The following is a 115,343-nucleotide window of genomic DNA, read 5'->3' on the forward strand; positions in this document are numbered from 1 at the left end:
AGAGTTCGGCCATGGAGGCTTCCGACAGGTAGCGGCGGTCGAAGACCTGCCACTCGTCGTGGAGTTCGGCCAGGACCGCGGCGGCGAGCCGGTCCAGGGCGGCGGGGTTGGGGAAGACCTGGACGACATCGGCCCGGCGTTTGATCTCCCGGTTCAGCCGCTCCAGCGGGTTGGTCGACCAGATCTTCTTCCAGTGCGCCGGCGGGAAGTCGGCGAACGCGGTGATGTCGGTCGCGGCACCAGCATCGACTTGACCTGCGGGAACTGCCGTCCGAGCATGTCGGCGACCACGTTCAGCTGGCTGCGCACCTGCCCGCCGGTGGTCTGCGCGAAGATGGTGCGGATGGTGGCGGCGACCATCTCCCCAGAACCCCTCTCGATCACCGAAAAGACGTCCCGGACGAAGTGAACCCGGCACCTTTGCCAGGCCGCGCCGAGGAAGACGGTGCGGATCGCTGCCACCAGACCACTGTGGCTGTCGGAGATGACCAGCTGCACGTTGTCCAGGCCGCGTGCCCGCAGCGAGCGCAGGAACCTCGTCCAGAACGGCTTCGATTCACTGTCGCCGACCATCAGCCCGAGGATCTCGCGGTGCCCGGTGGCGGAGATGCCCGTGGCGATGACCACGGCCTGCGAGGCGATCCGGTGGTTGACCCGGGCCTTGCAGTAGGTGGCGTCAAGGAAGACGTAGGGGAAGACGGAGTGGTCCAGCGGCCGTTCCTTGAACGCGGTCAGTTCTTCGTCCAGCTCACCGCAGATGCGGGAGACCTCGGACTTGGAGATCCCGCTGTCCGCGCCGAGTGCTTTGACCAGGTCATCGACCGAGCGGGTCGAGACCCCGTGCACGTATGCCTCCATCACCACCGCGAACAGCGCCCGGTCGATCCGCCGCCGGCGTTCCAGCAACGACGGGAAGAACGACCCGCTGCGCACCTTCGGGATCTTCAGGTCCAGGTCACCGGCCTGCGTGGTCAGCAGCCTCTCCCGGTGGCCGTTGCGCCAGGTCGTGCGGGTCTCGGCGTGCTCGCGCGGCGCGGCACCGATCACGTCGGTGGCCTCGGCCTCGATCAACTCCTGCAGGATGCGCTCGCACACCACGCTGATTGCTTCAACTCCGTCGGCCCGACGTAGTGACTCAAGCAGCCGCATCAGCTCAGACTGGGATAAGGCCATCGCGTGCTCCTCCGGTTGAACTGCCCGTTCACCAGGGAGACTTGCGCGATGGCCTGCCCTTGTTCAGGGAGCGTGCACCGCCAGCGGATGCACGCCCCGAGCAGACACCCGCGCGTTCCGTGCCCCTGCCCGGCTACACCACTTAACGGGACGCCATCCAACGATGGTCGGTTCGGTCGGGCAGGGCCGGTTCACGTCGTTCCACGTCCTGGGCCAGCATCTGAGGTTGAAAGGGTGGGGGTGACAGCGGGCGTTGGCGGTGCTAGATCCTCGTCATGAGGTATGCGGATGGCGGCGGCCTGACCGCTGCGGGGCGGGCGAAGCGTGAGGCAGTGCGCTTCGAGGCCGCGGAGATGTTCGAGCGAGGCGTGCGGCCGCCGGAGGTGGCCCGCAGGTTACGGGTGTCGCGGAAGTCGGCGTACGCCTGGCACGCCGCCTGGCGCGAGGGCGGTAGCGGGGCTCTGGCCTCCAAGGGGCCCGGCGGCTTCCCGTGTCAGCTCAGCGATGCCCAGGCGGAACGACTGCAGGCCGAGCTGGAGGCGGGGCCTGCGGCGCACGGCTGGACAGAGGACCAGCGGTGGACCCTGGCGAGGGTCGCGGAGCTGATCCATCGCCTGTTCGGCTACCGGTACACCCCGCGTGGGGTGTCGTAGCTGCTGCACCGACTGGGCTGGTCGCCGCAGGTCCCCGCGCACAGGGCCGTCGAGCGCGATGAGCGGGCAGTAGCCAGGTGGCGGACGGAGCAGTGGTCACGGGTAAGAGGATGGCCCAGCTCCTGGGCGCGTGGATCCTCTTCGAGGACGAGGCCGGGCAGGACCTGAAGCCCGGCAAGGGCCGCACGTGGTCAAGGCAGGGCAGGACGCCGCTGGTCAAAGTGGTGGGAAAGGGTTCGGGCCGGGTCCTGATGGCCGGGATGATCTGCGTCAGGCCGGGCCACGAGACCCGCCTGGTCTACCGGACCCAGACGTACCGGGGCCGTACCGGCGAGAAGAAGGGCTTTCGGGCCCGCGAGTTCGCGGACCTGCTGGCCGCTGCCCGTCGGCAGCTCGGCGATGTCCCGCTGATCGTGGTTTGGGACAACGCCAGCACCCACCACGCCAAGCCCTTGCGGGAGTTCTGCGAGCGCAACAGCGACTGGCTGACCATCGTCAAGCTCCCGCCCTACGCGCCAGACCTCAACCCCGTCGAAGGCGTCTGGGCCCACATGAAGAAGTCCCTGGCCAACCTCGCACCCCGCTCATGAAGAACCGCTTACGCGGCATTCAACGCCGACCCGAAGTACTCGACGGCTTCATCGCCGGGACCGGACTGGCACTGGAACCTCCGTAACGCTGTCACCCCGCCCTTTCAACCTCAGCGTCAACTACTGCCGTCAAACCCCAGAGGCCCCGTCGGAAAGTCATTCCGACGGGGCCTCCTTTCCCCACCAAGGGCTATTCCTGCCGCACTTTTGCAAGTTTATGAAAGGCGATCTGGCCGTCGACAACCTCATGGAGTGAATCAACATTCCCAACCTTTGCCGATAGCCCCTCAAGCCATTCATCTCCCGAGGTCCAATTAATCGGAAGTCGCGACTTAGGCCACTTCCTCAGAAGCTCCTGTGCGAGCTGAATGCTCTCCTTGGCAATATCAACTGAGCCACTTGCCGCAGGGATGAGGACGCTGTCCTCAACTTCATTCACCGCAGGCGGGCCACCTTGGGCTTGCCGAGAGACCGCAAAGGCGCGCAACTCGCGGACGACGTCCTCAACCGTCGGCGGCAAATCCAAACTCAACCGCGCCTGCTCGGTCAGTCGCCTAGCAGCGTCAGAGTAGTCTTCCACGTGGCGAGAGAAAGTAACGGCCTCCTGCACCCCTGAGCTCGTGACGAGACGCTGGCCAAGAGTCAGGGAGATGACTGGAAACTCTCGGGTGAGAGCATGGATGTGCACGGTCGGGAAGTACGCATCGCCCGAGGTAGATCGGTCGAGCGTGACCCCTTGAAGCACAGGGCCAATACGCCTAAGCAGTCTCAAAGGCCGCCAGACATCGAAACCCGGGTACAGAGCCGCCCAGTCCTTAGTAACCCGTTTGACGGTCGCTGCATCCACCTTGCTCACGGGTTTACCTCCACTGTCAGATTCACGCCCGGGACGTTTAGGACATTCTTGTCCGCTTGCCACTTTCCGATCCCTTGACCGGGGTTCTTGACAAACTTGTAGTCATACACGATACCAGCGGTCGGATCGAACACATCTGGTCGGGCACTCCCCGCCGTGCCTCTCGGAACGGACACCCCTCCCAAGTAGCTTTGTTCGGTAATAAGACCACGATTTCCATAGATGCCCTGGTAGCGAGTGAGGAGAGTGTCGGCATAAGCATGCTTAGCAGTACCCGAGACTGCCCCACTGCCGCCCAGTCGGGCTTGAGCGCGAGTGGCAATCGCTTGCACGAGGTCCGCATTAGAGGGGTTCGTCGAGCCGTTGCAGGAGCAGGCAGCTCCATTCGGAGCAGTTCCACCATTGCAGTTATGGACCAAGATCGGCGTGCCGCCCGCCAGCACATAGTACGTGTGGAGTTGCTGGACCGTGAGGTTCCAGCGGCTTGCCGTGCCGGGTGTGGGGTGGGTGGCGACGACGTAGGCATGACCGTTGCTAGCGGTGCTGAGGGCGTTTCCGCGGTGGAGTAGGCCGGCGGCGACCCAGGTGTGGGTTGTGTCGTCCCAGAAGGGGTGGTTGGCGGTGGTGTGGAGGGTGGCGGTGTGGCCGTTCTTGGAGCGGATGGTCAGGTCGAGCAGGTCGTGGTCATGGTTGATCCACACGTGCTGGACGGTGCGGGCGCCCTGGTGCTTTCCGGTCTTGGGGTCTGCGGCTTCTACCTTGTCGCCGGCTTTGATGTCGCCGATGGGTTTGGTTTTGCCGTGGGCCAGGAGAACCGGAGTGGCGGGGGCGAAGCTGCAAGCCTCGGGTTTGGGTGCGGTCCTGGCTTCCACAGCTTCGGCTTCGGCCTCTTCGCCGGCACCCCGCGTGGCGAGGAGCGCGGCCGCGTCGAACAGGAGCTTTCCGGTGCCTTCGGCGGTTCTTCCGTGCGTGAAGTCGCCGTAGATCTCAGATCCACGACTCACTATCGCGTTGGAGGCGGCGAAGCTGGGGTCCATCTGGGACAGAATCTGCGTGCAGTTGTCGCCGCTGGTGAAACACTGCTTGTCCGCTTCGTACTGGCGGTAAGGGGATGCCACCATGTCGACGACCGTCTTCTTGGTCTGGTCGACCACGGTGTGGACCACGGTGCTGACCCAGCCCCACCCGCCTCCACCTCCGTCTCCGTCTCCGGATGAGCTTTGGGTTTTATCGGGCGATTTGACAGGTTTGACGTGGTGGTAGTGGCCTTGGTAGTCGACGTAGTCGCCCCGGCATGCGTCGTCAGCGCAGAACTTCAAGCCGGTGGGGTCGGCGCCTGTGATGGGATTGTCGGCTGCGTATGTGTAGCCGCCGAGCTCTTGGGGGCTGGATGCGTCGAAGACAGGGTCGGCGCTGATGAAGCTGCCGAGGGTGGGGTCGTACTTGCGGGCACCTACATCGGTGTAGCCGGTGTTCTTGTCCTGCGGCTTGCCGAGGTAGGAGTGGGTGGGGTCGGGCCACGTCACGGTGTTGGCGCTGCCGCGTGGCTGCCCGTAGGGGGTGTACTGCTGGCGGGAGACCTGCTGGGTGCTGGCGTCCATCGCCAAGGTCGACGTGCCGTGGGGATCGTTGAAGAGGTATTTGAGTCCGCCACCGGGGAGGCTGGAGTTCATGGCAACGGGGGCGCCCGTGCCACCGTGGCTGTACATGCGCACAGCGCCCAGCAGGGTGTTGGGGGTGACACTGGTGTCGACGACGATCTCGGTGTCGCCGGCGAAGAGCGTGGTCTGGCCGGAGTCGCGGCGGATGAGCTGGTTACCGTCGGCGTCGTAGAGGTACTTGGTGCTGGTGGGGCTGGCGCCGGTGGTGTCCACCTCGGCCAGGTGGCCCTCGTCGTCCCAGGTCAGGGTCTGGCCCGGGCCGGTGGTGGGGGTGCGCGTATGGAGGTTGCCGACTTCGTCGTAGCTGAACGTCGTTGGATTGGTACCGCCGGTGGTGGCGGTCAGAGTGTGGGGCTGGATGCCGGTTGAATTGCAGTTGGCGGTGCAGCCATCGGCGTAGGTGGTGGTGACGGTGCTGCCGGTGGTGCCGATGGCGTGGTCGATGCTCTGATGGCGGTTGCCGATGGCGTCGTAGTTGAACGTCTGCCAGTAGGAGCCGGGTGTCGTGGTGAGGGTGCTGCTGGTCGGCGGGTTGACGTTGCAGTTGTTGGCCGTCCAGGCGTCGGTGAGCCGGTCCAGGGCGTCGTAGCCGTAGCACTGCTGGTCGGTGACGGTGTTGCCAGTCTCCGACTGCTGGTCGATGGTGGAGGTGGGGTTGCCGGAGGCGTCATAGGTGTACTTGGTGTCGTCGACCGTCGGACCGGGCGCCTGCGTCCGGTTGACCACACGTTCCGTCAGCCGGAGGGTCTGGTCGTCGTAGTCGTAGGTGATCGTGGCCGGGTTGGTCGAGGCCCCCATGATGACCCGGGACGGCTGACCGTAGTCGGTGTACACGGTCCCGTTGACATAGAGGAATGCGCTGCTCTTGGTGTTGTTCGGATTGCCCAGTGCGTCGCGGTCGTAGCTGATGGTCTCGTTGCTCAGTCCCTGGGTCCGGGGATCGCTCTGCGAGGCGAGCAGCTGGTCGCGGGTCGTGTAGGAATAGGTCGTGGTGTAGGTCGCAGGCAGTGGGGCTTCGGACGTCGGCAGGGTGATCTTGGTACCGGTCGGCTTGCCGAGGCTGGTGTAGCCGGTGGTGGCGACCGTGTAGCCGCCTGTGGTGCCCTGGACGTAGCGGGTGGAGGAGGTCGGCAGGCCGATGCGCAGGGTGTCGTAGGTCCAGGACGCGAACTGGAAGTTGGACTTGGCTTTGTCGGTGGCGGTGAGCTTGCGGCCGAGGAGGTCGTAGGTGTAGTCGAGTTCGACCTGCTTGGCGTCGGTGGTGGAGATCAGGTTGCCGGCGTCGTCGTACCCGTAGTGGCTCCCGCCCGTGTCCGGGTCGTTCTGGAATTTCTTGCGTCCCAGCAGGTCGTAGTCGAACGTCCAGACCGTTTTGTCGGGGCCGGTGACCTGGTGTTGTTGACCGGCGGCCGTGTACTGGTAGGTGGTGGCGGAAGGGCTGCCGCCGGTGGTGGTGAATCCGGCGGCCGCGGACCCGGACACGGTGGGTGGGGCGGTGTACTGGTCCAGTTCGGTGGTCTGGCCGCGCGCGTCGACGACCGTGGTGGAGGGCACGCCCCCCTTGGGCGGCAGGACGGTGGTCTTGTCCCCGGTGTAGGCAGTGGTGGTGTTCCAGGTCTTGACTCCCAAGGCTTCCTCGGTGACCAGGTCGGCCCGGCCTTCTCCGTCGTAGTCGGTAACGGTGGTGTCGGGCGCGGAGGTTTGGGGGACCGGGTACGGCACGCTGCGAGGACTGCCGGACACGGCGAAGGCGTTATTGGTGAGGACCGTCCAGCCGTGGGAGTCGTACTGGGTGTCCGTGACGATGGTGCTGGAGTTCTCCCCGGCCTTCTGGACCTGTAGCGGCCGCAGCATCGCGTCGTACAGCGTCTCGCTGGTCTGGTAACTGCCTTTGTCCAGAAGTGCGTTGGAGGCGACGACCGTCGGGTTCGACTGGGAGATGCTGTAGGTGTAGGTGGTGTTCGCCGGTGCGCCGTTGGCTCTGATCTCGTTGGGCAGCCACACCCCGGTCAGGCGGCCGAGCGCATCGTAGGTGAGCGAGGTGAGCTTGCCGGCCACGTCGGTTTTGGCGGTGGGCAGTTCCCGGGCCGGGTCCAGGGTGGTGCTGGCGACCTGGCAGTCCAAGGAGGATGCGGTGACCGTCGAGCAGTCCACCCCGGGGGTGACCTGGGTGATGGTCGTGCTGCTGGTGGGCAGCGCACCGGTGGCGGGGGTGTAAGAGGTGAAGACGCTCTGGGCGAGGCTCTTGCCGTTCGGCGACGTGGAGTTGGGGGTGCGGATGACCTTCGTCGTACGGCCGTAGGAGTCGTAGGTGGTGGCGGTCTTGTCGACGAAGGCGGTCGCGGTGGCGCCGCTCGCGTCGGACGCTCCCTGGACGAGAGTGGCGTCACCTGTCGTGGGAAGGGCGGGGTTCTTCTGCCCGTCGCCGTCGTAGGTGAAGCCGTTGCCGTCGTAGGAGGTGCGGGTGTCTGAGATCAGGGTGCCGCTGGGGATGGCGCCCGCGGTCGAGCAGTCCTGGGCCGTGGTGAGGGTCTCGGCGGCCAGCACCAGGGTGTCGGCGCTGCCTGTGAGGTAGCGGTTGTAGGTGCATTTGGCGACGTTGTCGCTTGCAGTGGTCTCGCCTCGGTCGTCGACCTGCACGGCCATGCCCGCGGTCGACTTGCCCAGGACCGTGTTGTAGAACGTGTCGGTCTCGGTCTTGCGCCACCCATAGGACACGGCCTGCCGGGTCAGCGTCTTGCTGGGGCGCACCATCTGCGCCGTGAGGTCCGGCAGACCGCCGCGGCTCCGGCTGGCTGTGGGGCCGATGATGGTGGGCACGGTGACCTCGGCCTTGTCCAGGCTGCCTGTGGCGCTGGTGTAGGTGTCGGTCTCGAAGGTCTGCCCCGCCAGGGCGTCGTCGTCGGCGACCGAGGTGGCTCCGTCCTGGCTGGCCAGCGGCGGAACCGAGCGGGTCTTGCCCCCGGGCAGCGTGTCCCCGTTCATGCCCAGGAAGTAGTACGTCTTCGTCAGCGTCTTCTGGTCGTGGACCGCGACTTTGTCGGTGTAGTGGAGGACGGTGGTGTCACCGGTGGTGACGTCCACTTCGGGGTAGCCCCGGAACTGGCCCCAGGTGCGGTTCTTGGCCTTGACGGTCTCGTTGTCGTCGTAGTGCCAACCGGGGTTGCCCTTGTAGGCGTAGTCCGTCTCCAGCTTGGGCTGGGTGCCGTCCTGATACGAGTTGTGCGGATCCACGGTGAGGACCGAGGAGACCTTGTACTTGTAGAACCAGTCCATCCACGGCGCTGGCTGCCCGTCCGGGGTCCAGTACACCGGGAAGCACGACAACGTGTTGGTGGAGGCGAAGGTCTTGGCGGCAGCGTCCGTCGGATCGTTGGGATCGCTCGCCGGTGCCTTGGAGCAGTTGGGGCGGTCATAGGCGACCGTCGTCTGCGCGCCGGCCTCGGTGGTGACCACCTGGATCCGGTCGTGGTACATCAGCGGCATCTGCGGGATCGTCCCGACCCGGTTGGGCAGCTGCAGCGGCGGGTCGAAGCTCACCGCCGGGGTCGAGGAACTGCTCGTGGCGCCGCCCAGGGTGTCCAGACCGGTGCGCTTGATGGAGTCGAGCCACAGGGTGGGGGCGTGGTCGCCGCCGTCGGGGAAGGACTGGGTGAAGGTGTACTGGTCGACCTGCTGGGTCGCACCGCCCGTCTGGATCTGGGTGGTGATCGAGGTCAGGCGCTTACGGGACCAGAAGCTGGGGCCGTGGTTGGTGCAGTTCGTCGAGCCCGAGGTGCAGTTCAGGTCCACCGGTACGTCCGGCCAGTAGGCCGCATTGGCCGTGGTGAACTGGCTGTCCGCGCAGGTGTTCCCGGACGGTGTGCCCGCGATGCAGCGTTCGGCGGAGGCGTCGAAGACGATCTGCTCCGGTGCGGTGGCCGAGTAGATCGTCGAGGCGGTCATGCCGTAGTCGATTCGGGACAGGGTGCCGCCGCGGGTGTAGGCGACGGCGGTGTTCTTCATGTCCGCGCCGTAGTAGCCCGTTTCCGGGGAGTAGTACCAGGCGGTGGCGTTGCTGTGGGTATCGACCACGTAGTCGAGGTTGAAGCGGTAGCCGAGTGTGCAGGAGGTGGCGGCGAAGTCGGTACTGTCCGGGCAGTCGGAGACGCCACTGTGCGCGTGGTAGACCGGTTCGGTCCACACGGACTTCGTCTCGTCCTTGCCGCTGGTCCAGCCCGGCAGGCGGTTGCGGCCGAAGAAGTACTGCACGCCTCCTTCGGTGACCTTGAAGTACTCGCCGTTCTTTGTGCCGTTCGTGGCACCGGTCAGGTCCTCAATCTTGATTGTGGAGCTGTCGTCGACGGGGTGGAAGGTTTTCGTCGAGTCGTCGTAGACGACCTCGGTGGACTTGCCGTTCAGCGAGAGCGTGAGGATCTGCCCCGCCCAGCACTGGTCACCGTCGTTGTCCGGAGCCCCGGACGACGGGTCGTCCTGGCAGGACTTGTACGTGCGCTCGACGTAGTTCTCGGCCGAGCTCCAGCCGTCACCCAGCCACGAGGACTGGTTGTTGGTCCCCTCGGTGCGCGCATCCTGGCTGGAAGAGTTGTAGGAGAGGTCGACGTTCGGGACCGTGCCGCCGATCGCCGGCGGCACCGAGATCGGGTAGCTGTAGGTGAACGCACCGGTGTTGCCGGAGACCGACCAGGAGCCTCCCGGTGACAGGCTGGTAGCCGAGTAGTCACCCGAGGAACCCGACGTGCCCGCGGCGGCCGCCATGACGACCGTCGTACCGGCGGACGCCGTCGCCGAACGGGCCGAACCTACGACACTCGCCACGGCCGCCCTTGGACCAGGAACGGTGATCTGGGCGGACAACGGCGTTCCGGGGGAGGTGTGCACCGCGCTCTGGGTCTGGCACTTCGGCAGTTTCGGTGTGGTCAGGGCGCAGGTGGGGAGCTGGACCAGGTGCAAGCGCGAGGCGAAGTCACCGCCGAAGGCGTAACGGAACGAGGAATCATCGACCTGCAGGGCGACCTTTCCGCCCCCCGGGCTGGTGCGCCGCAGAGTGAAGAGCACACCGTGCACGCCTGCCGCTCGCGCGGACTTCTGGTCCAGCACGGTCACCCGCACCTGTTGCGATCCGGTAAGGGCGGCCGTTTTGGACCCCGCTCCTGCCACCTCACCCAACAGGACAGGCGTGCCCTTGGCCCGCACCTCGGTCGCCTTGGCGGTAAGCCTCGCGGAGCCGGCACCGATCGGCAGATCGACTATGGCACTACCCGCTTCGGGGAGCTTCGTATGGCCGCTGGGATCGAAGTGCTTGAAACGCTTCGCGTGGGAGCCCCACCCGGGTCTGGAGTGAACCAACGGGACCCGCTTGTTCTGCGGCGCCGCAGGAGCCGTCACATGCCGCTGCTCCGAAGATGCGGCCGTAGCAACACCGGCAGGCAGCAGACCCACCAGCAAGGCACCGACCGCCACCGTTGCCGTGTTCCGAATCCTCCGGGCCGTCCACGCCGCCCGCCCGCGGCTCCATGCCGAAATCCGCGCCATGCTGTGCGTCCCCTCCCCGGTCTCAGAGTCACCCAACTCGACTGCAAATTAGGAGACTTGAGTGCACGTCACAGCGGAGGCACACGTCGATCACATCCCCCGCACACGATCACGCTAGGTCCTGAACTCAACCCCGAAAGCAAAGCTTCTCCAGAGGAAAAGCAAAGGAACACCACAAAGCGGAAGGCAAGTTGACCCGTATTCGTCAAAAGTGGACTCCATGCGGGCACTTGTCGATCAGTTCATGATGGACCGCCTTCACACCGGCCCCACAGAATGCACAACGGCGCGGGGCCCACGGGGGGAACCGCACGACACCTGCGAAGGACTCCGACCTCACATGTCCGCCTCTCGCACACCTCTGCGTGCCAGACACTCTGCGTCGAGACCAATCGTCGCCGCTGTTGTCGCCGCCCTGGCAGCCGGATCACTGGCCGCAACCGCCCCCGCTCACGCCGCGCCGTTGGACGCGCCGAGCCGCTCATCCAAGACCGCCTCCAAGAGCGACGACTCACCGTCCTCCACCCGCAGTCTCAACGCCACAGAGTGGGCGTCCGCGCGAGCGAAAGCCACTGGCCAGCCAGTGACCATCGATGCGCTCACGGGCACGGGCACTCAGGTGGCGGCCAACCCGGATGGCACCTTCACCCGGACCGACTCGTCCATGCCCCAGCGCACCCTGCAGCAGGGGAAATGGGTCCCCATCGACACCACCCTGGTACAGCACGCCAACGGGACCTGGGGACCCAAAGCCGCCGTCACGGACGTGACGTTCTCCGATGGCGGCTCCGGCACGCTGGTCGCCCTGCGCAGCGGAGCCGACAGGCTGGCCTTCTCCTGGCCGACCGCCCTGCCCAGGCCAGTAGTCTCCGGTGACACCGCCACGTACCCGGACGTATCGCCTGATGTCGATCTCCAGTTGACCGCGGACGCCTCCGGTTACTCCTCAATCCTGGTGGTCAAGACCCCCAACGCCGCAGCCGATCTGCGTTTGAAAGGTCTCGCGCTCAACACGACCTCGTCCGGCCTCAAGCTCTCCCCCACCGCCGACGGTGGTGTGCAGGCCACCGACAAGCACACGAGCGAGACCGTCTTCCACAGTGACACCGCGCTGATGTGGGACAGTGCAGGACAGAAAGCCGCACAGCGCCCTCTGGCACATGCCAAGACCGTTTCGTCCGCACGAGCCCAGCACCGGGCGGCGGGTAGGGTCGGCAACCACCGCGCGCAGGTCCACGTGAACCTCAAGCCCGGCCAGCAACTACTCGGTCTAGACCAGAAGTTGCTTGCCTCCAAGACCACCGTCTACCCCGTCTACGTGGACCCGGAGTGGAGCGGCAGACCCTCCCAACTGGACTGGGCCCGGATCTCCGACAACGGGTGGAACGTCTACAACTCGACGTCCACCACCGGTGACACCAACGCCCGGGAGGGGTGGGACAACAACACCCCGGGCAATGGCGAACGGGCCCGTACTTACTACCAGATCAACACCAGTGGCATCAAAGGCGCCGTGGTCAGCCACGCCTCGCTGTATGTGAAGCAGCTCTCCGCCGCCTCCTGCTCCGACACCCCCGCCGCCGTCTACGGCACCGACCGCCCTGCAGGGTGGAGCTCCTCAAAGCTGAACTGGGGCAGCGAACCCACCGTGCGCACCGGTGCACTCGGCACAACCAACCCGGTCAGCCACGAGGCCGGCACCTGCCCGGTCACGAACGGCGCCAACTCCTGGGTCAGCCCGCCGTCACTTGAATTCGACGTGACCTCCCGGGCCCAGAGCGCGGCGTCCGGCAGCTGGAGCAGCATGACGCTGATGGTCCAGTCACCCAACATGAACGACGCTTCCCAGTGGAAGCAGCTCGCTTACGGCGGCGGCGCCACTATGTCGGTCACCTACAGCTACCGGCCCAAACTCAAGAACGGCACCGGCACCCCCGCCATCAAGCCGTCCACGGTGAACCTGGGTAAGACGATGACCACCACCCACACTCCGACGCTGTCGGCGCGCGCGGTCGACCCGGACCTGGCCGGGGGCAGCGAGCTGGTGCGCGTCGAGTACAACATCTACAACTCCTCCGGCACCTTGATCCACCAGGGCTTCGGCCCCAGCACCGACTCCAAGAAACGCGCCAGGTACAACACCAACGGCAGCGACTGGACGGTCCCGAGCCTGCCCGACGGCACCTACACCTGGAAGGCCACCGCGCAGAACGCCGCGGGCTACTGGGCCGGAACCGGATCAGGTATCTGGACCAAGACCCAGACCTTCACCGTGGACACGAGCGCGCCGCCCGCGCCCACAGTGACCTCCAGCCAGTTCCCAGCCGGGCAGATCGGTGCCGCCTTCGGCGACAAGGGCACCTTCACACTCGGCAACAACCACACCAACAACATCACTGGATACCTGTTCGCTCTGGACGCCACACTCGGAAACACCGTCTACAGCAGCAGCAACGTCACGAAGTTGACCACCACGACCAAGATCACGCCGGGCCAGGCGTACTACGTCACGTCGGACAACGGGCCTGGTACCGGAACCTCGGTCCTCAACGGCAGTGCCTCCCCCACCTTCGCCCCAGGCACCACAGGTCCTCACAAGCTGTACGCCAAGGCGGTGGACCAGGCCGGCTCGACGTCCGTCCAGGCGTCCTACGCCTTCTACGCCGGTACCAGCACGCCGACCTACGCCTACGGCGACAAGATGATCACCGGGTGGACAGCGACCAACACCGACGGCACGACGACTGCTGTGCCCAAGGCGACCACGACCGCCAAGGGCGGCCAGCTGATCAGCCAGGCCGCCGGCAGCGGCTACGAGTTCGCCGACGGCTACCAAGCCTGGCTCGCCAACAAGAGCACCACCTCGAAGGTCGTCTCCGGTGACAGCGCAACCTTCAGCTTCGACGTCCCCAAGGACGGCCCCTGGAGCTTCGGCGCCAACCTGAGCAAGGCCAAGGACTACGGGATCTACCGGCTGGTCCTGGACGCGGGCCAGAGCACCCAGGCAACGCTGCTCAGCGACTACGACGCCTACAGCTCCTATACCACCACCCACTTCATCGACCTCGGCATGCCCAAGGACGCCAACGGACAACTCCTCACTCTCAAACAGGGTGTACACACTCTGACCCTCACCCTGACCGGCGACAACTCCAAGTCGGCCGGGTTCCAGGCGGGCATCGACGTGCTGCGGCTCGCCCCGGCACTGACCTGCGCGATCAACGACACCCGCAGCTGCCTGAACAACACCGCGACCAGCACCTTCGCCACGACGACCAGCCAGGCCGACGCGGACGGATCCGGCAACAGCGTCAACTCCGCGGATATGACGAGCACTTCGGGCTGGCAGAGCGGGAAGACCGTGACCGTCGACGGCGCCGCCATCACCCTGCCGAAGTTCGGCACTGGCACCTATGACAACATGCTGGCCTCCGGCCAGACCGTCACCCTGCCGGACAGCGGCACAGTGAACACCGGTGACGCCCTGATCTTCCTCGCCTTCTCCACCGGCGGCGCCGCCACGGGCACCAACGGCACCATCACCTACGCCAAGGACAACTGCCTCCCAGGCGGCGACCCCACCCAGTCCTACCAGCTGGACACCGTCCCCGATTGGCTCAGCGGCCCCGCCTCCGCTGCCGCGCTGACGCTGGTCCACGAGAACCATCACGACAACACCCAGACCAACCCGGCTGCCGGGCCCAAGATCTACGCCATCAGCGTCCCGCTGCAGTGCCCGGGCTCGGTCATCAGCAGCATCTCCCTGCCACTGTTCACCAACGGCGTCCAGCAGAATCAGCCGGCTTTGCACATCCTCGGGATGGGTATACGACCGACGTCCTTCACCGGCAGCGGACCCAACGCCCAGCACTGGGTCGGCACCTGGTCCTCCGTCCAGGACACCGCCAAAGTGCAGCAATCCGGCGGCACTGCGGCCATCGCCAACGGGCAGACCCTGCGTATCCCAGCACGCGTCAGCATCGGCACCGACACCGGCAACAGAGTGCGTATCCATGTGTCCAACGCCCTGGGCGCCTCACCCGTGACCTTCGACGCAGCCTCTGTTGCCCTGCAGGACACCACCGCCGGCGACGCCACCACGACGGCCGCGGGGCCCACTGCGCTCGCCTTCGGCGGCCTTACCTCCGTCACCATCCCCGCAGGCGCCGACGCAACCAGCGACCCCGTGACCCTGGCCGTCGCACAGCAGGGAACCGTGCTGGTCAGCCTGCAGGTACACGGCTCGGTCACCGCCCTGCCCGGGCATGCCACGGCGCGGACACCGGTGTGGATCAGCAGCGACGCGGCCAACCGGACGCTCGACGCCTCAGCCGCGAACTACACGCGGACGACCTACACCGGCCTGCCCTACCTGACCGGCATCGACGTCACCACCTCCGCCTCGGCTCCCACCGGCTCGGTGGTTCTCTACGGGGACCAGAACATCAACGGTGACACCGCAGGCACCAGCAACGGCCCTTACCCTCTCAGCGACGCCATCACCAACGGTCTGGTCAAGGACACCAACGGCGACGATTCCGTCGACTACGGCGTCCTCAACGCGGGCACCAACAGCACCAGCCTGAACAACAACCAGCTGCCGCAGATCACCTACAGCGACAGGCCGATCAACGCGCTCAACCCCCTGGACCGCAACGTCCTGGCCCAAGGCAATGTGCGCACCGTCCTCGTCTCCACCGGCGCCACCGACCTGCTCAACTGCACCGGTACCGCCGACACCTGTGCCACCAGCGTCGAGAGCGGCCTACAGTCGCTCAACAGCCAGCTCATCTCGTACTACACCGACGATGGGCAGCCCCACGACGGCCAACAACCGGTGACGGAGAACTCCAACATCACCGTCTACGTCACCACGATCCCCCCATTCACCGCCGCCCACCCAGGCACAGCTACGCAGGAAGCCGCACGCGAGCAGGTGAACAGCCAGCTGTCCGATCTCTTCTACGGCCAAGTCATCGACTTCGCCGGGGCAGTCTCCACAGACGGCACGGCAACGTCCTCCACCGTCAAAGCCGCCGACCTGACCAACGGCGCCCCTTCCAACGCTTACTACGACGACCTAGCTGCTCGCTACCTCAAAGACACGAACAACCGTGACACGATCGCCATCGCGCCGAACCTGATCGTCCCGGTCGCCACCGGCAGCGACACCCCCGACAACGAATGGGACCTGGCCACCGACACCACCGACCAGCGCGGTGACAACCCATTCACCGCAGTCGGCGGCGCCACCTCCAACGCTGCGGGACCCGATGCGGTCAACGCCACCGCCGCAGCGACCTCCTTCGACGGCAGCACCGGATTCCTGGAGAGCGACCACACCGCCGTCAACACCCTCGCCGACTACACCGTCTCCGCCTGGGTGAAACTCGACTCGGCAACCGGACCCGCCACCGCCATCTGTGAAGGCACCAGCCAGCACCAGGCGTTCTACCTCGGCTACGACCGAGGCAACCAGGGCTGGATGTTCCAGACCACGACAACCAACGACGACAGCTCCGACTTCCCCACCGCGGAAGGAGACGCCGGCACCGGAGCCCTGGGCACCTGGACCCACCTCCTCGTCACCTACACCGCACCCGTGGACAGTGACGACAGCACCGGCGTCATGGCTATCTACCAGAACGGCACCCTCATGGGGACCGCCACCAACCTCACCCCGCAATACGACTCCTCCATGCCCCTGACCATCGGCGGCTGCCTCAACGACCCCGCCGCCACCTCCCCGTACAACGCCTTCCCCGGCTCCGTCTCGGACGTCCAGGTCTACCCCTACGCCATGCCCGCGAGCGACGCCGACGCAGCCAGCGTGATCGTGCCCAGCGGCTGGCAGAACGGCATGCCCGAGGACGACTGGAAACTCGCCGCCAACGGCACCGACACCGCCTCCCTCAACCCGCTCACCCCGACCGGCAACGCCACCTTCGGCACCGACGCACCCAGCGGGATGTCCGGCAGCGTCACCTTCGACGGCAGCACCGGCTTCCTCAAAAGCGAGCAGAGCGCGGTCAACACCCTCGGCGACTACACCGTCTCCGCCTGGGTGAAGATCAACTCAGCTCTCGGCACCACCGCGGTCTGCCAGGGCACCACCCAACACCAGGCCTTCTACCTCTCCTACGACAAACCCAGCGCCGCCTGGATGTTCCAGACCACTACCACCAACGACGAGAACTCCGACTTCCCCACCGCCGAAGGCGACCCCAACAGCGGCCCCACCGGCACCTGGACCCACCTCGTCGCCACCTTCCGGGCACCAGTCCCGGGAGGCGCCACTACCGGCAACATGGCCCTCTACCAGAACGGCACCCTCATCGGGACCGCAACCAACCTCAGCCCCCAGTACGACTCCTCCATGCCCCTCACCGTCGGCGGCTGCGTAAACAGCGCCTCCGCCACCACCCCTTACCTCGCGTTCCCCGGCTCCATCGCCGATGTCCACGTCTACCCCCGCACGCTCTCGGCGACCGAGGTCAGCGCACTGCATTGACCCACCCTCGGTCCAGGGCCCGCGCCAACTCCGCCAGGAGCGGCGTGGGCCCGCCCACGTCCGCGGCGGCGGCCACACACCCAGCCGGCGAACGGCACGGCACCGTCGAACACTCCCCAAAGAGCAGCTTCCCGGAACCACCCAGGAGATCACGCGCGCCAGCGCAACCTCCGAGCACAGGCGTGCCGAAATATCGAAGCGGCACAGCACAGGCGCATCCACCAGGAAGCCGCCACCGAAGAAACCCTCATCAAGTACGTCGTGGCTCAGCACGCGGGATATCCACCCTCGCGCCAGCCATGCCGCCGAGCCGGACCAAAACACGACCAGCCCGCAGGGGGTTCGCCGCGCTGCCAGCTGTCACGGGCAAATCACACACCCCGTGGCTTTCTCTCTGAACAGGATCCCGAAACGGGATATTTATGGCCGCACAGGACTAGACGGACTGCCCTGGACGACCCCACAACCTATGCCAGGTGGTGCCCAGTGAGGGACCCAGGATCAGGACCGGAGCGTCTTCTGGCCCGTCAAAGCGGTCTTGCAGGGTGTTCGGGGGTGTCTCACTCACGCGCCCCAGACCCTCTCACGTCTCACGGACGCCCGTATGAGCGGGTTGCTAGCGGGGTGCTGGCACTGCCAACTTCGCCGTCCCTGTCTCCCTGGGCACCGGCGCCAACGCCGCGACTCACTGGTGGAACCTTGACGACGGCACCGGCAACACCGCCGCCGACTGCGCCACCGCAACAGGCTCCGACTGCAGCGCCGGCCTCCCCGCGTCACTCAGCGGCGCCTATACCTGGAGCAGCGACTCGACTCGCCGTAACTACATCAACCTCAACGGCACGACCGGCCATGCCAACACCTCCGGGGCTGCCGTCGATACCTCGCGAAACTTCACCGTCTCCGCCTGGATCAAGCTCAATTCGTCGTCCGCCAATTCGACATTCGTCTCGCAGGACGGCGCCGTCAACAAGGCGCCCCGGCGTGGGCCTTCGGTAGACACAGCACCGACGCGAGCGGTGCCGTCTGGCAGGCCACCTACGGCAGCAATCCCGTCATAGGCAAATGGACACACCTGGTAGGCGTCTTCGACGCCACCAACCAGGAAATCCGGCTCTACGTCGGCGGCAAGCTCACCGCCGCCAGGGACTGGACCTACACTCCCTGGAACGCGACCGCCTCCCTCCAAATCGGCCGCAAACTGTCCTACGGCGAGTACGCCAACGCAGGCATCAGCGACATCCACATCTACAACACCGCCCTGCCTCCCGCCGACGCAGCCGCCACCGGTGACAAGCCCGCCATCAGCCAACTCGACTGACCGCTGAGGTACGTTCAGGCGCTCGACCGAGTCACTTCGGTCGAGCGCCTGCCAGGTCCGATGGGACGATCATGCGGCAGACCTACGTACCGAACTGTCCGAGCACACCACTACAGTTCTCGATCACTTGACCGATCCAAGAGCGCCGAGGGACCGCAGTCGGATCCTCGCGCTCTCACTTGCAGAGTCGACCAATTCTCTGGGGGGACCATCATGAGACGCAGCACCTTCTTGGCAGCGGCCACGGCAACCGCACTGACCACCGGCCTGCTCACGGGCCTCGCACCGGCCTGGGCGGACGGCACCACCGGCGGCCCCGTCCTGGTCGACGCCAACGGCTGGAACGAGCCGGGGCTGGTCTTCGTGACCGCGCATTCCGACAGCCCGATCACCCGCATCACGGCCCACTTCTATCCGCTGGACGCACCAGAGGGAGCCCAAGAGGCCGGATCGACCGAGGACTTCACCCAGTACTCCGGACAGGACGCGACGTCCGGTACCTGGCGGGCGCCGGTCCACCTGGCGGACCTCGGTGACTACCGGGTCACCGTCGATCTGCAGGACGCCTCCGGCGCCACCGTCACCGGCGCCCTCTCCCGCGACCCCCTGCGGTACCGGACCATCGTCAGGGTCTCCGGTCTGACCGCTACCCCGAGTGTGCCCGACTACCTCCACCAGCAGGTCTCCGTCAGCGGTACCGCCATCGCCCGGGATCCCCGCACCCCCGACACCCCGACTCCCGCCGCCGACACGCCCGTCGGCGTCGTCGCCGACACCGGACTCGGCCGGACGATCACGACCGCGACCGCCGGCCCCGACGGCCGCTTCACCGCCGCCTACGTCCCCACCGAGCAGTCCTTCCGGCTGTCCGCCGCACCCCAGGCCTCCAGCAGCTACCCGGGAGCGATCGACCTGTCGACGTACCCCACCCAGTGGCTGCACACCACCCAGGCACCGGTCCGCTTCACGGCAAGCACCCACGCCCTGAACCTGAAACAGGGCGCCGCCGGAACCGTCACCGGCCACGCCGAGATCCAGACCACCGCCGGCTGGCAGCCACTGCCGAACACCGCGATCACCCTCTTCGGCCTCGGCTCGGACGGTCTTCCCGCCTTCGCAGTCGGCGAGACCACTACCGACGGCAGAGGCGCCTACACATTGCCCGTCTCCTCGTACAACGCCGCCCCTACCGCCGAACTCATGGCGGGTGCCGGCAACATGCCCTTCCAGCAGATCGCCACCGAACCCTTCAGCCTCCACGTCGCCTACACCACCCACATCGACACCGGCGTGTCCCTGCACGACGACTCGGCCCTCCATGTGGACGACGGCTACGTCTACTACGAAGACGCACGCGCCCACTGGCCCGCCAAGCCCACTGTCACTCTGCAGTACTCGAAGGACGGCAAGAGCGGCTGGAAGAACGCCACCACCATCCCCATCAAGATCCGCTACAACAAGCCCCTGTTCGAGGAGACGTTCGCCCACACCTTCACCGCACCGGACACCGACGCCTACTGGCGGGCCCGCTTCGACGGCAACCCCGACCTCGGTACCAGCACCACCAAGCCCGTCCACCTCTACCGCTACACCACCCGCATCACCGGCTTCCACGCCTCCCCCAACCCGGTCCGCAAGGGGCAGCCGATCAGATTCGCCGGCACCCTCCAGTACAAGAAGGGCAATACCTGGAAGCCGCTCACCGACGACGCCTGGCCCACCCTCTACTTCAAACCGCGCGGCTCCAGCACCTACCACTATCTGCGAGCTGGACACCGACAAGAAGGGCCACCTCGAGGGTATGGTGACCGCCAAGCAGGACGGCACCTGGGCCCTCGCGCTCAACCGCGAGACCGGAGACCACTACCTCAGAAGCGCCCGGGTCACCGACTACGTCGACGTCCGCTAGCCGTTGCCCGTGGTGACGGCACCTGGACCCACCTCGTCGCCACCTCCCCGGCACCCGCCACAGGAGGCTCCACCACCGGCAACATGGCCCTCTATCAGAACGGCACCCTCATCGGGACCTGCCACCCAACCTCAGCCCCCAGTACGACTCCTCCATGCCCCTCACCATCGGCGGCTGCATCAACAGCGCCTCCGCCACCACCCCCTATCTGGCCTTCCCCGGCTCCGTCGCCGACGTCCACGTCTACCCACGGACGCCCCTATAGCGTGGGGGTGCGGGAAACCGGTCTGACCAGGTTGAAGACCTCGCGGGCGGCATATCGCTTGAGGCATCGGATGATCTCGCGTCGGGTCTTGCCCTCCGGGGTGCGGCGTTCGTAGTACGCCTGGGTGCGAGGGTCCTGGCGGAGGCGGGTGAACACGATGCGGTGCAAGGCCGCGTTGGCCTGCCGGTCGCCGCCGTAGTTGAGCCGGCGCGTGCTACGACGGCCCGACGAATACTCGAGGGGGCTGACTCCGCAAAGGGCAGCAAAGGACGCCTCGGTGCTCAGCCGCTCGGGGTTGTCTCCCATGGTGATCAGGAGAGTCACGGCACTGTCCGGGCCGATGCCCACCGGTACGAGCAGCTGTGGGGCGTGACGTTCGATGAGCTGGGTCAGGCGTTGGTTCAGCTCATGCGCGGTTGCGGAGGCTGGACAGTCGTTCCCGCAGTGCGGGATCGGCGATGACCCGGGCGGCTTTGAGCTAGGAGATCGCCTGGGTACGGGCCTTGACCGCGGAGTCCTTGCGGGCTTGAACATCCGGGCGCTGTGCACCGGACCGTCACCGGACTTGGCCCGGGCGCGGGCGCGACCGCTGAGCACGGCTCGCGCTGCGGCCTGCGCATCGAGCGGGTCCGACTTGCCGAGCAGACGGCGGGCCGATCGGTCGGGCCGGTTGACTTCGAACACCTGGATCCGCTGGGCCAGCAGGTAGCGGGACAGGCTCGCGCCGAAGGTGCCGGTGCCCTCCACGCCGGCACGGCGCACCGTACCCTGCCTGCGGGCCCACATGAGCAGCCGCCGGTAGCCGGCCACCGTCGCAGGAAAGGACTCGGCTGCGTTGTCTGGTCGTCGTGATTGTTCGCCTCCCGCGCGGTGACGTGCTGGGTGGATGACACCGGCCTGCTCGGGCGGTCTGACACCGTGATGGCGCCTGAAACTCGGCAAGGCCCCTATGGGGACACGCCCTGTGGCTCGGTCACAGAAGGCACCATCCCGCAACGGCAGTCGACACGCCTGTGACTGGACACTTCGGTCATGGATCTCATGAGTCAGACCCCCGTCCGGGACGGCACTGCGCAACCGTCCCATCGATCCCGGCACAACGGCGTGACTCGATCACTGCCGGATGGCTTCGAACGAACCGGCGCTCAACCTGTTCTGGGCAGGCTGACGACGGTCTGGCTAGTCGCCCACTGGTGACCGGCATCGACGGCCGGCCATTGTTCCCGCCTTACCGGCTGTCCTTCGCCGGCCACGGCACGAACGCAGGGCAGTCCGACGACCGAGGCGATCAGGCGGTGCGACGGCTGGTGCAGTCTCGTAGGCTGCGGGCCATGAGCGATACTCCCACTCCGACGCCCTCGGCAGCGTTCGAACTGCTGCTGGCCGGTAACCAGCGCTTCGTCACCAACGCCCCCGAGCACCCTAACCAGGACGCCACCCGCCGCGCCGAGATCGCCCCGGGCCAGCAGCCCTTCGCCGTGCTGTTCGGGTGTTCCGACTCCCGGCTGGCCGCCGAGATCATCTTCGACCGCGGCCTGGGCGACCTGTTCGTGGTGCGCACCGCCGGGCACGTGGTGGGGGCGGAAGTGCTGGGCAGCATCGAGTACGGCGTTGACGTGCTGGACTGCCCGCTGGTCGTGGTGCTCGGCCATGACTCGTGCGGGGCGGTCGGCGCGGCGTGCGCCGCGCTGGAGGACGGCATGGCCCCGGCCGGCTACATCCGGGATGTGGTCGAGCGGGTGACCCCCAGCGTGCTGGCGGCGCGAGCCGCCGGACGGGTGGAGCCACAGGAGGTCCTCGCCGAGCACGTAAGGCACACCGTCGACCTGCTGCTGGACCGCTCCCGTGTCCTCGCCGAGAAGGTGGCCGCCGGCCAGGCCGCCGTGGTGGGCCTGTGCTACCGGCTGGCCGACGGCAGCGCGCAGCTCGTCGCGGCCCGCGGCCTCGACGCGCACGTCGCCACCGTGTCCTGACCACCCCGGCTGCGGCTGCGGCTGCCCCGAGAACGTGCCGCGGCCGAAAGGGACTCCCCCGTACGCCATCAGGATCGGTCGCGCCGACGGGAAGACCGAGCGGCGTGGGCGCTGGTCACACCGTGGGCCGGGGCCCGGCGGCGCGGCGCAGCCGGTTGGCGATCGCCAGTCCCAGCCCCTCCTCCGTCGGCAAGGACGCGATGATGAGGTCGCACCCTCGCTGGTCGAGTTCGCGCAGGAACCCGTACAGCCCGCGCGCGTAGGCAGCCGTCGAGGCGGGAAGGACCACCACGGCGTGCACCTTGACGGGGGCGCCGGTGAGGGAGGGCGGAAGGAAGACGCCGACCTGGTGGCCCAGCTCCTGGGCGAGCTCCGCTTCGGCGACGACCTTCTCCGGTTCGACGAGGACGACCCGCGCCCGGGGCGCGTAGTGCGACGGATGCTGGCCCGGCGCCCGGACCTGACTCGTCGAAGGGACCGTGATCGGGCACTTCAGCACCGCTTCGAGGTCCTCGCGGGTCACCCCGCCGGGCCGCAGGATGCTCGGGATGTCGTCCGTGGCGTCGACGATGGTTGACTCGACACCCACCTCGCAGGGGCCGCCGTCCAGTACGAAGTCGACGGCATCACCGAGCTCCGCCCGGACGTGGTCAGCGGTGGTGGGGCTGACCGAGCCGAAGCGGTTGGCGGACGGAGCGGTGACACCGCCACCGAAGGCCGACAGCAGCGCCAGGGCCACGGGGTGGTCGGGGACGCGCACGGCCACCGTCTCCAATCCGCCGGTCGCTTCGAGCGGCACCCGCCGGCCGCGCCGCAGGACCAGCGTCAGCGGTCCCGGCCAGAAGCGCTCGGCAAGCAGGCGCGCGGTGGCGGGTACCTCCTGGACCCAGTCGTCCAGGTGCTCCGCGCCGCTGATGTGGACGATCAGCGGATGGGACGGCGGGCGCCCTTTGACCCGGAAGATGCGCGCAACGGCGGCGGGATCCTCGGCGTTGGCGCCCAGACCGTAGACGGTTTCGGTCGGGAGGGCCACCAGGCCGCCGGTGCGCAGCACCTCGACTGCCTTCTCGATGTCGCGGGCTCTTGCCATCACTCGAGCAATCCTCCCACCGCGCCCTCCGGGGACCTCGGAGCGCCAATGCACGCGCTCCGCCCAGCCCAACGCTGCCCGAACCGATCGGTCACCGGAGCGTCAACCGGCCGCGTCACCCTCTCCTCCTGGTCAGCGTCGTCAGCCCGGGCGGCCGACCGTGTCTCCGAGGGGCATCGTCGGCCGGCATCACCGCCGCCATCACCCGCTTGCGACCGGCTCGCGGCGCACCTCGAAGTGCGAGCAGACGGCCATGCCCAGCTCCAGCCCGTGCTGACTCACCCGGCCCGGATCCGGCGCATGCACCACCGTCAGCGGTCACGTCCGCCGCAGTGGTGTACTCGTCGGTTTCCGACTCGATCGGGTGGAGGCGGGCCTTGGCCAGCAGGTCGAGTCCCATGGAGCGGCGGGCCTCGGTCCGTTCGTCGTTCTGCTCGGCCAGGACCGCGCCGACCAGGCGGATCACTGCGGAGCGGTCAGGGAAGACCCGGACCACGTCGGTGCGGCGGCGGATCTCCGCTGAGCGGCACGTCCGCGACGGCCTTGAGGTGGCTGAACGTCTCGAGGGAGTACCGGCCGTGGTAGCGGCTCAAGCCGCTTTCTCCGACGCCGCCGAAGGGCAGGCTGGTCATGAGCAGCTGTGTCACCGGCTGGCCCCGGCGATACGCGTCAACCGGCCCGAAGACCGACCGCCAGCGTCAGTTTCAGTACCCGGTGTGGCGAGGCGAGGTCCGGAAACAGCTCCCGCAGCTGCGTCATCCGGTACCGGACCGTCTGGGGATGGACGAACAACGCCGCCGCCACCTCGTCCCGTCTGCCCTGGTGCAGCAGCCACGCCCGCAACGTCTCCTCCAGCCGCCGTGCGGTCCCGACGGGCAAGGTCCGCAACGGTGCGAGGGCTTGGGCACGCAGGTCCGCGAACGCGTCCGCGTCGGCGCTCAGCACCAGTTCGGGCAGGTGGTCATCGGTGTCGCGGATGTCAGAGGAGAGGGAGCGCGCGCGTACGGCTCGTGCGTACGAGGCGGACGCACGAGTCCATGGCCGGGCCGGGCCGACCACGGCGGTGCGGTCGGTCAGCTGCCGCAGAAGATGGGACCGGTCGGCATCGGGCACGAGCAGCACACCGGTGGCGTCCGGCAGATCGTCTAGGACCAGGGTGCTCGGGTCGAGCGTGCGGTAGGCGGGCCGGGCCTGGGCGGCGGGCAGCAGGACCGCGGTCAGCGATACCGGAGGCTGCCACCCGGCCCGTTGAGCAGAGGCGAGCAGCACGTCCGGGCTCGCGCCGGCGAGGAGGTCGCGGGCCAGGTGTTCCAGGTGACGCTCGCGGGCCCGGCCCCGGGCGGCCAGTTCGTCGGCGTGGCCAGCGGCGCTCGCGGCGGAGAGCTCGTCGATGTAGGCGAAGGTCAGCTCGGCGAACTTGGCGACCTCGGCGGCGGGCAGACCTGCGGGTACGGCACCTGCTGCCAGACATCGCCAGGCCACGCGGGCGCCGACGCGGTAGGCGCTGAGCAGGGCGTCCATCGAACGGCCGTCCCGGACCTCGCCGCGGCCCAGCTCGTAGGCCGCGTCACCGGCGTCGCCGCCTGTGGCGTTCCCGCTCGCGAGGTCCAGGTAATGTCCCAGGGCGGTGCGGACGGCCCGGCGGATGGTGGCGCCCATGTGGCCCGACAGCGCGTTGGCGTACGGAGGGACCTCGTCGATGATCGCCTGGACGACCTCGTCCGCCGTGGTCTTGAGCGCGGCCCGAAGTGCGGTGACCGTCGTCTCATCCAGGGCCAGTTCGCTGACCTTCCTGATGGGGTGGCTCACGTTTTCATTCCTTGCGAACAATTCGGCCGACCAGATTCACATCCTGCGGTCAGGACTTTACGCCTTGAGGCGCACCAAGCTGGAGCCATGACGAGTACAGCCCTCCGCAGCAGGGCGTGGAAACTGCTGGAGATGGTCACGACGCCGCTGCTGCCGTCGGACTACCTCGACCTGGTCAGCCCGCTGCGTGCGGGCGCCGACCTGCGTGGGCGCATCGAGGCCGTGCACCCCGAGACGAGTGACGCCGCGACCATCGTGATCAGACCGGGACGGGGCTGGCGCGGCCACACGGCCGGTCAGTACGTGCGGATCGGGGTCGACGTCGACGGCGTACGCCTGTGGCGTGCGTACTCGCTCACGTCACCGGCAAAGCGCCAGGACGGCCGCGTCACGATCACCGTCAAGGCGATCCCGGGCGGCAAGGTCAGCAACCACCTGGTCCGCAGGGCGAAACCGGGCACGCTGGTCCAGCTCGACCAGGCGACCGGTGACTTCGTGCTGCCGCCGGCCAAGCCCGCCAAGGTGCTCTACCTGACGGCCGGCAGCGGCATCACGCCCGTGATGGGCATGCTGCGCGACATCGAGTTCGACGACGTCGTCATGGTCCACTGCGCGCCACGGGCGCAGGACGTGATCTTCCGCAGCGAACTGCACGATCTGGTCGCGGACGAGAAGCTGCGGCTCATCGAGGTGCACACCGACACGGACGGCATGCTCGACATCGCCCGTCTCGACGAACTCGTGCCCGACTGGGCCGGGCGCGAGACCTGGGCGTGCGGGCCCGCGGGCCTGCTCGACGCCGCCGAAGGGCACTGGAGCGAGCACGGCGTCCAAGAGCGCCTGCACACCGAACGCTTCCGCCCCGGCGTCGTCGTCGCCGGCGACGGCGGCGAGGTCACGTTCAGCGCCACCGGCAAGACCGTCGACGCGGACGGCGGCACGCCGTTGCTGGACATCGGCGAGGGGGCCGGCGTGCTCATGCCCTCCGGGTGCCGCATGGGCATCTGCTTCGGCTGTGTCACGCCGCTCAAGGCGGGCGCCGTCCGCGACCTGCGCTCCGGCGAGATCACCGAAGCCGCGCCGGGCGTCCTCATCCAGACCTGTGTGTCCGCCGCGGCGGGCCCCTGCGACATCGACCGGTAGGAGCACCTTGACCGCCATCGACCCCACCGCCCACCTGACCGCGGAACAGATCGAGGAACTCGGCCGCGAACTGGACGCGATCCGCGACGAGGTGATCGCCAGTCGCGGCGAGAAGGACGCCGCCTACATCCGCAAGGTCATCTCGGCGCAGCGCAAACTCGAGCTGGTCAGCAGGGGGGTGCTGCTGTTCTCGATCTTCCCGCCCGCGTGGCTGCTGGGCACCGCCGGGCTGTCCGTGGCGAAGATCATGGACAACATGGAGATCGGCCACAACATCCTGCACGGCCAGTGGGACTGGATGCGGGACCCGAAGATCCACTCCACCACCTGGGAATGGGACCACGTCTCGCCGGCCGACCAGTGGAAGCACTCGCACAACGAGCTGCACCACACGTACACCAACGTGATCGGCAAGGACAACGACCTCGGCTACGGCATCATGCGGGTCGACGAGGACCAGAAGTGGCAGCCGTTCCACCTCGGCCAGCCGCTGTGGAACTTCATCAACGCCTGCTTCTTCGAGTACGGCATCGCCGCGTACGACCTGGAGCTCGGCAAGAACCTGCACAAGCGGCGCCGCAAGAACCCGGAGTTCCGGGCGCGGGCCAAGGCCGTGGGCCGCAAGATCCGCAAGCAGGTGGTGAAGGACTACGTGATCCACCCGCTGCTGTCGGGCCCGTCGTTCCTCACCACGCTCGCCGCCACGTTCACCGCGAACCTGGTCCGCAACCTCTGGTCCCACTCGGTGATCATGTGCGGTCACTTCCCCGAGGGCGTGCAGGTCTTCGAACGCCGGTCGATCGACGGCGAGACGCGCGGCCAGTGGTACCTGCGCCAGATGATGGGCTCGGCGAACATCAGCGGCAGCAGCGCCATGCACTTCATGACCGGCAACCTGTCGCACCAGATCGAGCACCACCTGTTCCCCGACCTGCCGAGCAACCGGTACGCCGAGGTCGCGGTGAAGGTGCGCGCGCTGTTCGAGAAGTACGAGCTGGAGTACGTCACCGGGCCGCTGCCCAAGCAGGTGTTCTCCGCGTGGCGCAAGGTCTTCCGGCTCTCGCTGCCGAACAAGAAGCCCGAGGTCAAGACGCCGGACCGTGAGCAGGAGCTCGTCGCCGCCTGACGGGTACCAGCGCCTGGCTCGCGAACCCGAGGTCAGGCGCGTCCGCAGGCTGTTGCCGCTCGGGCGGCAGGTCAGCTGCTGGATGTGCTGCGGGATGCCCGGCGCGGCGCTCGCATCGGCGTCCGCCCCCGGACGCCTGCCCGGGGTGGCTCAGGCGTCGATGATGACGGGGATGATGAGGGGCCGACGGCGGTAGGTGCGGAACGCCCAGTTCGCCACTGCCCGGGCGAGGAGTTGCTCGAGTTGGCGCGCGTCCCCGACGCCTTCCTCGGCTGCGGTGGCCAGGGTCTTCTCGATGACGGGAATGACCGGCTCGAAGGTGGCGTCGTCGTGGACGAAGCCACGGGCCAGGAAGTCGGGGGCCTCGGCCAGGGCGCCGGTGTCCGCGTCGACGATCGCCACCACGGTGACCACGCCTTCGGCGGCGAGGGTGAGGCGGTCCTTGAGGGACGCTTCGGTGGCGCCGCCGACTTCCATGCCGTCCACGTAGACGTTGCCTGCGGGGACCTTGCCGGTGATGGACGCGCGCCCGTCGATCAGGTCGACGACGACTCCGTCCTCGGCGATGACGACCCGGTCGGGGTCGACACCGGTACGGATGGCGAGGTCGGCGTTGGCCCGCAGGTGGCGCCATTCGCCGTGCACGGGCATGACGTTGCGGGGTTTGACGATGTTGTAGCAGTAGACGAGTTCGCCGGCGCTGGCGTGCCCGGAGACGTGCACCTTGGCGTTGCCCTTGTGGACCACGTGGGCGCCCCACCGGGTGAGGCCGTTGATCACCCGGTAGATGGCGTTCTCGTTGCCGGGGATGAGGGAGCTGGCCAGCAGGACGGTGTCGGCCTTGCCGATGCGGATCACGTGGTCGCGGTTGGCCATCCGGGACAGCGCGGCCATCGGTTCGCCCTGGGAGCCGGTGCACACCAGAGTGATCTTGTGGTCCGGGAGCTTCTCCAGCTCCTTTGTGCTCACCACCAGGCCGGAGGGGACCTTCAGATAGCCAAGGTCACGGGCGATGCCCATGTTGCGGACCATCGACCGGCCGACGAAGGCGACCTTGCGGCCGTGCTGGTGGGCGGCGTCCAGGACCTGCTGGATACGGTGCACATGGCTGGCGAAGCTGGAGACGATGACCCGGCGCGGCGCGGTGCGCATCACCTGCTCGATCGCCGGGTTCAGCTCACGCTCGGAGGTGGTGAAGCCAGGTACTTCGGCGTTGGTGGAATCGGTGAGGAACAGGTCCACCCCCTCCTCGCCGAGGCGCGCGAAGGCGCGCAGATCGGTGATGCGGTCGTCGAGAGGGAACTGGTCCATCTTGAAGTCGCCGGTGTGCAGCACCATCCCGGCCCGGGTGCGGATGGCGACCGCGAGGCTGTCGGGGATGGAGTGGTTGACCGCCACGAACTCGCAGTCGAAGGGACCGAAACCACGCCGGTCGCCCTCCCGCACTCGCACCGTGCGCGGCCGGATGCCGTGTTCCTTGAGCTTGGCCTCCAGGAACGCCAGCGTCAGCTTGGAGCCGACGACGGGAATGTCGGACCGCTCGCGCAGCAGGTACGGCACGCCGCCGATGTGGTCCTCGTGGCCGTGGGTGAGGATCACGGCCACGATGTCGTCCAGACGGTCCCGGATCGAGGTGAAGTCCGGCAGGATCACGTCCACGCCGGGCTGGGTCTCCTCGGGGAACAGCACACCGCAGTCGACGATGAGCAGCTTGCCCGCGTGCTCGAAGACGGTCATGTTGCGGCCGATCTCACCCAGGCCGCCCAGGGCGATGACCCGCAGCCCTCCTTCGGGAAGGGGCGGGGCGGCTTTCAGTTCGGGGTGCGGATGGCTCATACCCTGACGGTACCCGGAGAGCGGACAGGGTGATCCATCACCTCCTCCCGACAGGGTCGGGGCATCAAACGGGTGTCCGCAGGACGGCTGCCAGTTCGCGGCCCGGCTCTCGTCTGCCACGTCGTGCAGTACGCGTCCAGTGCTCGCCCGGAGCCTCGATGGCGACGCGAAAGACGGCGTCCTGCTCCTCGGCCTGCCGGTACGCCGCTTTGAATGCCGCCATGAGCCTGGACCCCACCATCGACCCCTCAGCCGAGCGTGTGTTCAATCTGCCCGCGGCTGATCAACTCACCGCGGGGTGCTACGAACGCTGGAATTCGCCCACACAGGTGGGGCCTCACTGCTCTGTTCGGCTCACACCTGTCCGTAAGTCAGGCGGACAGGGGAAGCGCCGAGCGTTACGGAAGCCGGCTCGTACGGGCCGGGCAGGGGCGCAGATGCGGCCGTAGGGCGGGTCCGGCAGGTGAAGCCGAGTTGGGTCATGGCCCTGAGGACTTCGCCGGTGCTGAAATCGCGGCGATCCTGGCGAGTGGCGACCTGGCCGACCTGCTTGGCCGGGTAGCGGTTCAGCCAGAGAGGGCGAGGTCGCCCAGAGCGTTGCCGTGTCCGTCGGCAACGGGCGGGGCCCCGAGCCGGCGGCGGTGCATCGCACGCTCGGCTTCGGCCCTCGTGGCCGGCGGCGAGGCGAAGGACCCGATGACGTCGGCGATGTCACGCAGGCGGATCCGGTCCGTGTATCCGGAGCCGTCCCGAACGGCCGTGAGCCGGTCCCGGGTGACCAGACCGGTGGGCAGACCGTCTTCGTCGCAGACGACCAGATGCCCCGTACGGGCGGCGGTCATCACGGACAGTGCCACCTCCACGGTCATGTCCTCCCAGACCTGTGGTCCGGCCGCGTCCGCGGGATGGGCCGCCGTCTGCACGGCCTTGGTGCGTGTTGAGTGGAACTGCGTCTTCTGGTCCAGCGTCAAAAGTGCCTCCTGCGCAGTTGGGCGGGCTTGCTGACACGAAGTTTTCATGCCGCCGCACCGGCGGTGGACTGCCGTACGAGCGCACGGCGGGCCGCCGAGGCGGGGCGGCGCCGACCGCGTGAGGTGGCGCCGCGCTTCTTGGGGCGTTCGACCACCGGTGCAGTGATGACGACCGGGATGCCGGAGGGTGCCTGAGCACCGGTGATGCGGCGCAGGGCCTCATCGCCGGCACGGATCTGGGTGGTCTGCGGGACGATGCCTGCCGCTGCCATGAGGCGGGTCATGCCGCGACGCTGGTTGGGGGTGACCAGGGTGACGACACTGCCGGACTCTCCTGCACGGGCGGTGCGGCCGCCGCGGTGGAGGTAGTCCTTGTGGTCGGTCGGCGGGTCGACGTTGACGACGAGGTCGAGGTTGTCGACGTGGATGCCGCGCGCCGCGACGTTGGTCGCTACCAGCACGTTGACGTGTCCGGTCTTGAACTGTGCCAGCGTGCGGGTGCGCTGTGGCTGTGACTTCCCGCCGTGCAGGGCGGCGGCCCGTACCCCGCTGTTCAGGAGGTGCTCGGTGAGGCCGTCGACGGCGTGCTTGGTGTCGAGGAACATGATCACGCGGCCGTCACGTGCGGCGATCTGGGTGGTGGCCTTGTGCTTGTCGGCGCCGTGAATGTGGAGCACGTGGTGCTCCATCGTCGTGACCGCGCCGGCCGAGGGGTCGACGGAGTGCACGACGGGGTCACTGAGGTAGCGGCGCACGAGCAGGTCGACGTTGCGGTCGAGTGTGGCGGAGAACAGCATGCGCTGACCCTCGGGGCGGACCTGGTCGAGCAGGGCGGTGACCTGCGGCATGAAGCCCATGTCGGCCATCTGGTCGGCCTCGTCGAGGACGGTGACGGACACCTGGTTCAGTCGGCAGTCGCCACGGTCGATGAGGTCTTTGAGGCGTCCCGGCGTGGCGACGATGATCTCGGCGCCGGCGCGCAGCGCGTTCGCCTGTCGGCCGATGGGCATTCCGCCCACCACCGTGACCAGCCGCAGCCTCACGGAGCGGGCGTACAGGGCGAGCGCGTCGGTGACCTGCTGTGCCAGCTCACGCGTCGGTACGAGGATCAGCCCCAGTGGCTGCCTCGCCTCGGCGCGCTGCCCGGCCGTACGGGCCAGCAGCGCCAGCCCGAAGGCGAGGGTCTTGCCGGAACCGGTGCGGCCACGGCCCAGTACGTCCCGGCCGGCGAGGGAATTCGGCAGGGTCGCTGCCTGGATCGGGAACGGCACGGTCACGCCTTGCGAGCAGAGCGCGCCCAGCAGCGCCCTGGGCATGTCGAGATCGGCGAAGCCCTCCACGGCGGGAAGCGCAGGAGTGATCGTGCTGGGCAGCGCGAACTCCCCCTGGACCGCTGCGGGGCGGCGGCCGTGACCACCGGAACGGCCCGGCCCGCCGGAGCGGTTCTTGGCCGACGAACCGAATGGGCTGCCACCCCTTCCGGAGTCGGCACCACCGTTACGGGTGCGGGGGAAGCGGTCCTTCGTGCGTGTTCGGTTCATGCGGAACCTTCCTCGATACGGCGCATATCAAGGAATTCCCGCTGCAGTGAGCAGCACAGAGAATTACAAGAATGGGCCGATGGAATGCGAAAGCAAATCTGACCGACGAAAAGACCGTGCGGCACAGGAGCCGGAGTGATTGGCGCGAAGCGGATGCCATGTTCAGGTGTCCGCCGCGATGAAGCCATGAAACGGGGCGTGCACACCTGAAGGATGCGACGTGTGCGATGAGCCTACGGTTTTCGTTGTTGGTCGTCCGCAGGCGAAACCACTGCGGAAAATGCGAGTAGCTGGGGCCCGCACCCCGAAGGACGCGGGCCCCAGCTACACCTACGCGACAGTCAGCGTCAGGCGACAACGATGTTTTCGGCCGTCGGGCCCTTCTGGCCCTGCGCGATGTCGAAGGTCACCTTCTGGCCCTCCAGCAGCTCGCGGAAGCCCTGGGCGGCAATGTTCGAGTAGTGGGCGAACACATCAGCGCCACCACCGTCCTGCTCGATGAAGCCGAAGCCCTTTTCCGCATTGAACCACTTCACAGTACCGGCAGCCATGTCATTTCTCCCTTGGGGCAGTGCATCGGATCCGCGCTGCACGGACTCCGTGTCGCCGCGATGATCACCCCTCTTGGGAACCACAACTGCAACTGATATTGACAGTAGCACGCCGAAGCGGCCTGCGTACGGCGGATAATCCCACCCCACTGAATGCGGTAGAGAATCTGTCTGCCAGTCCCGTTGAAACCTTGGCTCGCGGGCACAGATTTTGACCCGGCCGGAGCGCAACGTTCGGTGCCGTGACCCGCCGTACGAGCCTCAGGGCCGGACGGCGAGGAACTGACGGCCGGGTGGAGGAAGGCCTCCTCCTCACACCCGGCACCACCTGGACGGCGGTACGACGGACCACCGGGGCATCGGCGGCTCCGCCTCACGACGCAGGAGATGGTCCTGCCACGTGGATGCCTACCGTCACCCCGGGCAGCCGCAGTCGTTTTTCACAGCGGTGAAGGGGCCCGCAACGCGCGCACTTGCGCACGTCGCGGGTCAGATCGCGGGACTCATCGAGTCAGCCGCCGCTCTTGCGCCTGAACGACCGCTGGCTCGCAGCCGGGCCGTGCGCCGAACGCACCTTCGATGCATCGGACTTGGCGGCCATGTCAGCGGCGTCCGCCTGGGCACCGCGCTTGCGCGCCAGGGCTTCGCGGAACTTGCGCTTGAGGTCGTAGTTGCCGTCGCTGTCCGGCTCCAGAGGGGACGTCTCGGGGGCATCCGGCTCCGAACCCTCCGTAGACACGGGCTCTGCGGTCATGGCGATCTCCTGGGTTCGGGGGTGGGCAAGCTCAGCTTGTCATGCCGGGCGCGGTGCGAGGCACCGGCGACATCATCGTGCTCCGTTTCGGCGGGCGTCCCTCTCGCGGCCGAAGGCGTTGACTTCGTAGGTGAGGCGCACATGACGGCTTCGGGCCGGGCCGAGGGTTGTCGATTCCCGTGGCCAGGCTGCCAGGGCAACGGCTCTCAGCCGTTGTGACGCACGAGGGCGGCCCCGCGGACCTCGGCGAGCTTGCGGACCTCGGGTTGCCCTTTGGAACGAAGCGGGCCCGGGGGTGCGCCGCGGAAGCTGGGCCCCGGTGGCGTGCTTGCGGTAGCGGCCCGACAACCAGCCGCCTGCGAGCGGGCTGGAGGCGAGGGTGCCCATGCCGTGGCGGCGCACGGCGGGTAGCACGTCCTCCTCGATGCCGCGGACCAGGAGGAGGAGCCGATGTAGCGGACCTTGCCCTGGCGGACCAGGTCGGTCAGGGCACCGAGGGTTCGGCGACGTCCGTGTCGGGGCTGGGCCGGTGCACCTGGTAGAGGCAGGCGGGTGATCCTGCTTGACCGGGTACCGCTGCGGGCCCAAGCCGGCAACGAGGAGTCGTCCAAGCGGCAGCCGACGAGCCTACGTGGCCGCGCGAACGTCGTGCGGACCCGAGGGTCGTTCGGGGAAGCGGTTGCGGACGGTCTGCGCGATGTCGGTGCCTTCGAGCAGTGTGTGCAGCAGGCGGGTGAGGGTCGCCACGTCAGCAGCCTTCAGCGTTTCGGCCATCGTGGTGGTGAGCCGGCCGGTCGCCTCGCCGAGCTGGGCGGCCAGGGACTGGCCGGCGGGGGTGAGTTCGAGCAGGACGGCGCGCTTGTCCTGCTCGTGCGGGACACGGCTGACGAGGTCGCGCTGGACCAGGGACTCGACCAGTCGGCTCGGGCTGCCCTGCTCGCAGACCAGCAGGCGCCCCAGAGCGGCCAGGGTGACCGGCTGATGCTCCGTGAGCACGTCGAGCACCTCGGCCTGTGAAGGTGTCAGACCGAGCGGTCGCAGAGCCTCGCCGAGCCGACGGCTGCCCTCACGCTGGGCGGCCAGCAGCAGGTAGCGCAGTTCGTCGAGGGCGGCGCGGGGGGAGTGGCTGGGTCCGGCGGTCACGAGCACTCCTTCGGTTCGAGCGGCCCCGGGTTCCCGACGGTGCGACCCGGGTGCGCGACCAAGCGTATCAATGACACGACATCGATGACCCTGCATTGATGACCCCCCATTAGTGACCCCACATCGATGACAACACATTGATGACACAACATCGATGTCGTGTCATGATGTTCCTGCCTGGCGGGAACGGCCCGCCAGGGAGAAGGAGCATGGTCATGCGCAGTGACTTCGTCGTGCTGGGTGCGTCCGGAACCACCGGCGGCCTGATCGCCGAAGAGCTCGTCCGGCAGGGCGGGCGGGTCGTGCTGGCCGGCCGGGACGCCGCACGGCTGGCCCGGACCGCGGCCCGGTTCGAGGACAGGGCGGTGTCGGTCCTGGGGGTGGACCTCACGGATCCCGCGTCGCTGGCCACGGCGGCCGGTGCGGGCAAGGTCCTGGTCAACACGGTCGGTCCGTTCGCCCGGCTGTCCCCGGCGGTGGTGGCCGCCTGCCTGGACGCCGGCACCGCCTACCTCGACCTCGCCAACGAGCGGTCCGCCGTGCGCGCGCTGCTCGACCGGGACGCCGAGGTGCGCGAACGGGGCGCCACCCTGGTGACCGGAGCCGGATTCGGGCCGGCCGCCACCGAGGCACTGGTACTGGCCCTGCTCGCCGCGGGTGCCGGCGCGGCCACGGTGAAGGTCGCCGCCGCCCCGCACAGCGCGTACGACACGGAGGGCGTGCGCGGCACCGTCGCCGAGGCCATGACCGAGGGAGCCACCCGCTACGAGGCAGGTGCGCTGGTGCGCGCGCCGCTCGGCGAGGGCGCCACCACCCTCACCTTCGGCGGCGCGACCCGCACCGTGATCCCGGTACCGACGGGAGACCTGGAGGCGGCACGGGAGGCGAGCGGTGCCCCGGAGGTCATCGCGTACGCGGTGCCGCGCGGCAGTGGGGCGGGTGACGGCCGCTCCCACGCATACGCGGAGCTCACTGACGCGGACGGGCGGGTGCACACCGCTGAGCTGAGCACCGGCGAGGGGTTCGCGTTCACCGCGGCGGTGGCCGCCGCCACCGCCGCCCGGCTTCTCGACGGGCCACCGCCCGGCGCCTGGACGGCAGCGCGGCTGCTCGGACCCGAACTGATCGCGTCCCTGCCCGGCACCACGATCCGACCGGGCCGGTGAGCGCGATGACCACGGTGCACCGTCTGGGCGACCACCTGGTCAACTTCTACCTGGTCGACACCGGCCCGTCCCTGCTGCTGGTCGACGCCGGACTGCCCGCGCACTGGAACAGCCTGGAGACCGCGCTTCGCGGCCTCGGTCGCCCGGTCACCGACATCGCGGCGGTGCTGGTCACCCACGGCCACCCGGACCACGTCGGCGTCGCCGAGCGGATTCGCGCGGCCTCCGGCGCCGACGTGTGGGTGCACGAGTCCGACGCGCCGATCCTCACCGAGCCCCGGCAGCTGAACAAGGTCTGGACGCCCGAGCGTTCACTGCTCGGCTACGCGGTCCGCCGCCCGAGCGGCCTGCGCGCGCCGCTGCACCTGGCCCGTGGCGGCGCCCTGCGCGTCCCGGCCGTCCGCTCCGTGCGCACCTTCAGCGGCGACCAGCACCTCGACCTGCACGGAGCGCCGTTGGCCGTGCACACACCCGGCCACACGCACGGCTCCACCAGCTACCTCTTCCCGGACGCCTCGCTCGCCTTCACCGGCGACGCCCTGGTCACCCACGACTCGGTGACCGGCCGGGTCGGGCCGTGCGTCATCTGCCGGGCCTTCACCCAGGACAGCCATGCCGCGCTGGCCTCGCTCGACAAGATCGCCGGACACGAGCTCACCAGTGTGCTGCCGGGCCACGGCGAACCGTGGACGGACGGCTTGGCGCGGGCCGCGCGGCAGGCGGCGGCGAGCGGAATCCGTTAGCGCGTCGGCTGCGGAACACGGGGCGACGGCAGGCGGCAGCCCTGGCCTTTTTCGGATCACGGGATGGGCAGAGGGGGCCGGGGCGGTCATCGCCGAGCGGTGCCGGATGAACCGGTTCGCCGGCGCCGGTGGAACGGGCGAGGTCCGGCCGGCGCGCACAGGAACGGGGTGTGTTCCCCACGAACTGGGTGAACCATGGAAGCCGAAGCGCCCCCAGGCGCAGACAGGCCGCGCTCCAGGCCGAGGGCCGGCTCATACGGCGCGGACCGGCGGAAGGAGCACCTGCGATGAGCGAAGCCGAAGGGCGTCCCGCGGACATCGGCCAGGTGCTCGGCGACCGACCGGACGGCGAACCGTCACAGCAAAGTGGGCTGATGGATCTTCTCGGGGTCGCGGCCGTGCTGCTGGACGCCGAGGGGCGGGTCGTCCTGTGGAGCCCGCAAGCCGAGGAACTGTACGGCTACACCGCCGAGGAGGCGCTCGGGCAGTACGCCGCGCAGCTCCTGGTCCCGGAAGAGCACTGGGACTGGGTGCTCAAGAAGTTCGCCGAGGTCATGGAGACGGGCGGGCGCTGGGGCGGCACGTTCCCCGCCCGGCGCAAGGGCGGCGGCACGCGGCTGGTGGAGCTGCGCAACATGCGGCTCATGGACGACCGCGGCGACTTCTACGCCCTCGGCCTCGGCACCGACTCACCCACACTGCGCGAGGTGGAGCGGGACATCGCCCTGTCCACCCGGCTGATCTCCCAGTCCCCCATCGGAATCGCCATCCTCGACCCCGCCCTGCGGTACATGTCCATCAATCCGGCGCTGGAGCGGATGCACGGCATCCCCGCGAGAGACCACCTGGGCCGCCACTACCGCGAGATCATGTATGACGCGAAGTTCGCGGTGCCCGAGGCCGCGATGCGGGAGGTCCTCGACACCGGGATCCCCCTGATCGACCAGTCCACCATCGTCGGCCACAGCCCGGCCGACCCGGAGCCGCGCCTGCACGCCTGGACCATCTCCGCCTACCGGCTCGAAGACACCCAGGGCCGCGTGCTCGGGGTGGCCGAACTGGTCACTGACGTCACCGAGCGTTACCAGTCGGCCAGGGAGGCGAGCGCGACGCGGCGGCGCCTGGCCGTGATCGCCGACGGCTCCGCCCGCATCGGCACCACCTTGGACGTCGCGCAGACCGCCCGGGAGCTGGCCGACGTCACCGTGCCCGAGCTCGCCGACGTGGTCTCCGTCGACGTACTGGACTCCGTCCTGGACGAGCACCGGCCCCGTACCCGGGTCGGTCCGGCGTTCTTCCGTGCCCTGGCGCTGAAGGCGGCCTACCGCACCGAGGCGGCCGAGGCCGCCGATCCGCCCGGCCACATAGCCGCGTACGACGACGACCGCGTGGCCACCCGCTGCGTGCGCACCGGCCGGCCCGTCCTGATCCCCCACGCCGACGGAAACGACCTGGCACGCATCGCCCGCGACGAGCACGCCGCCACGCTGCTGGCCCGCGCCGGAGTGCACTCCTACATGGCCGTCCCGCTGACCGCACGCGCCACCGTCCTCGGCTTCCTGGGCCTGACCCGCGCCCGCGACCCACAGCCCTTCGACGAGGACGACCTCGCCATCGCCATCGAACTGGCCTCCCGCACCGCGGTGTGCATCGACAACGCCCGCGCCCACCAGAGCGTCCGCAACGCCGCCGAGACCCTTCAGCGCAGCCTGCTCCCCCACCATCCACCCAGCCTGCCCGGCCTGCAGATCGCCTCCCGCTACCAGCCCGCACAGGCCGCCTACGAAATCGGCGGCGACTGGTACGACGTCCTCCCGCTGGGCGGCGACAAGACGGCCCTCGTCGTGGGCGACGTCATGGGCAGCGGTATCGACGCCGCTGCGGCCATGGGCCGTCTGCGCACCGCGACCGCCGCCTTCGCCGGCCTCGACCTCGACCCGACCCGCGTTCTGGAGCAGCTCGACACGATCACCTCCGGACTGGAGCAGTACATCGCCACCTGTCTCTACGCCGCCTACGATCCGCACCACGGCGAGTGCCACATCGCCAACGCCGGCCACCTGCCCCCCGTCCTCGTCCGCCGCGGAGACCATCCCCAGCTGCTCGACCTGCCCACCGGCACCCCGCTCGGCGTGGGCGGCGTCCGCTTCGAGACCACCACCGTCGGCCTCGACCCGGGCGACCAACTGGTCCTCTACACCGATGGGCTGGTCGAAACCCGCCACCACCCCATCGACGAACGCCTCGACACCCTCCTGCACGTCCTCGACGCACCCGACTGCCCGCTGGAGGAATCCTGCGACCGTCTCCTGCACGATCTGAGGCAACCCGACGACCACGACGACGTCGCCCTGCTGATCGCCCGCGCCCAGTCGTTCCCGCCAACGGGCGCACAACGCCCCCGCTAGGACGTCGTGGACGGTTCGCCCGATCGTCCAGCGGTGTCGGCCCGAGCCGGCTGGACGTGCCGCCCGACGCCTGAGGTGTCCTCCTGTCAAACGCCGGGCCGAAGGCGCCGAGAGCGACGCGACCGACGTCATGGCTGCGGGAGCCGGCGGACCCGGGTTCCGCCCGGGTCCGCCGGCTCCCGAGTGGGTGGCGCAAGGCCCTCACTGCTTCACTGCTTCGCCGCGAGGTCCTTGAGCGCGATGTTGAGCTCCAGGACGTTCACCCGGGGCTCGCCCATGAAGCCCAGAGTGCGGCCTTCGGTGTGCTCCTTGACCAGCTTCTCCACCTGGGCGACGGACAGGCCGTTCCGCGCGGCGACCCGGTGGACCTGGAGTTCGGCGTACCGCGGGGAGATCGCCGGATCCAGGCCGGAGCCGGAGGAGGTCACCGCGTCGGCGGGGACGTCGGACGGCCTGACGGTGTAGCCGGGGACCGAGTTGTCCTTGACCACGGCGTCCTTGGCGGCGAGGACCTGGGCGCAGAGCGTCTTGTCCGCGGGCTTGGCCGGGCACCTGCCGTTGACCGCGCCGCTGTCGGCGGCCAGGTTGGTGGCCCCGGACAGGATCAGGGTGTAGCGGGTGTTGACGCTGTTGGTGCCGAGGCCGTCGGCCGGGCGGCCCTGGAACCACTTCAGGTCCGGGTCCGGGGTGGTCTGGCCCTTCTTCAACGGCAGGTTGTACGACTGCCCGATCAGGGACGAGCCGACGACCTTGCCGTCCGCCTCGATCTCGGAGCCGTTCGCCTTGTCGCTGAACAGCCCCTGGGCGATGCCGGTCACCACCAGCGGGTAGATGACGCCCGTCACCAGGGTCAGCACGAGGAGGGCCCTGAGGCCCGCCCCGAGCAACCGGACGGTGTTCGTTACGGAGTTGTTCATGGCGATCAGCCGATTCCGGGAATGAGGGAGATGAGCATGTCGATGATCTTGATGCCGACGAAGGGCGCGACCAGTCCGCCGATGCCGTAGATCCCGAGGTTGCGGCGGAGCATCTTGTCGGCGCTCATCGGCCGGTACCGCACGCCCTTCAGGGAGAGCGGCACCAGGGCGATGATGATCAGCGCGTTGAAGACGACGGCCGACAGGATCGCGGAGTTCGGCGAGGACAGGTGCATGATGTTCAGCTTGTCCAGGCCCGGGTAGACCGCCGCGAACAGCGCCGGGATGATCGCGAAGTACTTCGCGACGTCGTTGGCGATGGAGAACGTCGTCAGCGCGCCGCGGGTGATCAGCAGCTGCTTGCCGATCTCGACGATCTCGATGAGCTTGGTCGGGTTGGAGTCGAGGTCGACCATGTTGCCGGCCTCCTTGGCGGCCGACGTACCGGTGTTCATCGCCACGCCGACATCCGCCTGGGCCAGCGCGGGTGCGTCGTTGGTGCCGTCACCGGTCATCGCGACCAGCTTGCCGCCGGCCTGCTCCCGCCTGATGAGGGCCATCTTGTCCTCGGGGGTCGCCTCCGCGAGGAAGTCGTCGACGCCGGCCTCCTCCGCGATCGCCTTCGCGGTCAGCGGGTTGTCACCGGTGATCATGACCGTCTTGATGCCCATGCGGCGCAGTTCCTCGAACCGCTCCCGCATGCCCTCCTTGACCACGTCCTTCAGATGGATGACGCCCAGGACGCGGGCGCCCTCGTCGTCGTTGACGGCGACCAGCAGCGGCGTGCCGCCCGCCTCGGAGATCCGGTCGGCCATGGCGTCGGCGTCCTCCGCGACACTGCCGCCCTCCTCCTTCACCCAGGCGATGACCGAAGCGGTGGCGCCCTTGCGGATCTTCCTGCCGTCGACGTCCACACCCGACATGCGGGTCTGGGCGGTGAACTCGATCCACTCGGCGCCGACCAGCTCGCCCTGGTGGCGCTCGCGCAGCCCGTACTTCTCCTTCGCCAGGACGACGATCGAGCGGCCCTCGGGCGTCTCGTCGGCCAGCGACGACAGCTGGGCCGCATCCGCCACCTCGGCCTCCGTCGTCCCGCGCACCGGCACGAACTCGGCGGCCTGCCGGTTGCCGAGGGTGATGGTGCCGGTCTTGTCGAGCAGCAGTGTGGAGACGTCGCCGGCGGCCTCCACCGCACGCCCGGACATGGCCAGCACGTTGCGCTGCACCAGACGGTCCATGCCCGCGATGCCGATCGCGGAGAGCAGCGCGCCGATCGTGGTCGGTATCAGGCACACCAGCAGGGCCACCAGCACGACCATGGTCAGGTGCGTGTGGGCGAAGGTGGCGAACGGCGGCAGGGTGGCCACCGCCAGCAGGAAGACGATGGTCAGCGAGGCGAGCAGGATGTTCAGCGCGATCTCGTTGGGCGTCTTCTGCCGGGCGGCGCCCTCGACCAGGTTGATCATCCGGTCGATGAAGGTCTCGCCCGGCTTCGTCGTGATCTTGATGACGATCCGGTCGGACAGCACCTTCGTACCGCCGGTCACGGCGCACCGGTCACCGCCGGACTCGCGGATGACGGGAGCGGACTCGCCGGTGATCGCCGACTCGTCCACCGAGGCGACGCCCTCGACGACGTCGCCGTCACCGGGGATGACGTCGCCGGCCTCGCAGACCACGAGGTCGCCGACGGTCAGCGCGGTACCGGGCACCTGCTCCTCGGTGTCCCCCAGCAGCCGGCGGGCGACGGTGTCGGTCTTGGCCTTGCGCAGGGTGTCGGCCTGCGCCTTGCCGCGGCCCTCGGCGACCGCCTCCGCGAGGTTGGCGAAGACCACGGTCAGCCACAGCCAGGCGCTGATGGTCCAGCCGAACCAGTCACCCGGGTGCTGGAAGGAGAAGACGGTGGTCAGCACGGAGCCGATCCACACCACGAACATCACGGGGGACTTGACCATCACCCGCGGGTCGAGCTTGCGGAACGCGTCCGGCAGCGACTTGAGCAGCGCCTTGGGGTCGAAGAGGCCCGCTCCTACACGTCCCTCGGCGGGCTTGTGCCCGGTGGGGACGTCGCTGTGCGGCGCCCGGGTGGGAGTGGCTGTGGACATGGCGTCCTCTGAGTCCTCAGTACGGGTGGTCATGACGCCAGCCCCTCGGCGAGCGGGCCCAGCGCGAGGGCCGGGAAGTAGGTCAGACCGGTGATGATCAGGATCGCGCCCACCAGCAGGCCGGTGAACAGCGGCTTCTCGGTGCGCAGGGTGCCCGCGGTCACCGGCACCGGCGTCTGCTCGGCCAGCGAGCCGGCCAGCGCCAGGACGAACACCATCGGCAGGAAGCGGCCCAGCAGCATCGCGAGCCCGGTCATGGTGTTGTACCAGTCGGTGTTCGCGTTGAGGCCGGCGAAGGCGGAGCCGTTGTTGTTCGACGCCGACGTGAACGCGTAGAGGACTTCGGAGAAGCCGTGCGCGCCGGAGTTGAGCATCGAGTGCGGCGGCGTCGGCAGGGCCATGGAGGCCGCCGTGAACACCAGCACCAGCGCGGGGGTGATGAGTATGTAGCAGGCGGCGAGCTTCATCTCGCGGCCGCCGATCTTCTTGCCCAGGTACTCCGGGGTACGGCCGACCATCAGGCCGGCGATGAACACCGCGATCACGGCCATGATCAGCATGCCGTAGAGGCCGGAGCCGGTGCCGCCGGGCGCGATCTCGCCCAGCATCATGCTCAGCATGGTGATGCCGCCGCCGAGGCCGGTGAAGGAGGAGTGGAAGGAGTCCACCGCACCGGTCGAGGTCAGCGTCGTGGACACCGCGAAGATCGAGGAGGCGCCGACTCCGAACCGGGTCTCCTTGCCCTCCATCGCCCCGCCGGCGGCCTGGAGCGCCGGACCGTGGTGGGCGAACTCGGTCCACATCATCAGCGCGACGAAGCCCAGCCAGATCGTGAACATCGTGGCGAGGATCGCGTAACCCTGCTTCACCGAGCCGACCATCACACCGAAGGTGCGGGTCAGCGAGAACGGGACGACCAGGATCAGGAAGATCTCGAAGAGGTTGGTGAAGGGCGTCGGGTTCTCGAAGGGGTGGGCGGAGTTGGCGTTGAAGTAGCCGCCGCCGTTGGTACCCAGCTCCTTGATGGCCTCCTGCGAGGCGACCGCGCCGCCGTTCCACTGCTGCGTACCGCCCATGAACTGCCCGACCTCGTGGATGCCGGAGAAGTTCTGGATCGCGCCGCAGGCCACCAGGACCACCGCGGCGATCACGGCGCCCGGCACCAGGATGCGCAGCGTGCCGCGCACCAGGTCCGCCCAGAAGTTGCCCAGCTCACCGGTGCGCGAGCGCGCGAAACCGCGCACCAGCGCCACCGCGACGGCGATACCGACGGCCGCGGAGACGAAGTTCTGCACGGCCAGACCGGCGGTCTGCACGACGTGACCCATGGTCTGCTCGCCGTAGTACGACTGCCAGTTGGTGTTCGTCACGAACGAGACAGCCGTGTTGAACGACTGCGCCGGGTTCACCGAGGAGAAGTGCATCGAGCCGGGCAGCACGCCCTGCAACCGCTGCAGCAGGTAGAGGAAGAGGACACTGACGGCCGAGAAGGCCAGCACACCGCGCAGGTAGGCGGGCCACGTCATCTCGGTGTCGGGGTCGGCACCGATGGCCTTGTAGATCCACTTCTCCACGCGCAGGTGCTGGCGCGAGTCGTAGACCTTGGCCATGTAGGTGCCGACGGGCACGTAGGCGAGTGCCAGCGCGCCGATCAGGGCGAGCAGCTGGAGCACGCCGGCGAGTGCGGGACTCATGTCTGTGCTCAGAACCTCTCCGGGAAGATCAGGGCGAGGACGAGATAGCCCAGCAGGGCGACGGCCACGACGAGGCCGACGATGTTTTCGACGGTCACAGCTTCGTCACCCCCTTGGCGACAAGGGCCACCAGCGCGAAACCCGCGAGCACGGTGACGACGAAGGCCAGATCGGCCATCGCGAACTCCTGGAGTGAGGTTCGGTTCAAACGGACGTTTAGAGGAAACCGCCTGTCCGGCCGGATCCGGTCGTGCGTTGACGACCCTCATACGGCCGTCACGGCACCTTTGACGGGATGCTTACGGCCACGGCCCGTACCGCTCGGCAGGCCGGTACGGCCGCCGGTGACCTGCCTCACAGGCGGAACCGGAGCCGACGGATCACCGCGTCCGTCTCCCGCCGCACGGCGTGCGCGACGACCGCGCCCCGCTGGTTCTGCAGCAGGCGCTGCCACAGCCGCTCCGGCTCCGCCTCCGCAATCAGCACGGTGACCCGGGTGCCGGGTTCGGCCGCGGCCACCTGCCGGACGTGCGCGGCGACGGGGCGGCCCAGGCTGCGCCGCTCGCGTCTCCCGAGGGCTGCTCCCAAGGAAGCCCCTTTAGAGGTTCCGCGGGTAGAGGGTGAGCGGTCAGGGTCGTCGGCGCGGTCGGGTGTCCCAGCGGTGGGTGGTCCATGCCTCGCGGACGAGGCGTCGGATGACGATGATCGCGCTTATCACGGCGAGGTGCGCGTTGATGACGACCTCGCGTCGTTCGGTGCATGAAAGCGTCAGATTGAAGCCACGGCTGTACCAGGAGTTGGTGCGTTCAACGACCCAGCGGCGGGTGTGGTTGATCGGGATGACCTCGCCCTTGGGCTGGATCTGCCACCCACAGCCGAGCTCGGCGAGTAGTTCGCGGGTGATCTTGGAGTCGTAGCCGGCGTCAAGATGGACCCGCATCACCTCGGGAAGAGCGAGCTCGAAGCGACCCAGCTTCTCCAGGGTCGGGCGCAGCAGCGGCGGTGGGATCCCGCTGCCGTCGGTCAACCGGGACCACTTGATCCCGAGTTTTCCCCGGTCAATCGGTGATTTCCCGGCGGCCTCGCCGCCACAGGGGGCCTTGGTGATCTGGCCGTCCACGGTGATGTCGGCCAAGTCCAAGCCCACGATCCGGTCGTAGGCTTCCAGCACGATCTGCTCCAGCCGATCGAACACCCCGGCGGTGATCCACGCGTTGCGCCGTGCCCTGATCGTGGTCGCCGAGCACGAGGCGTCGGCGTGCTTCTCATACGAGCTGCCAAAGACGATCTTGGCGACGAGCTTGTCGAAGACAACCCGGTCCGGGATCCGGGGGTTGTGGCATCCCCACGGATGGGTGTCGACGTGCGGGGGCAGAAGGGTCTCGAACTGGACCCGCAAGGGTTCGATCGCCCATGCTTCGACAGCGGGCACCGCGTACTCCGTCTTCAGATGTTGGCTTCGACAACCCGCATCAAGGCGGAACGCGGTGCCCGCGTCACATCACCGGCCACCTCTACGAGTGTGCCAACTGCGCACAGAGGGCGTCGACCGTGTTGGTGGCACGGGCGAGCCCGAGGTGATCGATATAGTCCCGCGACTCGACGATCAGCCCGTCGCGGATCCGGAAGACGATGATGCCCGGCGCGGCCCAGCCGGCATCGCCGCGGTAAGTGAATTCGCCGATGACCACCTCGGGGTCGGCAGTCTGGTGGACGCGTACGTCCTCGACCCGGAAGCCTGCCAGGCCAGTCGACCCTGCCGTGGCGAAGCGCTGCCGGAGTGCTTCGCGGCTGAGCAACGGGGTGTCGCCGAGCGGTGCCAGCGGGTGTCGCACGTCGGTTTCTTCGGCGTAGAACTCTGCCAGCCTGTCGACCTGGCTGCGGTCACCGTTCTGCAGCCGGCAGGCGCCGTCGAGCATGGCACGGAACGTCTCTTCCGGGGTTCGCATGGTGGTTACCCTTCTAATCGGAGTCCACACTCCGGAATATACGGAGTCGATACTCCGGCTGCAAGAGTGATCACAGGTCCCACCGGAGCGAAGGATCCGGGGACAATGGCTGGATGCGAAGCGACGCGCAGGCGAATCGGGACCGGGTGCTGGCCGCAGCCGAAGAGGTCTTCGGCGAGTCCGGGAAAGCCGGTTCGACCGAGGAGGTCGCTCGCAGGGCTGGCGTCGGGATCGGCACCGTGTTCCGGCACTTTCCGACCAAGCAACTGTTGATCGAGGCCACGATCGTGCGGCACCTCACCCTGCTCACCGACACAGCGCGGGCGCGAGGCGAGGACAGCGAGGCAGGGGCTGCCTTCCGGACGACGTTGCGGGAGATGGTCTCAGGCGCACCGGCGAAGCTCGCGCTCATCGCGCTGCTGGAGGAGTCCGCTGATCCGGGGAACGCCACTGATGAAGTAGAAGCTGCAGCCTCTGCGTTGCGGCACGCCGTCGAGGTGTTGCTGTCCCGGGCCCAGAAAGCCGGCGAGGTGCGCGCGGACGCAACGGTGGACGAGATCTACGTGCTGATCAGGGCGCTGGCCAACGCCCGGGGTGACCGTGCTGTTGTAGACAGGGCGGTCGACATCGTGCTGGACGGACTGTCGCCGCGGCGTTGCGTGTAGCCACCCTGCGGAGACGATCGCCCTACCGGCTTACCTCGACGGCCCCGGCAGCCTCTCGGAAGTGCCTACCAGCCGATGAGCGCCTCGACCGGGGACGGTACACAGCGGGGGCGGCTCACGTTGGAGACGTCGGAACAGCGCGGGGTCGAAGACGCCGAACTCCCCCCGCGCGGCTGGCGCGCAAGATACCGACCAGGAACGGGTCTACTCTTCGGCTTCGCCGTAGGAACCCATCGTCTCGACCCACTCCTCGCCACCGACCGTGACCGCTCGTCCCCTACTCGCGGAACCTCTTGGGCGGCCGTCCGGGACGGGTCTTGGCGCTTCCTTGGCGTCGGTCCCGAAGACCTTGACACTGCCTTGTCGTGACCTGGGCCGATAGGGTGAAGGCGGTGTGCCGGGAAGTCTGGTCGGCAGGGGAGCCGGGGTGGCTCCCCTTTCAGTCCCAGGAGGACGGCATGCGGAGCGTCGGCACGGTACTCGCGTTGGTCGTCCTGGCCACCGTGGTGGCGACCTTCGCCCGCCGCTGGCGCATCCCCGCCCCCTCACTGCTGGTCGTCGCCGGCCTCGCGGTGGCGCTCCTGCCGGGCACCCCCCAGATCGAGATCAGCCCCCAGGTCATCGGCCTCGTCGTGCTCCCGCCGCTGCTGTACGCGAGTGCCGAGGACATGCCGTGGCGGGAGCTGCGGGCGGTGTGGAAACCGGTCGGGATCCTCGCGATAGGGCTGGTCCTCGCCTCCGCGGCGGCCGTCGCGGCGGTGGCCGCCCTGGTCACCCCGCTGTCCTGGGAGATGGCGTTCGTGCTGGGCGCGGTACTGGCCAGCACCGACCCGGTGGCCGTGACCGCCCTCGGCCGCCGCCTCGCCCTGCCGCCGAAGGTGCAGGTCCTCGTACAGGCGGAGAGCCTGTTCAACGACGCCACCTCGCTGGTGCTGGTCCGGGTGGCGGCAGGCATCGCGATCGCCTCGACGGCGGCGAACTGGGGTGCGGCGGGCGGCCAGTTCCTGCTGCTGGCCGGGGGTGGCACGGTGATCGGGGCGGCGGTGGCCGGAGTGATCATGCTGATCCGGCGCCGCACCGAGGACCCGGTGCTTGAGACGGTGATCGCGCTGGTCACCCCGTACGCCTCCTACCTGCTGGCGGAGGCCGCGCACACCTCCGGAGTGACGTCCTGCGTGGTGGCCGGGGTGATCCTCGGCGGCCGGGGCGACCGGCTCACCAACGCCCGCATCAGACTCCAGCTGCACGCCGTCTACGGCACGGTGGTGTTCCTGCTGGAGAGCGTGGTCTTCTCGCTGATCGGGCTGGCACTGCCCGGCGAGGTGCGGGCCCTGGCCGGTGACCGGGCCTGGCCGCTGTACGCCCTCGCCGTCGCCGCCACCCTCATCGCCGTCCGCCTGCTGTGGATCGCGCCGCTGTCGGCGGTCGTCCAGCGCAAGGGCGGCATCAGCCGCATGAACTGGCGGGTGCCGATGGTGCTGACCTGGGCCGGGACACGCGGGGTGATGCCGCTGGCTGCCGCCCTGTCCATCCCCGAGATCGCCAGGAACGGCACCCCGCTCACCGACCGGCCGCTGGTCCTGGTCCTGACCACCTCGGTCGTGGTCGTCACCCTCGTCGGACAGGGCTTCACCCTCGCCCCGGTCGTCCGCGCCTCCGGCATCGCCCTGGAGCCCGCCCACACCGAACGCGAGGAGAACGAGGCCCGCTCCCACCTGGCCCACGCCGGCCTCGCCCGCCTGGAGGAACTGGCTGAGCTGGAGGCCGTACCGGACATCGTCCTCGACCGGCTGCGACGCGGCCTGAACGCCCGTCTGGAGGACGCCCGCGACCGCCTCGCCGAGAACAACGGCACCGCCGCAGCCACCGACTCGGCCGACCTCGTCTACCGCCAGCTGCGCCGCGACCTGATCGCCGTCGAGACGTCGGAGCTGCAGAACCTGTACGACACCCACCGCATCAGCGACACCACCCGCCGGCGCCTGCAGCGCTCCCTGGACCTGGAAGAGACCCGACTGGCGGACGGCTGAAGAAAGGCGCTCGCTGTCGTACCTCACGCCCCTTGCCCCCGGGGTGTCCAGGCACCAGCGCCAGGATCCTCCTTCTCTTACGACGGCCACGGTGCGGGCGACCGGCTGTTGTCGGGCGGGGTGCGCGTGGAAGTCCATGACGTAGCCCGCGGTGTTTAGCTCGCCCTCCACCTTCGTCGCGCGCCCCTCCGGACGGCGTGCAGCGACTCGTCAGCGCGGGCGCGATCAGCCATGCAGTTTGTTCATGTCTATGACGTTCTTGGTGGGCGGTGGCGCGAGGGTCACCGGCTTGTCGAACCCCGAGAACTCGACCGTCTGGGGCTCTTTGCCGCCCTCGACGGACATCCGGAGATCGTAGGGCTGTCCAACGGTGGCCACCACAAGGGTCCGGGTCGCGGCACCGTCCTTCCCCGTGAGCGTCACGCCGCGGGTGCCGTCGACGTCGGTGTCGGCGCCCCTCTTGAGAGCGTTCTCGGACTGGTCCTTTGTGAACATGACGGCGGTGTCGCAGAAGGGAAACTCGTCGTCCACATCAGGGGATCCCGCCGGCTTCCTGATCCAGCGTCCCGCCAGCAGTCCGACGACAGCGTCAGCCTGCCGGGAGGACACGCCCGCCTCTGCGGCGGACTCCCGCCAGAACTTCTTGTCGCCCTTCGTATAGGTGTAGCCGCCGTACCAGCGGACCTGGCCGGTCCCACCGCCGATACCGAAGGTGCCCAGGCAGTTCCTCTTTCCAGCGACCGCTACGTCAAGGGTCATCTCCTTGCCCTCGACGGTCGCAGAGCCGGTGACCCTCACGGACCTCAGCTTCGCCATCGCCAGCCGGGACTCTTCGGCGATCTGTGCCGGGCTCAAGTCCTCAAACGGCGTCGGGGACGAAGCCGATGCGGAGACGGAGGCCCCCGCCGCCTTGGCGTCGGCCTTCTCGCCCTCTCCGCAGGAGGTGAGCGTCACCACCGCCGTCACACACAGAGCCGCCACCCCTAAAAGGGTACGATCAGCCACTTTTTACTTCCCTCCACAGAAGATCGAGTCGATGCACCAGACGCAGCGGCCACACAGAGGGATGCAACGAACGGCATGTGATCCACCTCACTGCAGAGAAGGCGCGCACCCGTCCCGGTCTGTCGACCGCAAAGGCCCAGGTGCGGATGCTCATGCTGAGCGGCAAGCTGGTGCCGTGGGGCGCGACTGTCGAAGGAGTGCCGTGGTGGCGGTGGCCGCAGGTGTGAGCACCGGAGCGTCGGCCCGGTGGGGGACGCTCCTGCCGGCTGCGGGCGTGGTCGTGGCGGTCCCGCTGTCGCCGGTGACGTGCGCCGGGGCGACGCGTGCGGCTTCCGGGCAGGTGGCGTGAGCGAGAACGCGGCGCGAGCTGCGACCGGCGCGCGGCGGCCCTTTCTGATCGTGAATCCGCGTTCGGGCGGAGGGAAGGCGAGCCGGTTCCGGATCGCGGAGCGGGCCCGTGCGTCAGGGGCTCAGGTCGTTCTGATCGATCCTTCCCTGGACCAGGACCTGGCTGCTGTCGCCCGGCGCGCGGTGGACGACGGCGCGGATCTGCTGGGAGTGGCCGGCGGAGACGGCACCCAGGCACTGGTCGCCGCGGTGGCCGCGGAAAGCGGCCTGCCTTTCGTCGTCGTCCCGGCGGGTACCCGCAACCACTTCGCGATGGATCTCGGCCTGGACCGTGCGGACCCTTCAGCCGCACTGGAGGCCCTCACGGACGGCGTCGAGCTGCGCGTGGATCTCGGGTACGCGGGCGAGCGGGCGTTCGTCAACAACGTGTCGTTCGGAGCGTATGCCGCCCTGGTGCAGGACCCCGCCTACCGGGAGGACAAGATCGGCACGATGGTGAGGATCCTCCCGGAGTTCCTGGCCCGCCACCAGGGACCGGAGCTGGTGGTACGCACGGGACTGCTCACGGTGGACCGGCCGGACGCCGTACTGGTGAGCAACAACCCCTACCGGCTCGACGACCCGGCCGGGCTCGACAGACGTGCGCAGCTCGACTCCGGGCTCCTGGGCGTCCTGGCCGCCCGGGCGGAGACACCCGCCGAGACGGCCGCCAGGCTGCGAAGCGGACAGATGCGCGGACTGACCCGGCTGGCGACACCTGACGACGTCGTCGTTCACGCCGACGCCCCGGGCGTCGCCGTCGGGCTGGACGGCGAAGCCGTCACGCTGCCCGCTCCCGTGCGGTGCCGGATCAGTCCCGGGACGCTTCGGGTATGGGTTCCCCGGCATCGGCCGGGCGCCGCGCGCACGGGATGGCGTCCGCCGGGCTGGTCCGTCGTCCAGCGGGCCACCTCGCTCGTCGGGCGGTCCCCCGGCCGCCGCGCCGACTGACCCGGGCACGCCGCACGGTGGGCGACTGGTCCCCTGGACAGGGCCCTGTCGGCCCATGGGGGCGTGAGCGGCGAAGGGCGAAGGTGGGAGTGTGAGGCCACTGCCAGATGATCCGTGCACGCGCCCGTCCTTCCGTCCGCCCGGCATGGCCCGGCGTGCGTTCGGCTCCGTGCCGACGCGTTCCCCTCTGTGGGGGTCCGGCAGGCCGGGCGGTGGTCGCTGATGGTGACCGCTGTCGGGGCGAGGCCGGTGGCCGGGGGGCGGGCCGTCGCGGCGGCCGCCCTGCCCACGGCGCAGGTGCTCCGTGATCTCGAGGTGACCGCCGACGGTCTCTCGGCGGAGGAGGCGGCACGACGGCTGAAGCGCTGGGGGCCGAACGCCGTCCACTCGCACCGGGCCCGGGCGTGGCTGGTGCTCTGGCATCAGCTGCGGTCCCCGCTGCTCGGCCTCCTGCTGGCCGCGGCCGTGGTGTCGTACTTCGTCGGGGAGCGCAGCGACGCCGTGATCATCGGGGTGATCGTGGCGCTCTCCGTCGGTCTGGGCTTCGTCAACGAGTTCCGGGCGGAGAAGACCGCCCAGTCACTGCACGCGAAGATCCGGCACCGGGCGGTCGTACTGCGCGACGGGCGACCGCAGGAGGTGGAGGTCACCGCCCTGGTCCCGGGTGACGTGGTCGAGTTGCGGCTCGGTGACATCGTGCCCGCGGATCTGCGGTTGCTCGCGACCGCCGGGCTGGAGTGCAGCGAGTCGGTGCTGACCGGGGAGTCACTGCCGGTCGCGAAGGACACTGCTGCCGTGCCGGCAGGCACACCACTGGCGGATCTGACCGGCTGCGCCCTGATGGGCACCGTGGTGCACTGTGGAAGCGGCCGCGGTGTCGTGGTGGCCACCGGCGCCGAGGCCGAGTTCGGGAAGATCACCGCCGGTCTGAGCGGACACCAGCTGGAGACCGAGTTCCAGGTGGGGCTGCGCCGCTTCTCCCTGCTCCTCGTCTACGTCGCCGGGGCACTGACCACGTCGATCTTCATCATCAACGTCGCCCTGCACAAGCCGCTGATCGACGCCCTGCTGTTCTCCCTGGCCATCGCGGTCGGCATCACCCCGCAACTGCTGCCCGCAGTCGTCTCCACCAGCCTCGCCGCGGGCTCCCGGCGCATGAGCCGACGCAAGGTGCTGGTCAAGCGACTGGTGTGTATCGAGGACCTCGGTGACGTCGATGTGCTGTTCACCGACAAGACCGGGACCCTCACGCAGGGACGCATCGACCTCATGCGGGCCGTACCCGTCGCCGGCACCTCCGCGGACGAAGTGCTGCGCCTCGGCCTGCTGTGCACCGAGACGGACGTGGACGACCGAGGCCGGCCCGTGGGGGGAAACCCGCTCGACGACGCGCTGTGGGACTCCCCGGCCGCGGCCGCCCGGCGCTCGTCACCGAGCGGGTGGACGCGGACCGGCGTCCTGCCCTTCGACCACGAGCGGCGGATGGTGTCCGTCACCGTCGCCGACACCGCCGGTGACGCCGTGCTGATCACCAAAGGCGCCCCGGAAGCGGTACTGGAACGCTGCGTGCAGGTGCCCGGGCCGACCCGTCACGCCCTGGAAGCCGAGTTCGCCGCCGGCAACCGCGTCGTCGCCGTGGCGAGCCGTCCCGCCGCGACCGGTACCGCACCTGCTGCCGCCGACGAGCACAACCTGCGCCTGGCCGGACTGCTGGTCTTCCTCGATCCGCCCAAACCCGACGCGGGCGAGGCACTGCTGCGGCTGGCCGCGCTCGGCATCACGGTGAAGATCGTCACCGGGGACAACCCCGCGGTCGCCGCCAAGGTCTGCCACGACCTGGGTCTGACCGACGCCGCCGTGCTGACCGGGACCGACCTGGACGCCATGGACGACGAGCGGCTCACCGCCGCCATCGGCCGCACGACCGTCTTCGCCCGGGTCAGCCCCGAGCAGAAGGCCCGCATCGTGCGGATCCAGCGGAGGACCGGCGGCGACGTCGCCTTCCTCGGCGACGGTGTCAACGACGCCCTCGCGCTGCACGCCGCCGACGTGGGCATCTCGGTGGACTCGGCCACCGACGTGGCCAAGGACGCGGCCGACGTGATCCTGCTGGAGAAGGACCTCGGAGTCCTGGCCGACGGAGTCGCCGAGGGCCGGCGCATCTTCGCCAACACCATCAAGTACGTCCTGATGGGCACCTCGAGCAACTTCGGCAACATGTTCAGCGCGGCCGGGGCCTCACTCTTCCTGCCCTTCCTGCCGATGCTGCCCTCTCAGATCCTGCTCAACAACCTGCTGTACGACACCAGTCAGCTCGCCATCCCCACCGACGAGGTCGACGAGGAGCAGGTGCGGCGGCCCGCGCACTGGGACATCGCCTTCGTCCGGCGCTTCATGATCTGCTTCGGACCGATCAGCTCCCTGTTCGACTTCGTGACCTTCGCCGTGATGCTGGGCGTCTTCCATGCCGGCGCCGCCCAGTTCCACACCGGCTGGTTCGTGGAGTCCCTCGCCACACAAACCCTGGTCGTCTTCGCCATCCGCACCCGTCGGGTGCCCTTCTGGCGCAGCCGCCCGAGCCTGCCCCTCACCCTCACGGCGCTGGGTGTCGTCGCCCTCGGCGCCGCCCTGCCGGCCACCCCGCTGGCTCGTGTCCTCGGCTTCCGACTGCTCCCGGCCGGCTTCTTCGCCGCCGTGGCCGCCATGGTCGTCGTCTACCTGATCCTCGTCGAATTCGCCAAGCGGATCTTCTACCGGACCGCGCGTGCACCGGCCCGCCCGCGACCGGCCCCCGGTCACCGGTACCTACGCCGCCGCGCAGCACGGTTCAGCACCGTCACCCGGCTGCCGCACCCGCAAGCCTCCGCCGACCGGGGACCGCGCCGCCGTCTGAGCGCATGACGAAGCCGGGCAGCCGCAACCCCAGGACGGCGAGGGCCACCCGCCAAAGGAGCCGGGGCACGGCTGATGCCTTGCCGCATGCGCGGATCGCTGTCAGTTCTCGCCCGGCTCTCCGTGGCTGCGGACGACTTCCTTCATCTTGGCCAACGCGAACCCCCAGCCCTGTTCGACAGTCGGCTTGGCCGGGACGGCGATCTCGTCAGGGTTGGTGAGGACGTCGAGCAGTACCGGGCCGGGAGTGCGGAAGGCGCGTCGTACGGCGTCTTCCACATCGGCCGGTTCCGTCACGCGGATGCCGGTGATGCCCATGGACTCGGCCACGGCGGCGAAGTCGGGATTGTCGAGCACGGTGCCGAACTCGGGCAGGCCCGCCTGTTCCTGTTCGAGTTTCACCATGCCCAGCCGCCGGTTGTCGAAGACGACGAGTTTGACGGGCAGGCGGTACGTCTTGAGGGTCATGAGGTCGCCGAGCAGCATGCTCAGTCCGCCGTCGCCGCAGAAGGCGACGACCTGCCGTTCGCGGTCCAGGCACTGGGCGCCCAGCGCCTGGGGCATGGCGTTGGCCATCGAGCCCAGGTTGTAGGAGCCGATGAGGCGGCGTTCGCCACGCATCTCGACGAAGCGTGACAGCCACACCGTGGCCATGCCCGTGTCGGAGGTGAAGACGGCGTCGTCGGCCGCGATCCGGTCGACGGCCGCGGCCAGGGCCTCCGGGCGGATGTCGTGGCTGCGGTTGTCCAGTGCGGAGCGGACCCGGCCCAGGAGGCCCTTGTCGTGTGCCGGGTCGGCGAGCCGCGCCTGACCGGTGCGCCACTGGTCGAAGCGTTCGCGTGCCTTCTCCAGGTGCGAGCGGTCGCGGGCGCCCTCGGACCCGGCGGGCGCGGCGGTGACATGGTCGAGGAGGTCGCGTACGGTGACGGCGGTGTCCCCCACCAGCCCGAGCTCGACCGGTACGCGGCGTCCGATGTGGGTGGCCTCGGTGTCCACCTGGATCACGGTCCGGCCCTCGGGATACCAGTCCCGGTAGGGGAAGTCCGTACCGAGCATCAGGAGCGTGTCCGCGTCCTGGAGGGCCGCCGCCGCGGCCGGGTTGCCGATCAGGCCGGTCTGGCCGACCTGGAACGGGTTGGCCTCGCCCTCGAAACCGGCCTTGGCCTTCAGTGTGAGCACCATGGGCGCCGCCAGGCGGTCGGCGAGGGTGAGGACGTCCTGGCGGGCGCCTCGGGCTCCCTCGCCGACGAGGAGGGTGACGCGTTCGGAGCGGTCGAGGATGTCCGCGGCACGGCGGACGGCCGACTCGTCGGGCCGGCTCACGGGGCTGTTCAGGGAGAACCGGGCGGGGCGGTCGGTGGTCACTTCCCGCTCGCCCAGGTCGCCCGGGACGGTGAGCACGGCGACGCCCTTACGGCCCCGTGCGTGGCGCACCGCCGTCTCCAGCATCTGCGGCAGCTGGTCCGGGGAGGTGACGGTGGCGCGGAAGACGGCCACGTCGGCGAAGAGGGCGTCGTTGTCGACCTCCTGGAAGTAGTCGCTGCCGATCTCGGCGAGCGGTACCTGGCCGGCGATCGCGAGGACCGGGGCGTGGCTCTTGGCCGCGTCGTACAGGCCGTTCAGGAGGTGGACGGAACCAGGCCCGACGGTGCCCATGCACACCCCGAGCGTTCCGGTGAGCTGCGACTGGGCGCCGGCGGCGAACGCGGCCGCCTCCTCGTGCCGGCAGCCCACCCATTCGAGGTTCTCGGTGGTGCGGATGGCGTCGGTCAGGGGGTTGAGCGCGTCTCCCACGACGCCGAACACCTGGCGGACGCCGAGTTCGCTCAGTGCGTCGACGATGACGCGGGCAACGGTACGGGCCACGTGAGTCCTCCGGTTCAGACGGTGAAGTGGTCGGGGTCGGCGGCGTTCCAGTCGGCCGCCCAGGAGGCCGGCGGCTCGGCGAGCAACTGCCCGGGCCGGAGCCACTCGTACAGCTCCTCGTAGGAGCGCTCGGTGAAGGGGTCGACGCGCCGGCGGAGCATGTGCGGACGCAGTTGCGCGGGGTCGGTGACCCCCATGGACGCCATGATCTGCAACGCGCTGGCCACGGTGGCCTCCTGGAAGCGCTGGACGCGCGCCGTCTTGTCCGGGACGTGGAGGGCGCGGGCGCGGCGGGGGTCCTGGGTGGTGACGCCGGTGGGGCAGGTGTTCGTGTGGCACCGCTGTGCCTGGATGCACCCGACGGCGAACATCATCGCCCGCGCGGCGTTGCCGTAGTCGGCCCCCTGCACCATGCGCTTGACCAGGTCGGTCCCGGTGGCGATCTTGCCGCTCGCGCCGATCCTGATCCGGTCGCGCAGGCCGGTACCCACGAGGGCGTTGTGCACGGTGAGAAGACCCTCGGTGAGCGGGGTGCCCACGTGGTCCGCGAACTCCAGCGGCGCCGCGCCGGTCCCGCCCTCGGCGCCGTCCACGACGATGAAGTCGGGCGCCGTGCCCTCCTCCAGCATGGCCTTGCACACGGCCAGGAACTGCCGCCGCGAGCCCACGCACAGCTTGAACCCGGCGGGCTTGCCGCCGGACAGCTCACGCATGCGGGCGATGAAGCGGACGAGTTCCCGCGGGGTGGAGAAGACCCGGTGGTACGGCGGCGAGACGACGGTCTGCCCCTCGGGCACGTCGCGGACCCGGGCGATCTCGGCGTTCACCTTGGCACCCGGCAGGACACCGCCGATGCCGGGCTTGGCGCCCTGCGACAGCTTCAGCGACACGCACTTGACGTGGTCGTGTGCGGCCTTGTCGGAGAACTCGGCGGGGTCGAAGTCGCCTTCGGGCGTGCGGCAGCCGAAGTACCCGGTGCCGATCTCCCAGACGAGGTCACCACCCGGGCGGAGGTGGTACTCGGACAGTCCGCCCTCACCGGTGTCCTGGGCGAAACCCCCTGCCGCCGCGCCCCCGTTGAGGGCGAGGACGGCGTTGGCGGAGAGTGATCCGAAGCTCATCGCGGAGACGTTCAGCAGTGCCATGTCGTAGGGCCGGGCGCAGTCGGGACCGCCGATCCGCACGCGCGGCTGTTCTTTCGGCACCGCTCGTGGCGCCATCGAGGGGACCAGGAACTCGTAGCCGGTCTGGTACACGTCCCGTTCGGTGCCGTAGGGCTCCTCCGCGTCCGTGCCCTTGGCGCGCTCGTAGACGATGCTGCGCACGTCCCGGTCGAAGGGACGGCCGTCGTAGTTCCGCTCGATGAAGTACTGCTGCAACTCCGGGCGTATGCGCTCCATGAGGAAGCGGGCGTGGCCGAGGACCGGATAGTTGCGCAGCACCGAATGCCGGTGCTGCAGCAGGTCCCACGCGCCCAGCAGAGCCAGCAGCAGCACCGGTACGGCGACGAGCAGCCACCATGGGGAGATCAAGGCGGCGGCCAGGGACGCCAGAACGCCTGCGACGAGAGTCAGGACGACGATTACGATGCGTGTCACGCCTTGCTCATTGCCGGGGAATCGCTCTCCAGTCCTGCGAGACGGGGTGGCGGTCAGGGTGGCTGCCCGTCCCACCGGTGGTTCGTGGTCAGGACGTCTTGCGCGTCGGTGAGGCGGTCCAGGCCCTGGACGGCACGGGAGGTGCGCTGATTGGCGGCGAGCCGCGTGCGGTGGCGGTGCACGAAGGACCAGTAGCCGGTGGTGTAGGGGCAGGCCCGCTGCCCGGTGCGGTCGCCGGGCCGGTAGGCGCAGCCGTCGCACAGGTCGCTCATGCGGTGGATGTACGCACCGCCCGAGGTGTACGGCTTGGTGGTCATCCGGCCGCCGTCGGCGTACTGGGACATGCCGGTGACGTTGGGCAGCATCACCCAGTCGTATCCGTCGACGAAGCAGCGGTGGAACCAGTCGGTGACCGCTCGCGGGTCCCAGCCGCGCTGCAGGGCGAAGCTCCCGAGGACCATCAGCCTGGGGATGTGGTGGGTCCAGCCGGTGTCGCGGACCTGGGCGAGCACGGTGGCCATGCAGCGGGCGGTGACGGCGTCGGCGTCCAGGTCGAGGAACCACGCGGGCGGACGGGCGTGGTGGTGCAGGGCGTTGTGGTGCCGGTACTCCTCGCCGAAGTACCAGTAGAGCTGCCAGACGTACTCGCGCCAGCCCGCGATCTGCCGGACGAATCCCTCGACGCTGTTGACGGGCGCCCGTCCGGCGCGCCAGGCCTTCTCGGCGGCGGTGACCACCTCGAGCGGGTCGAGCAGCCCGAGGTTCAGTGACGAGGACAGCAGGCTGTGGCTCATCACCGGGTCGGCGGCGAGCATCGCGTCCTCGTGCGCACCGAAGCCGGTCAGCCGGTGCTCGATGAAGCGGCGCAGCGCGCTCAGGGCCTCGCGGCGCGTGGCGGGGAAGCGGCGGGGGCCGTCCCGGCCGACGAAGCGGATGCCGTCGTCCCGTTCCCAGCGGTCCAGGTCGGCGCGGACCTCGGCGTCGATGTCGTCCTCGTGGGGCCGGTAGGGCTTCGGCGCACCGAGCGTGCGCGCGCCCCTGGGTGGGGGTTCGCGGTTGGCGTGGTCGTGGTTCCAGCGTCCGCCGACCGGGGTGTCGCCGTCCATGAGGAGGTCCAGTTCGCGGCGCACCCAGTGGTAGAAGTCCTCCTGGCGCAGCCGGCCGGCGTCGTGTCCCTCGGCCCAGGCGCGGAAGGCGTCGTGGGGCAGCAGGAATCCGCGTGCGGGCAGGACCCGCACCTGCTCCATCGAGCGCACCAGCCGCAGCGCGGCCCTGGACGTGGGGTGGTGGACGGTCACGGCTGCGTCGCCGATCGCCTCACCCAGCCCCTCCCGGTACGTCTCGGCGCGCACGTAGCGGACGCGGCCGCCGAGCTCGGCGGCCCGGTGACGCATCGCGGAGAGCACCAGGTGGGCCTTGGCCCGGTGAAAGCGGCGCCGCCGGAACACCGAGCGGGCCTCGATCATCACCATGGACGTGTCGCGGGCGGGCCCGCCGTCCTCGCCCGGGGTGAGGAAGTGCGGGCCCAGCTGGTCGCCGAACAGCCAGTGCGGGTCGGTCATGGTGCGTCCCGCGGGTACCGGGGCCGGCGGAGCCGACGCGGCGTGTGCAGCGGGCAGCGCACCCGGTACCCGGCGTCCAGCGGCTCCGGCGCCGGCTGTGCGTTGAGGTAGCCGCCGGCGCCGGTCACCAGACAGGTCATCGGATCGGCCTTCGCCGCTCCGCTCGCATGCGTCGTCCCGGCCGTCTCGTCCGCCACGCCAACCGCCTCAGCCGTCGTCAGTGCGCCGCAGGCGCCTCCCGTACTTCTACGGTGCCGCACGCCCGTGCGGATGCGCCGGGTGCGCGCGGCAGACGGGTGAGGCGGAGAGCTGTGGCCGAGCGGATGCAAACGGTCGGCCTGGGCGGTGGCGGGCTTCACAGAAATTCCTCGTCCAGGCAGTCGTGGCCGCAAGCGAATCTGTGTGACGGTGGAGGGAAGACAACGAGACCGGCCGGCATCTCTCGGTGCCGGTCCTTGGGGAGTTCGGGCGTTGCCCCCATCCCGGGCACCCGCCCCCCTCCATCGTCGTACACCCCTCAACAGGGGTGCTTCGTCCTTGGGCTCACCAACCCCCGGAAGGGGGCACGCCCGCATGAACATCACCACCACGATCGACGGCACCTCCGCACGCCTCTCCCTCTGCGGAGAGATCGACTTCGACGCCCTGCCCCCGCTACGCGCCGCAGTCGACGCGCTGCCGCCGCAGGTGACCGACCTGCGGTGGGACCTGACTCACACGCCCTTCATGGACGTCGCCGGCCTCCACCTCTTCTTCACCCCCACCACGAGCGGCGGCCCCAAGCGCCGGGCGACCGTGACCGGACTGCGCACACAGCCGCTGTCGCTGCTGCTGATGGCGGCCGACGTGAATCCCACCCTCTTCGACCTCTCTCGTCTTCTGCCCGACGTGCCCCCAGCCGAGCTGAGCCTGTAGTCCGGACGTCCGGGACCTGGTGGAAGGGGCTGAGGGGCGGCGACGCTTTCGGAACGCCGGGCAGTTGTACCTGCAGCACCCCGCCGGCCATCTCCCGTTCGTTCAGGGAGCAGGCATGAGTGTGGGATCACGGGGCAGGCGAAGCGTCGTCGAGCCGTTTCGGCACGCGGCGGTGGTGAGATCGATCGTGGGAGGGGAATCAGCATGGCGCCCAGCACGCTGGCAGCGGGGACCCGGACGGCCGAGTTGCCGGAGGTCGCCGATCCTTCCCGGATGGCACCCAAGGACGCTCGCGACATGTCGAAGCTGTTCTTCCGGCAGCTGGCGGTCCTTGAGGAGGGCACGCCGGAGTACAGCTACGCTCGCAACACGCTGATCGAGATGAACATGTCCCTCGTCCGCTACGCCGCGGGCCGCTTCCGCAGCCGCGGGCCGGAGGAGATGGAGGACATCGTCCAGGTCGGCATGATCGGCCTGATCAAGGCCATCGACCGGTTCGAGCTGTCCCGGGAGGCGGAGTTCACGTCCTTCGCCATCCCCTACATCGTCGGTGAGATCAAGCGCTTCTTCCGCGACACCACCTGGGCCGTGCACGTGCCGCGCCGCCTCCAGGAGGCCCGTGTCCAGCTCGCCAAGGCGACGGACGAGCTGCGTACCCGTCTCGACCGCGATCCGACGGTCAAGGAACTGTCGGAGCTGATGAGCCTGTCCGAGGAGGAGGTCGTCGAGGCCCGGCTGGCCTCCAACGGTTACAACTCCTCCTCTCTGGACGCCGCGATCAACGGCAGCGAGGACGGCGAGAGCGCCCTGCAGGATTTCATCGGTGCCGAGGACGCGGCGCTGGAGCTGGTGGAGGACTTCCACGCCCTCGCCCCCATGATCGCCGAACTCGACGAGCGCGACCGGAAGCTCATCCACATGCGGTTCGTGGAGGAGCTGACCCAGGCTCAGATCGGCGAGCGCCTGGGTGTGTCGCAGATGCACGTCTCGCGGTTGCTGTCCCGGTGCCTGGCCCGACTCCGTGAGGGCATGCTCACGACCAGCTGATTCTCTTCGAGGTGCCACGCTGATGCCCGCCGCGGTTGTGGCGGGCATCAGCCGCGTCCGGTTCCTCCGGCTGCCGGGTGCAGGCGGCGAGGGCTTCGTGAAGGGTGGGGTGGCAGGGAATGACCTCGGTGAGGCCCACGATCCCGAAGGGCTCGGAGAGGGCGGGGCTCGGGGCGGCGAGCCGCAGTCGGCCGCCCTGGGCCTGCGCGGCGTGATGAGCGGCGATGAGGGCGTTGATGCCGCTGGAGTCCATGAAGGTGACGCCGCTGAGATCCACCACCGTCACCTGGGCGGCAGCGCCGTCGGCGGTCAGGGCGTCCAGGAGCTGTGGGGCGCTGTCGAGATCGATCTCGCCGCACACCGTGAGCACCCTGACGCCACCGCTCTGGCCACGGGTGATCGAAAGGCGCCCGCTGTAGTCGTCCGTCACAGCCCCTCAGCATCTGTCGGTGCCGCCCAGAACCGCTTCCTCGACGAGGATCCGCTCGCACATGGTACTGGTAGTGCTCCCGGATGGCCCTGCCGCAGATAGACGTTGCGCGGGCGGGATACCCGCCCGGAAGGACGGCGTGAGCGACTGAGGCTGGAGTGGCAGGGCGGATGGGTGCGGATCCGGAACACGAGTGTTGCCAGGGAGCGGACGCGACGGCGGTCGAGGAGACCATTCCCCTGTCGGGAGACGCCTCCTGCATAGCCGAGGCCCGTCACCGAACGGCCGTCTTCCTCGGCCGGGTCGCAGCCGCCGACTGTGGCACGACGGTGTCGGAGCGCGTCCTGGGCCTGGCGCAGCTCGTGGCGAGCGAGTTGGTCACCAACGCCTGCAAGTACGCCCCCGGCCCCCTTCTGCTGCGGCTGCGCCGGGCGGAAGCTGCGGTGGAGGTGGAGGTGTGGGACGGCCGTCCGGACATTCCGGCGGCCGAGCAGGCGGACCCGTACCGGGTGGGCCGGCACGGCCTGGAGATCGTGAAAGCGGTCGCGGCCGACCTCACCGTCATGCCTGAGGCGGCCGGCAAACGGATCACCGCCAGGATCGCGCTCGGCTCATCGGTCTGACGCTTGCCGGACGGCTGAGGTGGCCGTCAGGACGAGGGCGGCCTGGTCGTCGTCCATGCCCGTGGTGCCGGTGAACGCGCGCACGGCCCGGGTGAGAGCGTCGATGACGGCTTCTGGGCTGGTGTCGCGCCGGGTGGCCAGCGTCTGTGTGAGGCGGTCTTCGCCGAACTGCTCCCCGTGCTGGTTGCGGGCCTCGGTGAGGCCGTCGGTGTAGAGGAGCAGACTCTCGGTCGGTTCGAGGTGAAGACGGTGGGTCTCCGGATCGGGGTGTGGGGTGACACCGAGGAGCAGACCCTCGCACCGGACGGGGCGAGGGGCGCGGCTGCCGCGGATGTGGAGGGGCAGGGTGTGGCCGGCGCGTACGAGGGTGATGTCGAGGCCCCCGTCGGCGGCGGGCGTGAGGTGGCCGTACACGAGGGTGACGAACCCGGTTCCGTGGCTGTTCGGGCGGTCGAGGAGGGCTTTGTTGATCGCCTGGACGACGGCGTCCGGCCCCGGCAGGAGGGGGGCGACGGCGCGTGCGGTGTTGCGGACCAGTGCGGTGGTGGTGGCGGCGGTGGCACCGCGTCCACAGACGTCGCCGAGCATGAACGCCCAGGTCAGGTCGGTGAGGGGGAAGACGTCGTAGAAGTCGCCGCCGATGTCGAGTCCCTCCCCGGCCGGGTGGTAGTACGTGGCCACCCGCGCTCCCGGCAGAACGGGGACCTCGGGCAGCAGCAGCCCTGCCTGCAGGTCACGGGAGAGGGCGGCGCGCTGCGTGTACTGGCGGGCGTTGAGGGCGGCCGAGGCGGCGCGGCGTGCGAGTTCTTCGGCCAGGGCGACGGTGTGGCCGCCGAACGCGCTGTCCTCGGTGGTCAGCAGGGTCAGGGTGCCGAAGGCGCGGCCGCGGTCGAGCAGGGGGACGCACAGGTAGCCGGTGACCTTGAGGTCCTGCCAGGGGCCGGGGCCGGTGGGGGCGCGACGGGCGACCTCGCTCAGTCCGGAGGCCAGGACGCGGGCGACGGCGTCGTCGGCGGCGTCGTAGACCGGGATGTGCGAGGCCAGCAGCGCGTCCTCGTCCGGGGTGGGGGCGGCGGTGGCGATGCGGCGCACCCGGCCGGCTTCGACGACATCGATCGCGCACAGCGGTGCCAGCTTGGGGATGCACAGCTGGGCCAGGCGCTGGAGGGTCTGGGTCTGGTCGAGGCCGGCGGTGAGCCGGGTGCTGGCCTCCAGCAGGAAGGCGAGGTCGTCGCGGGCGGCCTTCTCCTTGGCCTCGGCGGCCCTGCGGGCCTCCTCGGCCTGGTGACGTTCGATGGCCAGGGCGGCGGTGTCGGCGAACACCCTGGCCAGAGCCAGGTCGGCGGCCTGCGGCGCGCGGGGGGTGCGGTGGTACATCGCGAAGGTGCCGAGCAGAGAGCCGTCCCGGGCCAGGATCGGAGTGGACCAGCAGGCCGCCAGCCGCGCTCGGTCGGCCAGGTCCCGGAAGTCGTCCCAGAACGGGTCGGTGGCGATGTCCGAGACGATGACCGGTGTTCTGCGGTGTGCGGCGGTGCCGCAGGAGCCGACTCCTTCGCCGGTGGCGATGCCGTCGATGGCCTGGTTGTAGAAGTCGGGCAGGCTGGGCGCGGCGCCGTGGCGCAGGTGCCGGCCGTCGGCGTCCGCGAGGAGGACGGAGACGAGGACGTCCTGGGGTGCCAGCTCCTCGATGGCGCGGGCCATGCCGTCCAGCACCTGCTCCAGCGGTGCCTGGCGGGCGATCTGCTCCAGCAGGACGCGGTGCTCGGCCGTCAACCGCTGGGCCTGCATGAGCTGGGTCGTCTCCACACCGATGAGGCGTACGCCGATGACGTTGCCACCGACGTCCAGCCGGGGCTCGTAGGTGAAGTCGAAGAACGCCTCGCGCGCGTCCGGGCCGGAACCCAGGACGACACGGGCGCCGCGGCCGACATACCGCTCGCCGGTCCGGTACACCCGGTCGAGCAGGTCCAGAAACCCCTGGTCGGCGAGTTCCGGCAGCAGCTGCCCCAGCGGCACGCCGGTTCGCGCCCGCGCATCGCCACCGATCGCGGTGAAGAAGGCGGCGTTGGCCGCCTCCACCATGTGCGCCGGACCGGCCAGGGACGCGAACACGGCGGTGGACTGACCGAACAAGGCCCGTAGATCGCCTTCGGTGTCCGCCGTGTCGGTCCGGTCAAGGCCTGCGGAGGAGGAAGGTACGGGTTCCTGTTCCGAGACGTGGCTCATCGCCCGCTACCTTCCACTAGCCGAACGCAACGACGGACCGTCCTCGCTGCCAGATTCACGGACCGACCTGCGTACCGGAAAGGGGCCCCTCACAGGGGCCCCTTTCCGGTACGCGGAGGTCAGTGCTTGAAGGCGTCCTTGGCCTTTTCCTTGGCTTCGCGGGCGTCCCCGATGCTCTTCTCCGCCTGGCCTTCGGCGGCCATACGGTCGTTGCCGACCGCGCTTCCCAGGGCCTCCTTGGCCTTGCCCTTGGCCTGCTCGGTCTTCGCCTGCGCCTTCTCGTGGGCAGTCACGGAACAACGCCTCCTCGTAGCTTCTTGGGGACCGCGGTCGCGGTAACCCGCTCGTGCCCCTGCTTTCCCCTCATAAACAAGGTGCCGATACCGCCTGTTGCGGAAAAGGCGGGGAATACGGTGCCCATGTGCCGGTACTCCACAGGATGAGGCCCGCCGGGCGGGGAAGCCTGTGCGAGTGCTGCGGAGTCCACCGCCCCGCACGCAGTCGGCCGATCACGCAGGAGACCTGGTGAACGACGCAGAGGGCACTCTCGCCATCAGTACGCATCCCACTCCGGCGGGGCCCGTCGTCGTGCACCTGGCCGGGGAGCTGGACCACTACACGGGGCCCCGCTTCCGGCTGGCCGTGGAGGAGGTGCTGCGGGATCCGGGCGCGGGCGTCATCGCCGACCTGTCGGACCTGCACTACTGCGACTCCACGGGGATGACCGTGATCATCACGGCCTGTCGTCGCGCCCAGGCGGTGGGCTCCTCCTTCGCGGTCGCGGGTCTGAGCCCGGCCATGGACCAGCTCTTCCGGATGGCGGGTATCGATCAGTTGTTCCCGTTGCACGCCAGTGTCCAAGCGGCTTCGGAAGCGCTGCGCGGCAGTTGAGCACGAGGGCGCCCCGGCGTCCCGAGGTGCCTCCCGTGCGGGTGCCGGGGTGGGCCCGCACTATTCTGGGACCCGCGAACGGCGGCCGTGGAACGGCGCGTTCACGCGAAGGGAACGGGGGCACCGCCTGGGGGAGCACAGACGTGGCCAAGGACCTTGGCCGGCATGAGGGGAAGGGTGTCGCGTGGAGCGTTCAGGCCGGCCGGTGAACAGGCCGCGGGCCGCGGTCGCCGGTGATGTGTTCGCCGCCGACCGGGAGGTGGGCGGGCACCTTGCCGAGGTCGACTGGGCGGCCACGCCGCTCGGCCCGCCGCAGGAGTGGCCGCAGAGTCTCCAGACCGCTGTCAGCATCCTGCTGTCCTCCCGGTTCCCGATGTGGATGGCGTGGGGCGAGGAGCTGACCTTCTTCTGCAACGCCGCCTACCGGCGCGACACGCTCGGCCGCAAGTACCCGTGGGCGCTGGGCCGGCCCGCGAGCGAGGTGTGGGCGGAGATCTGGGGGGACATCGGCCCGCGCATCGAGGCCGTGCTCAGTACGGGCGAGGCCACCTGGGACGAGGGGCTGCTCCTCTTCCTGGAGCGCTCCGGCTACACCGAGGAGACGTACCACACGTTCTCCTACAGCCCGCTGAGGGACGACGCCGGTGACGTCGTCGGCATGCTGTGCGTGGTCAGCGAGGACACCGAACGGGTGATCGGCGAGCGGCGCATGGCCACCCTCCGGGACCTGGGCTCCGACCCGAGTGTGCTCCGTACCGAGCAGGAGGTGCTGGCCTTCGCCGACCAGCAGCTGGACCGCAACCGCAAGGACCTGCCCTTCACCCTGACCTACCTGTTCGACGGCGACGCCGCCTGGTTGGCCGGGGCGACCGGTGTGACCCCCGGCCTGCCCGTCGCACCGGAGACCCTGTCCCTCGCGGGCCCGGAGGGTGTCTGGCCCGCCGCGGCGCTGGCCGAGGGCGAGACCCGGGTGGCGCCGCTGACCGGCGACGCGTTCGACGACCTGCCCGGCGGTGACTGGCCCGAGCCCCCCGTGCAGGCGCTCGTGGTGCCCTTGCTGCAACAAGGCAGCGTGCCGTACGGCTTCTTCGTGGCCGCCCTGAACCGCTACCGCGACCTGGACGACGGCTACCGGGGGTTCGTCGAGCTGACCGCCGGACACATCGCCTCCGGGATCGGCAGTGCCCGCAACTACGAGGCGCAGCAGCGGCGGGCGGAGGAACTGGCCGAACTGGACCGGGCCAAGACCACCTTCTTCTCGAACATCAGCCACGAGCTCCGCACTCCCCTGACGCTGATCATGGGACCGGTCGAGGAGCTGCGCACCCGGCTCACCGACGCGGACGCGGAGACACGTCAGGAACTCGACGTCATCCATCGCAACGGGCTGCGGCTGGGCAAGCTGGTCAACACGCTGCTGGACTTCTCCCGGATCGAGGCCGGGCGCATGCAGGCCCGCTACGAGCCGGTCGACCTGGCCGCGGTGACGGCGGAGCTGGCCAGCGTCTTCCGCTCGGCCATGGAGAGGGCCGGGCTCGCCTTCGACGTGGCCTGTCCCGCCCTGGACGAACCGGTGTACGTGGACCGCGGCATGTGGGAGAAGGTGGTCCTGAACCTGCTGAGCAACGCGCTGAAGTTCACCTTCGACGGAGCGGTGCGCGTGGCCGTGCGCCGGTGCGGCTCCCACGCCGTGGTCACCGTGGCCGACACCGGGACCGGCGTGCCGGAGGCGGAGATGCCGCGGCTGTTCGAGCGCTTCCACCGCATCGAGAACGCCCGCTCCCGGTCCAACGAGGGAAGCGGTATCGGACTGGCCCTGGTGAAGGAGCTCGTGGGTCTGCACGGCGGCACGATCCGCGCCGAGAGCACCGAGGGGAAGGGCACCACCTTCACCATCCGGGTGCCCTTCGGCACCGCGCATCTGTCCAGCGACTCCGTGGCGCCGGAACCAGGCGGCAGCGCGGCCTCGGCCACCGCCGACCCCTATGTGGAGGAGGCCCTGCGCTGGCTTCCGGCGGCTGACGTCGGCGCCGCGGCCGAGGACCGCCCGGAAGGGGTGGGAGCCGTCGCGCCCGGGTCCGGTGCCGGCTCCTCCCGGAGCGCCCGGGTGATGGTGGCCGACGACAACGCCGACATGCGGGAGTACCTCACCCGCATCCTGGCTGCCGCGGGGTACCAGGTCGAAGCGGTCACGGACGGCGTCGAAGCACTCGACGCCGCCCGCCGCCGCACTCCCGACCTCGTGGTCAGCGACGTGATGATGCCCCGGCTGGACGGCCTGGAGCTGGTGGCGCGACTGCGCGCCGACCCGCGTACGGCCTCGGTGCCGGTACTGCTGCTGTCGGCCAAGGCCGGGCAGGAGGCGTCGATCGAGGGATTGCAGGCAGGCGCCGACGACTACCTGGTGAAGCCCTTCGCCGCGGCCGAGCTGCTGGCCCGGGTGCGCGCGAACGTCGAGCTGGCCCGGCTGCGCGGCCATCACCTGCGCTGGCGGACGGCGCTCATCGACTCCCTCCAGGAGGCGTTCTTCGTCTGCGACGAGTCCGGGGCCGTCGTGGAGATCAACGCGGCCTTCACCGACATCCTCGGCTACGGTCCCGAAGACCTCCCGTACACCCCGATCCACCCGTGGTGGCCGGACGAGGCCACCGATCCGAGCGCCTACCAGCAGGTCGGCGACGCCTTCGCCGGCCTGCTGGAGAACTCCCAGGGCTCGTACACCGTCCCGGTCACGCATCGTGACGGCCGTCGCCTGTGGATCGCCGTGACCTTCAACAAGGCCGAGGATCCGGACACCGGGCGCCGGGTCACCGTCGGCACCTTCCGCGACGTCACGGCCGAGCACTACGCCGTCCAGCGTGAGACGGCGCTGGCGGCGCTCAGCACCTCCCTGTCCCGTGCCGTCAGCCTGCCCGAGGCACTGTCCGGTGCCCTGGACGAGCTGCGCTCGTTGTGGCGGGCACGCGCCGTGGTGGCCGCCGTCTTCACCGGCGGCGACGTACCGGCGCTCACGGCCACCGACGCGGACCTGCGGTGGGAGGACCTGCCGACCGAGCGTCAGGAGCTGCTTGCGGCGCTGCGCCGGCGGCCCGTGCTCACCGCCGAGGCGGACGACAGCGGTGCCGGTGTCCTGCTGGAGCACCCCGAAGGCCCGATGGTCCTGTGGGTCGATCCGGGCGGACACCGGCCGTTCACCTCCGAGGACCGGCTGCTGCTGTCGCTCCTGGCCGGGCACCTCGCACAGGGACTGGTCCGCGCGCACCAGATCGACCAGCAGCGGGAGACCGCCATCGCGCTCCAGCGCGCCATCCTGGGCCCCGCGCGGCTCCCCGAGGGCTTCGCCGTGCGGTACGAGCCCGCCACGCGTCCGCTGGAGGTGGGCGGCGACTGGTACGACACCGTCGCCCTGGCCGACGGACGGATCGGCATCGTCGTCGGCGACTGCGTCGGCCGGGGCCTGGAGGCGGCCAGCGTCATGGGGCAGCTGCGCAGCGCCTGCCGCGCACTGCTGCTCCAGGATTCCAGTCCCTCCCGGGCGCTGATGGCTCTCGACCAGTTCGCGGCCAGTGTTCCCGGCGCACTGTGCACGACCGTCTTCTGCGGTGTACTCGACCCCGGCACCGGAGAGCTCACCTATTCCAGCGCCGGCCATCCGCCGGGCATCCTCGTGCACGCCGACGGCACCACGCGGCTTCTGGAGGAGGGTCGTTCGCTGCCGCTGGCGGTACGACCGGGCCGACCGCGCCCGGAGGCCGCGTGCTCCCTTCCCGCGCGGGCCACGCTGCTGCTGTACACCGACGGTCTCGTCGAACGCCGGCGGCGTCCGCTCACCGCGGGGATCGAGCAGGCGGGCGACGCTGTCCAGGAGGGCCGCGCCATGCCCGTCGAGGATCTCGCCGGCGCGGTGATGGCGAAGCTCGCGCCGGCCGGCGGGTACGACGACGACGTGGCCCTCCTGCTCTACCGTCACCCGGCGCCGCTGGAGATGTCCTTCCCGGCCGAGTCCGCTCAGCTGGCGCCGGTCCGCAGGGCGTTGCGCTCCTGGCTCGACCAGTGCGACCTGCCGCCGAACGCGGTGCAGAACGTCCTCGTCGCCGCCGGGGAGGCCTGCGCGAACGCGATCGAGCACGGCCACCGGCACACCCCGGGGGAAGCCGTGCGGCTGCGCGCCGAAGCGCTGGTCGACACGCTGCGTGTGACGGTCGTCGACAGTGGCCGGTGGAAGGTTCCGCAGCCCGAGAAGAACGCTCACCGTGGCCGGGGCATGTCCCTGATGCACGCACTGATGCAGCAGGTCACCGTCGCCCCCGGCCCGTCCGGTACCACCGTCGACATGCAGATGAGGATCGCCTGATGACCACCCCGCTCACGCTGACACCCGGCCGGAGCCCGGACGGCACCGACCGCCTGGCCGTCAGCGGCGAGATCGACATGAGCAACGTCGGTGATCTGGCCGAAGCCCTGGACAGCGGCTCGGGTCCCCTGGTCGTGGACCTGACCGGGGTGGAGTACCTCGACAGCGCAGGGCTGAGCGTGCTGTTCGCCCACGCCGAGAGGCTGGAACTCATCGTGCCCCCGTTGCTCGGACCCGTCCTCTCCGTCTCGGGCCTCGCCGATCTGGTCACCGTCCGCGGTCTCGAGACCCGCGACGGGCCGCAGTGCTGAGCCGAACCACCGGAGAAAGCCGCACCGTCCCGCCCGGCCAGGAGTGATGTCTCACGTGACCGACACCCTCGACACAACCGTCCGCCACCCCGGTGACCGCACAGCCGTCGTCGTGGTCGCCGGTGACATCGATCTGCACACCGCGCCCGTGCTGCGCGCGCGGGCGCTGACCGTTGTGGAGCAAGGTTCCCCGCACGTCGTCCTGGACCTGGCCCAGGTGGACTACGTGGACTCCACCGGCCTCAGCACCCTCATCGTCCTGCTGCAAGCCGCTCAGGAGGCAGGCGGCTCGCTCCGGGTCGCGAGCGTCCCCGACCGTCTCGTGCGCATGGTGACCCTGACCGGCATCTCCCAGATGCTCCCCCTCCACGACACGGTCGCCGACGCGCTGGCCGCCCTCGGTGCGGCCGGTGCCGACGGCAGCGCCGGCCCGTCCGCATGACACCCACGGCAGGCTGACACGGGACCCGCGAGTCCCGCAGGGTGTGATCAGTGGGCGCGTGCGAGGGGCTGTTCGGACCAGATGGTCTTGTGGTTCTGGCCGTGGCGGCAGCCCCAGCGGTCGGCGAGTCGGGCGACGAGGAACAGTCCGCGTCCCCCCTCGTCCGTGGTACGAGCGCGGCGCAGACGGGGTTGGGCGCTGTTGGAGTCGGTGACCTCGCAGACCAGGACGTGGTGCCGGATCAGTCGCAGCTCCGCCGGCGGACGACCGTAGCGGATCGCGTTGGTGACCAGTTCGCTGACGATGAGCTCGGTGGGGAACAGGAGGTCGTCCAGCCCCCATGCGGTGAGCCGGCGGGTCGCCCATGCCCGAGCCTCCGAGACGGCAGCCGGATCAGCCGGTATCCGCCAGCGAGCGGTGTCGTGGGCGGGTACGGCGCGGGTGCGTGCCAGCAGCAGGGTCGCGTCGTCACGTGGTGCTTCGTCCACCAGGTGGTCGAGGAGGGTCCTGCCGGTCTCCTCCAGCGCGCGGTCCGGGCGGCAGGAGGTGGCGAGAGCACCGGTCAGCCGCTGGAGCCCGGCGCAGACATCGTGTCCGGCTCGCTGGACCAGGCCGTCGGTGTACAGCGCGAGGACGCTGCCCGGCTCGACGTCGATCGTCGTCGTCTCGTACGGCATGCCGTGGACGGCGAGGGGCGGCCCCGGGACGATGTCGACGGCTTCGGCACTCCCGTCGGGCCGCACGAGCACCGGCGGCGGGTGCCCGGCACTGGCCATGGCGCAGCGTCGCGTGACCGGGTCGTACACCGCGTACAGACAGGTGGCGCCCACGGCGTCGTGGTCGCCGGAGGGTGCTTCCGCCGCGAGGCGCTGGACCAGGTCGGCGAGACGCGTGAGCAACTCGTCCGGCTCGAGTTCGAGGTCGGCGAGGGTCTGGATGGCGGCGCGCAGCCGGCCCATCGTGGCACTGGCGGGTATGCCCCGGCCGATCACGTCTCCGGCGACGAGGGCCAGCCGGAGCGCGGGCAGGGGTATGGCGTCGTACCAGTCGCCGCTGGTGCCGCCGCCACGCTCTGAGGGCAGGTAGACGCCGGCGGTCTCGGCTGCCGGGGTGTCGGTCGTGGCCGGGGGAAGGAGTCTTTGCTGCAGGGCCACGGCGGTTCTGTGCTCGCGCGTGTAGCGGCGGGCGTTGTCGATGGCGAGTGCTCCCCGTGAGGCGATCTGCCGCATGAGATCCACCTCGTCCCCGGTGAACGGTTCGGAGGGACCGGTGCGCCAGACCACGATCGCTCCGAGGGTGAGGCTGCGGGCGTGCAGCGGTGCCACCATCACCGCCCGGACGTCGTGCGGGAGGAACTGCTCGGCCGCATGGGGGCCGCCGATCAGGGCGATGTAGTCGTCCCGGTCGTAGACGACCGTCTCGCCGTGCTGGAAGCGGCGCAGGAGGGGGTGGTCGGACAGGGACGGAACGGGGTTGCCGCGCTGGATGCCGGGCGGCCAGTCCGCGGTGGCCGGCGCCAGGGCGGCGTTGCACAGATGCGGATCTCCGCCGCCCAGCAGCTCGGCGGGCTCGTCACCGTCGAAGACGGCGTCCGCAAGGTCGACTGCCGCGAGATCACCGAAGGTGGGTACGAGGGTGTCCGCGAGGTCCTGTGCGGTCCGCACGGCATCCAGGGAGCCCCCCACCCGCTCGGCGACCGCGTGGGCGAGATCCAGCTGTCGGCGGGCACGCGGTCGGTCGGTGTCGTCTATGTACACGGCTGCGACTCCGGTGGGGTGTCCTTGCGCGTCCTCCAGTCGGAAGGCGGACAGCGACAGCGCCTGTCGCCGCGCCGGTTGCTGTCGCCAGCCCACTCGCTGCTCCCTGTGGACCACCGGGACGCCCGTCTCGAGCACCTGTCGCAGTACCGCCTCGATGCTCTCGGCGTCCTCGGCGCACAGCACGTCGCTCAGCCGGGCGCCGGGCTGTACGGGACGGCCGTCGGGAGTGTCCGGCACGGCGTTCGTCTGCACGGTGGTGAGATCCGTGTCGTGCAGGGCGATCGTGATCCGTTTCTGTGCGGACAGTGCGCGCAGGAGGGCCGCGCCGTGCCGATGGTCGGCGACGTGCGGAGTGGGCGCCGCTAGCACGAGGAAGTCCGCCGAGCCGCTCACCCGTGTGGTCCGGAAGGTGACGTCGACCGTGTCGCCGCACTGGTGACGCAGTCGTACCCGGCCGGCCGCCGGCACGTGTGCGGCCCTGTGCGGGTCGTGCGGGAGGCCGGCCACGAGCTCCCGCACGGGGCGGCCGTGGACGTCGTCGGCGCGGAACCCGGTCAGGTCCTGTGCCGTGCCGGTCCACCCCACCACCGTGCCCCGATCGTCGAGCACGGCCGCGGCCAGACCGTCGAAGGCGGGCGGCCGGTCGCCGGGGCCGACGCCATAGACGCCCGTCGCGCCTCGAAGGGCGCCGACCGGGTCGGCGTTCTCAACATCCGATGCGTCCATGTCTCAGGTGTTCCTCACGGGGTTCGGCGGTGACGGGAGACGGGGATCCTGTGGCGGCGGCCGGCACTCAGCGGGCGCCTGCCGGGGAGGGCAGGTCCTGTTCGGCCCAGACGACCTTGCCGTCGGTCAGGGAGCGGGAACCGCACCTGCGCGACAGCCGACCGACGAGGTAGAGGCCGCGGCCGCGCTCGTCGAGATCGCCGGGCTGGCGGGGGCGTGGCTGACCGGTGTTGGTGTCGGAGACTTCGCAGGTGAGCACCCGGTGCTGGATGAGCCGTAGGCGGATCGGGCCGTCGCCGTGGCGGACCGCATTGGTGACCAGTTCACTGACGAGCCACTCCACGGACGTCGCCATCGACTCCAGATTCCACTCACGGAGTTGACGGACGGCCAGACGCCGGGCTGTCGGAACGGTGACGGGTTCGTTCGGCAGATCCCAGAACGCGACCTGGGCGGGTGGCAGCGCGCGCGTCCGCGCGAGGAGCAGGGTGACGTCGTCGGCCGGTGCCCGCGCCGACAGGGTCTCCATCGCCCGCGAGCACAGGTCCTCCAGGGCGGCACCGGGCTGTGCCAGGGCGGCGCCCAGACGCCGCAGCCCGACGTCGATGTCCTCGCCGCGGGCCTCCACCAGGCCGTCGGAGTAGAGGGCGAGCACGCTGCTTTCGGGCAGTTCCAGCTCCACGGACTCGAAAGGCACCAGGCCGAGACCGAGACCCAGCGGGGCTCCGGCCGGCAGGTCGGGGACGGTGACCCCGCCCTGCGCGTCGACGAGCAGGGGCGGCGGATGCCCGGCCCGTGCCAGCGTGCACCGCCGGGAGACCGGGTCGTAGACGGCGTACAGACAGGTGGCACCGACTACCGCGGGCACCCGGTCGGTGTCGTCGGCGTCCTCGTCGTTCAGTCGCCGGACCGTGTCGTCGAGGTGCGTCAGCAATTCGTCCGGGGGCAGGTCGAGGTCCGCGAGCGTGCGGACGGCGGTGCGCAGCCTGCCCATCGTCGCCGCGGCGTTGATGCCGTGTCCCACCACGTCGCCGACGACCAGGGCCACCCGGGCACCGGACAACTCGATCACGTCGAACCAGTCGCCCCCCACTCCGTGGTCCATGTCGGCGGGGACATAGCGCGAGGCGACCTCGACGGCAGCGCCGCCCTCCACACGGTGAGGGAGCAGATCGCGTTGCAGTGTGAAGGCGGCGGTGCGCTCGCGCGCGTACTGGAGCGCGTTGTCCAGACTGAGCGCGGCCCTGGTGACCAGCTCCTCGGCGAGGAGCAGGTCGTCCTCCTGGAACGGCGTCTGTTCCGTGGAACGGCCGAACAGCGCCAGTCCCAGCACGCGGTGCCGGGCACGGATGGGTACGACCATCAAGGAGTGGACGCCGCTGTCGCGTACTTTGCGCGCCCGCACCGCGTCATGGTCGACCCAGGGGCCGGAACGGTTGTCCAGCACCGGCTCCAGGTACGACCGTCCCGTGCGCATGGCGGCGTAGAACGACGAGTCCGGGTGGGGGCGGACCACTTCTTCACGCACCCACGGCAACTCGAGGAGACCCAGGTCGACGGAGGCCATGCCGGCACGGCGCAACAGCGGCGGTCGGTCACTCCTCGTGCCGGTCGGTGCCGGCGGCTCGGCGCCGAGCGGAACGGACTCCACGAGATCGACCAGGGCGTGGTCGGCCAGCAGGGGCACGGTGAGCTCCGCCAGTTCCTGGGCGGTCTGCAGCACGTCGAGGGTGCTGCCGATGTGCGTGCTGGCCTCGCTGAGGATGGCGAGGCGCTCGCGCGCCCGCTTGTTCCCGGTGACGTCCACGGTCATGGAACACACGCCCGACGGGGTGCCGTCCGCGCCCTGGAGACAGAAGAAGGAGGCGGAGAACGCATGCTCGCGGGGCCGGTCCGCGGGCGGCCACGCGCGGTACTCGTGCACCGTCGTCCTGCCGCTCTCCAGCACCTGTCGCATCACGGCCTTGAGCGCTTCGGCCTCGACGGCGGGCAGTGAATGGTTCAGATCACGCCCGAAGCGTCGGTGACGAGGCACGCCGTCGTGCCGCTCCATGGCGTCGTTCACCCAGACACAGCGCAGCTGCGCGTCATAGACGACGATGCCGATCGGGGCACGGGCAAGGAGCGACTCCCGTACCGGTCCCCCGGTCGCCCCGGAGGACAGGGAGCCTATGTCCGTGACGGACGCCAGCCAGCGGGTGGTGTCGTCCTGTCCCCGGAGCAGCGAGACCCGCAGCGTCATCCTGAGCGTGTGGCCGTCGCGGTGGCGTATCGCGACGGTGCCGGACCAGCCGCCCTGCGCACGGCACTGCTCGGCGAACGCCAACGCCCTCCGGGCGTCCTCGGGAGGTGGCAGCACGTGTGCGGCGGACCGGCCCACCACCTCTGCGGCCGCATGACCGACGAGCTGCTGAGCGGCGTGCGTCCACCCCACGACGATGCCCTCGGCATCGATCACGGCTATCGCGGCATCGGGCACTTCGGGAAGGCTCACCGGCTGGGCGAGGAGGGTGTGGTGAAAGTCGGTCATGCGCGGTCCGTCCGGTCGGTGCGGAAGTAGGAGCGTCGGCCTGTGGCTCGCCGGCGTCCCGCTGAGCGGCACACGGCGTGGCATGGGTCATGTAGAGCAATTCGCCCATTAGTGATGAAATCATCAGATGTAATGACGTAGACGTCAAGACCCTCACACCGAAGGGCGGCACCTACCGGCACTCACGCCGGCCGGTCAACGGTCGCCTTCGTCACTTCGACATTTCCATACGACGTATGGTAACAATGAAAGCGCGCTTCCATACAACGTATGGAACTGCCGATCACCCCCTTCTGGAAGGAAAGATCATGAACAAGCTCGCGAAGCGCATCGCCCTCGCCGTCTCCTCCGTCGCGGTGGCCGGTTCCGCCGTTCTCGGTGCCGGTGGCACCGCTTCCGCCGCATCCCTTGATGACAGCTGGGACCACGGTGTCGGCTACCTGCTCGAGCGGGGCTACTCCTGCGACGAGACCCGCGGCTGGCACCAGGACCGCCACGGCAGCGACTCGGTTCGGCACGACTGCGACGGGCTCTACTACCGCGATGGGCACTTCTACCGCTGGGATGACGAGGGCCACGGCTGGACGTCCGACAGCTCCTACCGCCACGACGGGAACCGCTCCGAGCGCGACGGCGCGGACAGGCACCACCATGACCCGGTCCGCGACGACCGGTGAGACGCGCACCGGCCGCGTGCGCAGGCCGTTCCCCCTCGACCCGTCCCTGCCGGCGGCGGAAACGCCGTCGGCGGTCGGGGGTCCGCGACCCGACCGCCGACCCTCCATGCTCAGACGTAAAGGAACCAGTGTCATGTCCCAGTACCAGCTTCGCGTCTACACTCTGCGCGACTCCGACGCGCTCACGGCCTACGAGAAGATCTGGGCCCAGCACATGGCCGGTATGGCGAAGCACCGGATCACCACTCACGGTGTCTGGACGGCGCCCGCGGCGCCCGGAAGCGACACACCCCGGCTGTACGCCCTCGTTTCCTACACGGACGCCGACGACGTGCAGGAGCGGCTGGAGGCGTACCTGTCGAGCCCTGAATTCCGCGCGGACATGGAGGGCTTCGACATCGCCCGGATCGTCGGCCTCGACGAGACCCTGCTGACGCCCACCGTGGACTCTCCCCTGCGCTGACCGTCGCCCTTCAACGAGTGACGCGGCAGGACCGTGAGCCGAGACCAAGGACGCCCTTCGAAGCACCAGGAGCAAGAGCTGATGAAGTCATCGAGAACTGTGATCCAGGGGCTGCCCGCGAAGCTCGTCGGCGTGCGGGGGACGTCCTTGCCCGTGCTCATGAATCTGCGGTACGAACAGAGTGATCCCTACGTGGTCCATGCCGCATTCGCCACCGACGCCGACGACGGGCCGGTGGAATGGATCATCGGGCGCGATCTGCTGATCGACGGCCTGGAGGGCCCCGCCGGCGAGGGAGACGTGCGCATCTGGCCCACCGGCGAGAAGGGCCCCGGCGACTTGTACATCCTTCTCAACCCGCCCTCCGGTACGGCCCTGCTCAAGGCCCCGGCGCAGGAATTCAAGGCGTTCCTGCAGGAAACGGAGGCAGTGGTGCCCCGGGGGGCCGAGCTCGGCCACAGCGACTTCGACCGCCTGCTGGCGCACTTCCTCGCGGGAGGGTGACTCCTGTCGGAGTGCGACCTGGGCCGGACGGTCACCGTGCACCGGTGTCGAACAGGCGGCGGGCATTGCCGGCGGTGAGATCCCGCCAGGTGGCGGTGGCGGACGGCTGCACCGCGGAGTCGATGGAGGCGACCTGAGCGAGCACCGCCTCGACGGGCGTCCAGCAGTAGTCGCTGCCGTAGAGGAGACGCTCGGTGCCGAAGGCCGCGTCCACGGCCGGGACCTGGCGCGGGAACGGCGTGCCGGCCATGTCGTACCAGAGCCGGCCGAGCTGCTCGACGGCGCTCGGCCCGTCGACGGCGCCGCCGCCGAGGTGGGTGCGGAAGAGTTCGATCCGGTCGGCGAGCAGCGGCAGCGCACCTCCCGCGTGTGTCAGGACCCAGCGCATCCGCGGACGGCGGGCGAGGACACCGCGCAGGAGCAGGTCGCTCGCCGTGCGGGCGGTGTCGAAGAGGAACTCCAGCATCGGCCGTGGCCGGCCCAGAGCGACCGCGTCGGCGTGGGGCGCTGACGTGGGATGAACGAAGACGACGGCGCTGCGCCGGTCGAGCTCCTCCCAGAGCGGCTCGAACCGGGGGTCACCGAGGTAGAGGCCCCGAGCGGCCGTCCGGATGGCGGGTGGGGGGATGGGGGCGGGCGGACGGCGGCAGAGAGAAAGGAACCGATCCGGATCGGGTACGGCTCGTCCGGCGCGGGGCGCCACGGCGTCGTACGGCTGCCGCGCAGAGGCTGCGGGACCACCCCCCCCCCCCCCCGGGTGGTGCTCCCCGATGTGACGGGGGTGGTCCCGCAGGTCGCAGCCCGGGATCACCCGACTGCGGGCGCGCCTCAGAGGCCTGCGTCCCGGCCGTCACGGGCGCCGGTGAGCCGGCTTTCCAGACCCATGATCAGCGTGTCCATCACGAGGCGGAACATGTGGTCCTGGTCAGGGCCGTCACCGTCTTGGCCGTCGTCGACGCCGCGGAGCTTGAGGGTCGACCACTGGTGGAGCGAGCCGTTGAGTTCGGCGGCGAGGACACCGATGACGACGGCGACCATCAGCGCCGCGGTCTCCGGGACCGCTGACTGCGGAACCCCGGCGGCCTCCACGATCGCGGTGAGCGCGGTCCAGAACGGGTCGTCGGCCTGGATGAAGTCGGGCTGGTGGCTGAACGAGTAGACCATCAGCTCGGGGTGACGGTGCGCCAGGGTCCGGAAGTCCGTGGCGAGCAGGCGGATGCGCTCCTGCCAGGGAGCGTCCTCGAGCGTCACGGTGCGGAACTGGGCGCCGACCATGCGTGTCACGCCGCGCAGTACCGCTTCCTTGTTCGGCACGTGGTGGTACAGCGACATCGGGTTCGCGTCGAGTTCGGTGGCGAGTTTGCGCATGGTGAGCGCCTCGACACCGTCCGCGTCGATCAGCCGCAGGGCGGCGGCGTAGATCCCGGCCTCGGTCAGAGGCACGTCCCTCTTCCTCGTTCCCCGCGGGGGACGCCTCACCTTGTTTTCCATACCTCGTACGGTATCAGTTTCATACGCCGTACGGAAATGACCCGGATCACAGCGTTCAACAGGGGGGCAGGCTTGCCTCGCGTTTCCATACGTCGTATGGTAACAATTCCATACGGCGTATGTTTCCGTACGGCGCCACGGCATGGACCTGCGCAGCGCGCCCTTGCCCACCCCTCCGCAGAGGAGCAAGACATGACCACGCACCCCGCGAACGACCTTCGCCCCATCCGGTCCCCGCGCGGGATCCCCTTCCTCGGCAACACGCCGCAGATCCCCGACACCAACCCGGTCGAGTACTTCGCCGAGCTGTCCAAGCAGTTCCCCGAGGGCATCTACGGCCTGGACATCGCCGGTATCGAGCAGATCTTCGTCTACGACCCGGACCTGGTGGCCGAGGTCTCCGACGAGACGCGGTTCTTCAAGCAGATCGAGAAGACGCCGCTGCAGCATGTCCGGGACTTCGCGGGCGCGGGCCTGTTCACGGCCCACCAGCACGAAGAGGAATGGGGCATGGCGCACCGGATCCTCCTGCCGGCGTTCAGCCAGCGCGCCATGAGGAACTACTTCGGGCAGATGCTGGAGATCGCCCAGAACCTGGCGGGCAAGTGGGAGCGCAAGGAGGGGCAGTCGGTCAACATCACCGACGACTACACCCGGCTCACCTTGGACACGATCGCCCTGTCGGGGTTCGGCTACCGTTTCGACTCCTTCGCCAAGGAGGAGCTGCACCCCTTCCTCACCGCCCTGCTGGGCGCGCTGGTGGAGTCGCTGCGGCGCTCGCAGGAACTGCCGATGATGACCAAGCTCCGCAAGGCCGATGCCAAGAAGTACGGCGAGAACGTCCGGCTGATGCAGGAGCTGGTCGAGAGCGTGATCAAGGAGCGCCGGGAGGGGAAGGGCGGCGGTGAGGAGGACCTGCTCGGCCTGATGCTGGAGGCCACCGACCCGGAGACCGGCAAGAAGCTGTACGACGACAACGTCCGCGACCAGGTGCTGACGTTCCTGATCGCCGGCCACGAGACCACCAGTGGTCTGCTGTCCTTCGCCACGTACTCGCTGATGCGCAACCCGCACGTGCTGGCCCAGGCGTATGCCGAGGTGGACCGGCTGATGCCGGGCGACACGGTCCCGGACTACGACACGATCATGCAGCTGGACGTCATCCCGCGGATCCTGGACGAGACCCTGCGCCTGTGGGCTCCCATCCCGTCGTTCGGCAAGACGGCGCGGGAGGACACCGTCATCGGCGGCCACTACGAGCTGAAGAAGGGTGCGAAGGTCCTCATCCTGGAGGGCCCGCTGCACACCCACCCCAAGGCATGGGAGCGGCCGGACGAGTTCGACATCGACCGGTGGCTGCCGGAGAACCGGGTCAAGCAGCACCCGCACGCCTACAAGCCGTTCGGCAACGGCCTGCGTGCCTGCATCGGCCGCCAGTTCGCGCTCGTCGAGGCCCGCCTGGCCCTCGCGCTGGTGCTGCAGAAGTTCAAGTTCTCCGACACCACCGACTACAAGATGGACCCCCGGGAGGCGCTGACCCGCAAGCCCGGCAACTTCGAGCTGATCGTCCGCCGCCGTCAGGAGCACGAGCGGACCGTCTTCGGCGCCGCGGACGTGCAGACAAGCGACACGCAGGCGCAGGCAGCGGTCAGCGGTGTCGGGGTGAACCTGACCGTCGCCTACGGCTCCAGCCTCGGCTCCTGCGAGGACCTGGCCCGCACCATCGCCGACCGCGGTGAGCGCTCCGGCTTCGGCACCACGCTGGTGAGCCTGGACGAGCTGGGCGACAACCTGCCCACCGAGGGCCTGCTCGCCGTCGTCGCCGCCAGCTACAACGGCAAGGCCCCCGACAACGCCCAGCGCTTCGACGACCTGCTCGCCGCCGGTCTGCCCGAGGGCTCGCTGGCGAACGTGCGGTACGCGCTGCTGGGCGCCGGCAACACCCAGTGGGTGGCCACCTACCAGGCGTTCCCCAAGCGGATCGAGGAAGGTCTGCTGGCCGCCGGCGCCACCCCCGTCGTCGAGCGCGGCATCGCGGACGCCGCCGGTGACTTCGACGGCATGGCCACGCGGTGGATGAACACCCTGTGGGCCACCCTGGCCGAGGAGTACGCCGCCGACACCTCCCAGGCGAGCGGCCCCCGCTACGAGGTCCAGCTGCTCACCGAGTCCGACGTGCGCCCCGCCATCGTCTCCGAGCAGGCGTACCCGCTCACCGTGGTGACCAACGACGAGCTCGTGGCCGACGCGACCGGACTGTGGGACTTCGCCATCGAGCCGCCGCGCCCGTCCGCGAAGTCCATCACCTTCGAGCTGCCCGACGGCGTCACCTACGACACCGGCAACCACCTGGCCGTCTTCGCCAAGAACGAACTCGCCCTGGTGGAGCGCGCGCTGAGGCGGCTCGGCGTCGACTACGACCAGGTGCTCCGGCTCGACCAGCCGGCCGGTGGCCGCACCCACTTGCCGGTCAACACCCCGGTCACCGCCGGCATCCTGCTCACCGAGTTCCTCGAACTGCAGGACGTGGCCACCCGGTCGCAGATCCAGACGCTGGCCGAGCACACCGAGTGCCCGTGGACCCGGCCGCAGCTCCAGGCGTACACCGCCGACACCCAGGAGGCCGAGGAGCGCTACCAGAAGGAGATCCTCGGCAAGCGCATCTCCGTCCTGGGCCTGCTGGAGCGCTTCCCCGCCGTCGAGCTGCCGCTGGCGGTGTTCCTGGAGATGACGGGCCCCATCCGCCCGCGTTTCTACTCCATCTCCTCCGCCCCGTCGGCCAACCCGCGCCACGTGCGCCTGACCGTCGGCCTGCTGGAGGGCCCGGCCCTGTCCGGCGACGGCCAGTACCGCGGCACCTGCTCCGCCTACATCGCGGGCTTGCAGCCCGGTGACGTCGTCTACGGCTACGTCCGCGTGCCCTCCCCGACGTTCGCCCCGCCGGCCGACCCCGCCACGCCGCTGATCCTGATCGGCCCCGGCACCGGCATCGCGCCGCTGCGCGGCTTCCTGGAGGAGCGCGCGACACAGCACGCGAACGGCACCCGGGTGGGCCTGTCCCAGGTGTTCGTCGGCTGCCGCCACCCGCAGCACGACTACTTCTACCAGCAGGAGATGCAGGACTGGGAGCAGGCCGGCATCGCGCAGATCCACACCGCCTACTCGGCGGTGACCGGCCACCCGGCCCGGTTCGTGCAGAACGCCATCGCGAACGCCGCCGACGCGGTGTGGCAGGCCGTCCAGGACGGCGCGTACATCTACGTCTGCGGTGACGGCCGCCGGATGGCCCCCGCCGTCCGCGAGGCACTCGCCGCCATCCACCGCCAGAAGACCGGCAGCGACGACGCGACCGCCCAGCAGTGGCTCGCCCAGCTCGAAGCGGACGAGCGCTACCAGCAGGACGTCTTCGCCTGACCGTCGCACGCCGCCAAGGCGCGCCGACCCCCAGCCGCCGGGAGGCGTGCGGCCCCCCTCCTGCCACTCCGCACGCCTCCCGGCCACCACCGGCCATCCGGCCACCACCAGCCACGCGGACACTCCATGGCACCCCGTGGCACCCCGTGGCACCCATGGCCCGAACCACCGGGCCGTGCCCCGCACAGAAAGCAGACCACCATGGACACCATGCTCGCCGGACGCTTCCACCTGGACAGCAAGAAGTTCGCCGTGGAAGAGGTCCCGATCCCCGTGCCGGGCCCGGGCGAGGTCCTCGTCGAGGTGAAGGCCGCCGGCGTCTGCCTCTCCGACGTCCACCTCCTCGACGGCTCCCTCGTGCCGCTGTTCGCCACCTCCGACACCATCACCGTCGGCCACGAGGTCTCCGGTGTGATCCACGCGCTCGGCCCCGACCTCAGGCGCGGCCTGCCCGTCGGCACCCGCGTCACCCTGGAGGCCGGCAAGACCTGCGGCACGTGTGCCGGGTGCGTACGCCGCCGCCCCTGCACCCAGATGCTCACCGCCGGCATCGACTACGACGGCGGCTGGGCCGAGTACGTGATCGCCCGCGAGGACACCCTCATCCCCGTCCCCGACAGCCTCCCCTTCGACCAGGCCGCGATCATCCCCGACGCGGTCTCCACCCCCTACGCCGCCGTCGTCGCCACCGCGGGCGTCCGTGCCGCCCAGTCCGTCGGCGTCTGGGGCGTCGGCGGAGTCGGCGCGCACAACGTACGCCTGGCCCGCCTGGTCGGCGCCGCCCCGGTCATCGCCGTCGACCCGCTGCCCAGCGCCCGCGAGCGCGCCCTGGCCTTCGGCGCGGACCTCGCGCTCGACCCGGCGGCCCCCGACTTCGCCGACCAGGTCCGCGCGGCCACCGGCGGACGCGGCCTCGACTTCGCCTTCGACTGCGCGGGCGTCCCCGCCGTCCGCGACCAGGCCGCCTCCGTGCTCGGCCTGGGCGGCTCCCTGATCCTGGTGGGCATCACACCCCGGCCGCTGACCATCACCGAGGGCCTGACCTTCAACTACCTGCAGAAGCAGGTGCGCGGCCACTACGGCGGCTTCCCCGAGTCCGTCTCCGAGCTGGTGCAGCTGACCGCGGCCGGCCGGCTCGACCTGGCCCCCTCCATCACCGACCACATCCCGCTCGTCGAGGCCGCCGACGCCGTCCACCGACTGGAGAACAAGATCGGCGACCCGATCCGCCTCATCCTCGTCCCCTGACACCCGGCAGCGGGACGACAAGCCACCCTGGGCAGGGGTGAGTGGGCGCCGGTGTCCGAGGGTGCACCGGCGCCCACGGCCGGCGAACCCGGCCGGGCCGTCCCTGGAGTTCGGCGGGAAGACGGCCGCTTCCGTGCGCGCCACTCGGCGGTGATCCGGTCCGCAGGCAGGGAGCGAGGACGGTGCCGTCGTACGAGGCTCACCGCGCCTTGGCCGGTGGCGTGGATCCCGCCGGCTTCTCAGTCGAGGCCCGGCAGCGGGCGCCGGGTGACCTCGTGGGCGTCGTCCGCGGCGAGGCCGAGCATGCGCAGGACCATCTCGGCCAGGTCGGAGGCGGCCTCGTCGCCGTCGAGGTCCGGACGGTCCAGCCGCAGAGCCACCAGGGACAGCAGGGTGCCGCCCAGGGCGGACAGGGCGGTGGTCGCGCTGCCGCAGGTGAAGCGGCCCGAGGCGATGCCGGTCTCCAGGTCGCGCAGGGCGCGCGGGGAGAGGCCGCTGCCGGAGTGGATGTGGGCCAAGCCGCGGTCGCGCAGGATGCGCACGAGTTCCGGGTGCGAGTCGGCCATCCGGGCGGTGAGCCGGAAACCGGCCGCGACCAGCTCGGCCGGGTCGTCGACGCCTTCCATGCGGGCGTCGATGACCTGCCCGAACTCCTCCAGGGCATCGGTCACCGCCGCGTCGAACAGCTCCGTCTTCGACTCGAAGTGGTTGTAGAAGGACCCGAAGCCGACATCGGCGCGCTCGGCGATGGCCTGGATGCTCGCGCTCGTGTCGCCGGTCTCCGCGAGAATCTGCCGGGCCGCACGGACGAGCGCCTGGCGGGTCTCGGCACGGCGTCGCTCGAAGCGGTTCTGGGGCGGGGCTGACGTCGGCATGCGGCCCAGTGTAACCGCCGCGACGATGACGCTGCCATTACTGATGAAATCATCATTCTACACGCCGCCAGCGGGCACTCGTCCTGTTAGCGAGCCCGCTGCGGGGCTGGCAGACTGAATCTGTGGTTCCGCTGACGGTCGCGGCGGATCGGATCGCGTCCTCATCGCTCACCGGCGCCGGTGTGGTGTCAGTCTGCGCACTGCTCTTCACCGTCGCGTCGTTCTGGTGGCTCAACGCCCGACAGGGACGCCTGCAGGCGTGGGAACCTCATTCCTTCGCGGCCATCGTCCACGGGTCCACGGCACGCCTACGACTGCCGCTCGTCCTGCACAACACCGGCCCCAAACCGATCGTCGTGCAGGACATCATCCTGACGTTCCCCGATGAGCCCGCCTCCCACCTGCCCCTCCTGTGGGTGTCCTCCCCGTCCCGGCTCCAGCCGGGGCCGGACGAGGAGGCGAAGCTGCCCGCCGGATTCGTCGTCCCGGGCAGGGCAGCACAACAGCTCTTCATCGAGTTCGAGGCACCGTTTTCCGGCTTCCTCCCGGAGGCCCGTGACTACAAAGCCCAGATCCAGGTGCGGGTCGGCCACCGCAAGGGCTGGCGCCCCCTGCTGACGTTCAGCTTGCGGGCCGCCAACATCATCGACCCGGACCACTACACCGTCTACAACAACGCACCGCTCGAACTGACGAAGGAGGACCAGAAAAGAGCGGATGCCGCGCTCCTCGAACTGCTGGAAGAGCACGGGGACGGCTCCCCTCCGGGCGACAGGAGACAGGGAGACCCTCCGAGGGACGAAGGTGACGCCGACACGAGCCGCTGACACCGCCGTCCCTCCCCTGACGTGGACAGCGCACCGATCACCGGATGCGGATCTCCGCCAGCTGCAGGCGGTGTTTGCCGGTCTCGTCGGCGGCGGGGGCGCCCAGCCTGGTGGCCGTCAGGCGCAGGAAGCGGCCCGTGGCAGAGGTCAGGGTGAAGGACTGGGCGGCTCCGTTCGGGTCGGGTTGGCCCGTCACCGTGCGGACGGTGGTGTACGTGGTCGCTCCGTCGGCCCGGGTCTGGAGCGCGAAGTCGACCGGGAAGCCTGCCGTGCCGCCGCCGGCCGCGCCGGTGTCGGTGCGCGGGTAGAGCGTGACGGAACCGATCGCGCGGTCGGCGCCCAGGTCGATCTCGATCCACACCGGTGCCTCGCTGACGTCCGCGGAGGGGAAGTCGATGCTGGTGAAGCCCTTGGCCCCGGCCACACTGGTGGTGGTGCCGTCCAGCACTCCGGTCTTGCCCCAGTCCCCGTTCTCCAGCGTGCAGTTGCCGGTGACGGTGGTCGCGGCGGTGGGGACCGTGAGTTCGGCGAGTTGCAGGCGGTACGTCGCGGGCTCGTCGGCCGCGGGTGCGCCGAGCTTCGTTGCCATCAGGCGCACGTACCGGGCCGTGGTCGTCCAGAACCCGTACGTCTGCACGCTCCCTTCGGGGTCCGCCTGGCCGGTGACCGTGCGAACGGTGCGGTAGTCCGTCGATCCGTCGGGGCGGACCTGGACGGCGAAGTCGACCGGGAAGCCCGCCGTGCCGCCGCCGACGGCCGCGGTGTCCGTCCGGGGGAAGAGACGTACGGCGTCGACGTAGGTGTCCTTGCCCAGGTCGACCTCGACCCAGACGGGGTTCGCGCCGACGTCGGCGGAGGGAAGGTCGTTGCTGCTGTAGCCCTTGGCGCCGGTCACGCTCGTGAGCACCCCGTCGGTGAGGCGGCTCCTCCCCCAGTCGCCGTTCTCCAGGCTGTTGTTGCTGGAGACGGCCCTGCCCCCGGCGAGATCGTCCAGGCGGCCCGTGCCGGTGGCCGTGAGCGTCCAGGTGCCCGGACGGAGCGTGAAGTAGACGTACGAGGCGTCCTTTCCCGCGTAGTCCAGCCCGCTGACCCCGCGGGTGGAGGAAGTGCCGGGCAAGACGGTGGTGCCGTTCGCCTTGATGACAGGCCGGGTGCCGCCGTAGGTGGGCACACCGACGCGGGCGGTGGTCCCGCGTGGCGACGTGAGGCTCAGGGTGACCCTGTCGCCGGTGCGCTGGACGGCGAAGCGGATGTCGCCCCTGACGGTGGGCGTGACGGTCTCGATCTTCGTGAGGGTGCCGGTCTGCGGGAGGACGTCGTACGTCGTCCAGCCGGGGCTGGTGGGCCGGATGCCGGCGGCGTAGGCGGACAGGGCGTACAGCGGGCCGCCGTTCCAGGCATGGTTGTCGGTGCCGTCGGCCTTGGTCCACAGCTCCCACAGGGTGTGGCAGGCAGGGTCGGCGACCTGGGCCGCGTAGCGGTTGCGCATCCGCTCCTCGGCGACGACGGGCGCGCCCATGAGGTACAGCGCTTCGAGGACGTAGAACTCCATGTAGGGGCTGGCGTTCAGATGCGTGCGCAGTACCTCGGTGACGGCCTGGTGGCGGGCGGCGGGTGCCAGTCCCGCGACGACGGCGAGGGCGTTGGCCCGGTCGTCGGTGTCGCCGCCGTAGCCGGGCGAGCGGTACTCGTTCCTCGCGGTGTTCCACAGCACGCGGTCGAAACCGGCCTTGACGCTGTCGCGCCTGGCCTTCCATCCGGCCACGTCACCGTCGTTGCCGCTGAGCTTCGCCAGGTCAATGGCGGTGCCGAGGGCCAGGTAGTACCAGCAGTTGTCCAGGACGCGGGCATCGATGTCGCTGCCCCAGTCCTCCCAGTCCCAGTCGCCGGCGCGGTGGTCGACCAGGCCGTCGCCGTCCAGGGTCCACAGGTTCAGGTACCTCTTCACCGCCGGATAGGCGCCGGTCACGGCGTCCGCGTTCCCGGTGTGGAGGTGGTAGGTCCCGAACCCCCACACGGAGGCGAGCATCTGGGTGGGCAGTTCGCTGGTCCAGATGACCGACGGCATCGGCGAGTACAGGGCGCCGTCAGGTTTCTGCCAGGCGGTCAGCTGCGCGATGGCCTTGGCGCCGAGGGCGTGCGAGCGGGTGTCGAAGGTGTAGAAGCCCTCTTTGAGCTGGTTGACGACGTCGCCCCACCACTGGGCCCGTTCGCGGGTCGGGCAGTCCATGTGATTGTCGCGCATGTTGAGGTACATCGTGCGGGCGGCCTTGCCCCACAGCGCGTCGAGGAAGGTGTCGCTGCTGCTGAAGGACCCGGCGAAGTCGGTGTCGTAGCCCGATTCCCGGTACTTGAGGTCCAGGACGGTCACGCCGGAGGGGATGGTGTACCGCACCGCCGTCCCGCTCATCCAGCCCAGGGACTCGAATTCCTGGACGCCGCCGGTGCAGACGTAGGTGGAGCGGACGTTGTAGCCGCTGTCCGCGCCGACGAGGGCGAGGCCGTCGTCGTAGTGGTCGGTCTGGATGCCGATGACCGCGCCTGCGGGGGCGTCCACCTTGAGGTACGGCGTCACCTGGAGGTTGGTCGGCAGCATGGCCGAGACGGCGGTGGAGCCCTGTCCGGTGGCCGGCAGCGAGGCCGCGTTGGTGTAGGGCTTCAGGCCCGAGTACCGGAACTGCGGGATCGGCCGCCGCACCAGGGCGTTCCAGGGCGCGGCGCCCGCGGCGCCCCATTCGGTGGGTGCGCTCCAGGCGGTGTCGTCGTAGCCGGGCGACTGCCAGCCCGCCATCGCGGTGGCCCGGCGGGCGTCGTAGTGGACGTTGGACTCGGGCAGCCGGAAGTTCGCCTGTGTGCCGCTGGTGTCGTCGGAGTAGCCCGGGTGCACCGTGTGCTTCCAGCCGCGGTCACTCACGAGCCGGGTGGTGGTGGAGCCCGTCGTGATGGCGGACTGGAACAGCAGACCGCCCTGGCCGCTGCTGTGGTGGGAGAAGCCCTGCTTGCCGAAGTACCAGACGAGCAGCGCGACGGTGTTCTCGCCTGCGGACAGGTGCGGGGCGAGGTCGACCTCGTCGTGGTAGGTGTCCGTGCGGTTCGGGCCGCGCTTGAGCTGCCCCTCGAAGACCACCAGCTCGCCGTTCACCCACAGCCAGTACTTCGAATCGGCCGCGATCCGCGTCACGGCCCCGGACGGAGCCGACCCCAGGGCGAACGACCTGCGGAAGGCAACCCACTGGTTCGCCGAACTGGCCGCCGCCCAGATCCATGTGGCGGCCCAGGGTTCCGCCGCCGACGACGTCGGCGCCAGGCCGGGCACGAGCAGGGAGCCCAGGGTGGGGGCGAGGGCCACACCTGTGACGGAACGCAGGGCGGACCGGCGGGAGACGTGCTGCATCGCGCAACCTCACTGTCGGAGAGGGGTTTTGAATCGATTCAATCTCGCGCTTGCAGCGGAGATCCTTCGCTTCCCGACGGTGGCATGTCAATACCGGTGCCCATACGGCAGGTTTGTTTGAACGGAGCGCTCCGCTCCGATAGCTTGGATGCACGGCGCATTTTCCTGTCGACCCGGAGGACACATGAAGACGACGAACAAGCCGACCGCCCTGGTCACCGGGGGCAGCCGGGGCATCGGCGCGGCCACGTCGCGCGAGCTGGCGGCCCGTGGGTACCGCGTTGCCGTCAACTACGTGTCGAACCGCGAGGCGGCCGACCAGGTGGTCGAGCAGATCGAGGCGGCCGGCGGCGAAGCCCTCGCCGTGCAGGCCGACGTGCACGACCCCGGGCAGGCGGCCGAACTGCTGGAGCGTTCGACGGTCGACGGACGTCTGGATGTCCTCGTCTGCAACGCCGGTGCCCGCTTCACCCCGACCCCGCTTCCCGACCTGACGTGGGAGGACTTCCACGCGAAGGTGACGAACGAGCTCGCGTCCGTGTACCCGCTCACTCAGCGGGCACTGACGGTGATGGCCGCCCGGGGCGGGGGCCGGATCGTGTACGTCTCCAGCGCGGTGGCCGACGGCCCGCCCGGCGTGGGCATGGCCGCGCACGGCACCGCGAAGGCCGCGCTGAACGCCTTCGCCCGTTTCGTCGCCTTCGAGGCCGGCCCGCTCGGCATCAACGTGAACGTCGTCGCGCCCGGCTTCGTGCGCACCGAGGCCAGCGCCGGGCAGCCGGTCGGGTTCCAGCAGCGCCTGGCCGAGCACACGCCGCTCGGGCGGGTGGCGGAACCGGAGGACGTGGCCCGGACGATCGCGATGCTCGCCGGCGAGGACGCCGGTTTCGTCACCGGTGCCGTCGTCACCGTCGACGGTGGGCACGGTGTGGGACGCCGCTGAGGGAGAATGCCACGCCATGGGCGACACGTACACAGGCAAGCCGCGCGGACGGCAGCGGGAGGCGGACCGCAATGACGCCCGCCTCTTCCAGGCCGCGCGCGAGGTCTTCGCCGAGCGCGGCTGGGACGCTCCGGTCTCCGAGATCGCCCGCCGCGCCGGGGTCGGCATGGGCAGCCTCTACCGCCGCTATCCCAGCAAGGAACTGCTGGCCCAGCGCATGCGCATCGCGGGGATGGAACAACTCGTCACGCAGGCGCGCACAGCGCTCGCCGAGGAGCCCGATCCCTGGGCCGCCCTGGTGCGCTTCTTCCGCGACGCGTTGACCGAGCAGGGGGCGGGCGGTCCCCTCCTCCCCCTGGTCGGTGGCCGGCTGCCGGCCACCGACGAGGTGCTGACCGCCGCGGAGCGGCTGCGCACCGCGCTGGACGACCTGGTGCAGGGCGCGCACCGGGCGGGGATGCTGCGCGCCGACTTCACCTCCGCCGACATCCCTCTGCTCCTGGAACACCTCACCCCTCGGATCCCCGTCACCGGCGAACGCGCCACCGCCCTGCACCTGCGCTACCTCAGCCTGGTCCTCGCCGGGCTCCGCGCCCCGGCCGTCGACGAGCCCGCCGGCCTGCCCGGCCCCGAACCGCACTGGCTCGAACTCCGTCGGCTGTGGAACGCACCCGAGGGCTGAGGGCGCCCGCCCACGAACCCAGGAGCTGGTCAAGGCGCTGAGCTGATCCCACGCCCTCCAGCGTAGGAGGAATCCTTCCCTCTCACAGGAGTGGGCTTCCGTGCGAGGCTGGAGATCATGAACCGCAAACCGCAGCTGAACGAGCTGGGCGAGTTCGTTCCGGCAGTGGTGGACGGAACATGACGACGCCCTGCGCGGCACGGGATCCGGCACCCGGGCGTCCGACGCCAACGCCTGACGTGTGGCGGTCCCGCATGCGGCAGAGGCCTCTCGATGGCCGTGCGTCGAACACCACCGTGGAGAAGATCCCATGCCCTCACCGGACACTCCGGCGTCCTCGCCGGCCGCCCCCGCATCCGGCCGCCCGACCCCGCCCACCGCATCCCCGGCCCCCATGTCCCGTGGCCTGACCTTCCTGTTCGCGGTGGTGGGCGGCGCCGCCGTCGGGAACCTGTACTGGGCTCAGCCGCTGCTGGACTTCATCGCCCGTGACCTGCATGCCTCGCCCGCCGCCGCGGGGTGGCTCGTCACGGCCACCCAGCTCGGTTACGCCGCGGGCATCCTGCTCCTCGTACCGCTCGGTGACGCCCGCGACCGGCGGCGGCTCATACCCGTGCTGCTGCTGTGCTCGGCGGTGGCGCTGCTGGGGTGCGCACTGGCGCCCTCGTTCGGGTTCCTGCTGGGCGCCATCACCCTGCTGGGCATGACCACCGTGTCCGGGCAGCTCCTCGCCCCGCTCGCCGGTGATCTGGCCGACGACGACCACCGCGGCAGCGTGGTGGGGACCGTGGTGTCGGGCATCCTCATCGGCATCCTGGTGTCCCGGACGGTCAGCGGGCTCATCGCGGGGGCGGCCGGCTGGCGCACCCTCTACGTCGTCGCGGCCCTCGCCGCCGCCGTGTTCGCCGCCCTGCTGTACCGGGCCGTCCCCTCCCTCGCGCCGAAGACGCGGATGTCCTACCTGTCGCTCATCGCCTCCGTCGGAAGGGTCGTGCGGCGGGAGCGCACCGTGCGCTGGACGCTGGTCCTCGGGGCCACGGCGTTCGCCGCCTTCACCCTGTTCTGGACGGCGCTGACGTTCCTGCTCAGCGCTCCGCCGTTCGGCTGCTCCGTGACGGAGATCGGGCTGTTCGGACTCGCCGGTGTGGCCGGCGCCCTCGCCGCCCGGCGCGCCGGCCGCCTGCACGACCGAGGGCTGTCCCTGCCCGTGACCGGGATCGCGTGGGCGCTGGTGCTCGGGGCGTTCGTCCTCGCGGCGTTCGCCGGGCGCTCCGTGGTGCTCGTCGTGGTCGTCATCGTCGTGCTGGACGTGGGCGTGCAGGGCGTCAACCTGCTGAACCAGTCGCGGATGTTCGCCGTGTCCGACGAGGCGCGCAGCAGGCTCAACACCGCCTTCGTCACGAGCAACTTCCTCGGCGGCGCGCTCGGCTCGGCCGCCGCCTCGGTGCTGTGGGCGGCAGGCGGCTGGACGGCCGTGACGGCCGCGGGCCTGGTCCTCAGCGGCTTCGGCCTCCTCGTGTGGGCACTCGGCCGCCGCGGCCCGCTCGTCGTGGCGCGACGCTCCCCATGACTCTCTCCCACCTGCCAGCGTTGGACCGGCTGAGGCAACGGGCCGAGGAAGGCCGCGTCACGCTGAGGGTCGCGAGGACCTTCCCGGCGGAGCACGCCGCCGAAGCACACCGGCTGCTCGCGAAGGGCGGAGTGCGCGACCGGCTGGTCCTGACGTTCTGCGGCTCGGCGACGCGCGGCGGGTCGCGGCCGTGGTCCGGTTGACCGCGGTCCCGGGCTAGACGTCAGGGCGCGCGTGTGCCGCGGGTGCGTGGGGCTCGGTCCGCTCCTCGGGTGCCGCGGCGGTGCGGCCCGCGGCAGGGGGCTGGAGGGCGGCGTGCACCGAAGGGAAGACGGGGAACACCTCTCGGAGCCCGAGGATGTCCCACACCTGCTCGTAGTGGTCGCTGAGAGCGGCCACGCGCAGGGAGCCGGCCCGCCGGCCGACGGTGCGCGACAGCGTGATGAGCATGCTGATGCCGGAGGAGTCCATGTACTGCACCTGGGACGCGTCCAGCACCAGGGTGGTGCAGCCGCGGTTCACCAGGTCCTCGCACTGGGCGCCGACCACGGGCGCGTTGTCGTAGTCGACCGTTTCCGGGAGCTGTGCGATCGTCGCGTCCTCGTGCTGCTGCGTCCGGACGGTGAGCATGGAGAAGGGACTCCCTTCCAGGTGGTTCTCGTCGGGCAGGGCCACAGGTGTGCTGCGGGCCCTGCCTCTGTCCCACCGTCTGCCCCGGTTGTCCTGTGGCAGACCCACACATTTGCGAGTGCGATGTCCGCCACGGTCCTCTACTCCGGCAGCTCGGTGTGGAGCCTGATCCTGGTCCCCTCGTCCGGTGCGGAGCGGATCTCCACGAGGTCGCAGAGCTGGTGCACCAGCCACAGGCCGCGACCACCGACCTGCCTGGCCTCCGGCCTTCTCCGTCCGGCCAGGGGATCCTCGATGTATCCCGCGTCGCGGAACTCGCACACGAGCCGGCGCTCCTCGCTCCAGGTGCGCAGCACACCCTGGCCGCCGCCGTGCCGGATGCTGTTGGTGGCCACTTCCGTCGCGGCCAGGTGCAGTTCGTTCAGGCGGCGGCCGGTCAGGCCGTGCCGTTCGGCGCACGCGGCGATCTTCTCGCGCAGGGCGGGCAGGTCACCCCTGCTGTAGGCGAACTCCTCGTACGGGTCGCACGGGTCGGTGAGCGGAGCGAAACGGTACGGTGCCTGCGGGTCGTAGTCCTCACACGGCATGGTGCGGCCGTCCTGGCGCAGCTCGGGGTGGCACCGGGCCATTTCCGGCAGTGACGCCTTGTCGTGAGCGATGTCGTAGGGGCACAGCAGCCACCAGGCCGGGCCCCGGGCGAAGGCTTTGTTGAGGAGCCATTCGTGGTAGCGCAGTTCCTCGGCCTCGGCCGGGCTGCGGACCTTGTCCCAGGGGGACTCGCCGATCCCGCGGACCGGCCGTCCTTGCGAGGCGTACTCATGGAGCCATTCCTGCCAGGCTCCGATGAGCCGACCGGGGTGGTGCGCGACCCCGTCGGTGTCGACGTAGCGGACGGCGTCCTCGTCGCCGGTCTCGGCGCGCAGCAGGGACGCCTTGTCCTGCGGGACGGCCACGACGACGGCCTCGCCCCCGGCGAGGGCGTCGTGGATGAAACCGAGGGCACCCTCGACGAACGCGTCCCTGCCCGAGTACGGGTACAGCTCGTGCCGGTATCCGGTGCCAGGAGCGGTCGAGGCGGGAGGGGACGAGGTCACGGCGTCATCACCACCGGAATCTCGGGGATGGCGAAGCCGGACAGCTGCCAGGTGAGGCGAACGGTGTCGTTGGTTCCCTCCAGGACGACCTTGCGGTCCGGAAGGTGCCTGGCCGCGTCGGCCAGGGCGCTCATCCCGGCGGCGTCGAAGAACTCCAGTGCCTGGCAGCGCAGCCGCACCGTGGCTGTCTGGGCGAGGAGGGCGCACAGGATGGAGCCGAAGGCCACCGCGCCCTCGCTGTCGACGATCCCGTTCACCGTCCACCCTTCCTTCCCCGTGCGGTACACCTGGAACGACGGCACTCTCGGACGGCTGCCCAGACTGTGGGGGTGCACGCAACCGACCTGTTCCAGGAGTGGGGAGTCCCAGTCGGTACCGCTGTAGGCGCAGACCACCAGGGCCCCGGTGTCGGCGGCGAACTCCTCGAGGTCGAGTTCACTGCGCAGCAGTTCCTTCGTCCGCTCCGGACGGTGGTCGTTCCCGACGTGGTGCAGCACCCGGAGCGAGCGGAACCCCTCGCGGTCGGCGTTGGCCGCCTCCCGCCGCACCGCGGCCAGCAGGGAGCCGTCCAGCCGGGCCGGGTCCAGTACGAGCTGGGCGAACTCGCTCCCCGCTTCGAGAGGCGGCCCGACGATCACCACCTTGTCGCCGTACAGGGCCCCGTCCGCGACGAAGGACAGGCTGTGGTCCATGACGTGGTCGGCTCGGTCCAACACCTGGCAGACGTGATCACCGGTGTCGATCTCGTCCAGACTGACCAGAGTGCGGGGCGCTCTCACTGCTCGTCCATCCTCACGCCTCTCACTCTACTGACAGGGTGCCGACCCCATGACCGTTAATCGGGGCGCGGTGGCCGCACCGGAGGTGCCGCAGCACCCTTCCCGGGGTCTTCTCCGCTTGGCTCCTCCTTCAGGACCGCTCTGGGGACGCGGTGCCGTCGTGTCCGGCGACGAGGACGCGGACGTCCCACGGGCCCAGGCCCACCTGCGCGCCGGCCGGTACGTCGTCGCCGTTCAGGACGTCGGACAGGGGCACCGGGGAGGCGACCCGTGCGGGCTGCCAGCTCCAGTTGTGGACGACGTGGACGCGCCGGCCGTCCGGCGAGGTCCCGGTCGTGACGGTCACGGACGCGGGCAGGTCCCGCCAGCCGCCACACGGGTCCGGCGCCAGCCAGGCGGCCAGCGACCGGGCGAGGTCACGGCCGGGGACCGTGCCCACGCAGGTGACACGCCCGGCGCCGTGCCGACGGGTGGTGACGGCGGGCCAGCGCCCGAAGTGCGGGTGCTCGTAGGAGACCAGCGCCTCGGCGTCGACGGGCGTCAGGCACTCGACCCAGCGCGTCGCCGTCGCGCCGGCGGTCACCTCGAACGGGGCGCCGCGGACACCGCGGACGGGTACGGCCTCCACCAGGTTGCTGTACTCGTCGTAGTGGACACCGGCGGCCTCGGCGAGACGGCCCGGTGCCCTGTCGATCCGGGCGCGGGCCTCGTGGTCGGCGTATCCGGTGCGGGGGCCCAGCACGAGGTGGCCGCCGGCGTGCGCGTAGGAGGTGAGCCAGTCGAGGGTGGCGTCGGTGGCGATGTAGAGCGCCGGGACGACCAGCACCGGGTGGCGGCGGGCGGCCTCCTCCGGAGTCGTGTCCTCGACCAGTCGCGCGACGTGCACGATGCGTACCTGGCGGCCGGCGTCGAAGGCGCCCCGGTAGAAGGGGTCGAAGATGCGGTGGTAGGCGGCGGGGTCCGGTTCGCCGTTCGGCTTGGCCAGCGGCGGGTACTTCTGCATCAGCCACTTGCTCGGCGTCGAGTAGACCATCGTGATGTCGGCGTCCGGCTCGATTCCCGCGACGAGCGGACCGGCCTTCTCGAACTCGGCGCCCAGGCGCGCGATCTCCGCGTAGGTGCGGCCGGGCCGCCCGCTGTGCGGCAGGACACCGCCCCAGTAGGTCTCGGCGCCGAAGCGCAGGGTCCCCCACTGCCAGTACTCGATCATCCGCGCCCCGCGGGCGACGTGCGCCCACGCCGTCTGGCGCCACTGGCCGTCGTACCCCGGACGGTTGTCCCATGCGTAGCCGATGGAGTTCGCGTTGGTCTCGGTGACCAGGAAGGGCTGCTGGCGGGAGGAGTACATCCAGTCCGCGGTCCGGTACATCGACCAGAGGCCGGTGGTCTTCCAGCTCTGCTCGTGTTCGTCCGGGGTCGGGTCGGGCAGCAGGAGGCCGTCCTGCATGTCGTAGTACGGGTTGCCGGCGGCGATGTCGAGGCGTGCGGCCAGTTCGTCGTCCGCGACGCCCTGGCGGGTGTAGGAGACGCAGGTGGTGACGAAGTGCTCGGGCCTCGCGTACTCGCGGACGATGCCGGCCTGCCAGCCGATGAACTCGGTGACCTGCCGGGCCTGGAACTCCCGCCAGGCGACGTCGTACTGCGGTTGTTCGTTGCCGTCCGGGGTCCACAGGTCGGACCAGTCGGACAGCCGGTGCGACCAGTAGACCAGGCCCCACTCGCGGTTGAGGGTCTCGACGTCGCCGTACCTGTCGCGCAGGTGGTCGACGAAGCGCTGGAAGACACCGCGGTTGTGGAAGAGGTGCAGGCCGGGTTCGTTGTCGACCTGCCAGCCGATGACCGACGGATGGCCGGCGTACCGGGCGACGATCTTCCGGATGATCCGCTCGGCGTGGAAGAGGAAGGCCGGGTGGGTGAAGTCCACCTCCTGGCGGGCGCCCCAGCCGATGCGTTCGCCGGTGCGCCGCTCCCCCGTGATCTCCGGGTACTGGCGGGCCAGCCACGGCGGCACCGCGTAGGTGGGGGTGCCGAGGATGACGGAGATGCCGCGCTCGTGGGCGCCGTCGAGGACCGGCTGGAGCCAGTCGAGGTCGAAGCGGCCGTTCTCGGGCTCCCAGGTGGACCAGACCGACTCGCCGACCCGGATCACGGTGAAGTGCGCCTCGGCCATCAGGTCCAGGTCGGTCTTCAGCCGTTCGTCGGGCCGCAGTTCGGGGTCGTAGGCGGGCGTGTACTCGGGGTAGTACGCGGCACCGAAGAGGACGCGGGCGGGCAGGACCGCCATGGGGAAACCTCCGAGGAGTGGGTGGGGGCCGGACCTTGTCGGGCGGGGGGAGCGTCACTGCCGGGCAGCAGGAAGACGGGGTACTGGTCGGTCGTACGCGCACGTCCGGCGCGGGCCGCATTCCCGCCCTGTGACCGATGCTCGCCTTGGTTCTGACTGCGCTGACATGTCTACGCAGTCAGAAGGTCGCCCGTCAAGCGCCGGACACAGATTCGCAATCTGGACAGAAGCGAACGGTTCGCAGGCCGGGCCGAGACGCGGACGAGATGGCCGCGACGCGGACACGGTCGAGTGCCGGTCCTGGTGGTCCGTCAGCGAAACGGTCGCAGGGATGCGGCGGTCGCTCATCGGCCGAGGTGGGCGGGGTCCGGAGGGTCCGACCGCAGGCGGGCCCGCCTGCCGGTCGAGCCGGCCGGCACGCCGGGGCGCGGCCGAGTCGAATCCGCCCCGTCCGGCCGAGCCCTGCCCCCTATTCGTCAACCCGCTGGACGAAATCCTGTGAGGGCCATTGACGATCGCTACGGGATTCCTATCATTCCAGAGTGTCCGAAACCCCGAGTAGTGTTCGGAATTTCGGACAAAGAGCGTTCTGTACAGCGCACCCCCCGTATACACCCGTCCCGTCAACCAAGGTCGCCGAATCCTCCGGAGTCCCCCATGGCCATAGCCCTGTCATGCTCATGTCCACGACGGCGAAGGCTCGTCTGCGGACACGCCCGAACGGGCCTCTTACGCGCGGCGACCAGGGCGGCGGCCTGCGTGGCAGCGCTGTCGGCCGCCTTACTGGCCACATTGAGCTCACCGACCCCGGCCGCCGCCGCAGGCGCGCACCCCTGTGACCTCTACGCCTCGGGCGGCACCCCGTGCATCGCAGCGCACAGCACGGTGCGCGCCCTGTACGGCGCGTACAACGGCCCCCTGTACCAGGTCAGGCGCGCGTCCGACAGCGCCACCAGGAACATCGGCGTCACCGTCACCGGCGGACCGGCCGACGCCGCGGCCCAGGACTCCTTCTGCGCGGGCACGACCTGCGTCGTCACCTGGGTCTACGACCAGTCGGGACACGGCAACAACCTGGGCTATCAGGGGCCGGGCGGCGTCGGCGGGTCCGACACGGCGGCGAAGGCCACCAGCGAGTCACTCACCGTGGGCGGCAACAAGGCCTACTCGCTGTACATCAACGCCGGCAACAGCTACTGGCGCGACGGCCACCTGACGGGCGTTCCCACCGGCAGCGCCCCTGAGGGGATGTACATGGTCACCAGTGGCACGCACGTCAACAGCGGCTGCTGCTTCGACTACGGCAACAGCGAGACCACCCGCAAGGCGGACGGCCCGGGCGCGATGGATGCCATCAACTTCAGCAAGTCGTGCTGGTTCGGCGGGTGTTCCGGATCCGGCCCGTGGGTGCAGGCGGATCTCGAGTGGGGACTGTTCCCGGGTGGCAGCACCTCCTGGAACGCCAACCAGCGTGCCTTCACCAGCAAGTTCGTCACCGCGATGCTGAAGAACAACGGCACCTCGCGGTTCGCGATCAAGGGCGGCAACGCGCAGTCCGGCGGTCTGAACACGCTGTACGCGGGCTCGCTGCCCAGTGGTTACAGCCCCATGAAGAAGCAGGGCGCCATCATCCTCGGCAGCGGCGGGGACTGCTGCAACGGCAACACCAACCTCAGCGTCGGCACCTTCTACGAGGGCGCCATCACCGCCGGCTACCCCTCCGACGCGACGGACGACGCCGTACAGGCGGCCATCACCGCGGCCGGGTACCGCTGAGCTGCGCGGGCGGCGACAGCGCCTCCAGGACCTGGGTGCCGAACGAGATCCGGAAGTTCTTCACCCAGTTCTGATCCCCCGCCCGGCGCCCGCCGGGCAGCACCCCCCACCATCGAAGGAGTCACGATGTCCCTACGGCCACGGCCCCGCACCCTGCGGCACGCGCTGCTCGCCACCGGAGCAGCCGCAGCGCTGAGCGTCGGCGTGCTCACCGGAACGGCCCCGGCCGCGCCGGCCGCTCCCGCCGCCACCTCCCTGCCGTGCGATCTGTACGCCGCCGGGGGCACCCCCTGCGTGGCGGCCCACAGCACCACCCGCGCGTTGTACGCCTCCTACAACGGGCCGCTCTACCAGGTACGGCGGGCGTCCGACAACGCGACCCGCGACATCGGCGTCCTCAGCGCCGGAGGAGTCGCCAACGCCGCCGCCCAGGACTCCTTCTGCGCCGGCACCACCTGTCTCATCACCGTGATCTACGACCAGTCCGGCCGCAACAACCGCCTCACCCAGGCACCCCCCGGCGGCTTCTCCGGCCCCGCCGCGGGCGGCTACGACAACCTCGCCAACGCCACCGCGGCACCCACCACCCTCGCCGGTCACAAGGCCTACGGCGTCTACGTCGCCCCCGGCACCGGATACCGCAACAACAGCACCAACGGAGTCGCCAAGGGCGACCAGCCGGAGGGCATGTACGCCGTCCTGGACGGCACGCACTACAACGGCGGCTGCTGCTTCGACTACGGCAACGCCGAGACCAACAGCCGCGACAACGGCAACGGCACGATGGAGGCCATCTACTTCGGGAACATCAAGGTCTGGGGCTACGGCAGCGGCAACGGCCCCTGGATCATGGCCGACCTGGAGAACGGCCTGTTCTCCGGCGTCAACCAGCACTACAACGCGAACGACCCCTCCATCAGCAACCGCTACCTCACCGCCGTCATCAAGGGCGGCCCCAACAAGTGGGCCATCCGCGGCGGCAACGCCCAGTCCGGCTCGCTGTCCACCTTCTACAACGGGGTCCGCCCCAACGTCTCCGGCTACAACCCCATGAAGAAGGAGGGCGCCATCATCCTCGGGATCGGCGGCGACAACAGCCACGGCGCCGCGGGCACCTTCTACGAAGGCGTCATGACCTCCGGCTACCCGTCGGACGCCACCGAGAACGCCGTACAGTCCAACATCAACGCCGCGGGCTACGGCCGGTAGCCCGGGGCCGCCGCGCAACGCCCCTGCGAACGACCAGGGCGGGAAGGGGCTCGCGCCGCGCCGCGGCACGGGTCCCTTCAGCCTGCGTCCCCTCAGCCCCTGGCCCACCGCAGGGCCGGCTCCTTCCTGCGAAGAGGTCAGCCGAACAGGCGGCGCTGGATCTCCCGCCGGTAGTCCTCCAGCGTCCGGTCGAGGTGCGCCGCCGTGGCCTCGGCGGCCTCGTCGGGCCGGCCGTCGCGGATGGCACGGTAGATCGCCTCGTGCTCCTCGACCGCGGCCAAGGTGCCCTCTCCGAGGGAGTCATGGATGCCGATCGCGCTGGACTGGCGCTGCAGCCGACGGGCGTCCCGCACCGCGCTGCCGAGGAAGGTGTTGTGCGAGGCCGCGGCCAGCGCCGCGTGAAAGTCCTCGTCGGCCTGGTTGAAGACGTCGACGTCGCCATGGACGTACCCGTGCCGGCACTGCTGCATGGCGACCTCGATGTTGCGCAGTTCGGCCGGCGTGGCCCGGGTGGCCGCGAGCCTCGCAGCGGCCGTCTCCTGGACCCTGCGGAACTCGAACAGCATGAAGACGTGATCGAGGTCCACGGGCCGGAAGAAGCCGCCCCAGCGACTGCTGATCAGCATGCCGTCGTCGTCCGCGACGAACAGTCCGCGCCCCTTGTGCGCCCGGACCCGGCCGAGCGCCGAAAGGATCTTCACGGCTTCCCGGACCACGGCTCGGCTGGTGTCCAACTGCTGGGCCAGGTCGTTCTCGGTGGGCATCCGGTCGCCGGGGACCAGGCGCGCCTCGGCGATGAACTCGAGGATCCGCTCCGCCACGATCTCGTACCCCGGCCGGTAGTCGCGCCGCTCGTCCGCGCCGTTCACCACTGCCGCCACGGCGGGCGTGTCCTTCATGTGTGCTGCCTCCGGGTGACTGCGACGACGACGGCCGATCGACCTTCGCGCTGCGCCCATCGTACCTCAGGCGATGATAAGTCGTACTCATTTTTCGCCAGTGGAGGTCAAGTGGAGCATCAGTGATGGGCGGTATGCGCCCTAACATCCGGTCTCTGCTCCGAGGAGATGTCTTCATTGCGTACGTCGAGCAACGAAAAAGCCGTACCCACCCCTTGACTCCCCGTTCCATGTGGCGGCTAATTTCTTCCGCGGCGGTACGACAGAGCCGCCTGCAGCCGCACGCGAACCCCATGGAGTCGCTTATGTCCGTCCACAAGCCTTCGTTGCTGGCCGGCTGTGTCGCCGCCGTACTGTTCACCGTGGCCGGCTGTGGCAGCGGCGGCGGTACCTCCGGTACGACCACCAAGGACGGGTTCGCGCAGGCCGCCCAGGACGACGGGGCGTTGACCGTCTGGGTGGACGCGACCCGCATGGCCGCCGCGAAGCAGTACCAGGCGTCGCACCCGGGCGTGAAGCTGCACATCGTCAGCTACGACGGTGACGCCAACGGGTCCAACTACCTTCAGACCAAGGTCCAGTTGTTCAACCGTACGGGCAAGGGCTGGCCGGACGTCGTCTTCAGCTCGCAGAACAACGAGGCGAGCTGGGCCGTCGACGCGGGCTTCGCGGCGCCGCTGAACAAGGGCCTGATCCCGCAGGCGACCCTCGGCGGGTTCGCCAAGGGTGCCAACGACGTCTGCACGGTGGACGGGACCCTGTACTGCCTGCGCAACGACCTCTCCCAGGTGGTGCTCTGGTACAACGCGCCGCTGCTGAAGCAGTTCGGCTACGCGGTGCCGACGACCTGGGAGGAGTACCAGACGCTCGGTGAGAAGGTCGCCAAGGAGCACCCCGGCTACCTCGTGGGCGACGCGGGTGACACCTTCACCCCCGAGATATACCTGTGGGCGAGCAAGTGCGGCGCCAACCACATCACCGGCCCCAAGGCTGTCTCGGTGAACACGACCAGCGAAGCCTGCACCAAGATGGCCAAGCTGCTGGACGTGCTGATCAAGAACAAGTCGATGTCGATCAGCGGCGTCTTCAGCACCGACTTCGCCAAGAACGAGGCCGGCAAGGTCCTGCTCATGCCCGGCCCGGCGTGGTACGGCGGCGCGGTCTTCAACAGCGGGCTCAAGACCCCGGCCAAGCAGATCGCGGCGGCACCCCTACCGCAGTGGCAGGGCGACACCTCGCCCTCGACCGGCAACGTCGGCGGCGGCACCTGGCTGCTGTCCAAGCACTCCACCCACATCAAGGCGGCCACCGACTTCCTGAAGTGGGTCACCACCGACAACGCCTACCAGGGCGAGAAGGCCCCCGGCTTCCCGGCCTACGCGCCCGCGGCCGACAACTGGCTGAAGGCGCAGGCCGCTTCCGGGTACTTCGCCGGCGACCTCACCGCCCTCAAGGACGCCTCCTCGCAGGTGTGGCCCGACTGGGGCTCGGGGCAGTTCAGCCAGGAGGCGATCTGGGCCGCCACCGTCAAACCCGGCCTGACCCAGGGCAAGACCGTCGAATCGCTGCTGCCCGCCTGGCAGGACGCGATCGTCAAGTACGCCCAGGCCGACGGATACAAGGTGTCCCGGTGACCCTCTCGCCCTCCTCGGCCGGCCCTGCCCGGGGGCGCCCTCGCGGCACCACCCGGCAGAGCCGGGCCGGCATGGCATTCGTCGCCGGCTACGTACTGCTGCTGATCGCCTTCGGCGTCCTCCCGACCTGTTACGCGATCTACTTCGCCTTCACCGACGCCGGGGGCGCGTTCACCGGTCTCTCCAACTTCGTCACCACGGCACAGGACTTCCGCTTCGTCGGCTCCCTGGGGCATGTGGCCCTGTACCTGGTGTTCTGGCTGCTGTCGCTCGTGGTGTTCGTGGTGGTCCTGGCGCTGCTCCTGCACCGGCTGTCCTCCGGAGCGCTCAGCCAGGCGCTGCGCTTCCTCTACTACGTCCCCGGGGCCCTGGCCGGTGCCGCGAGCGTCCTGGTGTGGCTGTTCATGCTCGATCCGACCGTCAGCCCCGTCAGCTCCCTGCTGGGGGCGCTGGGGTTCCACACCTTCGGCGACGTCATCGCCCCCGGCAACCTGGCCCTGCTGTTCACGATCATCGCGTTCTGGACCGGCGCGGGCGGCTGGATCGTCGTCCTGTACGGCGCCCTGAACAACATCCCCAAGGACGTCATGGAAGCCGCCCGCATCGACGGCGCGAACGGCTGGCAGACCGCCTGGCGGGTGCAGATCCCCATGCTGCGCAAGTGGATCGTGTACATGGTGATCCTGGCCTTCGCGGGCGGCGCCCAGCTGTTCGTCGAGCCGCAGCTGCTCTCCCTCGCCAGCAACGGCGTGGCCGGCCGCGACTACTCGCTCAACCAGCTGACGTACGACTTCGCCTTCCAGATGAACAACATCAACGGAGCCGCCGCCGTCTCCGTGGAACTCCTGGTCGTCAGCGTGTCGGTCGCCGGTGTCTTCGTCGCACGATCGGGGTTCTTCGATGCCGACTGACACACGATCCACCCCTCCTGCCACCGCGCCTCGCGCGAAACGGGATCGGAACGCCACCACCCGGCACGGCGAACCACGGCCGCGCCACCGTCCACCGCGGCAGGCGGCCTCCCGGCTGCTGGCGGGTTCGGTGCTCACCGTCTTCGTGGTGTTCTTCGTGCTCCCGGTGATCTGGCTGCTGCTCGCGGCGACCAAGACCGACCAGCAGCTCGTCCACGACAACCCGCTGTCCTTCGGATCCTGGCACGCGCTGAAGGCCAACTGGCACGCGCTCACCGCCTTCCAGGACGACGCCGTCCTGACCTGGCTGCGCAACTCCGCCCTCTACGCCGCGGTCTCCCTGGCCATCACGCTCTGCCTGGCCGTACCGGCCGGGTACGCCCTTGCGATGACCGAGTTCCGGGGCCGGCGCGCGCTGCTGATCGCGACCCTGGTCGTGATGCTGATGCCCAACGCCACCCTGGTGGTACCGCTGTTCCTGGAGATCAACGCGGTCCACCTGATCGGCACCATGTGGTCGGTCATCCTGCCGTACTCGTTCTACCCGTTCGGCGTGTACCTGACGTACATCTACTTCGCCACCGCCGTTCCCAAGGACCTCCTGGCCGCGGCCCGGATGGACGGCTGCTCCGAGTTCGGCGTCTTCCGCCACGTGGCCCTGCCGCTGGCGACACCCGTCATCGCGCTGGTCGGGTTCTTCAGCTTCGTCGCCAACTGGACCAACTACTTCCTGCCCTACGTCATGCTCCCCGACAGCGACCAGATGCCCGTCCAGGTGGGTGTCGGCAGCCTGCTCAGCAACGTGCCGTCGTTCAACCCCACCGTCGGCGACCTCGCGATCCAACGCCCCCAGCTGGCCCTGGCCACGCTGGTCGCCATCACACCTGTGCTCGTCGTGTTCCTGTTCGCCCAGCGCTTCCTGGTCAGCGGAATGCTCGCCGGCGCCACCAAGGAGTGACCGCTCTCATGCCCTTCGACTCCCACCCCGACGCCCGCGCCGAGGACACCCCGCCCGCCGTCCTCGATGTCCGGGCCACGGTCCCGCTGCTCGAACCCCCGGGCTGGGCCGTCGCCCAGCGCGCCCTGTTCGACCTGCTGGACCACGCCTGGCGTCGCTTCGAACGCGACTTCACCGGCCCCGACGGACGCCTGAACTACACCAGCCGGCTGACCACCCGCGACGGCGTGGACGACTTCTACGAGGTCTTCTTCAACTGGCCCCAGCTCTACCTGCTCGGTGGCGCCGACGACCTCCTGCCCGCCAGCGAGAAACACTGGGAAGGCGTCACCAGGCAGCTGACCGAACTGGACATGCTGCGCGACGAGTACGAGCGCGGCTACGACTGGTTCCACCAGGGCGAAAGCCTGCTGCTGCTGTACTTCCTGTGCATGGCCGCCCCCGACCGCTGGCGTGAGCGCGCCCTGCGCTTCGCCGAGCTGTACGTCGACCCCGCCCAGGGCAACTACGACCCCGCCCACCGCATCATCACCCGCCCCCACAACGGCAGCGACCCCGACCGCACCGGCCTCTTCGACGGCGACGTCTACCCCTGGCTGCCGAAGGAGGCCGAGACCTACGGCTACCCGCTCGAATGGCTCCCCGACGCCCAGGACGGCCCCTACCCCCTCTCCGCGGACCCGCGCCTGGGCGACCAGATGCGCGACCGGACGGGCGTCGGCGACACCACGATGAACCTCGCCGCCGCCGGACTGGTCCTCAACGCCTGGATCCTGACCGGCGAGGGACGCTACCGCGACTGGATCGTCGAGTACGTCGGCGCCTGGCGCGAACGCACCGAGGCCAACGGCGGCCTGATCCCGGACAACGTCGGCCCGGACGGGGTCGTCGGCAGCCTGCTGGAAGGCCGCTGGTACGGCGGCCACTACGGCTGGTCCTGGCCGCACGGCTGGCACAGCCTCGGTCACGCGGCCTGCGTGGCCGCGCTCGCGGCGGCCACCGTCACCGGGGACGACGACTACCTCTCCATGGTCGCGACCTCCCTCGACACCCTCATCGGCCACGCCAAGGTCATGCCCCACACCGAGGCCGACTCCAGCCTGCCCTCCAAATGGGCGGTCGAACTCGGCCCCGACGACGTCCACACGCCCACCCTCCATCTGCCGTTCCGCCACAACGACTCCGGCTGGTTCGACTACAACCCGGCCACACCCCCCGTGCCGGTGGCCCTGTGGCACCACACCTCCTCCCAGGCCGACCGGGCCCGGCTGGAGCACCTGCGCGAGGCCGACGGAATCGACTGGCGCACCGTGCGGCCCTTCCGCGCCAAGGAGGAGTCCGGCCACGAGAAGGCCTGGTTCGCCTTCCTCGCCGGCGACGACCCCGACTACCCCGAGCGCATCCTCGCCACCGCCCAGGCCCAGATCCGCCACCGCCTGCGCCGTATCGACCGCTACCGCGACCTGGACGTGCCCGAGGCCGACATCCACGTCTGGCAGCAGTGCAACCCGGTGGCCACCGAAGCCCTCGTCCAGCTGACCTGGGGCGGCCCCCAGGTGCTGTACAACGGCGGCCTGCAGCAGGCCCGGCTGCGCTACCACGACGCCGACGCCCGCCGCGCCGGCCTCCCCCAGGACGTCGCCGCCCTGGTCACCTCCATCGACCCGGAGGCGACCACCGTCGAACTCGTCAACCTCGCCCCCGAGACCGACCGCACGGTCGTCGTCCAGGCGGGCGCGTTCGCCGAGCACACCATCACCGCCGTCCGGTACACGACCTGCCAGGACGACAGCTGGATCGGCGACATGTACGACTACGGCCACACCGAGCCCGTCGTCACCGAGACCGAAGCCGTCTGCGACGGACCGTACCTGACGGTCCGGCTGCCCGCCTCCACCCGCATCCGGCTCACCCTGCGGCTCGGACTTCGCACCCGCACGCCCAGCTACCGGACACCGTTCGACACCGCTGCCCACCCGACCAACTCCACCGACCCGACAGGGGAACCGGCGTGAAGCGCATCGCCCAGACCATCAGGCTCCGTCCCGAACACCGCGAGGAGTACCTGCGGCTCCACTCCGCCGTCTGGCCCGGCGTCGAAGCCGCCCTGCACCGGGCGAACATCCGCAACTACAGCATCTTCCTCCACGGTGACGTGCTGTTCGCCTACATGGAGTACATCGGCGAGGACTTCGCGTCGGACATGGCGTCCATCGAGGCCGACCCCGAGACCCAGCGCTGGTGGAAGCACACCGACCCGTGCCAGGAATCCTTTCCCGACCGGGGTGAGGGCCGCCAGTGGAGCGAGCTCCCCGAGATCTGGCACCTGAGCCCGCCCGGCGCCGACGCCACCGCCTGAGCCCGGCGACCGGCCCCCGGACGGCGGCTGCCGCCGCCGACGCCGCCCGGGACGCGGGCATCCGCCACTTCGACACCGCGCCGCACTACGGTCTGGGCCTCTCCGAACACCGGCTCGGCACCGCCCTGCGCGACCGGCCCCGCGGAGAGTACGTCGTCTCGTCCGAGGTGGGCCGTCTCCTGGTCCCCAACGAACGGCCGCGACGCGTCGACGACCAGGGTTTCGTCGCCTGCCAGAAGCCGGTTCCGGACAGAGACGTCCAGGTGACCGTCGGCACGCCGGGGCGATGGCCACGCTGATTGCTCCACTCGTGGGTACCGGACCCCCGTTCGGCGGTACGGAGGCCGATCGGGGGCCCCTCTTCCGACCGCAGCCGGAAGGATGGCCGGTGACTCGCCTCAAAGGCGCGGATGGCCCGCAGCGTCTGGAGAAGCAAACCCGTGACTGTTCTCAACGAACCGGAGCACCCGGCTCCCGACTACTACGAGAGTGAAGTGCCGCTGCGCGGGCGGCAGCCGGGAAACGTCGTCGTCAAGTGGCTGACCACCACCGACCACAAGACCATCGGAACGCTGTATCTGACCACGTCGTTCGCGTTCTTCCTGATCGGCGGCGTGATGGCGCTGCTCATGCGCGCCGAACTCGCCCGGCCGGGTCTGCAGATCCTCTCCAAGGAGCAGTACAACCAGGCGTTCACGATGCACGGCACGGTCATGCTGCTGATGTTCGCTACACCGCTGTTCGCCGGCTTCACGAACTGGATCATGCCGCTCCAGATCGGCGCGCCGGACGTCGCCTTCCCGCGGCTGAACATGTTCGCCTACTGGCTCTACCTGTTCGGCTCCACCATCGCCGTCGGCGGCTTCATCACCCCGCAGGGCGCGGCCGACTTCGGCTGGTTCGCCTACACACCGCTCTCGGACGCCATCCGGACGCCGGGGCTGGGCGCCGACATGTGGATCATGGGTCTGGCCTTCTCGGGCTTCGGCACCATTCTCGGCGCGGTCAACTTCATCACCACGATCGTCTGCATGCGTGCGCCGGGCATGACCATGTTCCGGATGCCGATCTTCACCTGGAACGTGCTGCTGACCGCCACCCTGGTCCTGTTCGCCTTCCCCGTCCTCGCCGCCGCGCTGTTCGCCCTGGAGGCGGACCGCAAGTTCGGCGCCCACGTCTTCGACCCGGCGAACGGCGGCGCACTGCTCTGGCAGCACCTCTTCTGGTTCTTCGGGCACCCGGAGGTCTACATCATCGCGCTGCCGTTCTTCGGCATCATCACCGAGGTCATCCCGGTGTTCTCGCGCAAGCCGATCTTCGGCTACATGGGCCTGGTCGCCGCGACGATCGCCATCGCGGGTCTGTCCGTCACCGTCTGGGCGCACCACATGTACGTCACGGGCGGTGTGCTGCTGCCGTTCTTCTCCTTCATGACCTTCCTGATCGCGGTACCGACCGGTGTGAAGTTCTTCAACTGGATCGGCACCATGTGGAAGGGCTCGATGTCCTTCGAGACGCCGATGCTCTGGGCGGCGGGCTTCCTCGTGACGTTCCTGTTCGGCGGGCTCACCGGAGTCATCCTGGCCTCGCCCCCGATGGACTTCCACGTCTCCGACTCGTACTTCGTGGTGGCCCACTTCCACTACGTGGTGTTCGGTACGGTCGTCTTCGCGATGTTCGCCGGGTTCCACTTCTGGTGGCCGAAGATGACGGGCAAGATGCTCGACGAGCGGCTCGGCAAGATCACCTTCTGGACGCTGTTCGTCGGCTTCCACGGCACCTTCCTGGTGCAGCACTGGCTGGGCGCCGAGGGCATGCCACGCCGGTACGCCGACTACCTCGCGGCCGACGGCTTCACCACCCTGAACACGGTCTCGTCGATCGCCTCCTTCCTGCTCGGCCTGTCGATCCTGCCGTTCCTCTACAACGTGTGGAAGACCGCCCGCTACGGCAAGCCGGTCGGCGTCGACGACCCGTGGGGTTACGGCCGTTCGCTGGAGTGGGCGACCTCCTGCCCGCCGCCGCGGCACAACTTCGTCACGCTGCCCCGGATCCGCTCCGAGTCCCCGGCGTTCGACCTGCACCACCCGGACATCGCCATGGCCGAGGCCGAGGCGAGCAGGCTGCACACATGACCGACGCGGGACATCGCGTGGGCGCGCCGGGAGCCGACGGGGACCTCGCCAACCAGGCCGAGGGGTTCCTGCTGTGGCAGGCCAGGATCGCCGAGGCCGAACAGCGGGCGCGGGAGTTCACCGAACGCCTGGACTGGCTGACCACGTCCCAGCGCGACGAGGTCGAACGCCACCACGTGGAGGACAGCCTGCGCCGGGCGCGGCAGGACCTCGAAAGGGTCGCCGCCCGGTGCCGGTCCCTGCGCGGCGAGTACGAGCGACGCTACCGCTCGCTGCGCGTGCGCTGCGTGGGCTGGACGGTGGCCGTCTGCGCGGGTGCGGTTCTTCTGGCGGCCGTGGCCCTGGTCCGCTGACGGAAGGACCGACAGCCCGTCACATCGGCTCGTCCGAGGTGCCGAGCCCCGTGAGGGCGCCCACCGGGTCCGGGTCGGGGGTGCCTCTGGGCCACCAGTCGTCGTGGCCCGGTTCGGACTCGTAGGCGTACCACAGGCCGTCCCGGCCCAGGCGGAGCTGGACGTGGCCGCCGGGGTGCGTGAGACGGTTGCGCCAGGGGCGGAACGCCGGCAGGTCGGCGGCGAGGAGCAGCGGCCGGGCCCGGTCGAAGCGGCCGGCCGGCGGGTCCCAGGGCTCCTCCAGTACGGCCAGGCCGTCCGGGCCGCCCTGCCGCCAGGCCGCGACCGCGCGTGCCAGGTCGCCCGGCGCCCGGCCCACGGCGTCCGCGAGCGACGCGTAGAGGGCGCGGGTGGACGCGGTCAGTCCGGACCCCGGGCGGGCGGCGGCAAGCCGTACCGCGTCCTGCCAGAGCGTCAGGTCGCCGACCGGGTCGTGTCCGGTGGCGAGCAGGGCGTGGGCGCGGGCCGCCGCGTCGGTGGCCAGCTGGTCCAGTGCGAAGGGGTCGGGGCCGCCGGGCACGCCCGGATAGACCGGGGGCTGCTCGGGGTGCGCCGGGAGCGGCAACGGCGGCGGCAGCGGCGGGAGCTGTCGGTCGACGAGCACCTCGGTGGCCCGGACGCCGGGCAGCGACTGCGGCCGCAGCTCCCGGGCCGCGCGGGCCGCGTTGCGCCGGGACAGGGCGTCGAGCACGTCCCGTTCGCCACGGCCCCGCAGCAGGAGCAGTACGAACGGGTCGGCGTCCAGCAGCCGTGCGGTCTGGTAGCAGAGGGCGGCCGCGTGCTTGCAGGGGTGGCCGACGTCGGGGCAGCTGCACCGGGGTTCGAGCTCCCCCGCGCCGGGCAGCAGCGGGACGCCGCTGTCGGCGAAGGCCTGCGGCAGCTCCTTGTCGAGAAGGGCCGCGATGTCTCCCGGCCGGTCGGCGGCGGCGTCCAGGAACCGCTCCCACTCCTCCTCGCCGAAGGTGCGCAGCCTCAGCTGCACGCGGTACGGCCGGGGCCGGCTGCCCTGGACGTAGGCCAGGACCGCTCCGGGGGTCACGGTGATGGCGTCCACCTGGCCCCGCTCGGCGTAACTCCGGCCCCGCGCCAACCGCTTGACGTCCAGCGCCCCCTCCTCCAGCGCCCGCACCCAGGCGTTGCCCCACCAGGTCCCGGCGAACCCCGAGGCAGTGCCGGAGGCACGGGACGGGAGGGAGGGGAAGGTACGGCGGAGTTCGGTGTCGCGGTGGGGGGTGGCCATGGTGCGCGGGAGACGGGGGGCACCCGGATCCGGAGTACCGGGAGCCGGGGTGCCGGGAGCCGGGGTGCCGGGAGCCGGGGTGCCGGGGGCCGGGGTGGACGGGGACGCGGTGGACGGGGAGCTGGGGGTGTCGGCGGGCCTCCTGCGGGTGGCCTCCGGCGTCCGGTGGCCGGGAGCCGGGGCTGCGGTGTTCGGCTCCGGGGGGTTCGGGGTGGCCACGGCGGACGGAAGCTCGAACTCCGGCCCGTGCTCGCCCTCGAAGGGCGGCTCGGAGTCGTCCGCGTTCGGCATGCGGAACGCCGTTGCCAGGAACTGTTTCAGGTCGCGGGCGGTGCGGGTGCGTTCCGTGGCCGTCGCCGCGGACGGTGCCGGGGCCCGGTTCGGGCGCCGTTGTGCCGCTTCCGCCGCCGCGGCCTCTCCGGCGCGCCGCGCCTCGGCACGCGCCGCCCGCAGCGCCTCCCGGGCGACGTCACCGGGACGGCCGGCCGGGCGATCGACGGCCGGACGGTCGGCAGTCGGACGGTCGGCAGTCGGCGCCCCGGCCCCGGTCGCGCCCTCGGGTTCGGTGTCCCGCCGCTCCGCCCCCTTCGCCGCGGCGGCCGTCCGCAGCGCACGGCGCACGGCGTCACCGGGCCGCGGCACCCGCCGCTCCGGAACGGCCCCGTCCGGCGCGTCCGGCGCCGCAGAGGCAGCAGGTTGCTCCGCCTCGGCCGGAACCATCTCGTCGGCGCCGGACTCCGCCCCGCGGTCCCGTGCCGCTCGCAGCGCGCGCCGGGCCGCGTCGCCCGGCCGGTGCCCGTCCTCACTCATGACGTCCTCGCTCATGACGTCCTCCGCAGCGACACCAGGTCGGACAGCTCCCGGTCCGTCAGTTCGGTCAGGGCCGCCTCGCCGGTGCCGAGGATCGCGTCCGCGAGGGCCCGCTTGGACTCCAGCATCTCCGCGATGCGGTCCTCCACCGTGCCCTCGGTGACCAGCCGGTGGACCTGGACGGGCTGGGTCTGTCCGATGCGGTACGCGCGGTCCGTGGCCTGCTCCTCCACCGCCGGGTTCCACCAGCGGTCGAAGTGGACGACATGACCGGCGCGGGTGAGGTTGAGCCCGGTGCCGGCGGCCTTCAACGACAGCACCAGGACAGGGGTGGCGCCGGCCTGGAAGCGGTCCACCATGCGCTCCCGCTCGGGTACCGGCGTACCGCCGTGCAGCAGGTCGACGGGGACCGCGCGGGCCTGGAGGTGCCCGGTGATCAGGCGTGCCATGCCGACGTACTGGGTGAAGACGAGCACCGAGCCGTCCTCGGCGAGCACGGTGTCCAGCAGTTCGTCGAGCAGGGTCAGTTTCCCGGAGCGGGCGGCGAGGCCGTCGGCGCGGGCCTCCTCCTTCAGGTACAGCGCGGGATGGTCGCAGATCTGCTTGAGGGCGCCGAGGAGCTTGAGCACCAGGCCCCGGCGGGCGATGCCCTCGGCCGTCTCGATGGCGAGCAGCGACTCGCGGACCACCGCCTCGTAGAGCGCGGCCTGTTCGCGGGTGAGCGGGACCGGGTGGTCGGTCTCCGTCTTGGGCGGGAGTTCGGGGACGATCCCGGGGTCGGACTTCCTGCGGCGCAGGAGGAAGGGGCGCACGAGTCGGGCCAGTCGCGTCACGGCCGCCGCGTTCTCGTCGGCCCCGCCGTTCTCCACGGCGCGCGCGTGCCGGGCCCGGAAGGACTTCAGGGGGCCGAGGAGTCCGGGGGTGGTCCAGTCGAGCAGGGCCCAGAGTTCGGAGAGGTTGTTCTCCACGGGGGTGCCGGTGAGGGCGATGCGCGCGGGGGAGGGGATGGTGCGCAGGGCCTTGGCGGTCGCCGAGTACGGGTTCTTGACGTGCTGGGCCTCGTCGGCGACGACCATCCCCCAGGGCTGTTCGGCGAGGCGTCCCGCGGTGGCGCGCATGGTGCCGTAGGTGGTGAGGACGAAGCCGCCGTCGAGGCCGTCCAGGGTGCGCTCGGGGCCGTGGAAGCGGCGCACCGGGACACCGGGCGCGAACCGGGTGATCTCCCGCTGCCAGTTGCCGAGCAGCGAGGCCGGGCAGACCACCAGGGTCGGTTCGGTGCGGGCGCGCTTCAGGTGCAGGGCGATGACGGTGATGGTCTTGCCGAGGCCCATGTCGTCGGCGAGGCAGCCGCCGAGCCCCAGGGAGGTCATGAGGTCGAGCCAGGCCAGGCCGCGCAGTTGGTAGTCGCGCAGGGTGGCGTGCAGTCCGGCGGGCGGCTCGGCGGGGCGGACGCCGGCCGTGAGGCGGTCGCGCAGGGCCGCGAGGACGCCGACGGGGACCGCCTCGACGGTCTCGCCGTCCACCTCGGCCTCGCCGGTGAGCGCCATGGACAGCGCGTCGACCGGGTCGAGCAGGCCCAGTTCCCGCCTGCGGGCCTTGCGCACGAGGGCCGGGTCGACGAGCACCCAGCGGTCCCGCAGGCGTACGACGGGGCGGTGGGCCTCGGCGAGGGCGTCCATCTCGGCCTCGCTGAGGGGGTCCCCGCCGAGCGCCAACTGCCAGCGGAACTGGAGGAGTTCCTCCCCGTCGAAGAAGCCGGTGCCGTCGGTGGCGGAGCCGGGGGCGGTCCTGACGACCGCGGCCGCGGTCAGGTCCTGTGCCAGGTCGCGGGGCCAGTGCACGGCGACCCCGGCCGCCGCGAGCCGGGTCGCGGCCACTCCGAGCAGGTCGCCCAGCTCCTCCTCGGAGAGCGCGAGGACGTCCGGCACGTCCTGTTCCGCGAGCCGGTCCAGGGGCGGCCACACGCGCGCGGCCCGGCGCACCGCCAGCGCCGCGTCCACGCGCGCGCGGGGGCCGAAGGCCGCGTCGGACCGCCCGGCCCACAGGGCCGCCGCGTCGGTCAGCAGGGTCGGGTCGGCCAGGCTGTGCACCTGGACGATCGCCGCGCCCGCGCGGTGCGCGCCCTCGCCGTCGTCGAACAGGTCGGAGGCCGACAGGTCCAGGCGCAGCGAGATCCGCACGCCGGCGTCCATGCCGGCGGCGACCTCCGCGGCCCATTCCCGGGCGTCGGGCAAACGCTGGGCCTCGCGCGCGGCGAACGGCCGGCCCGAGGTGTGGGGCGCGGCCGGGGTGCGGGGCAGGGTGTCCGCGACCGCGTCGAGGAAGGAGCGGATCAGCGCCTCCGGCTGGGGCAGCAGGAGCGGGCCGGGGCCGGGCAGCGGGACGGCGTGGCCCTCGGCGGGCAGGGCGGCGGCCACCGCGCGCAGATGGGCGATGTCGGCGGGCTCCAGGGGGCCGGCTCGCCAGGCGTCGTGTCCCGCCGGGGTCAGGCCGGGCAGCAGCCGGCCCCGGGCGGCGAGCCGCAGCGCGTGCTGGGCGGCCGCTCCCCAGCAGGCGGTGGCGGGGTGGGCGGCCGGGTCGCGGCGGGCCCTGACCAGCACCGGGAGGGCGTCGCCGACCGGCAGGGTGAGCGCGGGCACCTGCCGGCGGCGGACCCCGGCGCCGTTCCGGCGTACGACGGTCAGCTCCTGGCTCTCGCCGGGCAGGGGGCCGCCGTCGGGGTCCCAGAAGGCGATCCGGCCTTGGCGGGGAAGGTCGGCGGGCAGGTAGACCGCCGCGAGGCGCACGGGCACGTCCGCGTGCGTCCCGGCAACCGCGCCGCTCATACGTTCTGCCACCTCCCGCCCGTGCGTCGGATCAGATGTCTTCGACTGTACGGGCGGGGTCTGACAATCGGCCCCGGCGACCGGCCGGGGCCGGATGTCACGGCACGGTGCGCGAGACGACGTAGACCATCGGGAACTCGGGGTCGGCGGTGTTCACGACCACGTCCTGGGTGGGCGCCGGGTTCTTCTGGTCGTGCGTGAGGCCCGCCCAGGGTCCGGCGCCGGTGAACTTCCAGCCGGTGATCTTCTGGTCCCGGGAGCTGACGGTGATGTCGTTCTTCCTGAGCGCGTCCCGGTTGACGCCCATGCCCTCCAGGAAGCTGTCCAGTCCGGCGCTGTTGGTGCGGAACTGGACGTAGAGACGGCTGGTCTTCCAGTTGTTCGTCTCGTAGCAGGCGATCCTGTCGGCGGGGTGCGGGACCGGTACCTGGTAGAGGCGCCGCTGCACCTTCGAGGGCCAGCCCTCGGCGAGGCCGGTCGCCGAGTACCTGGACTCCTTGTCCTTGCCGCTGTCGCGGCTCTGGGCGGCGGAGATCACCAGATAGCCGGCCGGCACGCCGATGAGCAGCACGATGATGAGCAGGGTGAGCGCCCGGCGGCGGGCCTTGTGGCCGGGGGTCTCCGGCGGGCGGCCCGGTTCGTCCGGGGGCGCCGCCTGGCGGGGCAGTGCAGCGGTCATGCGGTGTCCCGGGTACGGCGGGCCTCCGCGTACCGCTCGTAGCGCTCGTAGCGCTCCACCCGGCGCCGGTTGGCGCGCCGGAACCGGCGGGCGACCAGGCGGGCGAGGTCGGCGGCGCCGACCATGCCGGCCTCGGGGCCCAGCTGGGCGCGGGCGATACGGGCCTCGGGGCGGTAGCCGCGCCCCGTCAGCTGGCGTTTGAACGCGTCCCGGGCGGGGCCGATGAGCAGGTCGTCGGCGGCGCTGACGCCACCGCCGATCACGAAGCAGGACGGGTCGAGGGCGGCGGCGAGGTTGGCGATGCCGACGCCGAGCCACTGGCCGATGTCCTGGAGCAGCTCGATGCACATGGCGTCGCCCTCGCGGGCCAGCTCGGTGATCATCGGGCCGGTGATGTCGTTGACGTTGCCCTTGACGTGCTCGATGATCCCGTAGGCCACCGGGGAGTCGGCCACCGCCAGCTCCCTGGCCTCCCGGACCAGCGCGTTGCCCGAGCTGTACTGCTCCCAGCAGCCGCGGTTGCCGCACGGGCAGCGGTGGCCGCCGGGCACCACCTGCATATGGCCGAACTCACCGGCGACGCCGAACTTGCCGCGCTTGACCTGGCCGTCCTCCAGGATCGCGCCGCCGATGCCGGTACCGAGCGTGATCATGACGAGGTGGTCCTCGCCGCGTCCGGCGCCGAAGCGCCACTCGGCCCAGGCGGCGGCGTTCGCGTCGTTGTCCACGAGGACGGGTACGGCGAGCCGGCCGGCCAGGCGGTCGCGCAGCGGTTCGTTGCGCCAGGACAGGTGCGGGGCGAACAGCACGCGGTTGCGGTCGGCGTCGACCCAGCCGGCCGCGCCGATGCCCACCGCGTGCACGTCGTGCCGGTCGGACAGGTCCAGGACCAGTTCGACGATGGTGTCCTCGACGACCTTCGGGCTCTTGGACTTGTCCGGGGTCTCCGTGCGGAGCTTCTCCAGGATGTTGCCGTCGGCGTCCACGACGCCCGCCATGACCTTGGTGCCGCCGATGTCGATGCCGACCGTCGGCACGCGCGGGGCCGTCAGGTGTGACCGGCGTTCCCTGGTGCCGACGGTGCGCAGGACCGGGGCTCGGCGGGAGCCGATGGGGGCGGTGAGGTCGCGGTAGGTGCTCATCGGGCTCGATTGTGCCTCACCGGGAGGGGTGGCGCCGTTCGGGGGAGATAAGGAACGGGGCCGCCCGCCGCCGTCCGCCGCCCCACGGTCACATTGTCCGGACATGGTGACCGCCGGGGGAGCCGCGCCGGTCCCGGGCCGCGCCGGGCGGCGCTCAGGACCGTACGAGCAGCTGGAACTCGAAGGAGTAGCGGCTCGGCCGGTAGATGTGGTCGCCGAACTCGACGGCGCGGCCGGTGTCGTCGTAGGTGGTGCGCTGCATGGTGAGCAGCGGGGCGCCCTCCGGTTCGGCGAGCCGCTCGCCCTCGGCGGCGGCCGCGCCGCGCGCGCCGATGGACTGGCGGGCGCTGTGCAGGGTGATCCCGGCGGCCCGCATCAGCCGGTAGAGGCCGGTCGCCTCCAGCTGCCCGGAGTCGAGGTCGAGCAGACCGGGCGGCAGGTAGTTGGTGAGGTACGCCATCGGCTCGCCGTGCGCCAGCCGCAGCCGTTCGATCCGCCGCACCTCGGTGCCCTCGGCGACCCCGAGCGCGGCCGCGACCTCTGCGGAGGCCGTGACGACGGTGTTGACCAGGACCTTGGTGGCGGGGCGCTGGCCGGCCGACTCCAGGTCGTCGTAGAGGCTGCTGAGCTCCAGGGGGCGTTTGACCTGGCTGTGCACGACCTGGGTGCCGACGCCCCGGCGACGGACCAGGAGGCCCTTGTCGACGAGGGACTGGATGGCCTGCCGGACCGTGGGGCGGGACAGGCCGAGCCGTGCGGCCAGCTCGATCTCGTTGCCCAGCAGGCTGCCGGGGGTGAGCGAGCCGTGCTCGATGGCCGCCTCCAGCTGCTGGGCCAGCTGGAAGTACAACGGGACCGGGGAGCTGCGGTCCACACGGAGGTCGAGCGTCACGGT

General features: G+C 70.1%; 77 protein-coding genes and 13 pseudogenes (1 of these 90 running past the window's edge). 42 read left to right on the plus strand and 48 right to left on the minus strand.

Going from position 1 to position 115,343, the window contains the following annotated elements; translation table 11 throughout:
• A pseudogene (locus AB0G52_RS18860) lies at positions 1-1,173 on the minus strand (IS256 family transposase); it reaches 68 nt to the left of the window's first position.
• Positions 1,174-1,448: 275 nt separating this feature from the next.
• Between AB0G52_RS18860 and AB0G52_RS18865 the strand changes: the two are divergent.
• Positions 1,449-1,994: pseudogene (locus tag AB0G52_RS18865) on the plus strand (winged helix-turn-helix domain-containing protein).
• A complete protein-coding gene (locus AB0G52_RS18870) occupies positions 1,937-2,416 on the plus strand; it encodes a transposase (protein WP_361337348.1) in 480 nt (159 codons plus the stop codon). The pseudogene AB0G52_RS18865 and the gene AB0G52_RS18870 overlap by 58 nt, the downstream one beginning before the upstream one ends.
• A 190-nt stretch (positions 2,417-2,606) precedes the next feature.
• Here the strand turns inward: AB0G52_RS18870 and AB0G52_RS18875 are convergent, their stop codons facing one another.
• Both AB0G52_RS18875 and AB0G52_RS18880 read right to left on the minus strand, forming a co-directional pair.
• Positions 2,607-3,272 (minus strand): hypothetical protein, encoded by a 666-nt coding sequence (locus tag AB0G52_RS18875; RefSeq protein ID WP_132891378.1) that lies wholly within the window; start codon positions 3,270-3,272, stop codon positions 2,607-2,609.
• Positions 3,269-10,033 (minus strand): polymorphic toxin-type HINT domain-containing protein, encoded by a 6,765-nt coding sequence (locus AB0G52_RS18880; protein ID WP_361337350.1) that lies wholly within the window; start codon positions 10,031-10,033, stop codon positions 3,269-3,271. The genes AB0G52_RS18875 and AB0G52_RS18880 overlap by 4 nt, the downstream gene beginning before the upstream one ends.
• A 1,018-nt stretch (positions 10,034-11,051) precedes the next feature.
• Here AB0G52_RS18880 and AB0G52_RS18885 point away from each other — a divergent pair.
• Positions 11,052-16,979 carry a LamG-like jellyroll fold domain-containing protein gene (locus AB0G52_RS18885; RefSeq protein ID WP_361337352.1) on the plus strand — a complete coding sequence of 1,976 codons (5,928 nt, stop codon included), beginning with the start codon at positions 11,052-11,054 and terminating at the stop codon, positions 16,977-16,979.
• 943 nt (positions 16,980-17,922) lie between these two features.
• Positions 17,923-18,300, plus strand: a complete 378-nt coding sequence (locus AB0G52_RS18890; protein WP_361337531.1) for a LamG-like jellyroll fold domain-containing protein — start codon at positions 17,923-17,925, stop codon at positions 18,298-18,300.
• A gap of 2,168 nt (positions 18,301-20,468) precedes the next feature.
• On the opposite strand, the gene AB0G52_RS18895 is transcribed toward AB0G52_RS18890, so the two are convergent.
• Positions 20,469-21,284 (minus strand): transposase, encoded by an 816-nt coding sequence (locus tag AB0G52_RS18895; RefSeq protein ID WP_361337354.1) that lies wholly within the window; start codon positions 21,282-21,284, stop codon positions 20,469-20,471.
• Between the two features lie 521 nt (positions 21,285-21,805).
• Between AB0G52_RS18895 and AB0G52_RS18900 the strand changes: the two genes are divergently transcribed.
• Entirely contained in the window at positions 21,806-22,447 is a 642-nt protein-coding gene (locus tag AB0G52_RS18900) for a carbonic anhydrase (protein ID WP_132891380.1), read from the plus strand.
• Between the two features lie 115 nt (positions 22,448-22,562).
• Here the strand turns inward: AB0G52_RS18900 and AB0G52_RS18905 are convergent, their stop codons facing one another.
• The 5 genes and pseudogenes from AB0G52_RS18905 to AB0G52_RS18925 all read right to left on the minus strand — a co-directional run bounded on the left by AB0G52_RS18905 (position 22,563) and on the right by AB0G52_RS18925 (position 25,346).
• Positions 22,563-23,537, minus strand: a complete 975-nt coding sequence (locus AB0G52_RS18905) for an L-threonylcarbamoyladenylate synthase (RefSeq protein ID WP_361337356.1) — start codon at positions 23,535-23,537, stop codon at positions 22,563-22,565.
• Positions 23,538-23,652: 115 nt separating this feature from the next.
• Positions 23,653-23,837 (minus strand): annotated as a pseudogene (locus AB0G52_RS18910) (hypothetical protein); the annotation flags it as partial.
• A 121-nt stretch (positions 23,838-23,958) separates the two neighbouring features.
• Positions 23,959-24,054: pseudogene (locus AB0G52_RS18915) on the minus strand (transposase); the annotation flags it as partial.
• A pseudogene (locus AB0G52_RS18920) lies at positions 24,014-24,193 on the minus strand (aldehyde dehydrogenase family protein); the annotation flags it as partial. The pseudogenes AB0G52_RS18915 and AB0G52_RS18920, both read right to left, overlap by 41 nt.
• A gap of 13 nt (positions 24,194-24,206) precedes the next feature.
• Positions 24,207-25,346 carry a helix-turn-helix domain-containing protein gene (locus tag AB0G52_RS18925; protein ID WP_361337358.1) on the minus strand — a complete coding sequence of 380 codons (1,140 nt, stop codon included), beginning with the start codon at positions 25,344-25,346 and terminating at the stop codon, positions 24,207-24,209.
• Positions 25,347-25,433: 87 nt separating this feature from the next.
• Between AB0G52_RS18925 and AB0G52_RS18930 the strand changes: the two genes are divergently transcribed.
• Together AB0G52_RS18930 and AB0G52_RS18935 are read left to right on the plus strand one after the other, a co-directional pair.
• The gene (locus AB0G52_RS18930; protein ID WP_132891383.1) at positions 25,434-26,489 is read left to right on the plus strand and encodes a ferredoxin reductase; all 1,056 of its coding nucleotides are present in this window, start codon (positions 25,434-25,436) and stop codon (positions 26,487-26,489) included.
• A gap of 7 nt (positions 26,490-26,496) precedes the next feature.
• Positions 26,497-27,615, plus strand: a complete 1,119-nt coding sequence (locus tag AB0G52_RS18935) for an acyl-CoA desaturase (protein ID WP_132891384.1) — start codon at positions 26,497-26,499, stop codon at positions 27,613-27,615.
• Between the two features lie 150 nt (positions 27,616-27,765).
• Here AB0G52_RS18935 and AB0G52_RS18940 read toward each other — a convergent pair whose 3' ends face one another.
• From AB0G52_RS18940 to AB0G52_RS18975, 8 genes and pseudogenes are all read right to left on the minus strand, one after another.
• Complete coding sequence (locus AB0G52_RS18940) at positions 27,766-29,451, minus strand: ribonuclease J (protein ID WP_361337360.1); 1,686 nt, start codon at positions 29,449-29,451, stop codon at positions 27,766-27,768.
• A 354-nt stretch (positions 29,452-29,805) separates the two neighbouring features.
• A pseudogene (locus AB0G52_RS18945) lies at positions 29,806-30,012 on the minus strand (SCO5918 family protein); the annotation flags it as partial.
• A gap of 5 nt (positions 30,013-30,017) precedes the next feature.
• A complete protein-coding gene (locus tag AB0G52_RS18950; protein ID WP_361337533.1) occupies positions 30,018-30,374 on the minus strand; it encodes a CBS domain-containing protein in 357 nt (118 codons plus the stop codon).
• 92 nt (positions 30,375-30,466) lie between these two features.
• Complete coding sequence (locus tag AB0G52_RS18955) at positions 30,467-31,963, minus strand: DEAD/DEAH box helicase (protein WP_361337362.1); 1,497 nt, start codon at positions 31,961-31,963, stop codon at positions 30,467-30,469.
• Positions 31,964-32,310: 347 nt separating this feature from the next.
• A complete protein-coding gene (locus AB0G52_RS18960; protein ID WP_086699230.1) occupies positions 32,311-32,514 on the minus strand; it encodes a cold-shock protein in 204 nt (67 codons plus the stop codon).
• 511 nt (positions 32,515-33,025) lie between these two features.
• Positions 33,026-33,268 carry a DUF5302 domain-containing protein gene (locus AB0G52_RS18965; RefSeq protein ID WP_361337364.1) on the minus strand — a complete coding sequence of 81 codons (243 nt, stop codon included), beginning with the start codon at positions 33,266-33,268 and terminating at the stop codon, positions 33,026-33,028.
• Positions 33,269-33,589: 321 nt separating this feature from the next.
• Positions 33,590-33,812: pseudogene (locus AB0G52_RS18970) on the minus strand (aldo/keto reductase); the annotation flags it as partial.
• Between the two features lie 83 nt (positions 33,813-33,895).
• Entirely contained in the window at positions 33,896-34,411 is a 516-nt protein-coding gene (locus AB0G52_RS18975; protein WP_361337366.1) for a winged helix DNA-binding protein, read from the minus strand.
• Between the two features lie 215 nt (positions 34,412-34,626).
• On the opposite strand from AB0G52_RS18975, the gene AB0G52_RS18980 reads away from it, so the two are divergent.
• The 3 genes from AB0G52_RS18980 to AB0G52_RS18990 all read left to right on the plus strand — a co-directional run bounded on the left by AB0G52_RS18980 (position 34,627) and on the right by AB0G52_RS18990 (position 38,728).
• Positions 34,627-35,577, plus strand: a complete 951-nt coding sequence (locus AB0G52_RS18980; protein ID WP_361337368.1) for a saccharopine dehydrogenase NADP-binding domain-containing protein — start codon at positions 34,627-34,629, stop codon at positions 35,575-35,577.
• Between the two features lie 5 nt (positions 35,578-35,582).
• Positions 35,583-36,320, plus strand: a complete 738-nt coding sequence (locus AB0G52_RS18985; protein ID WP_361337370.1) for an MBL fold metallo-hydrolase — start codon at positions 35,583-35,585, stop codon at positions 36,318-36,320.
• A 287-nt stretch (positions 36,321-36,607) separates the two neighbouring features.
• Complete coding sequence (locus tag AB0G52_RS18990; RefSeq protein WP_361337372.1) at positions 36,608-38,728, plus strand: SpoIIE family protein phosphatase; 2,121 nt, start codon at positions 36,608-36,610, stop codon at positions 38,726-38,728.
• Between the two features lie 209 nt (positions 38,729-38,937).
• Here AB0G52_RS18990 and AB0G52_RS18995 read toward each other — a convergent pair whose 3' ends face one another.
• From AB0G52_RS18995 to AB0G52_RS19025, 7 genes and pseudogenes are all read right to left on the minus strand, one after another.
• Positions 38,938-39,645, minus strand: a complete 708-nt coding sequence (locus AB0G52_RS18995) for a potassium-transporting ATPase subunit C (RefSeq protein ID WP_132891393.1) — start codon at positions 39,643-39,645, stop codon at positions 38,938-38,940.
• Between the two features lie 5 nt (positions 39,646-39,650).
• Complete coding sequence (gene kdpB / locus AB0G52_RS19000) at positions 39,651-41,783, minus strand: potassium-transporting ATPase subunit KdpB (protein WP_207921846.1); 2,133 nt, start codon at positions 41,781-41,783, stop codon at positions 39,651-39,653.
• Entirely contained in the window at positions 41,780-43,444 is a 1,665-nt protein-coding gene (kdpA, locus tag AB0G52_RS19005; protein ID WP_361337374.1) for a potassium-transporting ATPase subunit KdpA, read from the minus strand. The genes kdpB and kdpA overlap by 4 nt, the downstream gene beginning before the upstream one ends.
• Before the next feature lie 8 nt (positions 43,445-43,452).
• Positions 43,453-43,542, minus strand: coding sequence for a K(+)-transporting ATPase subunit F (gene kdpF, locus AB0G52_RS19010; RefSeq protein ID WP_067057375.1), 90 nt, complete (start codon positions 43,540-43,542; stop codon positions 43,453-43,455).
• Between the two features lie 256 nt (positions 43,543-43,798).
• Positions 43,799-44,008: pseudogene (locus AB0G52_RS19015) on the minus strand (amino acid permease); the annotation flags it as partial.
• Between the two features lie 64 nt (positions 44,009-44,072).
• A complete protein-coding gene (locus AB0G52_RS19020; RefSeq protein WP_361337376.1) occupies positions 44,073-44,876 on the minus strand; it encodes an IS5/IS1182 family transposase in 804 nt (267 codons plus the stop codon).
• A gap of 82 nt (positions 44,877-44,958) precedes the next feature.
• Positions 44,959-45,393: a nuclear transport factor 2 family protein gene (locus AB0G52_RS19025; protein ID WP_361337378.1), complete on the minus strand. Its 435-nt coding sequence runs from the start codon at positions 45,391-45,393 to the stop codon at positions 44,959-44,961.
• A 113-nt stretch (positions 45,394-45,506) separates the two neighbouring features.
• Here AB0G52_RS19025 and AB0G52_RS19030 point away from each other — a divergent pair, with 113 nt between their 5' ends.
• Both AB0G52_RS19030 and AB0G52_RS19035 read left to right on the plus strand, forming a co-directional pair.
• Entirely contained in the window at positions 45,507-46,058 is a 552-nt protein-coding gene (locus AB0G52_RS19030; protein WP_361337380.1) for a helix-turn-helix domain-containing protein, read from the plus strand.
• Positions 46,059-46,516: 458 nt separating this feature from the next.
• Positions 46,517-48,088: a Na+/H+ antiporter gene (locus tag AB0G52_RS19035; RefSeq protein ID WP_132891395.1), complete on the plus strand. Its 1,572-nt coding sequence runs from the start codon at positions 46,517-46,519 to the stop codon at positions 48,086-48,088.
• A gap of 225 nt (positions 48,089-48,313) precedes the next feature.
• Here the strand turns inward: AB0G52_RS19035 and AB0G52_RS19040 are convergent, their stop codons facing one another.
• A complete protein-coding gene (locus AB0G52_RS19040) occupies positions 48,314-49,093 on the minus strand; it encodes a hypothetical protein (RefSeq protein ID WP_361337382.1) in 780 nt (259 codons plus the stop codon).
• Between the two features lie 77 nt (positions 49,094-49,170).
• Between AB0G52_RS19040 and AB0G52_RS19045 the strand changes: the two genes are divergently transcribed.
• The 3 genes from AB0G52_RS19045 to mgtA all read left to right on the plus strand — a co-directional run bounded on the left by AB0G52_RS19045 (position 49,171) and on the right by mgtA (position 53,332).
• On the plus strand, positions 49,171-49,320 hold the full coding sequence (locus AB0G52_RS19045; protein ID WP_361337384.1) for a hypothetical protein: 150 nt from the start codon (positions 49,171-49,173) through the stop codon (positions 49,318-49,320).
• A gap of 118 nt (positions 49,321-49,438) precedes the next feature.
• Positions 49,439-50,431 carry a diacylglycerol kinase family protein gene (locus tag AB0G52_RS19050; protein WP_361337386.1) on the plus strand — a complete coding sequence of 331 codons (993 nt, stop codon included), beginning with the start codon at positions 49,439-49,441 and terminating at the stop codon, positions 50,429-50,431.
• Positions 50,432-50,653: 222 nt separating this feature from the next.
• Positions 50,654-53,332, plus strand: coding sequence for a magnesium-translocating P-type ATPase (gene mgtA, locus AB0G52_RS19055; protein WP_361337387.1), 2,679 nt, complete (start codon positions 50,654-50,656; stop codon positions 53,330-53,332).
• A 93-nt stretch (positions 53,333-53,425) separates the two neighbouring features.
• Here the strand turns inward: mgtA and AB0G52_RS19060 are convergent, their stop codons facing one another.
• The 4 genes from AB0G52_RS19060 to AB0G52_RS19075 are packed head-to-tail and all read right to left on the minus strand — an operon-like array spanning position 53,426 to position 58,546.
• The gene (locus AB0G52_RS19060; RefSeq protein ID WP_361337389.1) at positions 53,426-55,189 is read right to left on the minus strand and encodes a thiamine pyrophosphate-dependent enzyme; all 1,764 of its coding nucleotides are present in this window, start codon (positions 55,187-55,189) and stop codon (positions 53,426-53,428) included.
• A gap of 14 nt (positions 55,190-55,203) precedes the next feature.
• Positions 55,204-56,787, minus strand: a complete 1,584-nt coding sequence (locus AB0G52_RS19065; RefSeq protein ID WP_132891399.1) for an FMN-binding glutamate synthase family protein — start codon at positions 56,785-56,787, stop codon at positions 55,204-55,206.
• A 53-nt stretch (positions 56,788-56,840) separates the two neighbouring features.
• Entirely contained in the window at positions 56,841-58,349 is a 1,509-nt protein-coding gene (locus tag AB0G52_RS19070; RefSeq protein WP_361337391.1) for a cryptochrome/photolyase family protein, read from the minus strand.
• Positions 58,346-58,546 carry a hypothetical protein gene (locus AB0G52_RS19075; RefSeq protein WP_361337393.1) on the minus strand — a complete coding sequence of 67 codons (201 nt, stop codon included), beginning with the start codon at positions 58,544-58,546 and terminating at the stop codon, positions 58,346-58,348. The genes AB0G52_RS19070 and AB0G52_RS19075 overlap by 4 nt, the downstream gene beginning before the upstream one ends.
• 376 nt (positions 58,547-58,922) lie before the next feature.
• Here AB0G52_RS19075 and AB0G52_RS19080 point away from each other — a divergent pair, with 376 nt between their 5' ends.
• Both AB0G52_RS19080 and AB0G52_RS19085 read left to right on the plus strand, forming a co-directional pair.
• Positions 58,923-59,264, plus strand: coding sequence for an STAS domain-containing protein (locus tag AB0G52_RS19080; RefSeq protein WP_361337394.1), 342 nt, complete (start codon positions 58,923-58,925; stop codon positions 59,262-59,264).
• Positions 59,265-59,468: 204 nt separating this feature from the next.
• Positions 59,469-60,311, plus strand: a complete 843-nt coding sequence (locus AB0G52_RS19085; RefSeq protein WP_132891403.1) for an RNA polymerase sigma factor SigF — start codon at positions 59,469-59,471, stop codon at positions 60,309-60,311.
• Here AB0G52_RS19085 and AB0G52_RS19090 read toward each other — a convergent pair.
• Entirely contained in the window at positions 60,298-60,741 is a 444-nt protein-coding gene (locus AB0G52_RS19090; protein WP_361337396.1) for an STAS domain-containing protein, read from the minus strand. The two genes, AB0G52_RS19085 and AB0G52_RS19090, sit on opposite strands and share 14 nt — an antisense overlap.
• Before the next feature lie 170 nt (positions 60,742-60,911).
• Here AB0G52_RS19090 and AB0G52_RS19095 point away from each other — a divergent pair, with 170 nt between their 5' ends.
• Positions 60,912-61,364 carry an ATP-binding protein gene (locus AB0G52_RS19095; RefSeq protein WP_361337398.1) on the plus strand — a complete coding sequence of 151 codons (453 nt, stop codon included), beginning with the start codon at positions 60,912-60,914 and terminating at the stop codon, positions 61,362-61,364.
• Here the strand turns inward: AB0G52_RS19095 and AB0G52_RS19100 are convergent.
• Both AB0G52_RS19100 and AB0G52_RS19105 read right to left on the minus strand, forming a co-directional pair.
• On the minus strand, positions 61,353-63,590 hold the full coding sequence (locus tag AB0G52_RS19100; protein ID WP_361337399.1) for a SpoIIE family protein phosphatase: 2,238 nt from the start codon (positions 63,588-63,590) through the stop codon (positions 61,353-61,355). The genes AB0G52_RS19095 and AB0G52_RS19100 overlap by 12 nt on opposite strands.
• A 119-nt stretch (positions 63,591-63,709) precedes the next feature.
• The gene (locus tag AB0G52_RS19105; RefSeq protein ID WP_132891407.1) at positions 63,710-63,883 is read right to left on the minus strand and encodes a CsbD family protein; all 174 of its coding nucleotides are present in this window, start codon (positions 63,881-63,883) and stop codon (positions 63,710-63,712) included.
• Between the two features lie 232 nt (positions 63,884-64,115).
• Between AB0G52_RS19105 and AB0G52_RS19110 the strand changes: the two genes are divergently transcribed.
• The 4 genes from AB0G52_RS19110 to AB0G52_RS19125 all read left to right on the plus strand — a co-directional run bounded on the left by AB0G52_RS19110 (position 64,116) and on the right by AB0G52_RS19125 (position 69,588).
• Positions 64,116-64,481 carry an STAS domain-containing protein gene (locus tag AB0G52_RS19110; protein WP_361337401.1) on the plus strand — a complete coding sequence of 122 codons (366 nt, stop codon included), beginning with the start codon at positions 64,116-64,118 and terminating at the stop codon, positions 64,479-64,481.
• A gap of 184 nt (positions 64,482-64,665) precedes the next feature.
• Positions 64,666-68,835: a SpoIIE family protein phosphatase gene (locus AB0G52_RS19115; RefSeq protein WP_361337403.1), complete on the plus strand. Its 4,170-nt coding sequence runs from the start codon at positions 64,666-64,668 to the stop codon at positions 68,833-68,835.
• A complete protein-coding gene (locus tag AB0G52_RS19120; protein WP_361337405.1) occupies positions 68,835-69,146 on the plus strand; it encodes an STAS domain-containing protein in 312 nt (103 codons plus the stop codon). The genes AB0G52_RS19115 and AB0G52_RS19120 overlap by 1 nt, the downstream gene beginning before the upstream one ends.
• Before the next feature lie 46 nt (positions 69,147-69,192).
• A complete protein-coding gene (locus AB0G52_RS19125) occupies positions 69,193-69,588 on the plus strand; it encodes an STAS domain-containing protein (RefSeq protein WP_361337406.1) in 396 nt (131 codons plus the stop codon).
• A 47-nt stretch (positions 69,589-69,635) separates the two neighbouring features.
• On the opposite strand, the gene AB0G52_RS19130 is transcribed toward AB0G52_RS19125, so the two are convergent.
• Positions 69,636-72,074 carry a SpoIIE family protein phosphatase gene (locus tag AB0G52_RS19130; RefSeq protein ID WP_361337408.1) on the minus strand — a complete coding sequence of 813 codons (2,439 nt, stop codon included), beginning with the start codon at positions 72,072-72,074 and terminating at the stop codon, positions 69,636-69,638.
• 67 nt (positions 72,075-72,141) lie between these two features.
• The gene (locus AB0G52_RS19135; protein WP_361337410.1) at positions 72,142-74,604 is read right to left on the minus strand and encodes a SpoIIE family protein phosphatase; all 2,463 of its coding nucleotides are present in this window, start codon (positions 74,602-74,604) and stop codon (positions 72,142-72,144) included.
• Positions 74,605-74,912: 308 nt separating this feature from the next.
• On the opposite strand from AB0G52_RS19135, the gene AB0G52_RS19140 reads away from it, so the two are divergent.
• The 3 genes from AB0G52_RS19140 to AB0G52_RS19150 all read left to right on the plus strand — a co-directional run bounded on the left by AB0G52_RS19140 (position 74,913) and on the right by AB0G52_RS19150 (position 76,248).
• On the plus strand, positions 74,913-75,281 hold the full coding sequence (locus tag AB0G52_RS19140) for a hypothetical protein (RefSeq protein WP_361337412.1): 369 nt from the start codon (positions 74,913-74,915) through the stop codon (positions 75,279-75,281).
• A gap of 133 nt (positions 75,282-75,414) precedes the next feature.
• Positions 75,415-75,744, plus strand: a complete 330-nt coding sequence (locus AB0G52_RS19145; RefSeq protein ID WP_165939477.1) for an NIPSNAP family protein — start codon at positions 75,415-75,417, stop codon at positions 75,742-75,744.
• 81 nt (positions 75,745-75,825) lie between these two features.
• Positions 75,826-76,248 carry an SsgA family sporulation/cell division regulator gene (locus tag AB0G52_RS19150; protein ID WP_361337415.1) on the plus strand — a complete coding sequence of 141 codons (423 nt, stop codon included), beginning with the start codon at positions 75,826-75,828 and terminating at the stop codon, positions 76,246-76,248.
• Positions 76,249-76,279: 31 nt separating this feature from the next.
• Here the strand turns inward: AB0G52_RS19150 and AB0G52_RS19155 are convergent.
• Together AB0G52_RS19155 and AB0G52_RS19160 are read right to left on the minus strand one after the other, a co-directional pair.
• Positions 76,280-76,843 (minus strand): annotated as a pseudogene (locus AB0G52_RS19155) (amidohydrolase family protein); the annotation flags it as partial.
• Positions 76,844-77,076: 233 nt separating this feature from the next.
• Positions 77,077-77,691, minus strand: coding sequence for a helix-turn-helix domain-containing protein (locus AB0G52_RS19160; RefSeq protein ID WP_361337417.1), 615 nt, complete (start codon positions 77,689-77,691; stop codon positions 77,077-77,079).
• Between the two features lie 240 nt (positions 77,692-77,931).
• On the opposite strand from AB0G52_RS19160, the gene AB0G52_RS19165 reads away from it, so the two are divergent.
• Positions 77,932-81,153: a cytochrome P450 gene (locus AB0G52_RS19165; protein WP_361337419.1), complete on the plus strand. Its 3,222-nt coding sequence runs from the start codon at positions 77,932-77,934 to the stop codon at positions 81,151-81,153.
• A gap of 201 nt (positions 81,154-81,354) precedes the next feature.
• The gene (locus AB0G52_RS19170; RefSeq protein ID WP_361337421.1) at positions 81,355-82,401 is read left to right on the plus strand and encodes a zinc-binding dehydrogenase; all 1,047 of its coding nucleotides are present in this window, start codon (positions 81,355-81,357) and stop codon (positions 82,399-82,401) included.
• Between the two features lie 239 nt (positions 82,402-82,640).
• On the opposite strand, the gene AB0G52_RS19175 is transcribed toward AB0G52_RS19170, so the two are convergent.
• Complete coding sequence (locus tag AB0G52_RS19175) at positions 82,641-83,276, minus strand: TetR/AcrR family transcriptional regulator (RefSeq protein WP_361337423.1); 636 nt, start codon at positions 83,274-83,276, stop codon at positions 82,641-82,643.
• Positions 83,277-83,398: 122 nt separating this feature from the next.
• Between AB0G52_RS19175 and AB0G52_RS19180 the strand changes: the two genes are divergently transcribed.
• Positions 83,399-84,103: a hypothetical protein gene (locus AB0G52_RS19180; RefSeq protein ID WP_361337425.1), complete on the plus strand. Its 705-nt coding sequence runs from the start codon at positions 83,399-83,401 to the stop codon at positions 84,101-84,103.
• A gap of 37 nt (positions 84,104-84,140) precedes the next feature.
• On the opposite strand, the gene AB0G52_RS19185 is transcribed toward AB0G52_RS19180, so the two are convergent.
• The gene (locus AB0G52_RS19185; RefSeq protein WP_361337427.1) at positions 84,141-87,497 is read right to left on the minus strand and encodes a discoidin domain-containing protein; all 3,357 of its coding nucleotides are present in this window, start codon (positions 87,495-87,497) and stop codon (positions 84,141-84,143) included.
• A gap of 184 nt (positions 87,498-87,681) precedes the next feature.
• Between AB0G52_RS19185 and AB0G52_RS19190 the strand changes: the two genes are divergently transcribed.
• The 4 genes from AB0G52_RS19190 to AB0G52_RS19205 all read left to right on the plus strand — a co-directional run bounded on the left by AB0G52_RS19190 (position 87,682) and on the right by AB0G52_RS19205 (position 90,895).
• Positions 87,682-88,440 (plus strand): SDR family oxidoreductase, encoded by a 759-nt coding sequence (locus AB0G52_RS19190; protein WP_361337429.1) that lies wholly within the window; start codon positions 87,682-87,684, stop codon positions 88,438-88,440.
• Between the two features lie 16 nt (positions 88,441-88,456).
• Positions 88,457-89,122, plus strand: a complete 666-nt coding sequence (locus tag AB0G52_RS19195; RefSeq protein ID WP_361337431.1) for a helix-turn-helix domain-containing protein — start codon at positions 88,457-88,459, stop codon at positions 89,120-89,122.
• 310 nt (positions 89,123-89,432) lie between these two features.
• Positions 89,433-90,692: an MFS transporter gene (locus AB0G52_RS19200; RefSeq protein WP_361337433.1), complete on the plus strand. Its 1,260-nt coding sequence runs from the start codon at positions 89,433-89,435 to the stop codon at positions 90,690-90,692.
• Positions 90,689-90,895 carry a zinc-binding dehydrogenase gene (locus AB0G52_RS19205; RefSeq protein WP_207921847.1) on the plus strand — a complete coding sequence of 69 codons (207 nt, stop codon included), beginning with the start codon at positions 90,689-90,691 and terminating at the stop codon, positions 90,893-90,895. Before AB0G52_RS19200 ends, AB0G52_RS19205 begins: the two co-directional genes overlap by 4 nt.
• A 13-nt stretch (positions 90,896-90,908) precedes the next feature.
• On the opposite strand, the gene AB0G52_RS19210 is transcribed toward AB0G52_RS19205, so the two are convergent.
• The 4 genes from AB0G52_RS19210 to AB0G52_RS19225 all read right to left on the minus strand — a co-directional run bounded on the left by AB0G52_RS19210 (position 90,909) and on the right by AB0G52_RS19225 (position 95,479).
• On the minus strand, positions 90,909-91,322 hold the full coding sequence (locus tag AB0G52_RS19210) for an STAS domain-containing protein (protein WP_132891425.1): 414 nt from the start codon (positions 91,320-91,322) through the stop codon (positions 90,909-90,911).
• Between the two features lie 140 nt (positions 91,323-91,462).
• Entirely contained in the window at positions 91,463-92,416 is a 954-nt protein-coding gene (locus AB0G52_RS19215; RefSeq protein WP_361337436.1) for a sensor histidine kinase, read from the minus strand.
• Entirely contained in the window at positions 92,413-93,195 is a 783-nt protein-coding gene (locus tag AB0G52_RS19220; protein WP_361337438.1) for an MEDS domain-containing protein, read from the minus strand. Before AB0G52_RS19220 ends, AB0G52_RS19215 begins: the two co-directional genes overlap by 4 nt.
• Positions 93,196-93,325: 130 nt before the next feature.
• Positions 93,326-95,479, minus strand: a complete 2,154-nt coding sequence (locus tag AB0G52_RS19225) for a beta-galactosidase (protein WP_361337440.1) — start codon at positions 95,477-95,479, stop codon at positions 93,326-93,328.
• Between the two features lie 822 nt (positions 95,480-96,301).
• Between AB0G52_RS19225 and AB0G52_RS19230 the strand changes: the two are divergent.
• Both AB0G52_RS19230 and AB0G52_RS19235 read left to right on the plus strand, forming a co-directional pair.
• Positions 96,302-97,255 (plus strand): annotated as a pseudogene (locus AB0G52_RS19230) (arabinofuranosidase catalytic domain-containing protein); the annotation flags it as partial.
• A 126-nt stretch (positions 97,256-97,381) separates the two neighbouring features.
• Positions 97,382-98,455: pseudogene (locus AB0G52_RS19235) on the plus strand (arabinofuranosidase catalytic domain-containing protein); the annotation flags it as partial.
• A 146-nt stretch (positions 98,456-98,601) separates the two neighbouring features.
• Here the strand turns inward: AB0G52_RS19235 and AB0G52_RS19240 are convergent.
• Positions 98,602-99,363 carry an FCD domain-containing protein gene (locus AB0G52_RS19240; protein WP_132891431.1) on the minus strand — a complete coding sequence of 254 codons (762 nt, stop codon included), beginning with the start codon at positions 99,361-99,363 and terminating at the stop codon, positions 98,602-98,604.
• A gap of 305 nt (positions 99,364-99,668) precedes the next feature.
• Here AB0G52_RS19240 and AB0G52_RS19245 point away from each other — a divergent pair, with 305 nt between their 5' ends.
• The 8 genes and pseudogenes from AB0G52_RS19245 to AB0G52_RS19280 all read left to right on the plus strand — a co-directional run bounded on the left by AB0G52_RS19245 (position 99,669) and on the right by AB0G52_RS19280 (position 107,713).
• Complete coding sequence (locus tag AB0G52_RS19245) at positions 99,669-100,997, plus strand: extracellular solute-binding protein (protein WP_361337442.1); 1,329 nt, start codon at positions 99,669-99,671, stop codon at positions 100,995-100,997.
• Positions 100,994-101,908, plus strand: coding sequence for a sugar ABC transporter permease (locus AB0G52_RS19250; RefSeq protein WP_361337444.1), 915 nt, complete (start codon positions 100,994-100,996; stop codon positions 101,906-101,908). The genes AB0G52_RS19245 and AB0G52_RS19250 overlap by 4 nt, the downstream gene beginning before the upstream one ends.
• Positions 101,898-102,866: a carbohydrate ABC transporter permease gene (locus AB0G52_RS19255; protein ID WP_361337446.1), complete on the plus strand. Its 969-nt coding sequence runs from the start codon at positions 101,898-101,900 to the stop codon at positions 102,864-102,866. Before AB0G52_RS19250 ends, AB0G52_RS19255 begins: the two co-directional genes overlap by 11 nt.
• An 8-nt stretch (positions 102,867-102,874) precedes the next feature.
• Positions 102,875-104,881, plus strand: coding sequence for a hypothetical protein (locus tag AB0G52_RS19260; RefSeq protein ID WP_361337448.1), 2,007 nt, complete (start codon positions 102,875-102,877; stop codon positions 104,879-104,881).
• Complete coding sequence (locus tag AB0G52_RS19265) at positions 104,878-105,225, plus strand: L-rhamnose mutarotase (protein WP_361337450.1); 348 nt, start codon at positions 104,878-104,880, stop codon at positions 105,223-105,225. Before AB0G52_RS19260 ends, AB0G52_RS19265 begins: the two co-directional genes overlap by 4 nt.
• A 23-nt stretch (positions 105,226-105,248) precedes the next feature.
• Positions 105,249-105,452: pseudogene (locus AB0G52_RS19270) on the plus strand (aldo/keto reductase); the annotation flags it as partial.
• A gap of 213 nt (positions 105,453-105,665) precedes the next feature.
• Positions 105,666-107,321, plus strand: a pseudogene (gene ctaD / locus AB0G52_RS19275) (cytochrome c oxidase subunit I); the annotation flags it as partial.
• A gap of 35 nt (positions 107,322-107,356) precedes the next feature.
• Positions 107,357-107,713, plus strand: coding sequence for a cytochrome C oxidase subunit I (locus AB0G52_RS19280; RefSeq protein WP_132891437.1), 357 nt, complete (start codon positions 107,357-107,359; stop codon positions 107,711-107,713).
• A gap of 19 nt (positions 107,714-107,732) precedes the next feature.
• Here AB0G52_RS19280 and AB0G52_RS19285 read toward each other — a convergent pair whose 3' ends face one another.
• The 5 genes from AB0G52_RS19285 to AB0G52_RS19305 form a co-directional block, all read right to left on the minus strand.
• Entirely contained in the window at positions 107,733-109,817 is a 2,085-nt protein-coding gene (locus AB0G52_RS19285; RefSeq protein ID WP_361337452.1) for an SWIM zinc finger family protein, read from the minus strand.
• Positions 109,814-112,627 carry a DEAD/DEAH box helicase gene (locus tag AB0G52_RS19290; RefSeq protein ID WP_361337454.1) on the minus strand — a complete coding sequence of 938 codons (2,814 nt, stop codon included), beginning with the start codon at positions 112,625-112,627 and terminating at the stop codon, positions 109,814-109,816. The genes AB0G52_RS19285 and AB0G52_RS19290 overlap by 4 nt, the downstream gene beginning before the upstream one ends.
• Before the next feature lie 97 nt (positions 112,628-112,724).
• Positions 112,725-113,306 carry a sugar kinase gene (locus AB0G52_RS19295; RefSeq protein ID WP_132891439.1) on the minus strand — a complete coding sequence of 194 codons (582 nt, stop codon included), beginning with the start codon at positions 113,304-113,306 and terminating at the stop codon, positions 112,725-112,727.
• Positions 113,303-114,448: an ROK family glucokinase gene (locus AB0G52_RS19300; RefSeq protein ID WP_132891440.1), complete on the minus strand. Its 1,146-nt coding sequence runs from the start codon at positions 114,446-114,448 to the stop codon at positions 113,303-113,305. The genes AB0G52_RS19295 and AB0G52_RS19300 overlap by 4 nt, the downstream gene beginning before the upstream one ends.
• A 154-nt stretch (positions 114,449-114,602) precedes the next feature.
• Positions 114,603-115,340, minus strand: a complete 738-nt coding sequence (locus tag AB0G52_RS19305) for a GntR family transcriptional regulator (protein ID WP_361337535.1) — start codon at positions 115,338-115,340, stop codon at positions 114,603-114,605.
• Between the last annotated feature and the right edge of the window lie 3 nt (positions 115,341-115,343).

This window comes from Streptomyces sp. NPDC021562 (genome assembly GCF_040640875.1).
Lineage (GTDB): Bacteria > Actinomycetota > Actinomycetes > Streptomycetales > Streptomycetaceae > Streptomyces.

Coding starts and splice junctions, on each gene's coding strand:
- AB0G52_RS18870 (WP_361337348.1), top strand. CDS start 1,937: ATGGCCCAGCTCCTGGGCGCGTGGATCCTCTTCGAGGACGAGGCCGGG.
- AB0G52_RS18900 (WP_132891380.1), top strand. CDS start 21,806: ATGAGCGATACTCCCACTCCGACGCCCTCGGCAGCGTTCGAACTGCTG.
- AB0G52_RS18905 (WP_361337356.1), bottom strand. CDS start 23,537: ATGGCAAGAGCCCGCGACATCGAGAAGGCAGTCGAGGTGCTGCGCACC.
- AB0G52_RS18930 (WP_132891383.1), top strand. CDS start 25,434: ATGACGAGTACAGCCCTCCGCAGCAGGGCGTGGAAACTGCTGGAGATG.
- AB0G52_RS18940 (WP_361337360.1), bottom strand. CDS start 29,451: ATGAGCCATCCGCACCCCGAACTGAAAGCCGCCCCGCCCCTTCCCGAA.
- AB0G52_RS18955 (WP_361337362.1), bottom strand. CDS start 31,963: ATGAACCGAACACGCACGAAGGACCGCTTCCCCCGCACCCGTAACGGT.
- AB0G52_RS18960 (WP_086699230.1), bottom strand. CDS start 32,514: ATGGCTGCCGGTACTGTGAAGTGGTTCAATGCGGAAAAGGGCTTCGGC.
- AB0G52_RS18965 (WP_361337364.1), bottom strand. CDS start 33,268: ATGACCGCAGAGCCCGTGTCTACGGAGGGTTCGGAGCCGGATGCCCCC.
- AB0G52_RS18980 (WP_361337368.1), top strand. CDS start 34,627: ATGCGCAGTGACTTCGTCGTGCTGGGTGCGTCCGGAACCACCGGCGGC.
- AB0G52_RS18985 (WP_361337370.1), top strand. CDS start 35,583: ATGACCACGGTGCACCGTCTGGGCGACCACCTGGTCAACTTCTACCTG.
- AB0G52_RS18990 (WP_361337372.1), top strand. CDS start 36,608: ATGAGCGAAGCCGAAGGGCGTCCCGCGGACATCGGCCAGGTGCTCGGC.
- AB0G52_RS18995 (WP_132891393.1), bottom strand. CDS start 39,645: ATGAACAACTCCGTAACGAACACCGTCCGGTTGCTCGGGGCGGGCCTC.
- kdpB (WP_207921846.1), bottom strand. CDS start 41,783: ATGACCACCCGTACTGAGGACTCAGAGGACGCCATGTCCACAGCCACT.
- kdpA (WP_361337374.1), bottom strand. CDS start 43,444: ATGAGTCCCGCACTCGCCGGCGTGCTCCAGCTGCTCGCCCTGATCGGC.
- AB0G52_RS19025 (WP_361337378.1), bottom strand. CDS start 45,393: ATGCGAACCCCGGAAGAGACGTTCCGTGCCATGCTCGACGGCGCCTGC.
- AB0G52_RS19030 (WP_361337380.1), top strand. CDS start 45,507: ATGCGAAGCGACGCGCAGGCGAATCGGGACCGGGTGCTGGCCGCAGCC.
- AB0G52_RS19035 (WP_132891395.1), top strand. CDS start 46,517: ATGCGGAGCGTCGGCACGGTACTCGCGTTGGTCGTCCTGGCCACCGTG.
- mgtA (WP_361337387.1), top strand. CDS start 50,654: ATGGTGACCGCTGTCGGGGCGAGGCCGGTGGCCGGGGGGCGGGCCGTC.
- AB0G52_RS19070 (WP_361337391.1), bottom strand. CDS start 58,349: ATGACCGACCCGCACTGGCTGTTCGGCGACCAGCTGGGCCCGCACTTC.
- AB0G52_RS19080 (WP_361337394.1), top strand. CDS start 58,923: ATGAACATCACCACCACGATCGACGGCACCTCCGCACGCCTCTCCCTC.
- AB0G52_RS19085 (WP_132891403.1), top strand. CDS start 59,469: ATGGCGCCCAGCACGCTGGCAGCGGGGACCCGGACGGCCGAGTTGCCG.
- AB0G52_RS19095 (WP_361337398.1), top strand. CDS start 60,912: ATGGGTGCGGATCCGGAACACGAGTGTTGCCAGGGAGCGGACGCGACG.
- AB0G52_RS19100 (WP_361337399.1), bottom strand. CDS start 63,590: ATGAGCCACGTCTCGGAACAGGAACCCGTACCTTCCTCCTCCGCAGGC.
- AB0G52_RS19120 (WP_361337405.1), top strand. CDS start 68,835: ATGACCACCCCGCTCACGCTGACACCCGGCCGGAGCCCGGACGGCACC.
- AB0G52_RS19125 (WP_361337406.1), top strand. CDS start 69,193: ATGTCTCACGTGACCGACACCCTCGACACAACCGTCCGCCACCCCGGT.
- AB0G52_RS19130 (WP_361337408.1), bottom strand. CDS start 72,074: ATGGACGCATCGGATGTTGAGAACGCCGACCCGGTCGGCGCCCTTCGA.
- AB0G52_RS19135 (WP_361337410.1), bottom strand. CDS start 74,604: ATGACCGACTTTCACCACACCCTCCTCGCCCAGCCGGTGAGCCTTCCC.
- AB0G52_RS19140 (WP_361337412.1), top strand. CDS start 74,913: ATGAACAAGCTCGCGAAGCGCATCGCCCTCGCCGTCTCCTCCGTCGCG.
- AB0G52_RS19145 (WP_165939477.1), top strand. CDS start 75,415: ATGTCCCAGTACCAGCTTCGCGTCTACACTCTGCGCGACTCCGACGCG.
- AB0G52_RS19150 (WP_361337415.1), top strand. CDS start 75,826: ATGAAGTCATCGAGAACTGTGATCCAGGGGCTGCCCGCGAAGCTCGTC.
- AB0G52_RS19165 (WP_361337419.1), top strand. CDS start 77,932: ATGACCACGCACCCCGCGAACGACCTTCGCCCCATCCGGTCCCCGCGC.
- AB0G52_RS19170 (WP_361337421.1), top strand. CDS start 81,355: ATGGACACCATGCTCGCCGGACGCTTCCACCTGGACAGCAAGAAGTTC.
- AB0G52_RS19175 (WP_361337423.1), bottom strand. CDS start 83,276: ATGCCGACGTCAGCCCCGCCCCAGAACCGCTTCGAGCGACGCCGTGCC.
- AB0G52_RS19185 (WP_361337427.1), bottom strand. CDS start 87,497: ATGCAGCACGTCTCCCGCCGGTCCGCCCTGCGTTCCGTCACAGGTGTG.
- AB0G52_RS19190 (WP_361337429.1), top strand. CDS start 87,682: ATGAAGACGACGAACAAGCCGACCGCCCTGGTCACCGGGGGCAGCCGG.
- AB0G52_RS19195 (WP_361337431.1), top strand. CDS start 88,457: ATGGGCGACACGTACACAGGCAAGCCGCGCGGACGGCAGCGGGAGGCG.
- AB0G52_RS19200 (WP_361337433.1), top strand. CDS start 89,433: ATGCCCTCACCGGACACTCCGGCGTCCTCGCCGGCCGCCCCCGCATCC.
- AB0G52_RS19205 (WP_207921847.1), top strand. CDS start 90,689: ATGACTCTCTCCCACCTGCCAGCGTTGGACCGGCTGAGGCAACGGGCC.
- AB0G52_RS19210 (WP_132891425.1), bottom strand. CDS start 91,322: ATGCTCACCGTCCGGACGCAGCAGCACGAGGACGCGACGATCGCACAG.
- AB0G52_RS19225 (WP_361337440.1), bottom strand. CDS start 95,479: ATGGCGGTCCTGCCCGCCCGCGTCCTCTTCGGTGCCGCGTACTACCCC.
- AB0G52_RS19240 (WP_132891431.1), bottom strand. CDS start 99,363: ATGAAGGACACGCCCGCCGTGGCGGCAGTGGTGAACGGCGCGGACGAG.
- AB0G52_RS19245 (WP_361337442.1), top strand. CDS start 99,669: ATGTCCGTCCACAAGCCTTCGTTGCTGGCCGGCTGTGTCGCCGCCGTA.
- AB0G52_RS19255 (WP_361337446.1), top strand. CDS start 101,898: ATGCCGACTGACACACGATCCACCCCTCCTGCCACCGCGCCTCGCGCG.
- AB0G52_RS19260 (WP_361337448.1), top strand. CDS start 102,875: ATGCCCTTCGACTCCCACCCCGACGCCCGCGCCGAGGACACCCCGCCC.
- AB0G52_RS19280 (WP_132891437.1), top strand. CDS start 107,357: ATGACCGACGCGGGACATCGCGTGGGCGCGCCGGGAGCCGACGGGGAC.
- AB0G52_RS19285 (WP_361337452.1), bottom strand. CDS start 109,817: ATGAGCGAGGACGTCATGAGTGAGGACGGGCACCGGCCGGGCGACGCG.
- AB0G52_RS19290 (WP_361337454.1), bottom strand. CDS start 112,627: ATGAGCGGCGCGGTTGCCGGGACGCACGCGGACGTGCCCGTGCGCCTC.
- AB0G52_RS19295 (WP_132891439.1), bottom strand. CDS start 113,306: ATGACCGCTGCACTGCCCCGCCAGGCGGCGCCCCCGGACGAACCGGGC.
- AB0G52_RS19300 (WP_132891440.1), bottom strand. CDS start 114,448: ATGAGCACCTACCGCGACCTCACCGCCCCCATCGGCTCCCGCCGAGCC.